Origin of the sequence: Vitreoscilla stercoraria DSM 513 (assembly GCF_000382305.1) — a bacterium.
In the GTDB taxonomy this organism is placed as follows: Bacteria; Pseudomonadota; Gammaproteobacteria; order Burkholderiales; family Neisseriaceae; genus Vitreoscilla; species Vitreoscilla stercoraria.
The window spans coordinates 1-115,343 of record NZ_KB908021.1 but is presented as its reverse complement, the minus strand read 5'-3'; the positions used below and the strand labels follow the sequence as shown (position 1 = coordinate 115,343).

The window sequence follows — 115,343 nt, the reverse complement described above, 5'->3', positions numbered from 1 at the left end:
TGTTGTGGCGCTGAAAACAGTTTGGATGCTTTGGTCAATCATGATGCCGCTCGCCAAGCAGTATGGGCATTGGCACAAATGGGCGATGAGTTGACACGTTTGGCGGTGATGTACGTGGGTTTGTTTCGCCCTGTTAAAACTGCTTTGTCTTTTGACCGTATGGCCAAGCTACTGCAAGAACTGAATGTACAAATAGATGAAGGCTTTATTGAGCGCAATGGACAGCGCCATGATGCACCAAAAGAATTTTGGATTCATGGCTTACGTGCAGTATTAGAGCGTCGTGAAGCCTTGTCTTTACCGCTTAAAAGTCATGGTTATTTGTATGAAATCATGAGCACTTCAGCACAGATTAAATCAGTGCCAACACCAACATCCATTGCTATGCAATCGAATAAACCAACCAGCCAAACCATGAGTGGTTTGGCGGTTTTAGAAAGCATGAAAGGAAATGGCCATGTTCATCAACGATGAAGTGTTAACAGGCTTACAACGCTTGATGGCTTTGCGTTTGGCAGGTTCGCCGCCTGCTGATGCGATTGCTGCCACTGCTTCGGTTTGGATGGATGCGGTATCCCGTTATCCGATTGCATGGAATGAACAACAAGACACGCAGCGTATCAGAGCAGCTTTTGACAAGTTGGTTTGGGAATGTGACAAATGGCCAAGCGTTAAACAGTTTTTAAATGCTTTGCCACCACGTCCATTACCACCTTTATTAGGCAAAGCCAAAATGAGCCAACAGCAATTGGATGAAGGCAGACTCAATATTCAAAAGATTTTAGACAATTTAGAAAAGAAACGCATTCCAAACCATGATGGCAAAGCTGCTTTGGAACAAGCGATTCAAATGACAAAGGAGCAACAAGCATGACAACAACTGCATTGAATTTACAAGACTACCGCCAAGACGCACGCGGTGCATTGGTACCTGTAGAAGCCATTAAACCGATTGATTTGGCGCGTGATGATTTGGTCAAAGAAATGGTGGCAAAAGTATTGCCGATTCAAAATCAATTGGCACAATTGAAGCAAGCTGTGATTGCTGATGTGCGTGCTTTCATTGAATTGTCGGCTAATGAATACGATGTGAAATTAGGCGGCAAAAAAGGCAATGTGACCCTCACCAGCTTTGACGGCCAATACCGTGTGTTGATTGCCATGCAAGACAGTTTGCATTTTGATGAACGTTTACAGGCCGCCAAACAGTTGATTGATGAATGTTTGAGTGAGTGGACACAAAACAGTGATGACAATGTGAAAATCATTGTCAATGCGGCTTTCGATGTTTCCAAAGAAGGAAAAATCAATACAGGACGGGTACTTGGTTTGCGTCGCTTGAATATTCAGCATGAAAAATGGCATCAGGCGATAAACATTTTATCTGACAGCATTCAGGTTTTGAGCAGTAAAGAATATGTCCGCTTTTATCATCGCAATCAAGATGGCAAATACGAGTTGATTAATTTGGATTTAGCGACGGTTTAACTGTTTTTAAAACAGTTCACGGCCATATAGGCCGCTTCAAGCCCCACATGCAGTGGGGCTTTTTCATTGATTCACAAAGCATAAATACTGACACTTGTCAAATAAGTCGCCATTTGTAATCTGAAATTATAATATTTAAAATCAATATGTTCAGTTCAATTATGGGGATGTGTCATGACAAAAAAGCAAGGCGATGTATTACGCAAAAAATTGATTGCCAAAGTCAAAATTGCACAGCAGCAATTGGGTTTGGATGATGAAACTTACCGTGATTTATTGGAGCAAGCTGTAGACAAACGTTCTGCATCACAAATGTCCATTGAAGAATTGGAAATTGTTTTGGTGCTCATGCAAGAACATGGTTTTCAAGCAAGCGGTAAATGGGGTCGAAAACCATCTGTAACCGCAAACAAGCAACCGTTATTAGACAAAATTGAAGCATTGCTTGCAGATGGTAAAAAACCTTGGCGTTATGCTGAAGCAATGTCTGAGCGCATGTTCAATCGTAAACAAGTGCAATGGTTGAACATGAATCAATTGCACAAATTGGTGGCCGCATTGCAAATTCATGCCAACCGACAGGAGAAAGCAGATGCTTGAGATTGAACAAGATGCCTTTTTTGGCTTGTCGCATTTGTTGCCAGACTCTGCCAAAGAGCTGATTTTGATTATTGGTTGGGAGCATACCCATAAATTGATTGAACATTATCCAGGCACTCATTTCCCTTTAGGCAAGAACATTACCAAAGCGGGTAAAATGTTACATGCAGCTTTGTCAGAGGTCATTGGGGAAGCCAACACCCAAAAAGTTGAAATTGCCTTTGCTGCTCAACGTAAGCTGTGGATTCCAAAGTGCGATAAGATTTTGCTTGAATTACGCAATCGCAAAATCCGCCAAGAGTTTGATGAGTTGACACGCAATAATCACATGACTGCTGAATTGGCAGTGCGTAATTTGGCTTTGTCTCATAAATTGGTTGAAAGAACCATTTGGCGCATCATGAAAATGCCTGATATGCAATTTGATACAAGTGAATGCCAACAACCTTTGTTTTGAATTTCTTTTACAGCTTCTTTTGCTCCCCAAGTGGGAGCTTTTTTCATGCACGTACTGACACAAGACTAAACACGTTTAATGCAGAACAAATAGACAATCAAGGCATGTTTAGTCTTGTGTCAGTATATTAGGAGTCTGTATGAAAAACGTCATCACCATCACAGCCGGTCACAGCAATACAGATCCTGGTGCGTGCAATGGTTTGAGTCGTGAAGCTGATATTGCCGCCGACATGCGCAATATGGTGGCGCATTATTTGAAAACAGCAGGAGTTGAAGTGCGTACCGATGGTGAGGGCAAACGAAATTTGTCTTTGAGCCAAGCGGTGACCTTGATTAAAAACTCTGCGGTGGCGGTTGAATTTCATTGCAACTCTGTCAGCGATAAGCGTGCAACAGGCGTGGAAGCTTTGGCGAGCAGCAACCACAAAACCATCAGTCAGAAGCTGTGCAAAGCCGTTGCCGATGAAATGGCGATTCCTTTGCGTGGTGACAAAGGTTGGAAACCTGAAAATGCAGGTTTTCACCACCGTCTTGCTTATGTTAGCAATGGCGGCATTATTTTAGAGCTGTTTTTCATCAGCAATGATGATGAGTTGGCGATTTGGTATGCCAAAAAATGGCTGATTGCCCGTGCGGTGGCTCAGGTGTTGATTGGAGTGGCCAATGATTAAAGGATTATTGGCTTATTTAGCACGGTGGCTGCCTAAAGCGACTTCTTTAAAACCAAGTCGTATTTATTGCCATTCTTACCCAATCAACCGTAATCGCCATAGCGGTGTGGCTGCTGCCAAGCGTTTGGCCAAGAAGCGCAGAAAGGCAAAAAAGCCATGAAAAACTGGTTTAAATCCCTTTTAAAAGCCTTGGCAGGCAATGAGGTAACAGGCGCACCGAGCCATACCAAAATTTGGGCATCGGTCGCTTGTGCCACTGCCACATGGAAATTCATTCACATTCCTGAACCATCGGTGGACATTTGGATGGCTTATTTGGGTTTGGTCGGTGGCTATGCTTTGGGACGTCGTTGGATTGCATCTAAGCAAAGCATTGAAGAAAACAAACAGGAGTCCAAAGAATGAAAACGCTTGGCATGAGCGGTTTGCTTCATCAGTTGCTCAATCAGCTTCATGCTCAACTTGAAGCCAAATACATGGATGTCAGCTTGACTGTGCAGCAATTACCTTGGGTTTTACAAGTGGCTGATGACTTAATGACGCAAGGCATACAAAGCGTTTGTGTACGTTTTAATCACGATTTAAAAGCCATTATTGTGACCAATGTAACGGCTGAAGCCGTTAAAAATGCTTTGGCCAATTATGAGCAATATTATTGTCACAACGACACCAATGAGCAAATTGCCGTTATTGAAAAAGACGGTGAAGTGGTCAATGGTTACACCAAATTGATCGTGATTTGTACAGAATTTGAGGTCAATCATGACCATTGAGATGGCATTTGGCATTTTGATGTCTGTGGCTGCTGCTGCCATTGGTTTAAGCATCAAGCGTTTGTTTGCTCAAATTGATGAGCAGCAAAAAACCATTAACCAAATGCAGGTGCAGTACAAAACCCGAGTCGATGCACAGCAAGACAATCAACAACTTTTGAAGTCTTTAGAGCGCATCGAAAACAAAATTGAAAAAATGAGCGAAAAACTAGACCGGAAAGCAGACAAACCATGAACCAAGATAAAGAAGCCATGGAGTTATTGCAGCAAATCAACAGTAAATTGGATGTCTTGGATGGCAAGGTAGAACAAATCCACAAAGATGCTAAAAAAGCCGGTGCAGTGGCAGGTGGTGTGGCAGGTGCAGTTTCAGGCGGTCTTGTGGCCACAGGCATTGCCTTTATCAAAGCACAGATTGGCTTCTGATGGCACATCCAAAACAAACCCGTACCAAGCTGCGTCAAGCCTACGTTTTTGATCAATACAGCTTAGAAATTGCGGCTTTGAATGTCGGTGTATCGTTTGCTACTGCTAGGCGTTGGAAGTCGGAAGCCAAAGACAGCGGCGATGATTGGGACAAAGTAAGAGCTGCTCATGTGTTGGCAGGCGACTCCATGGAAGACTTGGGACGGGCGATTTTGAGTGGGTTTTTATTGCAATACAACGCAACCATTCAAGAGCTACATACCAGTGAATTGCCTGCGGCCAAAAAAGTGGAATTGCTGACAAGCCTTGCAGATGCTTTTAACAAAACCACAGCAGCCAGTAAGAAGGTTTTGCCTGAAACCAATCAATTGGCCACGGCTTTGACGGTGGTACAAAAATTGGGGGACTTCATCCAAACCCACCATCCCAAACATTTGCCTGCATTTGCTGAGATTTTAGAGCCGTTTGGGGCGGTGATTCAGAAGGAGTTTGGGTGATGGAAGGTTTATTTGACTTTGTAAATCAAAATGTCCAATTTTGGTTAGAGCCGCAAGCTGAAAAAATGGTTTTGATGCTGGGCATCAACCCGATTCATTTACCACCACAAAATATCAGCTTACCAATTGGTAGTGGTTGGATTGAGTTTGAATATATCGATACGGTCAAGAACCAAGCAGTCTACCGAGCCACTCAATGCCTTCTTGACCGTGCTCCAAAGCATAATCCAAACCTTTTAGAGTTAAATGTTCAAGAGATGATTCGCTTAATGCCTTGATGCGTTCAATCCAAGTGGTTTTCTCTGCTTCAGAAAGATGAGGGTTGTCCATAATGCGCAGTTGGAGCAAGTCTTTAATGGTATCAGCATGAAGTTTAACGGTCACAACACCAAGTACAGCAGAAAGACCACCATCATCTGCAAGAAAATCGAAAGCTCTGGCAGTGGGCTGGCAGCTAGACCAAACAAGTTGGGGAATTTTATCCTCAAATGCTCGTGGAATGGGCTTAATTGTAATTAGTTGGTGCATTTCTAAGTATAGAAGATTACCAATCACCTCCTCTTTACCGTACTCACTAATCCAAGTATTAAAAATTGAATTGTCAGGTGATTGAGGGAATTTAGATGTGAGTTCTAATAGAACAATATTTTGTAATTCACGATTCAATTTCATGGATGGTATGGCTCCTTTGAAAATTTAAGGCGATTTTATGTTGAAAATGAAAAACAAAGAATTTATCCAATCCTTAGCCGACTATGCCGCCCAGCTTCGCCGCACCATTGAAGCTGAGGTGGATGGCTTTGATCCATCACCCAAGGCGATGACAGAACGGCGTGCCAAAGTGTTGGACTCTGTGCATGGCTATGAGTATTTTGTGAACACCTATTTTCCGCATTATGTTCGTCATGCGGAGAAATCCCAATTGCATGAACACCTTTTCAAGAGATTGCCTGAAATCGTTGCCTCTAGCAACAGCGAAAACGATGCGATTGCCGCTCCTCGTGGTGAAGCCAAATCAACTTTGGTCACGCAGTTATTCAGTCTTTGGAACATCATCACCGCCCAAAAGCATTTCATTGTGATTGTGATGGACAGCATAGACCAAGCCTACCCTATGCTTGAAGCCATCAAAGCCGAATTGGAGTTTAACCCACGTTTAATGGGGGATTTTCCTGAAGCTGTGGGTGGTGGCCGTGTGTGGCAAGCAGGGACGATTGTGACGGTCAATGACATCAAAGTCCAAGTGGCAGGCAGTGGCAAAAAGTTACGTGGTTTGCGCCATGGTCCTTATCGACCTGACTTGACCATTTTGGATGACATTGAGAATGACGAACAAGTCCGCAGCCCTGAACAACGAGACAAAACCGATGCTTGGGTCAAAAAAACCATTTTGCCTTTGGGCGGTGTGGGCAGCAAATACGATGTGATTTACATTGGTACCATCTTGCATTACGACTCTGTTTTAAGCCGTGTTCTGAAAAATCCGTTCTGGAAACGTCTCAAACTCAAAGCCATGATTCAATGGCCAACCAATATGAGTTTGTGGGAACAGTGGGAAGAAATCTTTCGCAATAGCTCATTGGAAGATGCCGAAGCAGTTGCAGATGCGTTTTACCAACGCCATAAAGCAGTCATGGATGAAGGCGCTATCACCTCTTGGGCAGCCCGTGGTGTGTTGGCATTGATGAAAATCCGCGCTCGTGATGGCCATGATACGTTTGATTCTGAGTACCAAAATGATCCTGTGGCAGGGGATAACGCACCGTTTGCCAATGCCATTCAATATTGGGTACACCATGCCGATGATTGGCTTTTTTATGGCGCTTGTGACCCATCATTAGGCAAAGCAGGCAAAGGACGTGACCCATCGGCATTGTTAGTCGGTGGTTACAGCCGCAGGCGTGGTGTGTTGGATGTGGTGGAAGCCAAGATTCAGAAACGCTTGCCTGACAAAATCATTTCCGATGTGATTGCTTTGCAGCGTGAATACAAGTGTTTGCTGTGGGGTGTGGAAACGGTGCAGTTTCAAGAGTTTTTAAAAGACGAATTGGTCAAACGCTCCGCTCAATTGGGCATTCCTGTACCCGCTCGTGGCATCAAGCCAACCGCAGACAAAACCTTGCGCATTGAAAGCATACAGCCACACATGAGCAATGGCTTGATTCGTTTGCACGCTTCACAAACGGTATTAATCGACCAATTGCGTCATTTCCCTATGGCCGACCACGATGATGGTCCTGATGCCTTGCAAATGTTGTGGATGATGGCCACCACAGGCGTGGCCAGCAGCAATGCCCGTCCAATTGTCATTCCTGAACCCGTATTGCCTTTCTTTTAAGCGTCCTGTAATGGAAATTTAAACCATGTTTAAACGTAAAAAAATAGCCACCACTGCCAAAGTATTGGTAGATGCCACAGAAGGCTTATTGGACAGTGTTATCCAAAGCACTGAAAGCACCGACCAATTGTTGACCCGTTTGGGTGTCAGCCGCCAACAAGCTTTTGATGCCATCACGGCTGACGATGAAGTGGAATCTTGTCGTGAAGACTTGCGCATGGCAATGCTCTCCAAAACATGGCGTTTGTGGGGTGAAGATGCCAGTGACGATGATGTCAATCGGTTGTGGAAAACGGTGCGCAAACAATTGCCGCATTTGGTTGAAGCGGTATTGACTGCCAAAATCAATGGTTTTGCAGTGGTGCGTTATTTGTATGAGCCTGAAGCCGATGGCTTTTTAAACATCGTTAAAATCAGTGACAAGCGCGGTGAATTGGACAAGTATTTGCCGCGTGCAGATGGTGCATTGGTATACAACAGCGACAATGGCGAGCAAGTGGTGGACACACAAGTGTTGTATTCACTCATTACCAGTCAAGCCACGCCGCAAAATCCTGCCGGTGAAATGGCAGGCGCACGTTTGTATCCTGCGGTGGCCATACGCAAACAAGGCTTTGTGTATGCCGCTCAATTCATCAAACGTTATGCACAGCCTTATATGATTGGCCACATTGAAGGCGAAACCGATGGTTTTGTCAGCAAGTTGTACAGTTTTTTGTCCGGTGGTGCGATTGCCATCAGCCGTGAGGACAAAATTGAAATGCTGCAAAACAGTGCCGATGGCCAAGCGTTTCAGCGCTTAGAACGTATGGCCAATGCCCGCATTCAAAAAGCCTTATTGGGTAAGGTCAAAACTTCTGATTTGGAAAATGGCAGCCGCGCCGCTCAAGAAACCGAAGAAACCACCAAAGGCGATCGCATTGATGGTTATTTGTACATGTTGACTTTGGCAGTACAACACATGATTGATGCCTTGCTGTTGGTGAATATAGCTTATGGCAAAAGCTTGAGTGCGCCAAAAGGCTTATGGTTTGAATTCAACAAAGAGTCGGAAATTGATGTCAAGCGTGCTGAACGAGATGCCAAGTATTGTGAAGCGGCAGGCTTGCAATTGACCAAAGACTATTTCATTGATGTATTGGGTTTGGAAGAAAGCCATTTTACTTTGGCTGAATCGCAAGCGGTACAGGCGCAATTGTCAGCCAAGCTGTCCAATCTGAAGTCTGAGCCTGTGGTCAACCATTTGCCATTGAATGTGTTTACCAAGCCCAAAATAGATGCGCTGTTGTCTGCGTTAGAAGCCTCTGATAGCTATGCCGAATTTGAAAGCAAGCTAGGTGCTTTGGATTTGAGCCAAGGCGATGCCGTCATCATTCAGCGTGTCTTAGGTGATGGTGTGCATGAATGGGTCAAAGGCAGCGAGGCCAATAATGGATGAAATTGAATTAAATCCATTGGGTTTGGTAGACAAGACAGCATTGCAGTTTTTACAAAGCAAAAAATTGTTACCAGGCTTCAGCCACTATGATGTGTGGCTGCATGAACATGCGGTGGCATTTACAGTAGCCAAGATGATGGATGCGGATTTATTGGCTGAGACCAAAACGGCTTTACAGGACGCTTTGCAAAATGGCACCGATTTCAATACGTTTAAACAGCGTTTAAAACCGTATTTAATGAGCCAAGGTTGGTGGGGTGAGCAAATCATGCTCGATCCACTGGATGGACAAGCGAAGATTGTGCAATTGGGCAGCACACGCCGCTTGGAAACCATTTTTCAAACCAATATGGCCACTTCCTTTGCCGCAGGCCAATGGTCACGCATTCAGACCAATAAAGCGGCTTTGCCCTATTTGCGCTATAACCCAAGTGCAGCAGGCAATCCACGAGATGCCCACAAGCCTTATTACAATCTGATTTTGCCTGTGGATCATGAGTTGTGGTCACAGATTTACCCGCCCAATGGCTATGGCTGTTTGTGTACAGTCAGCCAATTGACCCGCCGCCAAGCCGAACGTGAAGGCATCACCGAAGAACCTGAAGTGACCATGACCGAGTTTGTGAATCCACGTTCTGGTGAAGTGGTCAACATCCCTGCCAACATCACACCAAGCTTTGCCCACAACCACGGTGACCGCTTGGGTGCATTAGAAGCCTTGTTTGGTGAGAAGCATGGTGTGGATGCATTATTTCAATTAGAAAATCAACTTGAAGAATACTTACAAAATCGCGTTAATTTTAACGCACTGAATACAGTTAAGGTAGAACGGTTGGTTGATGATTTGATTAATCAGAGTTTGGTACAACGCTTATTGATTGACCCATTGGATGGCAAAGAAAAGCTTTCTGAGGCTATTTTTGCGGCACTGTGGCAAGAGCAAGTTGGGGATGAATTGGTAAGATTTGACTTGCTTAAAAGCATCAATACTACCAATCAAACACTACCGACACCTGATTTTATGATTGTTGATAAGACATTGCCAAAAGAAGATTGGTTAACGTTAGAACTCATGTACACGTTGGATGCTAATAATGCTTACCAAGTTGCTGAGTTGAACAAATCCTTATCAAAATCATCTCAGGCTTGGGAAAAACAAAAAAAACAAATTTTGAGACATCTGGATAAAGCTGATATTTTGGCTTTGGACATGCGACAACTGAATACCATTAATCAAGTTAAAATAATGAATTATGTGTTAGAGTTAAGCGATAATTTACGTTCTAAATTGCGTTTGATATTTGAAAGACAACCATGATTGGTTTTTTATACATTACTCCGAATGATAACTTCGATTGCTTGGAGTTGAATGGTCCAGCTGCGCATGCTGTATTTGATGCCATTAAAGAGCCTATGTCTAAACAATTGGGCGCTGAATGGTTTAAACGGGCTGAATTTGAATTTGAGGTGTTGGAAGAAATCAATCTAACAGAATTGAGTGCTGATGATTTTAATTTGGTTTGTTCTTTGATTTTGAATGCTGCCAAAGACAATACTTGGATTGCTGCATTTGAACCTGAATTACAAAAACAATTGAAAATAGATCCACGCTACAAAAATTAAGTACCCAAACTCAAGTTTTCACTCAAAGCCCATCAAGGGCTTTTTTAATGCTTATTCAAAAACGCTCACAGAAGCCCGTAGAGGGCTTTAAAACCCAAATCAATACCCAAGCCTACCCAAGCCCTATACTTTGCATCCTGAGTGAATTTAATGGGCATTTAATGGGGTATTCAGTTTGGGCATCTTGTCAAAAAGTGTCTTGGTCTTCTAAAAACGTACTGACACGCACCAAGACACGCCATATAACCATTCCCTGCACAATGGGGCATGAATACGAAAACCCCCACCCCCCCATCTCCGAAACTTGGTGCCAAGCTCTCTAGTGGCATCAATGTGGATTTTCAATCTGCCAAACCTGATGAATTGCGCAAGTTCTCAGGCATTGGCAATTCAGGCCGCCCATTCAATTATTTTGATAAAACGGTTGTCATTGATTTTGACAACATCACATTCAAATCCACCACTGCTATTTTGCATGAGCATGTGCACCCTGCGGGCGCGGCTCAAATCACGATTGATGAGCAAGGTTTGCGCGTCAATGGCCATTTGCTCAGCAATGAACATGGCTCAGCCATCGCCAAAGACTCAGATGAAGGCTTTCCCTGGGAAATGTCGGTGTATGTGCAAGCGGGACGGATGGAGCTAGTGAAAGCCGGTTCAAAACTGGCCGTCAATGGCCATCAAGTGGTGGGTCCTGTGGAAATTTGGCGGGATTGTGTCGTGCGAGAGGTTTCATTTACGGCTGTGGGGGTCGATGCCAATACCAGTGCCAAAGCACTGTCTGATTTAAACCAACCTAAAAAGGATGAGGCAATGACGCAAGAAGAACAAGAGGCTTTTAATCAACTAAAAGCAGATGTAGAGGCTTTGAAACAAGCCAATACCGATGCAGAAGCCAAAGTCAAGACGCTTGAAGCTGAAAAAGCCGAAGCTGAAAAAGCAGCGCAAGAAGCATCGGTGGACGCGCAATTGTCAGCAGCAGGCTTTAAGCGTGCAGAAGATGGCAAAGGTTTTACCGGTGTGTCACAAGCGACTTATGGCGCATTGCTGTCAGCCAAAGCGGATGATGCCAAAGCGATGATTGCCGATTTGAAGCCTTCTGACGCCAAACCGAGCATTCCACACGCTTTGCTACATGACTTGCACCAACCACCACAGCCAACGCCTCAAGACGGCAAGCTGTCAGGTTTGGCTGCCGATGCAGCAGCCCGCCACAACAAAGGAGCCAACTATGTCTAGCTATGTAACCAAAACCAATCCTGCCACTTTGGGCATTGGTATTGGCGATATTTTGAAATACGAAGCCACGCCTTTGACCCGTGTGTCGGTCACCGCACCCGCAAACACCAAAGCTGGTGCATTGGTGGATTATCCCTTGCGTACCAAGCCATTGGTGGCTTTGACCGATGAAGCAGATGGCAAAGTGGTGGTTCAGCCTCACAACTGCATCATCAATTTGGATCACGTCAGCGAAGCGGCCATTGCCACTGCTTTGGGTTCGACAGAACAAGCGCCCAAAGACGTGGATGATTTGATTGAACAAGGTGATTCGTTCGGCATTGTGTATGTCGGCACACCTAAAGCCTAACTGAAATAAGGATACAACCATGCCTTTGAGTAATGACGCACGCTTTGGCGTGCAAGCGATGACTGAAGCTGTGAATGCTTTGCCAGTCACCCCAACCCAAATCCGCGATTTGCAATTGTTCAAGCCGGTGTATTTGAGTACCACTTATGTGAATGTGGAAGAACAAGAAGGCCAATTGAATTTGGTTCAATCCAAAGAGCGTGGCAGCCAAGGTGATCCATCAATCAGCCGCACACGCAAAATGAAGTCTTTCAAAATTCCCCATTTGCCTAAAGATGATGTGGTTTTGGCAGAAGATGTCCAAAACATCCGTGGTTTTGGCACCACGCAAGCGCAAACAGTGGAGTCAACGGTCAATGACAAATTGGCAGACATGAAATCTGACCTTGAATACACACGTGAGCATTTGGCGTTGGGTGCGTTGCAAGGCTTGATTTTGGATGCCAATGGCGATGTCTTGTTTGATTTGAATGCGGAGTTTGGCTTGACTCGTACCCCACAATCGTGGGCTTTGGGCAATGATGGCACCAAAGTCGGTGGCAAGATTGACCAAACCATCACTGCTTTGCGCAAAAAGCTCAAAGGTGAAATGGTCAGTAAATGGGTGTGTTTGTGCGGTGCCGAATTCATGGAAAAGTTGAAATACCATGACTCTATTAAAGCCTTGTATGAACGTTATCGTGACGGTGCGACTTATCGTGAAGGCTCTTTGAACCACATCAGCTTTGAACACAATGGTGTGCAATTCATTCAGTACGATGGTGAGTTTGGCACTGATGCAGACATTGCAACCAACAAAGGATCATCTTGCCATTGGGTACGCGTAAAGCCTTTGCTGAGTATTTCGCGCCTGCTGACATGTCTTCTGCGGTCAATACCAAGGCTTTGGCGTATTACGCTAGCCGTGAGAAATTACAGCATGACAAAGGTTGGTCTTTGCATGCTCAATCCAATGCCTTGCCTTTAGTTTTGCGCCCTGATTTGCTTGCAACGGTGACAGTGTAATTATGGCCATCATCACGAAGCAAGACATGTTAGACCGCTTTGGCGAACGTGAATTGATTGAGCGTACCGATCGTGAGCGTTATGAACAAATCAATGACGTGGTCTTGAATCGTGCAATGGCTGATGCTGAAGCCGAAGCAAACGCCTATTTACAGGCCGCTGCTTTGGTTTTGGCAACACCCATGCCCAAAGTCTTGGTCATCAAAGTTTGTGACATTGCCCGTTATTACTTGTATGACGATGCGGTGACTCAAATCATCGAAGACCGCTACAAGCAAGCAGTGACTTGGTTGCGTGATGTGGTGCGCAATCCACAGATGTTAGATGCCACTGCCACACCCACCACGACCAATCCATCACAGTGTTCGGTATTGCCGAATCAGCCTGATACTTGGGCAAGTTTTGTGGATTTATAGCCATGCGTCTGATCATTACCGCAGATTTGACCCCCATCAGTGAGCGTTTGACGAATTTGTCAAAGCAGATGTCTGATTTAAAGCCGGTGATGTCAGCCGTTGGTGGGATTTTGGAAAGCAGTACCCGTTTGCGCATATCCAATCAGAAAAAAGATGCCAGTGGCCAAAAATGGGCAGCATTGTCTGAAAGTACTTTGCGTGCAAAACGCAATAAAAAAGGCGGAGTCCGAGGTTCTTTATTGGTCAATCGCGGCATGTTGATGCGCAGCATTACTCATGCTGCATCAGCACGCAGCGTGATAGTCGGCTCGAATATGGCATATGCCCGCTTTCATCAAGAAGGCACTCAAAACATGCCTGCTCGACCATTTTTGGGCTTATCCAAGCACGATTATGAGGATGTTGCAGATTTATTGGACGATTGGTTAAACGGTTTGATTGGAAATTGACATGCAAATGCACGACAACATGTTGGCTGTGTATCCGACGATTTTAGAACGTTTGGCCACGATAGAAGGTGTGAAGGCAGTAAAAGAAGCAGGTGAGTTGGCAGTTTTGATGGCGGGCGTGCGTGAAAAGCGTCAAATGTCCCCCTTGCACGGTGCGGTGTATGTGATTTTTGGAGGCCATACACCGACCGACAGTGCAAGCAAAGGCAAAAACCAAGTCAGCGAACTGAATTTTACGTTTGCTTATTGTTCCCGCTATGTCGAAGGTGGTAAATCCAATCTATACGAAGTAGGCGCAGTTTTAACCGCCATTAAAAAAGCCTTTCAAGGCTTTGATGTACCGAGTTTGGTGGTTAAGCCTTTTACAGAGGTACAAGCGCCACCGATTGAATACAACGATGGTTTTGCTTTGTATCCACTGAGTTTTGTGACATCTGTGGCCACAATCTTGAATTAACAGTGTTTTAAAACAGTTTTAAATCTTTTTTAAATAGGAGCCAATCATGGCACGACAAGAAGACAATGGTTTGATTTTTGTAGGTCAAACGTTTATCCGCAATCGCAATATTGCCGATTCAGGTTTTGTGGATGTGGGCAATGTGACCAGTTTGGCCTTGAAGTCTGAATCGGAAACCAAAACCCGCGTCAGCAAGCAGCGCACTAGCGTTGGTCAGGCTTTAGACAGCGTGGTGACACCGCAACCGACCACCGTGACTTTGAAAAGCGATACCTTTGACCGCCAAAACTTGGCTTTGGCTTTGATGGGTCAAGACAGTGTGTTTACTCAGGCGGCTGAAACCATTGCCGATCAATTGGTGACGATTGGCAAAAAAGGCCAATGGTATTCATTGGGTAAAACAGCGATTGAAGACGTGACAGTCAAAAACAGTGCTGATGCCAATGTTGATGAAACGGCTTATCAGATTAATGCTGATTTGGGCATGATTATGATTTTAGAAGCCAGTTCGACTGTCGCTGAAGGTTCTGCAATCAAAGTATCGTTCAAAACCCAAGACAAACAAGGTTTCAAAATTGATGCTGGTACAGTGGCTTCTTGGGACTTGGAAGTGCGTGTTGTCGGTGAAAACCGTGTCACAGGCAAAACCGGTATTTTGCACATTCCACACATGTCTGTGGGCGCTGATTCTGAAATTGATTGGTTCAGTGATGAGTTTGCCGAGTCGTCTTTTTCAGGCAATGTCATCAAATCAGGCAGCAATGCACCCTACTCGTTCACAGAAACCAATTAAGCGATTGGTTTAGATGAAAGCGTCCTGTAAAAATACAGGACGCTTTTTTTGTACTTAAGTAAGATTGCTTTGACAATGCTTGCACTTAATCGCATTTTTTAAAATGGTTTCACTGCAAAATGGGCATATAGTTTCTGCTATTTTTTGATTGAATTGTTGCTGAAATTGCACACTAGCAGTGTAAACCACGTCATTGCTTTTACACCTAGAACACACTTTCCCACCTCGACGCCAAATCATATAAATAATACCAGGCACAATGAAGCATAAAAGTAAAATGAATGTAATCAATATATTTCCTCTGATTACGGGTCTACCTATTTCTCCACATTTATTACAGGACACCATATTTTTGTCCTGTAATTGGGTTTTGAGCTTTTGTAGTTTGTATTCTTTAGAACGCTTGTATGTTTTTTCAAGCGTTTTCTTTTCATTCATCTGTTCAGCAACCTGCTGCACCTGCTGCAAACCACTGTTCACAACTGACTTTACTTTTTTGATGCGCTCTTTTTTATCTTGTTCTTTTTGACGTGCCAACTGCTGTTTTTCTAACAAATCATTGTGAGCCTGTAATTCTGTTTCGACCTGAATTTTTAAGTCAGGATATGCAACAAATAAAGCAGCATCATATTGAGAGCGTTTATCTTCATTCAATAAAACGTTTTTTACTTTTTGCAATTGTTCTATTGAAAGCAATCTTTTTTCAGCCGCTCTGTTTAATGCTTGTTGAATTTGGCTTTGATTTGATGATGGTTTGATATTTAGTAATTCATATAAATTAATCATGATTTCTATCCATGTTTTTAAAATTTCACCACATATGATAAATCATTATTCAAAGTTGCTTTGTTTTTAAAGCAAAATGTGTAGATGCACTGACATTCAACAAGCCACTAACTCCCCCTCTAAAACCGAATAATACTGCCATTATCGGAACATTGTTGGTGTGAGCATGGCAAATAATATTCAGGCAGGTATTGAAATCAGCGCAGAAGTTGCAGGCATTAATAATATTCAGCGCTTATCGAATGAGATTGAAGGCTTGGGCGGTGATGCTTCTGATTTACGCCAACGCTCACAAGCGCTTTCATCTACTTTCAATGAATTGGCCAATAAAAAAGCTTTGATTACACAATTTCGTGAACTCAAAGCACAAACCAATCAAGTTGGCTCAGCGTTCCATCAAGCCCAACAACAAGTGAATACCTTGGCCACTCAGATGCGGCAAAACCCTTCTCCAGAACTATCAGCTCAGTTTGAAGAGGCTAAAAAAGCTGCTCAAAGTCTTCAAGCACAACATCGACAGTTGCAACAACAATTACAGCAAAATCGCAATGCAATGACACAAGCAGGGCTATCGACTGCCAATCTTGGTACTCAGTATGGACAGTTAACAGCCCAAGCAGCTCAAGCACAAGCTGAATTGACTGCGTTGACGGCTGAAGCAGAACGATTGCATCAAGTGGCAACCGACCGTGTACTCCTTGGTTTGGATGTGGATGACCGAGCTGCTCGTGAAATTGCACAATTGACTGAATCATACGAGCGTTTGCGTGATGGTGGTACTTTAACCAATGAAGAGTTGGCAAGAGCAACGGAGTCATACCAACGAAGTTTAGCCAATTTGAATGGTGAAGCCGAACGTTTGCGTATCGTAGCCTCTGATCGTGTACGCCTTGGTTTGGATGTAGACGACCAAGCCGCTCGTGAAATTGCACAATTGACTGAATCATACGAGCGTTTGCGTGATAGTGGCACTTTGACCAATGAGGAGTTGGCAAGAGCCACTGAGCTGTATCGACAGCGCTTGGCACGACTCAGAAGTACAGGTGATCAAGTACCAAGCAGCTTGAATCCGATTGCCGCATCTATCCGAAACATTGGCAAGCAAGCCATGGCCATTGCAGGTGTGACCATTGGTTTTGACATGCTAAGAAACAGCATTCAGTCGGTATTGCAAAAAACCCAAGAGTTTGAAGCCATCCAAAAACGCTTCAATTATGCATTCGACGGTGTAGAAGAAGGTGGACATCAGTTTGAGTATGTGAAAAATGTGGCCAATCAATTGGGTTTAGAGATGATGGGAGCCGCAAATGGCTTTGTGCAACTTGCTTCTGCTACCAAAGACTTGAACATGACCCAAGAGGAAACCAAGCAGACATTTGAGGGTGTGGCCACGGCTGCTGCCGCTATGAACTTGAGCGCAGATGAGACCAATGGTGTCTTCTTAGCATTAAGCCAAGTTGCGGGTAAAGGCAAAGTCTCAATGGAAGAGCTACGTGGTCAAATTGGTGAGCGCTTGACTCCTGCCATGGGTATTGCCGCTAAATCTATGGGTGTCACCACAGCTGAATTGGAGCAAATGGTAGAAGCAGGTATCAGTGCAGAGGACTTTTTGCCCAAGTTTGGCGCTGCATTAGAACAAGTGTTTGCAGGAGAAGCCGCAGGCAATGCAGCCACTCTAAATGGTCAAATCAACCTGCTTAAAAACCAATTTAACGAGATGTTAAACAGCCTGGGTCAAGGCGGCATGGCTGATGCTGCCATCACCGTCATGCAAGACATTGGTGAGGCCATGCGCTGGTTGGAAACGCAGATGGCAGCCTCCCCATTAACGGGAAGTTATCAAGATAAGGTTGTCAGTGCTTATGAAGGCATCAAAGAGCTGGCTTTAGGAATCTATGAAGTATTTTCTACGGTAACGGAGCAAATAGACAATACAATCAATGCATTTACAGGTTTAGGAGGTGCTTCTGAGGCTGAATTCAGTTTGATGAGAGCCAGTGTGGAGGGTGGCAATGTGTTGATTGGCGCATTTAGAGATGGTATTGAAGTGGTCAAAATCAGCATTGAAATATTGGCAGGTGTTGCTTCAAAGCGTTTTGCACAGATTGCGCGCGGCTTGGCACTCATCACTTTTGGTGATTTATCTAAAAACTTCTCTGAAACTGCTCAAAAATTAGAGGCTGATGCACAAAAACACTTTGGTAAAGCACAAGAATCTGCCTTGGCTTTTGAGTCCAAAGCTTCAGAAGCAGCCAGACGCATGACAGAAACCCAAAGCGAACGTTTTAAGCGCCTAGAACGTGAATCCAAAGCCGCTTATCAGCAAGCAGCAAATGAAGCCATAGCAGCCGCTAAATCTGCCCAAGAAGCACAGCATCAAGCCAATGCTGCCATTGGTACGGATGCCGAAGAAACCGCCGCCAAACAAGCCGCAGAAGCTCAAAAGGCAGCGAATGCGGCAAGGGTCGCTGCTGTCAGAGCTGAACAAGATTGGACTGAGGCACATCAAAAAATTGGCGGTACGGCTGAGGAAGTCACCAAAATCACCGAACCGATGCGCCAAGCAGGTTTGGCATCCCAAACCACAACCGCACAACTGAAACAGGTTTCAGAGGCTTTGGCAGATGCCAAAGGTGCGGCTTTGGGTTTGGGTTTGAATCTGCGAGGTGCTGCCAGTGATGTGAATCCTGCCCTAGATTTGGTCACTGAAAAGATTGTCAAATTACAAACAGGCTTTCATGAATTAGAAGCCTCTGGTACCAATGCCAGTTGGTTGGTGCGTGAAGCCATGGGAAAGATGCTAGAAACAGCAGGCAATCCTGCTGACATCGAGGCAGTCAAACAAAAATGGCGGGAGTTTGGCGAATCCGGTGCCATGTCTGCATTGGACGTAGAAAAAGGCTTGATTCAGGCAGAACTCAAACTACAAGACCTTAAAAACACCTTAACGCCAATAGATTTGGCTTTTCAAAACACCACTGCCAATGCTACCAATATTTCAGAGGCTTTGATTGGTGCCAAAGCTGCCGCTCAGACTTTGGGCGTGGACATCAACACGGCAATGAGCACGCCGTCTGTCACCATGCTGCAAGCGGCTGCGAATGCCGAAAAGCTCAAAATAGGCTTTGATGATTTGAAAGCCAGTGGTGCCAATGCAGGCGTGGTGGTACGTGGTGCAGTCGATGCCTTGTTACAAGCAGCCAAAAGCGAAGCTGACATTGACTTGGCCAAAGCCAAAATCAAAGAGTTTGGACAAACCGGTGCCATGTCGGTACGGGATGTAGAACAAGGCTTAATCAATGCCAATATGCGTTTGAACGACATTAAAAACACTTTGAATCCAGTCAATCAAGCATTTCAAAAATTGGGTCTTCAAACCAAGGCGGCGATGGGCTTGGCAGCCAAAGACTTACAGGCCGCTTTTGAAAATGTTAAAAATTCGGGGGAAGCATCCACAGAAAGTTTGAAAGAAGGTTTCAAACAAGCGGCTGATGCGTCCTTGGCATCCGGTGACATACAACATCAAACATGGGTACGCAATCAAGCTGCCATCTATGGCTATGAGGTGTCGATAGACAATGCAGGTCGTGCCAGCTTGCAATTGGCCTCTGATGTGGCTGCATCCAATGCTGCTCAACAAGCTGCTACCCAACAGACCACAGAAAGTTTGAAACAACAAGCCGATGCAACAGAAGGGATTAAAACCGCCACCGATCAAGCCACCTCCTCTGCCTCATCATACAAAGCCATTACGTATGCTATGTTTGACCGTAACGTCATCAACAATGCCGAGGCATACAAAAACATGATAGATGCCGTCCGTGACCGAATGGACTTGTTTAATGGTACGGATGTGCGAAAATTCTTCAAAGAATACAATCGCTTGGTCGATGTTTATGTACAACAAGTCAAACGAGCACAAGATGCCACTGCGTTATTAAATCAAAAAATTGAGGAAGGTACTGTCAATCAAAAAGATTTGGCAGAAGCAACAGCCACCACCACCGTCAATATGGGCAAGTTGGACAGTACCACATTAGAAAATTTGAATAATGCGATTGACCAAGCCCGCCAAAAAATCCAGTCCTTACGTGATGAGGCAGAAGGTACACGTGCCGAACTAGAGGCTGAATTGGCATCTTTGCAAGGCGATGAATCTAAACGCGATGCTTTGGAACAGCAAGCCAAGCTGCGTGAACTGAATGCCAAACTACAAGAAGCGGAAACCGCCCAAAACAGTCAAGCCATTGGCGATTATCGAGATGCCATTAAGCTGCAAAAGCAGATTTATTCTGAAAAGCAACGCCAAGCCCAATTAGAGAAGGAACGTGCTCAACAGCAAGCTGAAACAGAACGTTTGACCGCAGAACAACAAATTTTGCAAGAACAATCGAACCAAAGCGTGGAAATCAGAGTAGGCGAAGCACAGATTTCTACTGATTCCATTGCCAATGGTGCACAACAAATCACCGCAGCTTTGCAAGCGGCAATGAATGGGCGTGACCAACGGGTGATTGATGAAGCCCTTAAACAGTTGGTCACACAGATTCAAAACGAATTGAAACGAGGAGGACGATGATGGCCAATTGGCATTTAAGACGCAATGACAACAATGAAATTTTGGAATTTGACCAAGATATGCTGTGGAATGATGAATTTGCCTGGTCAGCAGTGGCACAAACACAGCCAATACATTCTTTATCAGGTGCGGTATTGGTACAACAAGGCACCAAGTTAGCAGGACGCCCTATTACTTTGACGGGTGATTGGGTTTGGGCAACACGGCAAAAAGTCGAAGCGTTGCGCTCATGGACGGATGTGGCAGGTCTGAAAATGACTTTGACCCATTATGATGGGCGCAGTTTTACAGTAGGCTTCCGTTATCATGACGGTGCTTTGAATCAAGTCGAGCCAGTTCGGTATGTGACACCAGAAGCCAATTCCGACAGATACACAATGGCCATTCAATTAATGACGCTGTAAATCGGCTTTAAACCGATTTTAAAAACTGTTTTAAAACCCGTTTAACGTACTGACATCCCTCAAGACACCAGCCATGGTGTCTTTTTCTATACTGAAACCTACTCATTATTCACTTCAGCAAGGATGTTTCCATGATGATTTTGCCCACCATAAAAGCACTTGCTGTTTTTCAAGCAATCAAGCAACGCTTTGATGACGAAGAAAACTTAGATCAAAGCAATGAGGCATTTGTGCAAAGTTATTTTTTAGAAATCTTAAATACGGCAACCAATCAATTGTCCGCTTCAGATTGGATGGAGCTGTTAGTGGCATTAGGCATGTCTATGGATTCTGCCACATTTCTTAAAAGCTTCGATTGTGATGCAGAGAAGTTAGAAGCACTGTCCTCCAACGAGGCATTAATCCAAGCTTTTAAATCAGGACAAGATATTTGGGATTTGGTTTGAAGTGCATGTAAGACATATTTGCCTAAAAAAATGGCTAAAAATTGCTCATCTGCTTCAACTTTTAAATGGATGGACTGTACCAAATCATTCATTTTAGAGCGAAATTCATTTTTATCCATAGTTTAACCCTTTTAATCAAGATTCAAAGAAGTTATCACACCTCTAAAGTTTTTTATATGCATCAGTAATAAATAACTTAATGGAAAAACCATGACACAAACCACTCGCTTGACCCAACAAGACCTTAAAATTTATCCATCCGAGCGTTTAACCGACACCGATGATGGTGGTGGTTTGATGATGGGCACACCTTTGACAGGCATGGACAACGAACTTTTTACCCCTATTTCTGATGTTGACCGTACCATGGGCGCATTCGATGCCCGTTTGGTTTATCCCGGTGTCTTACGCAATGATGCAGAACCTTTATACGGTGCGCACTTTGTCATCACTGAGCCGCCATTTGCTCAAAATGTGTCGTATTTGGCATTCAAAGCAACCAAATACGGTGAAATTCGCCGTGAAATCATGCCAAGAATTGAAGCCTATTCAGTGCCAACGATTGAAGGACGCATGACTTTGTTGGGCAGACAGATTGCAGGTTCACGCATCATTCAAGCATACCAACGAGTAGAAGCCCCTTTGCCTTTGATTGGACAGCGTTATTGCCTCTCTTTTCAGCAATCGTCTACCAATTTGATTCAAGAATATTTCCGCATTCTGAGCATGACACATGAAGTACGTACTTTTGAAGATGCCAATGGTGCTGAATTTCAGCGCAGAGTCATCAAAATGGAAACCTCTAATGCCTTAAACCGTGATTTCAATGGTGTGGATTATCCAAGCAACAAAGGCTATGCCAACTCACCGACCAAAATTTTAGAAACCCAAGTGGCGGACACTGCCAAATATTATGGCTGTCGTCCATTAGATGAGGCTTTGCCAGCAGGCTCAGCGAGCTTAAAAGTCGATGATATTTTTGAAAAAATCGTACCAACCAGCTCGATTGAAACGGCTTATGTTGACCAATATCCAAGCAAATCAGCTTATTGGGTACAAACAGGACAAAAACAAGCGGTGTTTACAGGCGCCCGCAGTGCCGGTGATTTGTATTTGAATCAATCGGTTTTGCCTGGCAGTGTGGAATATGCCAATTATGAAGACAATGCCCAAGGCCAATTGATTGATGGCAGCAATGTGTTGACCATTGATTATGAAAATGCCGTCATTCGTGCCATGCCTACTTTGTCTTCTAATACGGTGATTCAAGCCATTCCTGCGGCCAAAGTCAGCAATTCGGTTTGTTCAACGGTCATTAATATTGATGACACCAATCAAGGCACGGAATGGGCACCTTTATTGAACCCCAAGCCCGTCAATGGCTCTGTGGTGGTTTCTTTCATGAGCCAAGGCACATGGTATGACTTAAAAGACCATGGTGACTACAATTTGCGCGATCATGAAGGCAAAATACGTGGTGCAGTGGCCCGTACAGGCTCTGCCATCATTTCTTTGCCTGCTCAGCCGGATGTGGGCAGCAAAATTGTCATTCAATGGGCACCGATTGATTTTTACAAAACCATCGATGACAAAGAGATTGGCAGCAACATGGTTTTACAAACCTTGTCTCCTGAAGTGGCTTTATTACAAGTGCCACAACCCATTATTAAACCAGGTAGTGTGCAAATCAACACGGGAACGGCCATGGTAGTCGATGATGGGCATGGTGCGTTGTCAGGCGTCTTTTCAGGTCGGGTAGACTATGCGGCAGGACAAATCTATTTGAATGCAGGCAGCAGTGCCAGCAGTTTGGAAATCAGCTTTGACTCTTATATAGCCGAATACGTCAAAACACCTTTCACCTTAGAAACCACCGCCAATCAAGTAATGGGCAGTATCGGTGCCAGCATTGCCGGAACCGTCAAAATTGTGGCTGATTTGTATTACCACGAAGCCATTAAGGCTTGGAACGTGATGGGCAATGGTTTTGCAGAAATACAAGAGCGCAATAAATTGGTGTTTACTGACAACGGCAATGGTCAACTGTGGATGAATGGTCGTTTGTTGGCAGGCTCTTCAATCGACTATGCAACCGGTTTGTTTATCGTCCCTTTCAATGCCATCAAAGCAGACTGCGTCACACCTTCTTGGGAAGCCACAGAAGCGGTTTTGAACCAATCGAGCATTGGCGAATGGGGCATATTCAAAGTGGTGGCACGCGATGTCACACCGATTGCAGGCAACAATTCTTATTGCTACAAACTGCAATCAGACGCTGTTCGCCCTTATTTCACGACACAAGGCATCAGCTATTATTCAACCAACATCTTAGCTGGTAAGCCACAGCCTTGTTTGTGTGTGCCCAACTCCTTTGTATTTGAAGTCGATGGCATCAAAATTTACGAGCGACAAGGTCGACTTTATCAGAATATCAACAACTTAACTGGCAATGGCATTGAAGTAGGTACTTTGTCGGTCTATGGCGATTTGTCTATCAGCAATCCAAGTTTGACCTTGGGGACCTTAAAAGTGTTGTCAGGTGTATATGCAGTAGGCGGCTTGTTGGGCAAACAAACCTATGGTTACACATTGGCAGCTCCTGTAAAACCGCAAAGCTTTACCGTTTATGCCAATGGCCAAAACGGTTTGGTCACAGGTTTGGCAGGTGAAAACGGCATCATTAGTGGAGCCATTACCGGCACCATAGACACCAAGACAGGTTTGTATGAATTACAAAATGACATTGGCTTTACGCCTGAGAGTGTGCGCTATAACACCGTCATTCAATCGAGTATCCCACTGGACAGCAGCATCATTGGCATTGATGCCGTTCGCTTGCCGCCTGATGGTCGGGTACCTATTTTCAGAAGCGGTGACATGATTGTCATCAGCAACAAAGAGCGCCATGAGATAGGCAGTACGTTCACCGCCAATCAAACCATTTCTTTGGGTCGTACCGACATTGATCGCGTGGCAGTGGTAGACAGCAACAATCAGCAAGTCGATGCCAACAAATACACGATTAATTTAGACAATGGCACATTGACATGGAGCAATCCATTGGATTTATCAGCTTATGCTTTGCCATTAATCGCACATACCATTCGTGAAGAAGAAAACCGTGTCATGTCAGCCGATATCAATGGTCGTTTAAAGCTGCAATTTCCAACCAATCGTGCTTATGGCACGCAAAACACGTATGTCTCTAGCGCCTTGATTGGTGGTGACATGTTGGTACGTGCCTCTGCCCCATTTAGCCAGAAAGCTTGGACCAATATTTGGAAAGATGAGCGCATTGGTGATGAAATTTTGGCCAAGCTCAATGTGCGTGACTACCCAATGACCTTGATTTCAGCAGGTGCCATTACTGAACGTTGGTTGTTGCGCTTTACATCAGCATCACAGTTTCAAGTCATCGGTGAAAGCATTGGTCTGATTTTGCAATCGGATATTGTCAGTGACTTATCGCCTGTCAATCCTGCCACAGGACAGCCTTATTTCACCTTACCCCGCCAAGCGTTTGGTGGCGGATGGGAAGCGCAAAACTGCATTCGCTTCAACACTTACAGCACGCCTATGCCCATTTGGATACTGCGTGCCATTCAACCGACGGCCATCAAACAAACTGAAAAAGATGGTTTTGTAGGCTGTTTGCGTGGCAATACCGTTGATATTTAAAAGGTGATAAAAAATGAGTATTCCAAAGTTTTTTCAAAGTACCGATGCAGGTGCGCCTGTTTTGACTGCCAGTGCAGGCTCATTGAATGCTTTATTAAAAGCCTGTTTAATCAATGGCTATGGCGATAAGCCTTCAGCAGGTTGGGAATTGGTATTTGAAAATCAAACCAATCATCAGTTGGTAGTGCGTTCAGTCAACATTGAGTCTGACCAATGCTGTTATCAATTTACTGACAATAACAGTGCTTATACAACTATCAGTGGCTATGACAATTGGAATGACAATGGTGGTATCAATCCATTTAACACATCAAACACACGCTATATTTTAAAACGCTCAGCAGCATTGGTAAGTGGAGCACTAGGTTGGGTGGTGATTGCAGACGATAAAAGTTGTTGGTTGGTCATTGTCAGTGCGGAATCATTAAATTGTTTGTCTACATTTTTTGGTGATTACCATGGTTTTAATAATTTGAAAAAACACTCCTTAATTTTGGCGGTAGGTTCAACAACTTATAGTACTTCAGTGGCAATGACTTCTATGAGCAAAGTCAACTCACGCGGCCTTGGTCCAAATGGTGTACAAATTACACTGGGTTCAGGAACACAAACCGAAGAGTATGGATTTGGTCCACGGGCAGTAAATACAGTTTCTTTGGTTGAAGGTGATTACATAGTATTTCAACCTGTTAAATTGTTTTCATTTGATAACAATACATGGCGCTTAACAGGTATATTGCCAGGCTATTTATTTTCAGATACCACTATCAGCCACAATGGTATTTATTCGAAGATACAAGACATTAATGGTTTACCAAATCAAACAGTCATTCAATTTTATTATCCATGGTGTGGCTCTCACTTTATTAATGTTAGTGAGTGGTAAAAATGAAACAATATATAGGATTACTTGGAATAAAACGGAGATTTTATGCTGGTGATGGATTCATAGGTGGTCAGTCACCAGGTTTGCTCACCGTAGCAGGCATACCAAATAAACGCCAAATTTTTCTTTACATTCGTGAAGCCAAAAAGGCCCCTTATTTGATTGATGCTGTTTGGTCCAATGATGATGGCACTTATGCCTTTGATATGCTCGATCGCAATCAAAAATACTTGATGATGGCCGTAGACCATGAGGCGCAATATGAGCCTGTAACATGGGACCACATCACGCCTGCCAATCGCAATGAATAGCTTTGATAATAAAGCGGTATTGCCATTGCCGCTATCCAAACGCATCCAAGAGCGTCAAAGCCAGCAATTGCCTTTGGCATTCTTACGCCGTTTGGGTGAAATTGAAGATGGTCCAGTGGCTAGATTGCCCATCCCTGCGGCAGATTGGATATTTCAAACCCAAGCAGGTCGGCATTTGGTCAAAGACCATAGCGGTAAAAGCCATGGTGCTGCTATTAAAACAGACTTTCAATCAGTCAATGTGCAAATGGTGGATGTCAGTGGCTTGTATGCAGCCAATGTACAAATTATGCACCGTTACTGGCATCAACTGGCTGATAAAAGTAGTGTGTTTACAAGGGTGGAGCAATGTTTTGAATGGGTCACGAACCAAACCCCTTTACTAATAACACAGCAATATCAGCGAAACAGCCCTGTAACACTGTTTACCAATATGGGTGTAAGCAGCATTAAACCTGTCTATTTTTTAAGTCACTTTAATGCCAGTTTAAACCACCGTGTTTGGATGCGGCAAAGCAGTGTACTCAGCACGGTCACACCCGCAACACAGATAAAACATTGTCAAAAAGCCATTACCAACCAAGCTAGAGTCGTGCCGCTTCAATTTTATCCGGTACCACTAAAACCCACCACCAAACCATGTGATTGTCCGTGTGGCAAGCGTCCGAATGCGAAGCGGTTGCCATTGGCTTTTGAGGCAATCAGCGTCAAGCATGACGCATCGATGCTGCCTTTGACTTTCGCTTGTAAGCGTCGTGATTTCATCCCTATTTTGAAGAGTTATACCATGGTAAACACCATTACAGCCTCAGTAGATGGTACCAATATCCAAGTCTTAAATGCTTCTTTGAAGACAGACATGGATGGTTTTTGTTGGCAAGGCAGTATCAGCTTGTATGTGGATGATTTTGCCATCATCAATATGGATAGGCGTGAACGCGGCAATGAAGCCAAAATCACCCTCAATATTAACGGTGAAAGCTTTGTTTTCTTGGCTGAAGACTATTCTGACAACCGAGAGTTTGGCCAAAAAACTTACACGGTTACAGGACGCAGTGAAGCTGCCAAATTAGGCAACGATTATGCACGTACTCGCAGTGGTACCATCACATCCGATTTGTATGCCCGTCAAATTGCCGATGCACAAATAGAATTTTTACCATTCACACTTGAATGGAATATGGTCGATTGGTTGGTACCAAGTAACAGTTACAGCCTCACTGACAAAACCCCAATGGACGCATTGATGGACATTGCTCAAGCAGCAGGTGGCTTTGTGCATGCTGATGCCAATAGCTCACAAATCCATATCCGACCACGCTTTAAAGTGCCTGCTTGGGAGTTACAGGACACCACTGCCGATGTCATCATTCCTGCCAGTGTGATTGTGTCCATCAGTGGTCAAAAACGGGTGAATAAACGCTGTAACAGCATTTATGTGTGGTCTGAACATGAAAGTGGCAAAGGCGCAGACGTTTACCGTGATGGCAGCGACAGAGGCTTGCGTGCTGCCGCTCAAGTACATGCTTTGTACACTGACATTGCCGTACATCAAGCCATAGGCATCACCAAACTCTCTGAAACAGGTATCCATAAAATAGAAACAGTCAAACTGCCTTACCACCCAAGCTATGCCATTCCTCGAGCCAATTTAGGTGAAATTTGGCAATTTAACGAACCCAATGGTTATTGGAAAGGCATTGTGACTGGCATCGACATCAGTGTGGCCAATAATTTAGGTGCCATTGAACTATGGCAGACCTTAACCATTGATCGTTACATGGATGTTTAAACACGTTTAAAAGGCTTTTAAATGAATATCAAATCGGTATTTGAATCCTTGTTTGAGGCTGAACAGCTCTCAGTGGCTCGCATCAGCACCCAAATCAGCGTTGGCACTTACCAAGCCACCACGCAAAACGGGCACCCTGTCATTCTGACAGGCAATGCCCAAGTGAACCAAATGGTATTTTATGACATGAGAACGGGAAAGATTACAGGCCAAGCGCCTGATGTGGATGTGGTGGATTTGCCTGTTTAAGAGGTTTTTTTAAAGGACTCAACAGTAGTATTTTTTTTGCCAATTTTAGCTTTCGCAATAGCAATCTCGTTTAATTCATTTCTTAATTCTTTTTTAGTCTTACTAGTAAGGAGCTTAGGGTTTTTTTCTAGAGTCTCTAAAATTGTTTTTTCACGTTGTTCGAATATAGATAAGGCTTGGAGTTCTTCTAATGTAAATGTTGCGCATTTTGAAACAGCCCAAGCTATAGCAAAGCTTATTAAAATTGATATAGGCCCTAGTAAAGCACTAATAATTTTTTTTGCTACAGGATGACTTTCTAATGTTGCTTCAACAATGACTGCTCCTATACCAGATATTGTGGTAGATACTACCATTGGATTTTCTAATAATTTTTTTATATCCATCAATCTGTATCCTTATCACTACTATCAGGACTATGATTGAATATGATTGGCTCATTTACATCGACTTTTAAGATAGTAGTACTCACGAGTTTGCCATCATGAAAATGTTTAATCACAAGATTTTTTTTTGGCTTAAAAAAGCGTGCAATAACCCTCGTTGTCAGAATTTCTGACAAGCGATAAATGGTCGGAGAAATCATTATTAACCCAAGTAATAACCACCAACCATTTAAGTTTGAGCTAGACAAACTTTGTAAAATATCCATATTATTTTATTTCAAATCTGTTATTTTTCTATTTCCTGAACATGAACTACTTTGTACTTAACATTTTTTTCAGCTATTCCATCAATATGAGTAGTTTTTTCTATTGTAATCTTAAATAAATCATCTTTTTTAAAAGCTTTTTCTCTTGAACTGATCAATTTTAAAAAATATGTATCTTCAATAGATACATTAACACTTTGACCATTTAATGTAACTCTCCAACCGTATTTACCTTTAAAATCAACCCTATCAAAAGGAGAAATTATTTCAAAAGTTTCTTTGATAGGTTGAGTTATTACTGTTTTTACTTTACTGATTATTTCAATATCACTGTTGTTAAATTTAACAATATCAATATTTTTTTGATCGGATGAAATTGGTAAGATGGTGAAGGATGCCATAGGCCTATGGTTTAAAGGTTGGGACACTATTTGTTTAATATTACTACGAATAACTGGTGATAGTGCTAATTGTGCTACATCATTATCTAATTTTACTACTTCACCATTGGCCAATTTGATATCTGTCTGTTTTTGGTTACTCTGAGTATGAATTTCTATAATTTCTTCGTTATTAATTTTTTTTAAAGCAGAAAATACACCACGCCCTATTGGCGCACCGACTGCCATAATTTGTAAAGCGGTAAGAACTCTTTCAGCATTAATCGGATTTAATACTTCTAAAATAAATTCGACTAGAAGTGAACCAGGTTGAGCTGGAGCAGAAACATATAAATGCATACTATTTGAATTGCCATGAATAATTTCATCCGCTTTTTCAATCAATATAGCCATACTTTCAATAGATTTACCTAAAGTCTTGGCATCTATGCGATGTACGTTTAAATCTCTATCACTAGCATCGTAGGAAATAGCAAAGGTATATTTTTCAGTTTCAAACAGTTCGGTGGTCATGAGTATATTTAGTGGCTTGAATTAAAAACTGCTATGTTAACGACATATTATGCAATTGCGTTATTTTTTATCAAAAATACTCGTTTTATAATAAAAAATATTACAAAAAGGGAAATTGGTTAAATGGACAAGCAAAAAGTACTCTCCAAAATCAAAAAATGTTTAGCATTGTCCAAATCATCAAATGAACATGAAGCGGCACAAGCTTTGAAGCAAGCGCAGGCCTTAATGCGGGACTTTGAGCTGACAGAGCATGATGTTGATTGTTTTCAAATAAATGAGCAACACAAGCCATTTACATATAGACCAAGTCCTTGGCAAGCCTTATTGGTGCAAATGTGTGGCAAGGCTTTTGGATGTCGTTATTACATTGATAAGGCTTGGTGTTTCAAGACACATCAAGCTAAATCTAAGGTTCATTTTGTAGGCTTAGGAGAGCGTCCTGAACTGGCCACATATGCATTTGATGTCTTATCACGCCAATTGCGTGCCGCACGTAGCGAGTACAAAAATACTGCATTAAAGCGTGTTCGTGTTCAAAAAAATCTGATGTATCGGCTTGATGAATTCAGCTTGGGTTGGGTACAAGGCGTTAATCACTTGATTACAAGCTTTGCAGGTACAGTAGAAGAGCAAGAAACGCTTGATTTATATATGAAACAGAAATATCCAAACCTCAAATCTAAAGCACCAACAACCAAAAACGCCACCACTCAAATTAAAGAGCAAGCAGAACGTGATTTTTATAATGGTTTAAGCGAGGGTGAAGGTGCTCAATTGCATCAGGCCGTACAAGGTGCAAAGCAACAGCCATTACAGCGTTTGTGCAATATGGATTAAATGGCCATTAAAAGCGATTTAAAAGTTGAATATTGGTGAAGGTATTTGGGTAATAATAGTGCTGATTTGGAGTAATCATTTTGTCACAAGGCTAGATTTTAGAGTGACAAAACGATTACACTAAGTGTGACAAGACGTTTTTCCGTTTACAGTCACAAGGCTAGATTTTAGAGTGACAAAACGATTACACTAAGTGTGACAAGACGTTTTTCCGTTTACATAAAAAAATTAAAATTGCTGATGCAAAACCTGATGCAAATTTGATGCAACCGAATAACAAAAGAGAACAAATTAAAACAAAAAATACCTAAAATGGCATTAATTTCAGAGATTGCCTAAACATCTGATTTATTGATTATACTATTGATTTTAAAAGATAAAACAAAAATGCACTCAGTTTTAAGTGAGTGCATTTTTAAGTTTTTGGTGCGATGGAGAGGCACGAATTAAGCATTAAAAGCATTGATATACATATGTTTTAATATTTCTTAAATTTAAAGCACCAACAAAAGCACCAACATTTTTTTATTGTCACTGTATTTTTGTGGCTTTTACGTCATTTTTCCAGTGTTTGGATTGTGCCAGTGTGGTGGTGTTTTGGTCAATGACTGGCGGTAGTGCAATGCCATTGTAGGGACTATTTCCAGCCACAAGAGGCGTTTTACTGGCTCAAGGGTACTTTGCCATTGTTTTACCTTAAATCGCCTGTATGCGGCTTATTTCGTCCATGGCTTAAGTGTCCTGTAAACATTCCAGCATGGTGCTGTTTTGGTCGGTGCTATCTCTTGCCAGTTGGTCAAATCAATGGCGGTCAATTTTACAATGATGTGCATATGTGTAAAAAAGTGGTGGTTACAGTGGTTACAGTGGTTACACCACGCTGAAAGCCTTGCCAGTAAAGGATTTAGCTGTAACCACTGATTTTAATTTAGTGGTTACATTTTCAGTTTAGTGGTTACACTTGGCTTAAACGTACCCACTGTGTACCCACACTGTACCCACTTATTCAGTCAATGAAAAAATAATACCTATCTTCAATATATTGATATATATGGATATTTATTATTATTTGTTAAGGTGTACCCACTGTACCCAGTGTACCCACCACTTTTTACGCATGTGTAACATTATTTAACGGCAAACAGTAGACAACAAAAAACCGCCCATTGTGGACGGTTGATTGTTTTGGCTATGTCAGCATGGTGCTGTTTTGATCGGTGCTATCTCTTGCCAGTGGGTCGAATCAATGGCGGTCAATTTTACAATGATGTGCATATGTGTAAAAAAGTGGTGGGTACACTGGGTACAGTGGGTACACCATGCTGTAAGCCTTACCAGTAAAGGATTTAGGTGTACCCACTCATTTTAATTTAGTGGGTACACTTTCATTTTAGTGGGTACATTTACCAAACTTGTAACCACTGTGTAACCACTGTGTAACCACTGTGTAACCACTCATACAGTCATCAGAAAAATAATACAAATCACTAAACAATTGATACATATTGATATTATTTATTATTTGGTAATGTGTAACCACTGTAACCACTGTAACCACCACTTTTTACGCATATGTAGGATTGATTGACGGCAAACAGTCGGCAATAAAAAACCGCCCATTGTGGACGGTTGCTTGTTTTATTCTTCATGGTCGGGCGGTACAGAACCCAAAAATACAAAGTAACGCTTCACTTCGCCATTAAATCTTTTAAGCGTTGTTTTATGTTTTCCTTTTGGCACAATCAGCCAGCCTATGCCGTCCAGTACAGTTACCACCTTGTGGCGGTCAAAGTCTTGGCTGATTTCAGCATCAAATACACCTGTTAAAACGTAATACATGGGGGCTTGTTCGCCTCGTTCCTCTCTTAAGCCAGCAAAATTAGGCGGTGTATGTTCGTGGCTGCTGGCTTTGTTCAGTGATACAAAACGATTGTATGCCGCTTGCTCAAAAAACACGGTTGCTTGCTCTATGATGCGCTTTTCTTCATAGTTGCCTGTGCCACTTCTTACAATCCAATCGTTTAAACACTGTTTAATGCTTTGCATGGCATCATCATGGTTCATGGGCAATAGTTTGGCATCAATCGCCAGCATCAAGGTAGCTGCCACCAATGCAAAGCGGTTTGCAATGCGCCCAGCTTGATTACCCATGTTTGGCAGTGTGGCTTTGAATGTGTCGGTATATTGCCTGGCTAATTCGGTCACAAGGTCGCTATGCTGCAAAATGTACTCAACAAACGCCACGCCAGCACCGCCATAATTGTGCAATACGGCATCATTCAAGTGTTCCGCCATGTCTTTGCCAGTGCCAAAGCTGTGCAAGGTATCAAACACGCCCAAGCCTTTGCCAGCATTGGCAGGAATGGACGGTAAACGGGTTTCCTGTCCAGCTTGCCATTGAAAACGCCCGTTGCGCTCTACATAGCCGCTTATGCTCTTTTCACCTGTGGAAAACACCAACACACGCCATTTTTTAACAGCTCTATTGCCGCCGTCCTTGTTGCCTTGTGCCTTGCCTGTACCATTTAGGACGCTGTAAGCCATCGAATAAACCGCCTGTGGGCTGGCTTCGCCTATTTCGTCCAACATCATGAAATTGTCGTTGCGGCTATTGGCTATGTTGGTAAAGGCATAACCTGTACCGTTCCAAGATACCTTTGCATCATTCGGATTTGCCCAAATGGATAACGCCACCTTTGCGGCTGTGGTTTTACCGTCCGAGCTATCACCAAAGATATGAAAGCCGCCACTTTCAAGCCCAAGCAATTGCAGCAATGGGGCTGCCAATGCTGTACCCACTGCCAAACACAAACGACTATTGCCTGTTACATATTGACCAATGGCATCATTCCAGCTTTGTAACGTGCCTTTGGTCGCAAATGCCGCCGCTTGGCTCTTGTCACCGTTGTAAATCACCTTGAGGCTGTCCAGTGGTGTAATGACTTCGCCGCTTGGCAAAATATAGGCTTTGCCGTCATGATGCCAGCCGCCCTTGTCAGTGATTGCATGGCTTACCTTTAAGGCTTCCTTTTGGATGTGGTCGGCTAACTTTTCACGGCTACTTTTTTGTGAATAAATCATTACGCCATTGCTTTGTAAGACTTTCCAGCCTTGCCCTGTGCCTACATCCCCTAAAGGCAAAACAATGGTTTTAGATGGGCTGCCATAGTGTCGGGGACGTTCCAAAACAGCGTAATGATTGCCGTGTTCATCCAAGCCACCACCCAAGTGTTCAAAGCTGCTAGACAGTGGCATACGCTTTTCTTGTACTTCGCCTGTGTCCTTGTCTTGCTGTCTTGTGACATAAAACACGCCGCTTTTGGTGTTGTCTATGTATGGCTTTAAGTCATTGGCTGGCTGTTTTTCAATGTCAATGACACCTTGCAAAGCCTCTGCCACAAAGTCATGTTCTAAGTGTTCGCTCATTGCTGTGCCTCTTGTAATTTCTTCACCGTGTCCAGCATGTCCAATACATCCATGCCATTAATGCCGCTTTCCCACAATCGCACCTTGATACCTTGCCTTAATGCTCGCTTTTGTAATTCTCTTGCTGCCTTAATGCCTGTTTGATTGGCATCAGTATCAGCAAAAATAAAAAGCTCCTTTACCGTGTCAGGTATTGCCATGCTTGCCATACCATTGGCAGCCCCACACGCCCACACGGGTAATTTGGTCAATTGGTACACGGCGGTGGCGTTTTCGATACCCTCACACACTGCCAGCCTGTTATCGGCTGGGGTCAAGTGAATGGCTGCTCCTTTGTTGCTGCCTGAAAACCTTGCCATCATCTTTTTAGGGTTTAACAAGCGTCCTGTAAAAAATGGATTAGGCATGTTTAACTTGGCGGTATGATCGCTGTTTAGGTAAGTACGGTGTAAGCCCGTTAATTGACCGTCCACGCTCTCAAACTTGGCAACAATGGCAGGGAATTGCCCAATAAAATGGTTTTGCCCGTTTTGGTCACTTTCCCAATAGTCCAATGCCTCTACAAAGCCCAAATTGCCCAATGCTGGCGCAATGGCAGCCACATCCAAGCCACGCCCTTGTAAGTAGGTTTTAATACCTGTGTGGTGTTGGTTTGCCTCTGCCTTAGCCCATAAACGGCATAAGCTGGCTAAATGGTCTTTTTGGGGCTGCTGTGGTGGCTGTGGTGGCGTTTTGCGTTCGGGCAATGGGTTTGCCTCAGTCATGCCCAAAACGCCAGCAACAAGGCGCATAGCCTCTTTAATATCGCAACCATAAACATGCTGCACCAATGCAAAGCCATCACCGCCCAAACCGTCCATATGGCTACAAATGAATGTGCCTTTTCCTTGCTTATCATCGAAGCGAAAACGGTCTTTGCCACCGCAAGCTGGGCAAGGCTGGTGCTTGTTGGTCAATGATTGGGCTGGTACGCCCAAAGCGGTTAAAACGTAATGCCATTGCCCTATGGCATGGTGCGCTATGTCTTTAAAATCAATCATCTTGATTCCAATCAGTGAATAAAGCCGCACAAAGGCGGCTTGTGGTGCTTATTTGTTCGGATTTGTCATGTTTGCAATGACTTGCTGGCTGTAACGTGTATGTCCTGTGTAGGTAAAGACAATGCCATGCGAGCCACGAGAATCAAAAACATCCACTAAACCCAATGCCAAAGCCTCTACAATCACCTCCTTGACATGGCGCAATTGGCTGTATGGTTTGCCGTGTATGGCATCTGTTTGCACCGCATCAAGAAACGGCATTAAGCGTTCAGGAATGGCATTGTTGTCATGTTCGTTTTGCATCTGTAATGCTCCTTTGCCCAAAAAAAGGCTACAACAATCCAGCCTATGCCGTTTTAAGGCATTGGCTAGTTGATTTGATAAAGGGAATTTAAGGCGGTGTTATGCCGCTTGTGTGGTGCTGGCGTTAGGCTTTGGCGTTCGCTTCACTTGCGTTACATGGCTTAAGGTTTCGCCAATGGTTGCCATTTGTTGCATCATTTTGGCAGTCAAAAGCAAAGCACTGGCACAGCCTTGACTGGGTACGGATTCTGCCACTTGCTCAGTGGCGAAAGCCTCCGCCATTGCGCCCCAAGTGAACAAGGTAGCCTGTACCTGATTTTGCAAATTAACGGCATCATCAAAAGACAATTCACCTTGTTTTTGACGTTGCTCAAGCGTGGTGCTGGCAATGCTTAAAAACGTGCTTAAGCCATCAAAATGCAATTCATAGCTGTGTTGTTTGATTTGATTTTCTTGCATGATTATTCCCCTTGTTGCGGCTGTTGCGGCTGGTTTTGTGGCTCATTGAATGAAACAGACTTTTTCAACACTTGCCCTTGATGGGCTTGGCTTGGATAAGGGCTGTTTTTATAAGCCACTTGCATACATTCAGCAAGCAAAAAGGCGGTAATAAAGGCAAGAATAAAGCTGGTAGCTTTGATGGTTTGCACTGAGGCGGTGGCGTATCTCATGCCTCACCTCCTTGACCATTTTCCAATGTGTTCGGATATGTGAGGCGTACCGCAAAAGCTGGCGGTAAATCAGCCTCTTTTACAAAAACGCCATCTATCATGCGTCCTTTGCGGTCTTTGATTTCGTTGTAAGCGTCCTGTAAACACGCCACCACATCTAAGCCGTTTTGGGCTGCCAAGATGGTTAAAACCACCATACAGTCACCAATTGAATCGCTGATTACATCAGGCTTTTGCTTGGCAATGCCGCCAGCCAGTTCGCCTAATTCTTCGGTCAGTTTTGCCAATTGGCGGAATGAGTCGCTGCCAGCAATCAAATTGCGCTCATGCGCCCATGCTTCAACCGATACAAACAAATGAGAGGCGTTCATGCTTGGCTTCCTTGTGCAATACGGGAAACCGTCCAGCCTGTTGCTGTTTGTTCAATCAAAAAGCGGTAAAAATCACTGTTGCGTGTTGTGAGGTTGTCCACCATGTCGCAAGCCTCTTCAAAAGTTTTGAAGCTGCGTAACTTGTGGGCATAGATGGGGCGTGTAAACGCCTTGCGGATTTTGGTCATGATAGTGCCTTTTTCTGTTCGGTCTATAAAGACCACCCTTTACGCTGTCAATCGTTGGGGGTGGTAGACAAATGGCAGGGTTGACAGACTGGGACAAACAGAAACCCAGCAAGCCTTACGGCTTCCCTACCACTGTCCACCATAAAAAAGGCGCACCTGTGGCGTGGTATGCAGACGTAAAAATGCCGCTTTTAGGCGGCTTGTCTGCCTGTTTGTGTTTTCAGCCTGTCAAAGCTGGTCGGTGGATTGACACCAACGCTGCCATAATGCCGATTGTTTAAAATGCTGTCAATAGTGTTTAAAAGCGTTTAAAGCGGTTTTGCCATTAACAGGATGTTTTTTTTAAAATGCGGTAAATCGTCCGTGTGTTTAATTGGTGTTTTAAACTCAGTTCTCGCACCGCTTCGGGGTCGGGTAATTGCTTTGTCAATGCATTGTATTGGCGCACAATTTCAACGTTTCTGAAATGCAAGACGGCTGCTTTGCATTTTGGGATATAAATCTTTCTTGATGCCCAAAACGCATTTACCAATATTTCAGCATTTTTATTACCGATAACATCGCCAATTTTTTGGTTATTGGCTCGTGATGACTTTGTGAAGCCTTGATAAATGGGTAAAAAAGCACCGCCATAAGCCTTAATTAATTTTAAGGTTTCATCAATGCCAATCAATGCCACAAATTCATGAAAAGCATCAGGCAACATATGCTTGACAATTTCATATTCTTTTCTGATTAGTGCAGCTTTTTTTTTCTCTATATCAGCCATTTTTATTCACTTGTCATAAATAAAATTAAATGAATTACAACGCATGGTGCTTTAACAAAATTTTCCGAACCCTCTGGACGTTTAAACGGTATTCAGTTGATAAAATATCAATGGCAGCCATATTGGTCATAGGCATATCTTTGTTGGTCAATTCTTTGTAACGCTTGACCATTTGCAAATCACGCAAATACAAAGCACCGTTCTTAAGCGATGGAAAGCTGATTTTTCGCTGTTTGTAATATGGCTCAAACAACAAAGTCACTTTTTCAGCCCCAATCAATGCTTCAATTGCTTGGCGTTCTTTGGTCTTGCTTTTGGTCACTTGAATCACGCATCCTTGATAACGCTCCGCCAGTTTAAAAGCAGCATCTAAGCCAATTAAAGCCGTGATTTTGTGGAATGAATCAGGCAAAACATGCTTGATTGTTTCATATACCGCCTGATATTCGGTAATGGGTAAATGGGCGTTTTGGCTCATGCCTTGACCTCCGTATCAATCGCCATGACTTCGCTACCTTGCACAATCTCAATGCCAGCAATAGGACGCTTTTGTAATGCCTCTGCCTCTGCCATGATTGCGGTCTTGTTCAATTCTGTTTTGGTGCGTAAAAAGCGGCTTAAACGGCGTTTTTTCAGGTCGTCCATGATGGTATCAAGGTCGCCTGTCACTTTCACACTAGACGGTGTTTTGCGCCATTTGATTGCCCCATTGACCATAGCAATGCTTTTGCTTTTGCCGCCGTTGGTCAATTCGTCACGGTGGTGGCTGGCATACATGGCAATTTGGCTGCGTAGGCTGGCAATGTGTTGGGCAATTGGGGCGGTGGCTTGTTGGTGCTTTTCTTGTAACGCCAGTTGCTTGGCAGTGGTTTTGCTGCTTAGGTTTGCCAGTTGTTTTTCAGCATTGATCAATTCAGCAAAAGCGGCTTCAAAGTCTGCCTTATTGGTCAAGGTGTTGGTGCTTTGTGCTTGCATGTTTCTACTCTCTGTCTATTGGCTTGCTTGGCGTTTACTTGCCAAATGGTTGATGTAGGTTTCAATTTCAGATTCCAGCCATGCGGTTACATTGGTTGAAACCTTAAACGGCTTTGGAAAGTCAGGGTCATACCGTTTGTTTTTGGGGTTGATTTTGTACCAAATAGCAGTACGACTAATGCACAGCCGCTCTGCTACTTGTTTGGATCTTAATAATTTGTTGCTTGTATTGCTCATGTTTTGCCCTTATTGCTCTGTGTTAAACATTGCCGCCAATGTGCCTAAAAAAATTGGCTGCTGTGCCATGTCGCATGTCAGTACATCGCCTTTTTTTAAAATTGCATAAGAAAAAAAAAGCCGCAAGATGGCGGCTGGGTAATCGTTTTGTCACAAAAAAATGAAGCGTTTTGTTATATTTGGGTAATCGTTTTGTCACAAGTGGCTATTTTTTGTCATAGCGTTTAAATACTGTTTAAAAACTTCCGTATGAGCATTTAATGTTTTTGAGTGATTTTAAAAGGCTTGATGAACTAAACTTGATTTGGGGCGTTTTTAATGGGCTTTTAATTGCCAAAAAAGCACCAACACAGTGAGCAAAAGAAAAAGCCACTAAAAACACAAGTTTTTTTTGTTTTTTTTGCATTTAAAGCGTCTAACTTGAAACTAAATTTGCTAAGTCTTTTGTTTAGTCGCTTGCATATTCTTTTGTTTAATCGGTCTTTTTTTGCTAAGTAACTGGCATTTATTTACTTAAATTAACCAAATTCAAGCCAAAAAAATAAGCATGTGGGGTATGGCTCATTTTATTTGTTGCTCAAAAACACACAAAAGCCACCTGTGCAAAGGCTTTGCGCCTTGCTTGGGTGGCTTTAAATTGGTTTTAAAATGCGGTTTTATGGGTGGAAAATAAGCTTATAACATGGTATTTTGAGCGGATTTTGCTCAACAATGCTTTAAATTGCTCATTATTTTGGGCTTGACTGCTCATTTTTGGCTTGTTCGTAATGGTTTTTCAGCCAATCGGCATACCATTGCATCATATTTGCCCGTTCGTCCATGTACTCAGCCCTATTGTAAGCGGCTCTGATTTTGTTGCCCTCAACATGCGCCAGTTGCCGTTCTATGGCATCAGGATTAAAGCCTTGTTCGTTTAGTAGGCTACTGGCAAGGCTTCTAAACCCGTGTGGCGTGGCAATGCCTTTGTATCCCATTTTATTGATGATGTAACCGAATGTGTTTTCACTGATATAGCTGTCAGGCTTATTTCTATTGGGGAACATATAACGCCCATGCCCTGTGATGGTATGCAATTGCTTTAATATTTTGATTGTCCAATCTGCCAAAGGGATAACATGGGGGCGTGGGCGTTTCATGCGGCTGGCTGGTATGTGCCATTCTTTTTTATTCCAGTCAATTTCTGACCATTCACCGCCTCTTATCTCATGGTTACGGGCAAAACAAAGCATAAGCAACATGATCCCCAGCTTATTGGCTTGATATGCGTCCACTGCAAACAGTCTGCAATAAAACTCGCTTAATTGCTCACGGGGCAAAGCTGGCATATGCTCAACTGGCTTTTGATTGATAAAGCCTTGTAATGGTATGGCTGGATTACTATCAACCAATTCCATTAAAGCGGCATAGTTGAATATTTTCTCTATACGCTGTCTGATTTGGTTTGCCGTTTCTGTTGCCCCACGCTTGGCAATGCTTTCAATGATACGCTTCACATCCTTGACCGTAATTTCATTGACAGGAACATGCCCTATTGTCGGGAATACATCCACTGATAGGCTGTGTAACACTCTTTTGGCGTGGTTTTCTTTCCAGCGTGGTGCTTGTGTTTTGTGCCATTCCAACGCCACCAATTCAAACGTGTGTAAGGCGTTCTGTTTTCTGACAGTCTTTTCTTTTTGTTTTTCGGCTGCTGGGTTCACGCCAGCCGCTAACAGGCTTCTAGCTTGTTGGTGCTGTTGCCTTGCTTCGCTCAAACTTATATCAGGGTATTTGCCAATTCTTAATGATTGCGCTTTGCCATCAAAGCGAAAGTTATACACAAAGTATTTAGTACCGCCACGCTCTTGGCTGGCAACAACAAAAGACAAGCCGCCACCATCGGCAAAGGTTTGTTTTTTATCGGTAGGCTTTGCAAGCCTCAATTGTCTGTCATTTAGATTTAAAGGCATGTCACATCCTTTTTAGTTTGCCTGTTGGTGCTTTTCCTGCCTATTTTGCCATGCACCAACAAAAGCACCAACGAAATTATGTTTATTTTGTTAGACCGCATTAAACAGTATTAAACAACTAAAAAGCCTTGATGCCTTTGAAAGCCTTGATATACCTGAAAGAATGTTTACCGCATTAAACACCGTTAAACACAAAAAAGCCCCTAAAAAAGGGGCTTTTTTCTTATCGTGGTGCGGATGGAGAGACTCGAACTCTCACACCAAAGGCGCTGGAACCTAAATCCAGTGCGTCTACCAATTTCGCCACATCCGCAGAAGAGAGAAGCATTATAGGTAAGGTTTTTACAAATGTAAAGTATTACGAACGCATTTAATCAAATAAACCTTGCTGCGGACTGCCACGAGTCACTTGAGCGGCGGCATCACTGCTGTGGAACACAATATCAATGTGTTGACCAAACTTCAAATCATCAGCAGAAGTAATGACTTTGCCACGACGATTTTTAATCACAGAAAAACCACGCTCTAAGACTTGTTGCGGCGACAATGCTTCTAGTAAAACTTGCTGGCGTTTCAAGCGTTGGTGCTGGTTTTGCCATTGTTGTTGCCATGCTTGTTGTAACAATTGTTGTTGCTGTTGCAAAGTTTGCTGCCACTGCTTAATGCTAGGAGCAGCGGCCTGTAATTGAGCTTGTTGCCATTGCAAGTATTGTGTGCGTTGGCGCAGCAAATTTTGCATGCTGTAATCCAATTGTTGCTGCTGTTGGCGCAGTTGTTGGCGCTGGGTCGCGATGCGTTCATTGGGATGTTTGACTTGGCGCGCATACCAATCAATGCGTTGGCTCAAATCTTGGTAACGGCGTTGCAAAGCGGTATGCATCACATTGTGTAAAGACGCAATGTATTGGCGCCATGCTTGCGCATCTGGGCTGACCATTTCTGCCGCACCTGTGGGCGTAGGTGCACGCACATCGGCTGCAAAATCACTCAAAGTGACATCGGTTTCGTGCCCGACACCTGAAATCACCGGAATCGAACACTCAGCAATCGCACGCAAAACCACTTCTTCATTAAATGCCCACAAATCTTCAATGCTGCCACCACCACGACACACAATCAACACATCCACTTCTTGGCGCGCATCGGCTGTGGCGATGGCTTGGGCGATTTGATAATGGCTGCTTTTGCCCTGTACTGGTGTGGGATACACGATGATGTTCAAGGCACTCATGCGGCGATTCAAAGTCGCCACCACATCGCGCAAAGCCGCTGTCGCAGTACTGGTCACAATACCAATGGTTTGTGGATGCGCAGGCAATTCTTGTTTGCGTGCCTCGTCAAATAAGCCTTCTTGCGCCAATTGCTGTTTCAAACGCTCATACGCTTCAAACAAAGTGCCCATACCCGAAGACCGCAGCTGAGTGACATTGATTTGAAACTCGCCACGGGCTTCGTATAAAGTGATTTTACCTGTCAATTCGATGTGCTCGCCCTCACGCAAAGGTGTGGTCAAGCGATCGGCATAGCTTTTAAACAAAGCGCAACGCACTTGTGCTTGTTGGTCTTTGAGCGAAAAATAATAATGCCCGCTGCTGGCATGGTTCAAATTGGAAATTTCACCACTGACCCAAACATTGGCCAGATTTTGTTCTAATAATTGGCGTGCCAAAGCGTTCAATTGTGAAACGGCAAGCGGTGGCGGGCTAAACAAATGATCGGACATGAGAAAACATTCAGACTTTACAGGCCGCAATTATAGCCCAATCGGTGCTTGGTATGAGCATGTTTTTAGCATGTCAAAAAGCATCAGCGTCCTGTAAAGTTTACAGGACGCTGATGACTTCTGTGATGACACATCTTGAATCAAGATGAATGTTAAGGCAAAACCTTCCCAACATTAAACAAATTCTTACTGTCCAAACTTTGTTTCATGGTTTGCATCAATGCCAATTCTTGAGCGGTGCGCATATAAGGCATCCATTGGGTTTTAAGTTGGCCAATACCATGTTCTGCCGCCACCGTACCGCCAACGGCAAACACTTGTTCGTATACCAAAGCATTGATGTCGGTTTCATATTGATAAACTTCATTGCTCAAAATATCGGCCATGAAAACATTGTAATGCAAAGAACCATCGCCCAAATGCCCAAATACCACCAAAGTCGCCTGTGGATAAGCGGCCTGTAAAACTTGCTCACATTGGTGGATAAAGGTTGCCACTTGCCCAATGGGCATCGCAATGTCGTGTTTGATGCTGGCACCTAAATGGCGTTGCGCTTCAGAAATGTGTTCACGCAAAGACCACAATTGTTCACGCTGTTGTTCCGACTCTGCCACCACCGCTTCGGCAAATTCAGCATCCCACAACACTTGCATCAATTGCTCTTGCAGCAAAGAATTATCGGTGCTATCAGTCAACTCTAAAAGCACATGCCACGGCGCTTGTAACGGCTGTTGCAATTGTAATAATTGAGAAGACAAATCCAAAGCAAATGCGCTGATCAATTCAAAACTGCTCAAACGCTCGGCAAAATGTTGTTGCATGGTTTGCAATAACAATACCGCCGCCTCAATATTATTCACCCCCACCCAAGCGGTCACATGGGTTTTGACAGGCGCAAACAGTTTTAAGGTCGCCGCAGTGATGATGCCTAAAGTACCTTCGGAGCCTATCAGCAATTGTTTGAAATCAAAGCCTGTGGTATTTTTGTGTAAAGGCGTGAGCTGTTCGACCAAATCGCCATTGGGCAACACCACCTCCAAACCCATGACCAAGTCGCGCATCGGGCCATAACGCACCACATTCACACCACCTGCATTGCACGCAATATTGCCGCCAATTTGGCACGAGCCTTCCGATGCCAAACTCAATGGAAACATGCGCCCTGCCGCTGCGGCATCGGCCTGTACTTGCTGCAAGATGCGCCCTGCTTCTACGGTAATGCAATTGTCCGCCACATTCACGCCGCGCACACGGTTCAATTTGCTTAAAGACACAATAATACCCAAACCTGCCACCGCATCAGATGGTGTAGCGCCGCCACACATGCTGGTATTGCCACCTTGTGGCGTGATGGGAATGGCATGTTCAAAACAATATTTCACCACAGCTTGCACACTGGCAACCGAAGTCGGTTGCACCACTGCCCACACTTTGCCTTGGTAACGACGGCGCTGATCTAGGCAAAACGCTGCCATGTCTTGCTCATCTACAATCAATTCATTGGCTGCCAGCATTTTTTTTAAAGCTTGAATGTGTACGGATGTGTCTGCCATTGTGGTTGTCATGTGTGGTTCACCGTTTTAATCTTGGTATAAAAATTTGATGCCATCTAAAGTCGCGCGAAACATGGCACCAGTATGGGTTTCGCCTGCATAACGCTCTTGCTCTAATTGCAAATGAGCGGCCTGTAAGTTTTGCAAACGCATGCCCATGTCTTCAACCTTATTGACCATTTGCTTTTGTGCCAAAATTTGCGCCCGCTCTCCATTGGCATCCACATGTGGCGATGGCGCTTGTTCGTATTCACCAACAGTCATGCGCACTTTTTTAAGCTGTTTATTTTGCAGCAATGGTGTGAAATAACTGTCAGGTAAATGTTGCAAACTGCCCTCATTCCACCACATTGACGGACTGGAAATGATGTAATGGCTGAACATTTCAGGACGCTGCATCAAAGCATACAAAGCCAACACGCCACCATAAGAATGCCCCAAAATCGCTGATTTTTGTGAATTGATGCGGTATTTTTGCTGTAATTGCGGTATCAACTCTTGTTCTATCATGTTCAAAAACAAATCTGCTTCGCCTTTTGGTGGCAAGCTCGGCGCAATTTTGCCTTTGGCTTGCATCGGTGGCGTATAGTCAAGTGAACGCATCGGGATATCAAGCAACTGTCCATTGTCATAACCAATACCCACAACCAACAAAGGCTTGGCACCATTGTCACGGGCGTGATTCAAATAAGTATAAGCAGCAGTGGATGCTGTAGGAAACATCATTTCGCCATCCAACACAAATACAGTTTGATAACCTTGTGCAGGAGCTTCCCCAACAGCCAAGGTTTGAATGCGGTAAGTGCGTCCTGTTTGCTTAGATGGCAATAAGATTTGCTGAGCTTGTGGCATGGTCGCCGCTTGCCAAGTCACGGCAGCCTGATTGGAAACGAGTTTAGGTTGTGCTTGCGCTGCCAAAGGCGCACAAAAGAGTGCCGCCAATGAGCTGGCAGCTAAAAAATCAATTAATTTCATGGTTTTCACATCAAAAAAAACCATCTTCACTCAAGATGGTGGTTTAACGATTGCGGTGGCGTTTGTTTGCCAACATGGCCGTTGCGTAACTGCATGAGCTGCTGAGCTTGATGCTTTTGCCTAATGTGTATTGAAAAATGGCTTCAACCAAACGTTTGGCAAAACCTCGCCCTTGAAAAAAAGGCTCCACTTCCACATAGCGAATGCGCCAATGCTCATCATTGGTCACAGCATAATTCAATTCACCCACAATGTGCCGTGCCGCATCCAAAAGCACCCAACGGTGTTCGCCCGAACGGTGTTCAATTTGCAGTTCCATTACCTTCACCTTTTCAAGTATGGGCAGCGGCACGACGCATTATCAGAATTACTTCTCCAAAATCATAGAACCTACGCCCGAGTCTGTAAACAACTCCAACAACAAAGCATGTGGCACACGACCATCGATGATGATGGTGGCTTTCACACCATTGGTAGCAGCATCCAAAGCTGATGCAATTTTAGGCAACATTCCACCGCTTAAGGTTCCATCTGCAATCAATTCATCGACCAAAGCTGGGGTTAAATCGGTTAACAATTCGCCGTTTTTGTCTAAAATCCCGGGCGTATTGGTCATCATAATCAAACGCTCTGCTGCCAACTCCTTAGCCAAGCGTCCTGCAACCAAATCGGCATTGATATTAAATGCTTCGCCCAGTCGACCCACACCAATCGGTGCAATCACAGGAATATAGCCTTTTTCTGCCAAGCCGCTGATTAGAGTCCCATCAATGGTGTCAATCGTGCCCACTTGACCGATGTCGACGCCATTTTTATCTGGTGTGTTGATAAACAGTTTTTTGGCCTTCATAAAATGACCATCTTTGCCCGTCAAACCCACGGCTTTACCGCCATATTGGTTAATCAAAGACACGATTTCTTTGTTCACCGAACCGCCCAAAACCATCTCCACCACATTCATGGTTTCGGCATCGGTCACGCGCATACCTTGTACAAATTCACCATGCTTGCCGACTTTTTCCAACATCTGATTGATTTGCGGGCCACCACCATGCACCACTATCGGATTCATGCCACACAGTTTTAACAACACGATGTCTTTGGCAAAGCCTTCTTTAAGCTTTTCATCGGTCATGGCATTGCCACCGTATTTGACTACAATGGTCGCGCCAGCATATTTGCGGATATATGGCAGGGCTTCTGCCAAGATTTCTGCACGTTCTTGTGCGTTTTCAATATTCATTTAGATGATTGCTTTCGTTGACAAGCTGGGTATAACAGCAATTGTGCAACGGACGACAGATTATTTCAATCATTATGATTTTCAAACTGACAAAACGCACACTGTTGGCATCCATTTAAAAGTTTGCAATAAAATGCTTTTCAAAGCCGATACCGATACCGCACACCCATTATTCAAATACAGGCACCAATATTTTCTCGTAGCCTGATGAACACCACTTAAATACACAAGCGCCATACAACTATTCAAATTTCATGTTTTGCAGCATATAATTTTGCCTTCTTAAAACCATGACCACTGTTGTGATTGAAACCATGAACCCGATTGCCGACAATATGATTGACTCCAACAAATCCCAACCTCGCTCCGATGGGTTTTGGGCCAGTAAATTCAAAGCCACAGGCATCCACTTATTGATTTGCATATTGATTGCCACCACCATTTTTGTGTTGATGACCCAAATGTGGTATCCAGATGGTTTACTCACTTTGGCAGGTGGCTTACGCTTTTTCACGGTATTGGTCTGTTGTGATGTGATTTTGGGTCCCATCATCACCTTGGTTGTCTATTCTATTAAAAAATCCAAACGCGAACGCTTTTGGGATTTTGCCATCATAGGCACAGTGCAAGTGGCGGCTTTGAGCATTGGTTTGCACGCCATTATTGATGGTCGTCCTGCGTTTGCAGTTTTCACCGGCAAAAAAATTGAAATCATCAATGCCGTACACATGCAAGAACATGAATTGGCTTTGGGCAAACAAGCCCCATTTCAGCACGTTTCATGGCAAGGTCCTGTCGCAGCGATAGCCCAATATCCTGAACAAGATGCCAAACTACAAAGCGCCATCATGGACAGCGCTGGCGCAGGTTTTGGCTTTGCGTATATGCCACGTTTTTATGAAACTTTAGCGCAGCCACAATTGCAAGTTTTACAAAACGCCATCAAACCCATAGCCCAATTAAAACAACTGGCACCCACGCGTGTTAATGACATCGACCAAGCTTTACAAAATGCAGGTTTGAACGAACAAAATGCAGGCTGGTTAGATGTTGAAACCAACAACGGTTTTGGTGTTGCCATCGTAGAACGTGCCACAGGCAAAACGCATCATTATTTGGACATTGATGCATAACATCTTTGTTTCAAAATGATTTCATTCACTAAGCGTCCTGTAAACATTTACAGGACGCTTATTCATTCACAAAACAACAATGTTAAAATAAGCCCTTTTTTCAGACCATTCATCGCCTTATTTTGAATGTCTCACACAGGTTATCCATGTTATCGCAACTCAAAACCCATTGGTTTTCCAACATCCGCGCCGATGTTTTATCAGGCTTGGTGGTCGGTCTGGCACTGATTCCCGAATCCATCGCTTTTTCCATCATCGCAGGCGTTGACCCGAAAGTTGGCTTGTACGCCTCCATTTGTATCGCCATCACATTGGCTTTTGCAGGCGGCCGCCCTGCCATGATTTCTGCTGCCACAGGTGCTGTGGCGCTTCTTGTGGTCGGTTTGGTCAAAGACTATGGCTTGCAATACTTGCTTGCAGCCACCGTTTTGGCAGGCATATTGCAAATTGTCATCGGTTATTTGAAATTGGCCAAATGGATGCGTTTTGTCTCCAAATCAGTAGTGACAGGCTTTTTGAATGCTTTGTCCATTTTGATTTTCATGGCGCAATTGCCGCATTTTGTCGGTGCTGATGCCAGCATGTATGTGTTGGTGGTGTTGGGCTTATTGATGGTATATGGATTTGCTTATTTACCCAAAATCGGTAAGCTTTTGCCCGCGCCATTGGTGTCTATTGTCTTGTTAAGCATTTTGGTGTTTGCATTGGGTATAGAAACCAAAACCGTTGGTGACATGGGCAGTTTGCCCGACACTTTGCCTGTGTTTTTGTTACCCAACATTCCCTTCAATTGGGAAACTTTCATGATAATTTTGCCCTATTCGTTGGCGATGGCGGTGGTAGGTTTGCTTGAATCGATGATGACGGCAACCGTTTTGGACGACATCACCCAAAGCCCAAGCGACAAATTTCGCGAATGCAAAGGTCAAGGCATGGGCAACATCGTCAGCGGCATGATGGGCGGCATGGCAGGTTGTGCGATGATTGGGCAATCGTTGATGAACGTCCAATCAGGCGCACGCACACGTTTGTCAACTTTCAGCGCAGGCGTGTTTTTATTGGTGTTGGTGGTGTTTTTGGGCGATGTGATTGCCCTCATTCCCATGGCAGCTTTGGTGGCAGTGATGTTCATGGTGGCGTTTTCGTCATTTGATTGGGCATCCATCACCCAAATGCACCAACGCCCTTTGAGTAGCAATATCGTGATGGTGGCAACGGTTTTGGCGGTTTTGGCCACACACAATTTGGCGGTGGGTGTGTTGTTGGGCGTAGTGTTGTCAGCGCTGTTTTTAATGAACAAACTAGAGCGACAATTGCACATTTCAGCAACCAGCAATGCCCAAGGACACAGCGTTTACAGCGTTGAAGGCGCGGTATTTTTCAGCTCCGTCCCACAAATAGTGGCGTTTGTTGCCAATCAAATGCACCAATCAACCGTCGTTTTGGATTTCACCCACGCCCACATTCATGATTTAACCAGTGTGCAAGCGATGGATGACATGCTCAAAAAATGGCGCAGCAGTGGCAAACAAGTGAGCTTAACCGGCTTAAACCCACACAGTTTGGCGTTGTTTGAGCAACACGCCACCGAAAAACTGCATCAATCTTAAACACAAGCATTCAAACCAAAACAAAGCGTCCTGTAAGTTTACAGGACGCTTTGACATTCAAAACGCATTTGCCATGCATGAATAGGTTGCTGTCGATGTTTTAAGACTCTGCTTTGCGCTCTACCAATTCCATCGCGCCATTTTCAAAAAACGTCATCAAAATCGCTTGGGCGGCCACTTGGTCTAAATAGGCTTTTTGTTTTCGACCAAACACATTCGCCTCGGCAAGCAGGCTTTCAGCATAGACTGACGACATACGCTCATCGACCAAATACACAGGCAAACCAAAACGCCCATTCAAGCGTTGCGCAAATTTGCGGCACAAAGCCGAGGTTTCATGCTCCACGCCATCCATGTGTGCAGGCAAACCCACCACCAATTGGTTGGGACGCCATTCTTTGATCAAAGCTTCCACTGCTGCAAACTTTTTGCTGTTTTCCGTTTCGCTGATGGTGACAATCGGATGCGCCATTGCCACTTCGGCATCGCCTTGTGCCACGCCAATGCGCGCAGCACCAAAATCAAAACCCAAAGTCGTCCCGCGTGGTGCTTCAAGCATGTCCTGCCCCTTGTACTAAATTGGCAGGATTGATACCAAGCAATTGCAAAGCAGCGTTGTAACGCTCCGCAACAGGCAAATCAAACATGATGTGTTGGTCTGCTTTGACCGTCAGCCAAGCATTTTTCGCCAACTCGTCTTCAAGCTGGTTTTTTTTCCAACCTGCATAACCAATGGTGGCCAAAGTTTTGGCTTCTGTGTTTTGAGTATTGTGTGCCAAGTCCTCAATAATATCGCGTGAAGTGGTAAAAGCGATGTCTTCGCTGACCAAAACACTGCTTTCCCAATCTCCCACAGGCGTGTGCAATAAAAAGCCTCTATCGACTTGTACAGGACCGCCCATCAAGACCGCTTGTTCATCGTATTGCAATGGCGTGCGCTGTTGTATGGCTTCAAACAATTGGTTCATGGTTAATGGTGATGGTTTGTTAATCACCACGCCCATCGCACCGTCTTCATTGTGTTCACAAATGTACACCACGCTGCCACTGAAAAATGTATCGTCCATATTGGGCATGGCAATCAGAAAATAATTGGCCAAATTTTCTATTTTTTGGTTGGTTTTGGTCATGATGACACCTCTTTAATGTGTTCAATTGCAGTTACAATTGACTGTCTATATGGTGCTGTCGTTGAATTTGACAAGTCTTACAACGTATAATTGCGCTCTCAATTGAAAAACTGCGTGCACGCAGTGCTCATTTTACTGTGTCTGTATAAAGGTCTGTGACGTGAATATTACCAAACCCATCGTTTTGCTCATCTTAGACGGCTTCGGCTATCGTACTGAAATCGAAGACAATGCCATCGCTGCGGCAAACACCCCGCGCTTGGACGCTTTGATGAAAGACTACGCTTTTGGCACCATTGATGCCTCTGAACGCATGGTCGGCTTGCCGCGTGGTCAATTTGGTAATTCTGAAGTCGGTCACTTGAATATTGGCGCAGGTCGCATTGTTGAGCAAGACATCACCCGCATTGATATGGCGGTGGAAGAAAATACTTTGAAAGACAACGCAGCTTTACAGGACGCTTTCAAATACGCCAATGGCAAAAAATTGCATTTGATAGGTTTATTGTCTGACGGTGGCGTTCACAGTCATATCAGCCATTTCTTTGCTGTATTGGATGCTGCGGTGGCAGCTGGCGTGGCAACGATTGTGGTGCACCCATTTTTAGATGGTCGTGACACACCACCGCAAAGCGCCGAAGCGTATTTAGCCCAATTACAAGACTATACCAAAGCACACCCACAAGTGCATATTGGTACGGTTGTGGGTCGCTTTTTTGCAATGGATCGTGACAACCGTTGGGAGCGTGTGCAAACCGCTTATGACGCTTTGGTAGGCGTTGCTGCACCATTCAGTGCCAATTCAGCCGTTCAAGCCTTACAGGACGCTTATGCGCGCGGTGAAAACGACGAATTTGTACAAGCGACATTGATTGATTCGAACATGGTGATTGAAGACGGCGATGTGGTCATCAATATGAATTTCCGTGCCGACCGTGCGCGCGAAATCACCCAAGCCTTGCTCAATGCAGATTTTGATGGTTTTGAACGTGCCAAACAGCCAAAAATCGCTTACTACACCAGCTTAACCAGCTACGGCAAACAATACACCCACCCTGTAATGTTTGCACCACAATCAATCAGCAATGGTTTGGGCGAATTTGTATCCTCTCAAGGTTTGACGCAATTGCGCATTGCCGAAACCGAAAAATACCCGCATGTGACGTATTTCTTCAGCGGCGGTCGTGAAGAACCGTATGCAGGCGAAGAGCGTATTTTGGTGCCGTCTCCAAAAGTGAAAACTTATGACATGCAGCCTGAAATGAATGCGCCTGTGGTGACACAACACATCGTAGAAGCAGTACAAAACAACCGTTTTGACTTCATCATGTGCAATTTTGCCAATGGCGACATGGTCGGACACACTGGCGTATTTGAAGCGGCAGTCAAAGCGGTGGAAGCATTGGATACCTGTGTCGGTCAAGTGGTCGATGCGGTGATTGCCGCAGGTGGCGAAGTGTTGATTACGGCAGACCATGGCAATTGTGAAAACATGTTTGACCACGGCAATGGCCAAGCACACACACAACACACCACCCAACCTGTGCCATTCATTTACGTGGGTCGTCCTGCAACGATTCAAACAGGCGGTGCGTTAAAAGACATCGCGCCGACTTTGTTGGCGATGGCAGGTTTGACGCCACCTGCTGAGATGAGCGGTCAAAACTTGATTCAATTTGCTTAAACCTTAACCTGAGGTAATGCGCCGCATGAAATGGATTCCATTATTTGGTTCTGTGTTTGCTCTGAGTGCCAGCATGGCATTGTGGGCAAACACGGCGGCGCCATCGGCGCAAAATCTTGAGGCCAGTCAAGATGTTCAAGCCGTACAGCAAGAGCTCAAACAAGCTGAGCAAACCCTCAGCGAACACAAACAAGAGCAGAAAAAACTCAACACCGACATTCAAAAAACCCAAACCGCCCTGCAAGCGGCAAGCCATGAATTGGCGCAACTGACGCTCAAGCAACGCCAATCAGCAGAAGTATTGTCACAACTGCAATTGCAATTATCCCAATTGCAAACCCAAAACCAACACAACAAAGCCCAAGCACAACGCTTGCTCAATAGCCAATACAAAAACAAGCAGCCTGAAGCGGTGGTTTTATTGCTCAAAAACAGCAATCCCAACCAAAAAGGTCGCCATATTGCCTATTTGCGTTATTTGCACCAAGCCAATGAACAGGTTTTGCGCGATTTGAAGCAACACATGGTGCAAATCGACGCTCAACAGACAAAAATTGCCGCAGAACATGCCAAACTGCAACAATTGCAACAACAAAGCACTAAAGTACATCAACGCTTACAAAGCCAACGTCAAGGTCAAGCCAAACAACACACTGTTTTGCAAAACAATATTGCCAAACAACAAGCCCACATTCAAGATTTAAAACAAGACGAAAAACGCTTGCAAACTTTGCTCGCTCGCCTGAACCGACAGCAAGCAGCCAAACCCAAAGTTATCAAAAAAACACTGCCTAAAGTTGTCAGCAATCAAGCTGTTACCACCAAACCCAAAACTTTACCCAAATTAAATACTCCCAATACTCAGCACGGCTTGACTGCCGAAGACATGGCTTTGGATGCAAACGCTTTTATCCAAACGGCTGCCAGTGCGCCTAGCCATCGCTTTAGCCAAATGCAAGGACGTATGGCCTTGCCTGCTACGGGAATGATTACAGGACGCTTTGGCAGCGCACGTCCTTCAGGCGGCACTTGGAAAGGCATTTTCATCCAAAATCAAGGTGCAAGCGTACACACCGTAGCCGAAGGCGAAGTGGTATATGCCGCAACGCTGCAAGGCTATGGCAGTACGGTGATTGTCGATCACGATGGTGGTTACATGACAGTGTATTCTGGTTTGGCATCCATACAAGTGAGTACAGGTGAACAACTTACCTCGCGCGCACGAATAGGCAGCAGCGGTCGCTTGCCTAGCGGTGAGCAAGGCACATATTTTGAAGTGCGCTACCAAACCCGTGCGATGAACCCTTTATCGTGGGTGGGTTAAAAACATTGTTTAGCAAACATTTACTGCGCTGTGGTTGTTTGTTATGGCAAAAGTGAATATGCTAATGCCCTGAATGAGTTTGTTGAAGAATGGTAAAAATTTAATGACAAAGCAAAAAAATACTGCGAAAAAACTCGCCATCTATGGTTTTGGCACTCTAACAGGCATTGCCTTGAGCTTGAGTGTGCAAAGCTTTGCCAACGAACAAGACAAAAACAGTTTGCCAGTTCAAGGCATCCGTACTTGGGCTGAGGCTTATGGTCAAATTAAGGCCAATTATGTTGAAGTCACCGATGATGAAAAATTGCTAGAAAGTGCCATCCAAGGCATGGTTTCCAGTTTGGACCCTCACTCTGATTACATGTCGCCTAAAGATTTTGTCGATTTAAAAGAAAATACGAGCGGCGAATTTGGTGGTTTGGGCATGGAAATCGGCTCTGAAGATGGCTTTATCAAAGTCATTGCGCCTATTGAAGATACGCCTGCTGAACGTGCGGGTGTCAGAAGTGGCGACTATATTACCAAAATCAACGAAACCTCTACCCGTGGCATGTCGACGACTGAAGCGGTGAAATTGATGCGAGGCAAGCCTGATACCAAAATCACCTTGACCTTGTCACGCAAAGATGCCACTCAACCAATTGTCGTGAATTTAACCCGTGCCGTCATCAAAGTACGCAGCGTGCGCAGTCATTTGCTTGAACCGGGCATTGGTTATGTGCGCATTACTCAATTCCAACAACCGACTGTTGCCTTGCTCAATGAAAATATTCAAAAATTGGTCAAAGAAAACAAAGGCAATCTCAAAGGTTTGATTTTGGATTTGCGTGATGACCCTGGTGGTTTGCTCACAGGTGCGGTAGGCGTATCGGCAGCATTCTTGCCTGAAGGCAGTAAAATTGTCAGCACCAAAGGTCGCGATGGCAAAGAAGGCATGAAACTCAAAGCCACCCAAGACGATTATGCTATGGGTGAAAGCAAAGACCCATTAGCGGGTTTGCCTGCCAATTTAAAAGACATTCCAATCACGATTTTGATTAATTCAGGCTCAGCTTCTGCCTCTGAAATCGTTGCAGGTGCTTTGCAAGACCACAAACGCGCGGTTTTGGTCGGCACACCATCGTTTGGCAAAGGCTCGGTGCAATCGGTATTACCGTTGTCCAATGGCGGTGGCATCAAATTGACCACGTCTTTGTATTACACGCCTAACGACCGTTCGATTCAAGCGCAAGGTATTTTGCCCGATGTCGAAGTCAAAGACAAAACCCGTACTGTTGAATACCGTGAAGCCGATTACCGTGGTCACATTGCCAATCCAAATGGTGGTGAAGAAAACAAAGGCGGCATTGTCGTATACGATGAAGAACCTGTAAAAACGGCCAGTGACACATCCAGCGTCACGCCAGCTGACAAAGACGATAAAAACAAATCCAAAGACAAGAAAAACAGTACCGAAGATATTTTAAGTTCACGCATTCCCAACCCTGCCAAAGACGAGCAATTGGCCAAAGCTTTGTCTTTGCTCAAAGACCCTAGCGCGTATCAAGAAGCCATGGGTAAAGGCATGGACAAGAAAAAATTGGACGAAGCCAAGAAAGAAAAAGACAAAAACAACACTGAAGATTGATATCCATCGGATGATTATCTTAACCACTGCCCGCGTTGCTGCGGGCAGTTTTATTAGCAGGACGCTTATTTGAATACCTCCCTCAGTACGCCACCTTTAAGTCCCTCGGTGGTGCAACGCTTACACACATTAAACCTTCACACGGTCGACGATTTGCAGCAAGTGGGTGCAGCCACAGCCTTTGCACAGCTCAAAGCCTCAGGTTTAACCGTGACTTCTACCGTGTTATGGCAATTGGGTGCATTGTGCCACGGTGTGCCTGTGCAGCAATTGGACAGTGACGCCAAACAAGCTTTACAGGACGCTTATAAAGCCTTACCGCCCATACGTTTACCGCCACCCTTAGTCGAACAAAAAAGCCATATGCAACATGCCTTAAGGCAAGCGCAACGGGCTTTTGATATGGGCGAAATTCCAATTGGTGCCGTCGTGGTGCATGATGGAAAAATCATTGCCGCTGCACACAATGAATGCATACAGCAGCATTTTGTGGGCGCACATGCCGAAATGCTGGCTTTGCAACGAGCAGGACAAATTTTGGGTACGTATCGTTTGTCTGAGTGTGATTTGTATGTCACGGTTGAACCTTGCACCATGTGTTGTGGCGCTTTATTGCAATCTCGAATCCAACGGGTGTTTTATGGCATTGCCGAAGCCAAAATGGGGGCTGTGCAGAGCCAATTACAATTGCAAAATCACAAATCACTCAATCACCACAGCGCATTTTTCAGCGGCATTTTGGCGGACGATTGCCGACTTTTAATGCAAAATTTCTTCAAATCCAAGCGTTAAATTTTACCAAATTTTTTATCTTAGCCATTTCTGCCAAAATATTGCTAAATCAAGGCTTTTTATCTTTATTCAAAGTAGTTTTGTATTTATTTTTTAGCATAAACCATATAAAACTGCCTGTAAAAACGGCATCATCTGTTAAAACGAGCTGAAATATAAAAGTGAGTATTTTTAAATATTTAGCTTAGACATTTGATAGCAATGACAATTTTGAGACAGTTCCGCAGTGCAAAAAACCTTTGACGCACAGCAACATTTTTCTGTATGTTTATAAACCCAAGTTTAAAAACAACAACCTCCTCATCGACATCAGACCAGCGTCAGAAAGGTCGCAGAAATTATGTTGCACGATCGCTCCTTAGTAAAAGAAAACTGTGGCTTCGGCCTGATTGCACACTTAGAAGGCCAGCCTAGCCACAAAGTAGTGCGTACAGCCATTTTAGGCTTATCCCGTATGCAACATCGCGGAGCCATACTCTCAGATGGAAAAACAGGTGATGGTTGCGGTCTATTATTACAACTACCAAAAACCTTCTTCCAAACCGTAGCCGAAGAAAATCATGTCCACTTAGCAAAACAATTTGCAGTCGGCATGATTTTTTTTCCCCAAGACGACGCTTTAGAGCAAGAATTCAAAAATATTATTGAAGACGAATTTTTGCAAGAAACCTTACAGGTCGCTTGGTGGCGTGATGTGCCTGTCAACGAAAGCATCTTGGGTTCGATTGCCGCATCCAGCATGCCACGCATCCGCCAAGTGTTTGTCAATGCCCCAGCTGGCTGGCGTGAAAAAGACATGGAACGCCGCATGTTCATCACGCGCCGCCGCATTGAAAAGCGCATCAGCCACGAAGATTTTTACGTTTGCAGCTTGTCCAATCAAGTGACCATTTACAAAGGCTTGTGCATGCCTAAAGACTTGCCTAAGTTTTATTTGGACTTGGGTGATTTGCGCATGCAATCGTCAATTTGCTTGTTTCACCAACGTTTCTCAACCAACACCTTGCCACAATGGAAATTGGCTCAGCCATTCCGTTATTTGGCACACAATGGCGAAATCAACACCATTTCCGCCAACCGAGCTTGGGCACAAGCACGTGCTTACAAATACCGCACCCCATTGATTCCCGATTTACAAACGGCAGCGCCATTTGTGAACAACTCAGGTTCAGATTCTAGTTCTTTGGACAATATGTTGGAATTGTTTGTCAACGGCGGCATGGACTTGTTCCGCGCGATGCGCTTGCTCGTGCCACCTGCATGGCAAAACAACCCAGATATGGACGCTGATTTGCGTTCATTCTACGATTTTAATTCCATGCACATGGAACCGTGGGATGGTCCTGCGGGCATCGTATTGTCCGATGGTCGTTATGCGGCCTGTACCTTGGACCGCAATGGTTTGCGCCCTGCTCGCTATGTGATTACCGAAGACAAATTGATTACCATCGCATCCGAAGTGGGTATTTGGGATTATGCACCTGACGAAGTATTGGACAAAGGCCGCGTCGGTCCGGGTCAATTGTTGGTGATTGATACCCGTACTGGCAAAATGTTGCACTCACACGAAATCGACAACGAGCTCAAAGCACGCCATCCGTACAAAGATTGGTTGCAAAAAAATGTCTTGCGCTTGGTGCCATTTGAGCAAATGCCTGAAGACGAAGTCGGTGATGCGTCTTTGAATCAAGATGAGTTAACCATTTATCAAAAACAATTCGGTTACAACCAAGAAGAATTGGAAACTGTGTTGCGGGTGATGGGTGAAAACGGTCAAGAAGCCGTCGGTTCTATGGGTGATGACGCGCCGTTTGCGGTCTTCTCTGAGCGTCCACGTTTGGTTTATGACTATTTCCGCCAATATTTTGCCCAAGTGACCAACCCGCCTATTGACCCATTGCGTGAAGCACACGTGATGAGTTTAGCCACTTCCATTGGGCGTGAAATGTCGGTGTTTTTTGAAGCCGAAGGCATGTCCAGCCGCGTGAATTTCAAATCCCCAATTTTATTGTATTCAGACATGCAACAATTGTTGCGTTTGCCAGCGAAAGACTACCAACACCAAGTCTTGAAAGCCGTTTACAACCCTAACACCACGACTTTACAAGACGCTATCAAACAGTTGTGCGATGAAGCGGTTGCAGCGGTTCAAAACGGTGCGGTTTTGCTCGTGATTTCAGACCGTGAGATTGGCAAAGATTTGATTCAAATTCCAGCGCCGCTGTCTGTTGGTGCAGTGCAACAGCGCTTGGTGGAAACCAATTTGCGTTGTGATGCCAATATTGTGGTGGAAACGGGCTCAGCGCGTGACCCACACCATTTTGCGGTCTTAATCGGTTTGGGTGCGACTGCCGTGTATCCATATTTGGCATATGAATCTTTGGCGTATATGGTCTCTTGCGGTGCGATTGCCAAACCTTTGCGTGTGGTGACAGCGAACTTCCGCAACAGCATCAACAAAGGCTTGTACAAAATCATGTCGAAAATGGGTATTTCGACTGTGTCATCTTACCGTTGTGCACGCTTGTTTGAATTGGTCGGCATCGGCAATGAAGTGGTGAATGAGTGCTTCAAAGGCATGGTCAGCCGCATCAATGGCGCGGGCTTCCCTGAGTTAGAAGGCGATTTGAAAAAATGGCACAAAGACGCGTGGCGTCAAAGCAAAACTTTGGATGCAGGCGGTTTGCTCAAATACAAACCGCAAGGTGAGTACCATATGTACAACCCTGATGTGGTCAATACTTTGCAAAAAGCAGTCAATTCAGGCGATTACCAAGACTATTTGGCGTATCGCGATGTGGTCAACCATCGCCCAGCTTCCACCATTCGCGATTTGTTGCGCATCAAAACCGAAGCCGCCACAGCCATCGACATTGCCGAAGTCGAGCCTGCAACCAACTTGTACCAACGCTTTGACTCAGCCGCGATGTCTATTGGCGCATTAAGCCCAGAAGCACACGAAGCTTTGGCCATTGCGATGAACCGTTTGGGTGGTTTTTCCAACTCAGGCGAAGGTGGTGAAGACCCAAAACGCTACGGCACGGAAAAAGTATCCCGCATCAAACAAGTCGCTTCAGGACGCTTTGGTGTGACACCTGCGTATTTGATGAGCGCGGATGTGATTCAAATCAAAGTCGCACAAGGTGCCAAACCTGGTGAAGGCGGTCAGTTGCCGGGCGATAAAGTCACGCCTTACATCGCCGAATTGCGCTATGCCGTACCGGGTTCAACCTTGATTTCTCCGCCTCCGCACCATGATATTTATTCTATCGAAGACTTGGCACAATTGATTTTTGACTTGAAACAAGTCAATCCTAAAGCTTTGATTTCAGTAAAATTAGTGTCTTTGCCAGGCGTGGGTACGATTGCCACAGGCGTGGCCAAAGCCTATGCCGATTTGATTACCATTTCAGGCTATGACGGCGGTACAGGCGCTTCGCCTTTGACATCGGTGAAATACGCAGGCAGCCCATGGGAATTGGGTTTGGCCGAAGCGCAGCAAGCATTGGTTGAAAACAATTTGCGCCACAAAGTGCGTTTGCAAGTTGATGGCGGCCTGAAAACAGGTTTGGACATTGTCAAAGCCGCGATTTTGGGTGCAGAAAGCTTTGGTTTTGGTACAGGTCCGATGGTGGCTTTGGGTTGTCGCTATTTGCGCATTTGCCATTTGAACAATTGCGCCACAGGCGTGGCTACCCAAGACGATACATTGCGCCGCAAACATTTCCATGGTTTGCCTGAAAAAGCGATGCATTACTTCCAATTCATTGCGCAAGATGTGCGTGAAATTTTGGCATCTTTGGGCGTGGCAAAATTAACCGATTTGATTGGTCGCACCGACTTATTGGAATTGATCGAAGGCAAAACCAACAAGCAAAAAGGTTTGGATTTATCGGCATTGTTGTACGCACCTGTCGTTCCTGAAGGTTCGGCACGCTTTTGCACCCAAACCAATCCGCCATTTGACAAAGGCGAATTGAACCGTGCGATTGTGGAAGCCACGACCGATGCTTTGGCCAACCACAAAAACGTACAACAACACTTTGATATCTGCAACCTTGACCGCTCAGTTGGTGCCACGGTTTCGGGTTTGATTGCCGCACAATTTGGCAATCGTGGTCGCATCGAACACAGCATTGATTTGCATTTTAACGGCACCGCTGGCCAAAGTTTTGGCGTGTGGCTCGCAGGCTCGGTGAATTTGTATTTGACGGGAGACGCCAACGATTATGTTGGTAAAGGCATGGCAGGCGGACAAATTGTCATTCGCCCTCATGGCGGTACTGCTTTCAAAGCAGAAGACGCTACCATCGCGGGCAATACTTGTTTGTACGGTGCCACAGGTGGTGCATTGTTCGCATCAGGCCGTGTTGGTGAGCGTTTTGGTGTGCGCAACTCAGGTGCAACTGCCGTGGTGGAAGGCATCGGCGACAACGGTTGTGAATACATGACCGGCGGCGTGGTGACGGTATTGGGCAAAACGGGTATCAACTTTGGCGCAGGCATGACCGGTGGTTTTGCCTACATTTTGGATGTGGATGGTGGTTTTACAGGCCGCATCAATGGCGAAATGGTCGAAGGTTTGTCGATTGCGGATTTGCCGATGCACCAAGAACATTTGCGCGGCTTGATTGCGCGCCATGTGGAATACACCCACAGTGCGGTGGGCGAACGCATTTTGGCCAATTGGGAAAATTATATCGACCAATTTGTGTTGGTCAAACCCAAAGCCAATGACGTCAATGCCTTGCTCGGTCACAAACGCCGCAGCGTGACCGAATTGCGTGCCGTTACCCAATAAAAACCTGAACAAGCGTCCTGTAAACGTTTACAGGACGCCCATAAAAACATTAGGAACACCTTATGTCACAACAAGAAAATGTCTATCAATTTATTGACTTACCCCGTGTAGATCCACCTAAAAAACCTTTGGGCGCACGCACATCCACTTTCGTAGAAATTTACCAAAGCTTCACCGCCACGCAAGCGGCAGCACAGTCTGACCGTTGTTTGGGCTGCGGCAACCCATATTGCCAACACAAATGCCCATTGCACAACAACATTCCCAATTGGCTGCGTTTGGCATATGAAGGTCGCATCATTGAAGCAGCAGAATTGGCACACCAAACCAACAGTTTGCCAGAAGTATGTGGTCGCGTGTGTCCACAAGACCGTTTGTGCGAAGGCGCATGTACTTTGAACGAAGAGTTTGGCGCCGTAACCATCGGCAGCGTGGAAAAATACATCACCGAAACGGCTTTTGCACAAGGTTGGCGGCCAAGTGTGGCACCATTACAAGCCGATGCAAAACGGGTAGCGATTGTCGGTTCAGGTCCTGCGGGCTTGGGTTGCGCGGATGTGTTGCGCCGTAATGGTGTGGCTGTAACGGTGTATGAACGCGCTCAAGAAATTGGCGGCTTGCTCACTTTTGGCATCCCATCATTCAAATTGGAAAAAGAAGTCTTGATACGCCGTCGTGAAATTTTCACCGATATGGGCATCGAATTCAAATTGGGTGTCAATGTTGGCGTAGATGTCACATTAGACCAATTGGTAGCCGATTACGATGCGGTGTTTTTGGGCGTTGGTACTTACCAAAGCATGCAAGCTAATTTGCCTAATGAAGACGCGCAAGGCGTGTATTCAGCCTTGCCATTTTTAATTGGCAATACCGAACACCAAATGGGTTTGACTGATGCCAATTTTGTGTCGATGCAAGGCAAACGCGTGGTGGTTTTGGGCGGTGGCGACACGGCGATGGACTGCGTACGCACATCTATTCGTCAAGAAGCTGCTGAAGTGATTTGCGCCTATCGCCGCGATGCCGAAAACATGCCAGGCTCGAAAAAAGAATTTCAAAACGCCAAAGAAGAAGGCGTACAATTCCAGTTCAATGTGCAACCTGTCGCCATCGAAGTCAATGAAGACGGTCAAGTCAACGGCTTGCGTGTGGTCAAAACCCAAATGGGTGCGCCTGACGCACAAGGCCGCCGTCGTGCTGAAACAGTAGCAGGCTCCGAAACCGTGATTGCGTGTGATGCAGTGATTGTGGCATTTGGCTTTGCCCCACATTCCATGCCTTGGCTCACGAATTTGGGCGTGAATATCGACGCCAAAGGTCGCATTCAATCCGAAGGCGGCCTGAAACAACAAACCGCCAATGCCAAAATCTTCGCAGGCGGCGATGTAACACGCGGCTCGGATTTGGTCGTGACTGCGGTTGCCGAAGGTCGCGATGCCGCACACAGCATTTTGGAATATTTGGATATTTGATTTCTGAATATTAAAACCAGTCAATGCAAGTAAAAGCGTCCTGTAAGAAAGTTTACAGGACGCTTTTTAGCCATTTGATTTGATCATCTCATCTTGATGTTCAATGAGTTTTTAATATCAATGTCATCATGGCTGAACCACAAGTTCACCCAATTGTTTGACTTTCTCCCAATCCGTAAACTCCATTTCTTGCACATCTGAGCTGACATTTTTATTGAAACTCATCACCAATTTCATCAAATATTTGTCCACAATATGGTATTTTCGATAAGCCAATTCGCCTGCAAAAATGGCAATGTGTTGGGGTTGCCATGAACAGTTTGCGAATAATTTTTGAGTATAAGGATGGGTTGCAAACGTGGATTTTTCAGCTTTGGCTGCGAGAATGCTGACACTGTAAAAATACGAGGGTTTTTGGTTTAATATTTCGGTATGGGTGTCGATAAAGCGGTGTACGGCTTTGGCATAATGCCCGTAACGAATAGACGCACCGATGACAATCACATCATAAGCATCCCAATCAAGCGTGGGCGTTTGTTCAATATTGAACAAATCTACCTTACAGGACGCTTGTTGCCATTGGCTTTGCAAAGCGTGGGCGATTTTTAAAGTTTGACCGAAACGGCTAGAATACAAGACAACAATGTTCATTTTTCAGCTCTAACAATACAATAAATGGGCTTAACTTCAATCTCGGCATGTGCCAAACAAACAGCCATATTCTGCTTAATGCGCACGCTGCTCTCGCTTAATCGCCTGTATCACGCGGTCTAAACCAGACAAAAATTTAGAACGGTCGCGCGGTGAAAATGGGGCAGGACCGCCGCTGACTTGCCCTGCTTCACGCAATTCTTTCATCAATTCTCGGGTTGCCAAAGCATTGCCTATCATATTGTCAGTAAACTCATCACCACGCACATCCAAAACACGGGCTTGCTTTTTTAAGCAGCGATCAGCCAAAGGAATATCGGCGGTAATACAAATATCGTGTGCTTCAATATGTTCGACAATCCAATCATCCGCCACATCCAATCCCGATGGCACGACCACCATTTGTATCAGTGCGTGCATGGGAATATTGAAGCCTTTATTGGCCACCACTTTGACAGGTAATTGATAACGATTGGCCACTTTATACACTTCGTCTTTGACAGGACAACCATCGGCATCAATGTAAATTGTTAACATCTGTTTTCCAAAAATCATTTACAGCAGCCATCATAAGTAGGACAGCACAATCTTTCAATGAATAAATCATGCGGCAACATTCTAATAGCTTTAATGAATACCGCTGCAAAATTGCTGTTTTTTACAGGACGCTGTTATGATGACCATGATGAAACAATTGAAAACAAACTTGGCGCAACCATTGGTTTTCAGGGCTGTTGTGCATGCGCTCATGCCAGTGTTGTTTGACGCTATACGTAGGCAAAGCATAAGGCAGTGGCAATGCTTTGATGTGACCACGAGACAACAACAAATGGCTCAAACGCTCTGGAATGGTGGCAATCAATTCGGTTTCTTGAATCACCAAGCCAACACCCAAATAACTGGGCAGCTTCACCACAACATTGCGCTTTAAACCCATTTTCCGCAATTCGCTCTCCACCAAATAATGCCCTGTTCCATGTGGCACAATTTCAATATGGTTTTCATTTAAATAAGCTTCCACACTCAATTCGTTGCCTTGTATGCGCGGATGATATTTGCTCACCAAGGCGACATAGTGTTGCTTAAATAAGGTTTGTTGATAAAACCCCGCTTCCAATTGTGGAATGAACCCGATGGCCAAATCCACTTCTCCCGTACTCATTAAGCCCGGTAAATTGCTGTTAATGGGCACCACATTGATGCGAATGTGTGGCGCATGATGTTTCAAATACTCTACCAATTTTGGAATCATCTGCAAATGGCTAATATCGGTCATGCTGAGACAGAATTCTTGGCTAGACACCGCAGGATTAAACGCTTTGCGATATTCGTTCACCGCCCGAATTTGTTCCAATGCCTCATCCACCATCGGTGCCAATTCTTTGGCAATGTCGGTTGCCTCCATCCGATTGCCGACACGCACAAACAATTGATTTGAGAAATGACTGCGCAACTTATTCAGACCAATGCTGGCAGCAGGTTGCCCAATATTGAGCTTCACCGCGGCTTTAGAAACACTGCCGTTGCGAAAAATGGCTTGAAAAAGTTGCAATAACCGAACATCTACATCAAACATGACCAACAGTCTCGCTTCAAAGATATTAAAAATATTAATACAGATTATTGCTTTTTGGCTATGGAAACAAGTGTTTTGAATTGCTACATTACAAACCTGCAAGCACAAACACACACGAAATTTAATGCATCACCTTGATTTTTAACAATTTGGTGAATTTCAATAAGGAAAGCAAATGGAAAACTTGGCCACTTTAGCAGATTTGCCAAAAGAATATGTCACTGACTTAGAGCAAAAAAATTTGGTACCGCTTTGGCCAAGTTTGCGCGATGTGATGCCGCCTGAAACACCGCGTCCACGCACTTTAGCCACTTGCTGGAATTTTCAAGACATTCGTCCATTGCTGTTACAAGCGGGTGAATTGACCCCAATTGAAAAAGCCGAACGCCGTGTGTTGGTGTTGGCCAATCCAGGTCACGGCTTGGAAAACATGCGTGCCAGCTCGATTATTTACTTGGGCATGCAATTGTTGTTGCCGGGCGAATGGGCTCCATCTCACCGCCATACGCCTAACGCGGTGCGTTTGATTGTGGAAGGCGAAGGCGCTTACACCACAGTTGAAGGCGAAAAATGCCCTATGGAACACGGTGACTTGATTTTGACCCCATCTGGCATGTGGCACGAACACGGTCACGATGGCGACAAAGAAGTGATTTGGTTGGATGTGTTGGATTTGCCATTGGTATATTACTCTGAAGCCACTTACGTTCAAGGCAGCGACGGTCAAAGTATCCACAAAACCGCCACTGACACCATTTACGGCGGCGGCATTGTGCCGAGCAAACATTTCCAACGCGCAAGCAGCACCACACCGATTATGCGTTACAAATGGTCTGATGCCAAAAAAGCTTTGGAAACCATGGCACAAGTGGAACCTGACAGCAATATTTTACAGGTCGCTTATGTCAATCCTGAAACAGGTGACGATTGCCAAAAAATCATCGGTTACAGCGCCATCATGTTGCGCCCGAACGAAAGCGTACAATTGCCACGCCGCTCTTGCGCGATGGTTTTCCACATCATTGACGGTGATGTCAAAGTGGATGTGGATGACAAAGCTTTCCAAATGACGCGTGCTGACACCAGTGTTGCCCCTGCTTTTGGTCATGTGACTTTGACCAACTTGCGCCATGAAGCAAGCTTTGTGTTTGTGGCTGATGAAGCCCCATTCCAGAAAAAATTAGGCTTGTATTCAGAACGCGAACGCAACGACCAATAATCTCTATCCAAGCGCCCTGTAAAACAGGGTGTTGCATACACAATAAGACACACAATAGAAGACAAGGAACGAATCATGACAACGGAAAAACAACCGATTTTGATTGCAGGTGGCGGCATTGGTGGTTTTGCAGCAGCGTTGGCCTTGGTCAAACAAGGCTTTCACGTCAAAGTATTTGAACAAGCCCCTGAAATCGGTGAAATCGGTGCAGGCATCCAATTAGGCCCCAATGCGTTTCATGCTTTTGATGCTTTAGGCATTGGCGATGCAGCGCGTAAAGTTGCCGTTTATACCGATTATATGGTGATGCATGACGCCATCAATGCCTATCAAGTTGGCAAGATTCCGACCGATGAAAAATTCCGTGAGCGTTTTGGCAATCCTTATGCAGTCATTCACCGTGCCGATGTGCATTCTTGTTTGGTCAATGGTGCTAAAAACTCAGGTGAAGTAGAAATCATCACCAATTGCCGCATTCAAAGCGTTGATCAAGACGAAAATGGCGTGAGCATTGTTGACCAAAACGGCAATGTATATACAGGTCGTGCTTTGATTGGTGCAGATGGCGTGAAATCGATTGTGCGTGAAAAATACGTCGGTGACCCTGCTTTGGTCACAGGTCATGTGGTTTACCGTGCGGTGGTGCCAAAAGAAGATTTCCCTGAAGAATTGCGTTGGAATGCGGCATCTATTTGGGTCGGTCCTAATTGCCATTTGGTACATTATCCATTGCGTGGCGGCGAAGAATACAATGTGGTCGTGACTTTCCACAGCCGTGAGCAAGAAGAATGGGGTGTGAAAGACGGTAGTCAAGAAGAAGTATTCAGCTATTTCAAAGAAGTGTGTCCACTGGCGCACAAATTGATTGAATTGCCAAAAACTTGGAAACGTTGGGCCACTGCTGACCGTGAACCAATCGACACTTGGACGTTTGGTCGCATCACATTGTTGGGCGATGCTGCACATCCAACCACACAATACATGGCGCAAGGTGCTTGTATGGCGATGGAAGACGCAGTAACCTTGGGCGAAGCTTTGCGTGTTCACAACAACGACATCGACAAAGCCTTTGATATGTACCAACGCGCTCGTGTGGCTCGTACGGCTCGCATCGTTTTGTCTTCGCGTGAAATGGGCAAAATTTACCATGCTAAAGGCGTACAGCGCATGATACGCAATGATTTATGGCGTGGTCGCTCACCTGAGCGTTTCTATGATGCAATGGAATGGTTGTACGGCTGGAACGTTAACAACTGTTTGGATGCAGCACAACACTACACTGGTAAGGCACAAAACAATGAGCATGAAACTGTATAATTTTTTTAGAAGCGGCACTTCTCATCGCACCCGCATTGCTTTGAATCTAAAAGGCTTGGATTACGAGTATGTGGCAGTGAGTTTGGGCAAAGAAGAACATTTACAGGACGCTTTCAAAGCCATCAACCCTCAAGGTTTGGTGCCAGCTTTGGTCTTGGAAGATGGTACGACTTTGACACAAAGTCCTGCAATTTTAGAATGGATGGAAGAAACCTTTACCGATGTGCCATTGTTGCCAAGCACTGCCATTGAGCGTGCGCGTGTGCGTGCGATAGCGGCTTTGGTCGGTTGCGACATTCATCCGATTAACAACCGCCGCATTTTGGAATATTTGCGTGGTCAGTTGCAGCAGCCTGAAGAAGAGGTATTGAAATGGTGTGGTGAATGGATCAGCGCAGGTTTTGAAGCTTTGGAAGCTTTGCTGGCGCAAGACAAAAATCGTGGCGATTTTTGCTTTGGCAACAGCCCGACCTTGGCAGACGTGTATTTGATTCCACAAGTGGAATCTGCTCGCCGCTTTAATGTGGATTTAAGCCCATACCCTAATATTGTTGCCATTGACAAACATTGTATGCAGTTGAAAGCATTTGCCGATGCTGCACCGTTTGCACAACCTGATGCACCGAAATAATAAACCCTGTTGTTTTACCCATGAAGGAAGTCTCAATGTCTTATGCATTTGAACCGATGTCTATCGTAGGTTTGCCGATTCACGGCAGCGATGATTTGTATCCTGTACGCCGCATTTACTGCGTTGGCCGCAACTATGCTGCCCACGCTCGTGAAATGGGTTTCGATCCCGATCGTGAACCGCCATTTTTCTTTTGCAAACCCAACGATGCACAATCGATTGTTCCTGTCAAAGCAGGCGAAACCATCGACTTGCCTTACCCTAGCCAAACCTCTAACTACCATTATGAAATCGAATTGGTGGTTGCCATTGGCAAAGGTGGTAAAAACATCAGCGTAGAAGAAGCTGCTGCTCACATCTTCGGTTATGCAGTTGGTTTGGACATGACGCGTCGTGATTTGCAAATGAAAATGCGTGAAATGGGTCGTCCATGGGAAATCGGTAAAGCATTTGATTACTCTGCGCCTATCGGTGCCATCCACCCTATCGCTGCCACTGGCGAATTGAATGTTGCTGACATTCATTTGACTGTGGACGGCCAAACGCGCCAACGCAGCGACATCAACCATTTGATTTGGAACGTGGCTGAAACCATTTCTAAATTGTCTGAGTTGTTTGAATTGCAAGCAGGTGATTTGATCATGACTGGCACGCCTGAAGGCGTAGGTGCGGTGAAACAAGGTGAAACCATGCACGCTGAAGTGGCTGGTTTGAGCCCAATTACAGTCAAAATGATTTAATCCATCATCATTGCTTGACCTCAGAAGCCAACAGCAAACTGGCTGTTGGCTTTCTTTGTGCCCTACGGTTTCAAAATAATAAAAATACACATTAAAAATCAATTAATTATAAAAATAAACCAATCAAAGGAAACTACCATGAAGACTAACGAACAATCTATGGACGTACAACAGTTCATAGACTCTCAACCACTTTCTCTCACCCAAAAACTGATCATTGCCTTGTGTTTTTGGGTCGTTGCTATTGATGGCTTCGATACTGCTGCGGTGGGTTTCATTGCCCCAGCGTTAAAAGACTTGTGGCAATTGCAATCGTCTCAATTGGCACCTTTAATGGGTGCTGGCTTATTTGGTTTGATGTTGGGCGCTTTGATTTTTGGCCCATTGGCAGACAAAATTGGTCGTAAACCGATTTTGGTGGGCTCGGTATTTGTGTTTGGTGCTGCCAGTTTGGCTTCGGCTTACTCGCCTGATTTAACCACTTTGGTCATTTTACGTTTTATCACAGGCTTAGGCTTGGGTGGTGCGATGCCTAATGCCATTACATTGACCTCTGAATATTGCCCAACTTTGCGCCGCTCGTCTTTGGTGACTTTAATGTTCTGTGGCTTTACCGTAGGTTCTGCCTTCGGCGGTATTGTATCGGCACAATTATTAGATGTAGTCGGCTGGGAAGGCATTTTGATCATTGGTGGTATTTTGCCATTGGCAACTTTACCATTGTTAATTTGGTTGCTGCCTGAATCTTTGCGTTTTATGGTATTGCAGAAAAAACCTCAAGCCAAAATCGATGCCACAGCCAAACGTTTGTTGGCAGACAAAACCCAAGCTTTGCCTAAATTGGTGGCTTCCATCAATGAAAAAGCCAAAGTCAGTGTAAAAGAATTGTTCAGCAAAGATTATGCCATCGGTACGATGCTGATTTGGACTTCGTTCTTCATGAGCTTGTTAATCATTTACTTGATTTCAAGTTGGATGCCGACCTTATTGCGCAGCGCTGGTTTTGATTTGAAAAATGCATCATGGATTACCTCTGTCTTCCAAATTGGCGGTACGATTGGTGCCATCGCTTTGGGTTATATGATGGACAAATTGGGCGCGTCTAAAACCTTGTGCGCTGCGTACATTTTAGGTGCAGTCTTTGTCGTATTGGTCGGTCAAGGTATCAACAATTTGAACATGACATTGTTGTTAATCAGCATGTTTGGTGTGGGCGTTGGCATCAGTGGCTCACAAGTGGGTGCCAATGCATTTTCTTCGGCATTTTATCCGACTCATTGTCGTGCCACAGGCGTCAGCTGGGCCAATGCCGCAGGTCGTTCAGGTTCGGTTTTAGGTTCTTTGGTAGGCGGCTGGTTGATGCAAATGCACATGAATGCAGCTCAAATCATGGGTTTATTGGCCATTCCTGCGTTCATCGCCGCTTTTGCATTCTTCTTACTGAGCCGCCGCATGAACAAACAACCAACACTCAATGCCACTTTAAAACCAGCCAAATAATTTTATTTTGGCGTTATGCTCTTTGTCTCATTTAAAAAGCGTCCTGTAACTGTTTACAGGACGCTTTTTTTCAATCATTTCATCACCGCTTCATTGCTCATGAAAACTGTCGGTATAGATAATAATGGACAAAAAAACAATCGGAAAATGGGACAACGCACCCGGTCCATGTGGTGTATTGCCATCAAACGTCAATGAATCTCCGGGCTGTAACACATAGGTATGTTGTCCATGGCGGTATTCCATTTCACCGCTGAGCATGTAAATAAACTCCGTGCCTGGGTGATCGAAATCAGGAAATTCTTCTGAATCATCGTGAATTTGCAAAAAAAACGCTTCAAAATATTTTTTCGGACCATGATCATAATTGAGCAAATGATAAGAATGGCCGCAACTAGTACCACGACGCACCACCTCCATGCCTTGCCCTTTTTTGACAAACTGAGCGCTGTCGCCTACATTGTCATAACCACGAAACAAATGCGACACAGAAACACCCAAAGCGTTGGCAATACTGACCAAGCTGTCTAAACTTGTGGTGGTTTGTGCATTTTCAATTTTTGATAACATGCCACGACTGATACCTGCCAAATCAGAAACATTGGCAATGGTTAACTTATTTTCTAGGCGAATGGCACGAATGGTTTTACCCAAATGCTGCGCCAAATCCAAGGTTTGATTCGTTTTGTTCACCGATATCCCCTTATATCATCATGTGTCATGGTTTCCGTTGCCTACTTATTTTTAACATACTAACACAATGGCAATCAACTCTAACAAACAGCATATTAACGACCAATTTCACCACATAATTGATACCAAATGTCTGTGAAATTAACAACATATTCTGATAAGACTCTATTTTTTAACCAATTCATCTAAATTGATACCTTAGACATAAAAATGTTGCACCGCACCCTTTCGCATTGTGCATAAGACACGTATATTATCTATAAACAAGAACCAACTTACTTGCAAAGACTCATCACCTATAGTCTGGCACCAAGATGATTTTTGACAGTGCCAAACGCTTGCTGTATGGGATTACTTTTGTCAGTGATACATTCAACCAACAAGAACGTTAGGAGTGAGTATGATGTATCGACCGAACAGCTCTCGAGCTGAGCGCATCAGAATTCAGGATTCTACTGAAGCCCACATTCGCTTTTTGTTTCACAACCTCCCCCATCCTAAACCCACGGACAAGCAAAAACAGTTGGCCACTCGGCGCATTCAAGCAAGCGTAGACAAACATTATTTGGACACCATTAGCGATTGATTGAATGTATGAAAAAAGCCACCGTTGACGGTGGCTTTATGTTTTCACCATGGTTTAACCGCAAGACGCGCGAATGATTTGTTTGGTTGGCACATCAATGATGACATTGACACGGTCTAAGCGTTGGTCTTTGGTAACGGGTTGATTGGGTAACATGCGTCGTACCATATTGGCACCTGTGATTTCCTTGATTTGGGCATCATTCAGATTGCTTCTACCGACCAAAGCCGCCGCACCATCAGAACGACAAGCAGAATATTGCGCTGGCTGACCTGACGATGCACACGCTGACAAAACGCTCACAACAAGCACCAAAGCGCTCAGTAAAATGGTTTTCATAAATGCGTCCTTAAAATAAAAATCAATTGTCATCTGACTTTATTCAAGATTAATAGTTTCCCATCATATTGATTGGACAGATACAACCATCAAATTCATGACAAATCAGCGCAAATCGGCTATGCTTAAGCCCCAAAAATCTTGTGATAAAACATTCTCATGGCATTAAAAGCAACCATTTACAAAGCCACCTTGAACATCGCCAATGTCGATGAACATCTTTACGAAACCCATCAATTGACGATGGCGCAGCACCCTTCTGAAACCATCGAACGCTTGATGGTACGCTTATTGGCCTTTGCACGTTTTGCGCATGAGCGTTTGGAATTCACCAAAGATTTGTTTGAAACCAATATGCCTGCTTTGTGGCAACAAGATTTAACTGGCTTAACCGAGTTGTGGCTAGAAGTCGGCTTACCAGATGAAGACAAAGTCAAAAAAGCCAGCGCCCGTTGCCAAAAAGTGGCCGTCATCGCTTATGGCAGCATGGCAACCGATTGGTACCAAAAATCCAGCAAATTGAAAACTTTGCGCAATGTAGCAGTATGGGCATTGCCAACAGAAACCACCGCCGCTTTAGAAACGTTATGCGAACGCACGATGGATTTGCAATTGAATGTGATGGATGGTGAATGGACTTTGATCAGCGATCAAGGCAGTGTCATCATTGATTGGCAAGTATTACAAGCTTAATCAGCCATATCCAATATAAACAAGCGTCCTGTAAACTTACAGGACGCTTGTTATTTGCATCTTTGACTATCACACGCCTTTTTTAATGTCTTGCCACATTCGGGTAGCGGTTTTCAACGCATCCGCTTCCATTGGCAAATACATAAAGCCTTTTTCCAAATCTTCATCGTTTGGAAAAATCGAACGGTTTTCCGTATATTCTTTTTCCATCAATTCTTTGGCAGCCTTGCTCGCAGGCGCATACGTCACATAATTGCCATTTTTAGCGGCAACTTGCGGTGCCAAAGTGTCGTTAATGTATTTGTGCGCATTCAACACATTGCTAGCGTCTCGCGGAATCAAAAATGCATCCATCCACACCCCAAAACCTGTTTTCGGCACCAAAACTTCAATATTGACCTTGTTTTTGGCTTCTTCAGCTCGGCGTGCCGCAATATTCAAATCGCCACCATAACCCAAAGTCAAACACAAATCACCACGCGCCAAATCATCAATATAACCTGAGGAACTGAAACGGCGAATGTCCGGACGCACTTTTTTAATCAAATCCGCAGCAGCTTGTAAATCTTCTTTGGTTTGGCTGTGAGGGTCTTTGCCCAAATAATTCAAAGCCAATGGAAACACATCAGAAACGCTGTCTAAAATACTGATACCACATGATTTTAATTTATTGGTATATTCAGGCTTAAAAAGCAAATCCCATTGATTCTCTGGCAAAGGCGTGCCACCTAAAGCTTGATTGACCTTATCCACATTAATGCCCATGGTATTCATGCCCCAAAAATAAGGAATACTATATTCCCCTGTGGGATCAACCTCTTTTAAAAACACCATCAATTTCGGATCAATCTGAGATAAATTCGGCAATAAACTTTTGTCTAATTTTTGATAAGCGCCTGATTTGATTTGACGCCCAATATAAGTATTGCTTGGCGTGACCACATCATAACCCGATTGCCCTGTCAAAACTTTGGCTTCCAAGGTTTCGTTGCTGTCATATACATCGTAAACCACTTTAATGCCTTGGGATTTTTCAAAGTCTTTGACCGTCTCAGGGTCGACATAATCAGACCAATTGTAGATTTTCAGCTCCGCAGTCGTCGGTAAATTGGATGCAGGAGCACTGGATGCTGCCGTGTCGCTGCTTGCCACAGATGCCGCCGTTGGTGCCGTTTTATTGACGTCTGCCGAACCACCACCGCCACATGCAGCCAGAATCGTCAAAGTTATCGCCGAGATTGCCCACGCTTTTGTCATACCCATAACACGCTCCCCCATCTACAGTTTGAATTCACAGTGATGCTGCTTAATGCCATTGATATATTTGATTTGATTAAACGTGGTTTCCATCCGACAGGCAAGCCTAAAACCCTAACCTTGCCATTTTGTGGCAATATTTTGCACCCAAATTGGCATTTTTTCGCTTTTGATTCAAATATCTAAACCATGAACAAGGCTATGTGTTGATTTGTCGTAATTTCTCCAAAATTAAAACTTAAGCAATTGTTTATGATTAAAATATATCCACTCAAATTGAATATTAAATGCAACAAATACCGATAAAAAAGCGTCCTGTAAATTTACAGGACGCTTAATAAGGTTGATTTATTCGCCACGTTTTTTAACTTCTGTCCACAATGCTTCAGCAGCAGCTTCGGTTTCAGGGGTCAAAGCCACATACATGAAACCATTTTTCAAATCCGCATCGGTTGGGAAAATCGAACGATTGTCAGTATATTCTTTTTTCATCAATTCTTTTGCAGGCTGGCTAGCAGGCGCGTAAGTGACAAAATCACCATTTTGCGCCGCGATTTTGGCATCCAAAGTATGATTAATATATTGATAAGCATTGGCCACATTCACGGCATTTTTTGGCATCATTAAAGTATCAATCCACACACCAAAACCACTTTTTGGTACCAATATCTCAAGATTGACGCCTTTATTGGCTTCTTGGGCACGAGCTCTGGCAATATTCAAATCACCGCCATAACCCAAAGTCAAACACAAATTGCCATTGGCCATGTCATCAATATAGCCCGAAGAGCTGAAACGGCGCACATCTGGACGGATGTTTTTAACCAAATTAGCAGCGGCCTGTAAATCTGCTTGGTCTTGGCTATTTGGATTTTTACCCAAGTATTTCAATGCCAATGGAAAAACCATAGACACACTGTCTAACACGCTGATACCACAAGATTTCAACTTATTGGTGTATTCTGGCTTGAACAACAAATCCCATTCATTTTCTGGCAACGCACCACCCAAAGCTTCTTCCACCTTATCTTTGTTAATCGCCAAGGTATTCACACCCCAGAAATAAGGCACGGCATATTCATTGCCAGGATCGACTTCTTGCAAAAAGCCTAACAATTGAGGATTAATATTTTTATAATTGGGAATCAAGCTTTTATTGATTTTCTGATACTCACCTAAGTCAATATGGCGGCTGACAAAATGGTTGCTCGGACCTACCAAATCATGATTGATTTTGCCTGATTGCATATATTGCAACAATGCTTCCGTACTGTCATAAAAATCCAAGCCCACTGTGACGCCTTGCGCTTGTTCAAATGCCTTCACCGTTTCAGGGTTCACATAATCAGACCAATTGTAAATTTTCAACTCAGCCGTGGCTTCAGGCAACGCGCTGATGGCGGGCACACCCGCTGGTTTGGTTTCGGTTTTTTCAGCGGCGGGCTGATCATTACAAGCGCTTAACAACATCATCAGCAATGCCGATGCAATCAGTGTTTTCTTCATGATGACTCCTTTATGTTCAAAATCCAACAAATACACAACATATAAATAATTCATATAATGGGAATAATATGGCCAAATATTTTTCTGTTTTTACAAAAAACATGGTTTTTTATACCATATAAATACCATATTACAAAAAGATATCGCTCATGACAATGCATTCTAAAATAGAAATAATTTTATTAAAAAACCAGTTATTACACTAAAATTAAAAACTTTATTAATAAGAAAATATTAGCAAAAACCCTCGGTTTTACAGAGAATAAAAATGACATGATAGTTTTCCAACCACATATACATATTTTTCATTAAAAATTCTTGTAAGCATGAAGTGGTTAGTGCTATACATACATCCATTTCACGCAATGCATTCTTTTATCTCTCATTAGCTTGGCGCAGGAGTGTATTTTGAATTCGGTTTTAATGACGGCCGATGAGGTTTTAGCCTTATCACCAGATGCAGCCTCCATCAAAGCAGCCAAAGGCTTAGCCAAGCCTGAAAAATGGAGCCACCTAGGTCAAAAAGACACCGCAGTTTGGGGGGCTTGTCAAGGCAGTGGCAGCTCACCGTATCAAACCCAAGTCGACTTGTCTGGCCCCTCTTTCAAATGTTCTTGCCCTAGCCGCAAATTTCCCTGCAAACATGGCTTGGCCTTATTGCTGCTGCGCACCAACCAACAGGTCACATCCTCTGACACGCCACCAGCTTGGGTCAATGAATGGATGCAGACACGCCAAAAACGAGCACAAAAAAAAGAAGACAAGCAAGCTAGCAAAATCGAACAAGCCACCGACCCCGCAGCCACTGCCAAAAAAGAAGCACAACGTTGGAAAAAAGCACAAGCTGGGTTACAAGAATTGTCTTTGTGGTTGCAAGACACAGTCGATCAAGGCTTGGCACGTTTGTCACAAAACCAAACTTGGGCCAAACAAACCGCCACCATTGCCGCACACATGGTTGATGCGCAAATGCCCGCATTGAAAAACCGTTTGGAAGATTTAATCAGTATCATAGACACCCACCCACAATGGCCACGCATGGTTTTAAGCCAATTGGGGGACTTGCAATTGATTTTAGATGCGGCTGCACGTTGGGATGAACAAATCTTAGAGCCGCATCTGAAAGCCAAACTCAGCCAATATTTGGGTTGGAATATGGACAAAGCCGAAGTCATTGTTCAAGGCGAAGCGGTTAACGATGTTTGGCACGTCATCGGTTCGCGCCACATTCCATACGAAAACTTAACCGAACGCCATACTTGGTTGGTGAGCGCAGACTCTCAACGCCCCGCTTTCATTTTGGATTTTTCTTATCAAAATCGTGGCTTTGAACAATCTTTTTCCTTGGGTGCGGCTTATCAAGGCACGCTGCACTTTTACCACCATCAATTTGGCTTGCGAGCGGTCACAGGTTTGGATTGGTCGCCTGAACCTGCGGCAAATACAAAAGCATTGCTCGCGTCACACGCCAATATTGCCAACGCTTGGCCATACACCACACAATTGTTAGCCCACAATCCTTGGCAATCTTTGTGTCCGCTGTGGCTCAAACAAGGAACGCTACAACAATACAATGGGGTGTGGCATGTGGTTTTTGATGAACATCTCGAAGCCAAAGCCATGCCATTACAGCTAGCCGATGAATATGTATGGCGCTTATTGGCCTGTTTGCAAGCACATCAAGTCTTGTATTGGTTTGGTGAATGGCAACAAGCGACATTTCAATTGTTAAGCGTGTGGCAACATCAACCAGACGATGACAGTTTGTCCTGTTTGTGGATGATGCCGAAGGAGTTTCAAGCATGAGTGTGTTGTCTTTGAATGCTTTACTGCCTATTGCTTTAAGCGGCACGCAACACGCCAGCTTGCCACAATTTCACGAACCCAAAACCGCTTTATTGCAAGCCTTACAACAACACGCACACCCATCAACGGCGACACAATTATTGCGTTTGAGCGCAGTTGCCAGCCGTTATGAACGCATGGTTTATCAAGCACCCAAGCGTCCTGAAAACAGCCAGACGCTGTCTTTACCACAACAATCTCAAAACAGCCTAGAAGGCATCACACCTACTTTACACACGTTGTTTCCCAAGCCCAATCTGGCGCATTGTATTGCCATATGGCGTGAATTGGCGCAAGCGCAACGACATTTGCCAGCCAGCGTATTGCCCGACTGTTTGGAAATTGCATATAGCCACAGCGTCTTGCGACCTTGGTTAATGCCTATTTTAGGACCACAAGGTTTGTTTTTGGCACAGTGCAATCCCAAATGGAAGTTTGCCATCGGCACCGATGAACATGCTTCAGATGAAGAAGCGTGGCAATACGGCAGCGTCTTTCAACGGGTACAAGTGTTACAACAACAAAGACAACACCATCCACAGCAAGCACGTGAACGTTTACAGGACACGTTAGAACAAAAAAATCTTAAAGTGGCCAAAGAGCGCAAGCAATTGCTAGAAGTTTTGTGGCTGCATTTGTCAGAAGCAGACGAAGCTTTATTGGAGTTTTGTTTGGATGACCGCTCTAGCGAAGTGAGCCTCTTGGCCGCACAAATGCTGGTGAATTTACCTAACAGTGCTTTGAGCCAACGCATGCAAGCCTTATTGCCTTTGCTATTGCAACAAGATGCCAAAGGCAAGTGGCTGTTAGAACCTCTGGACATAGAAGCAGCTCCAGCACAATGGCAACGTGATGGCATTGCCATCAAACCGCCATCTCACCATCTTTTTGGCAGCCCCAAAGCATGGTTACTGCACCAAATGGTGCGCATGATTCCTTTGCAGGCATGGCAGCAATACACAGGGATGGATATCAATGCTTTGTGGCAATGGTCAGCCACAGGCGATGTCAAAATGTGGCAAGATGCATTGCGCAGCGCATGGAAAGAAGCCATTTTCATGAACATCTCTCAGGTCGATTTAAACCAATTGCCTAGCAAAATTTTATTGGATTTGCGCCACAACAATGTCTTACACAACATGCTCGTTCAATGTTCAGATAGTGATCAAGAGGCATTTTGGCAACAGCAATTGGGGCATATTTTATCTTTAGACGATGTCGTGACAGTCTATATTTTGCGGCCTGTAAACTTTTCATTGGAATTTTCTCAATTTCTCTACCAATTTATCACACAGCAATTGCAGCCATTGGCGACGAAAGAAGTGGATTTGAAATTGTACTCGTGGATTGCCAGCCACCAATCCACGCTCATCAGCTTGGTGTGGTTGCTGCATCCTGATGTGGCGACTAAATTGTCACAATTGCCATGGCCACGATACGACAATCAAGAGTGCATCCCTGATTATTGTGAAGAGCTGAACCAAAAATTATTGGCACAACAGCAGATGCGCACACAATGGCAACAAGCACTGGCAAATTGCCCAACCCATCCCTTTGAATCTTAATAGAAAGACTTTCCATGAGCGCACAACAGGTTTTGCGGCAGCACGCTGAAATCCAATTTGCCACCGAATTGGAGGCTTTAAAACATGTCGATGACCGTCCACGTCCAAGCAATTGGCAATTGTCGCCTTGGGCGGTATTGCAATATTTGATGGGTGGCGAATTGTCCAATGGTGTGAACATTTCAGCCAAATACATTGGCAATCCTCGCTTGATGGAAATTGCCATTGCCACTTTGGCCACAGACCGTGCATTGCTGTTATACGGCGTACCAGGAACAGCCAAATCTTGGGTGTCTGAGCACTTGGCCGCAGCCATCAGTGGGGATTCGACGATGTTGATTCAGGGCACTGCAGGCACCAGCGAAGAGCAAATTCGCTATGGTTGGAATTATGCTGAATTGCTCGCCAACGGTCCTTCCGAAAAAGCCTTGATTGCCAGTCCACTCATGAATGCCATGCAAGACGGCAAAATTGCCCGTATCGAAGAATTGACCCGCATTCCTGCTGATGTACAAGACACTTTGATTACGGTTTTGTCCGAAAAAACCTTGCCCATACCTGAACTCAACAGCGAAGTGCAAGCTATACATGGTTTTTCAGTGATTGCCACCGCCAACAATCGTGACAAAGGTGTGAATGAATTGTCCAGTGCTTTGAAACGCCGTTTTAACACAGTGATTTTACCTGTGCCTGACAGCGCCGAAGATGAAATCAAAATTGTCATGAAACGGGTCAGTGAACAAGCACAAGCTTTGCAATTACCGGGAGAACTGCCTGCTTTAGAAGAAGTGCGCCGTGTGGTACACATTTTCCGCGAATTGCGCAATGGTCAAACCGAAGATGCCAAAACCCGCCTCAAATCACCTACATCGACACTGTCTACTGCCGAAGCCATTTCTGTCATCAACAGCGGTATGGCTTTGGCCAGTCATTTTGGCGATGGCGTCCTGAATGCCCACGATTTGGCTTCAGGCTTAATCGGTGCCATTATCAAAGATCCGGTGCAAGACGCTGTGATTTGGAAAGAGTATTTGGAAACGGTGGTGCGCGATCGCAGCGATTGGAAAGATTTGTACCGTGCTTGTCGTGAGCAATTGTAAATCGGTGTCACACCACACATTCACAAAGGAATGTTGATGGCAACTACGTTTGAAGCGGTGCATTTTTTTGGCATACGCCACCATGGTCCGGGCTGCGCCCACTCATTGAAACAGGCTTTGGATGCCTTACAGGCCGATTGTGTCTTAATCGAAGGTCCGCCTGAAGGCGAAACCTTGTTAGATTGGGTAGGACACGAGGCTTTGGTGCCGCCTGTGGCGCTGCTTGTTTATGCACAAAATCAGCCTGAACAAGCTTCTTTCTACCCTTTGGCGGTGTTTTCACCCGAATGGCAAGCTTTGTTGTGGGCAAAGCAACAACGAGTACCTGTGCAGTTTTTTGACTTACCTCACACACACAAATTGGCATTGGAAACACAACAACAGCAACGTTTACAAGAAGCCAACACGCAAGATGACTCAACTTTGCAAGCGCCAGAAGATTTACAGGACGCTGTCAACGGGATATTGCCACCCTCACCAGATATGTCAGATTCGTCAGATGCAGCAGATGAAAACAGTATTGAAAATGACTATGCAGACCCATTGGATATGTTGGCACAGGCCGCAGGTTATGACGATGGCGAAACTTGGTGGAACCGTTTGGTAGAAGAGCGTCACAACAGCCAAGATGTGTTTGCCGCCATCAATGAAGCCATGACAGCAGTGCGCGAGCAAATCCCACAGCTGCACGCAAATTTTCAACGCCAATACTCAGAATCTTTGCGTGAAGCATGGATGCGCCAACGCATTCGAGCGGCCATTAAACAAGGTTTTCAACGCATTGCCGTGGTATGTGGTGCTTGGCATGTGCCTGCGTTGCAAGATGCCCAACACACAATCAAAGCCGATGCTGCTTTGCTCAAAGGCTTGCCCAAACTCAAAACCGAAACCACTTGGGCACCTTGGAGTTATCCTCACTTGGCGTATGCCAGTGGCTATGCCGCAGGCGTGGTGTCTCCGGGTTGGTATGAACACTTGTGGCAACACAAACACCTTGCCGCCACACCCACTCAGCGCACTGTCAGCTGGTTGCGCAAAGCAGCCATATTGATGCGCGAGCAAGATTGGGATTGTTCTTCTGCGCATTTGATTGAAGCGGCACGTTTGGCAGACATATTGGCCATCATGCGTGGACACGCCAGCGCCAGTTTAGAAGAAATCAACGAGGCCATCAGCACAGTCATCCATATGGGAGAGACTTTGCCCTTGCTCACCTTACACGAACAATTGACCATAGGCACGACTTTAGGACAAGTACCCGTAGCCATGCCTATGGTGCCTTTGCAAAATGACATTCATACCCAACAACAAAAACTGCGCTTAAAACCAGAAGCCTCCTACAAAACCTTGGCTTTGGATTTGCGCAAAGATTTGGATTTGGCGCGCAGCCACTTTTTACACCGTTTGGCTTTGCTTGGCATCACTTGGGCCAGCATCACTGACAATGAACAAAGAAATCGTGGTACGTTCCGCGAATCTTGGCGCATGGCCTGGCAGCCAGAAATGAGCATAGACATCATTGCCGCCAGCACTTACGGTACGTGTTTGGCACAAGCGGCGCACAATAAAATCATCAGCCTAGCCAAGCGTCCTGAAACCACATTGCAAACCTTGGCACAAGACTTGGACAACAGTTTATTGGCCAATTTGCCTTTGCTCGTTGCCGATTTGACCCGCCTCATCGAACAGCGTGCCGCTGTCACATTTGACATGAGCCAATTGCTGCAAACGGTTTTACCGTTGGCACAAGTGTTCCGCTACGGCAGCGTGCGCCAAAACGATCAAGATTTGTTGGCCAACATCATTGACAGTTTGATTGAGCGCATCGCCATCGGCCTGAAAGTGGCGTGCATGAATTTGAACAGCCCTAGTGCTCAACACATGCGCACGTGGCTGCTCGAAGCGCATCAAGCTGTTTATTTACGCCAAAACGACAACTTGACTCAATTGTGGCAACAAGTGTTGCAAGACACCATGCACAGCTTATTATCAGCCCCATTGTTGCGCGGCATGGCATGCCGCTTGTTGCTCGATGCCAAAGTATGTGAACAAGACAGCGTGGCTTTGGAGCTGTCTCGCAATTTGTCCGCTTCGGTTCCTGCTCTGGACGCATCAGATTGGCTACAAGGATTTTTAAATCAGCAAGCTTTGGTTTTGCTCCACCATGATTGGATTTTGCAAGCCATAGATGCTTGGGTCACACAATTGAATGAGGCGCATTTCATTCAAGTTTTGCCATTGGTAAGGCGTCATTTTGCCAATTTCAGCCATAGCGAACGCCAAAGCCTGAGCCAAAAAATCCAACAACCGATGACGGCCGTACCTGCTCCTCATACCACCAGCCCACAAGACACCGCCTTACTTAGCCTAGTCGACCCAATCTTATTGCAATTGTTTGGTTTACCTTCTGAAAGTTTGCCATCATGAGTACCGATATCACTCCAGAAGCACCACCTACCAACCACTTACAACGTTGGCGCTTGATTTTAGGCAGCGCCGCCAACCATCCTGAAACATCATTGTCAGCGGTGCATCAAAAAATGGATGCCGCTTTGGCGGCCTTATACGAAGATCAAAATTTGTCACGCCAAGGCGGACGCAACGACTCTGCACCGTATGTGAGCCAATGGCTGGGCGACATTCGCCAATATTTTCCTCAATCTACAGTTGAAATCATGCAACAAGACGCATTAGAGCGCTTGAATTTGACTGAATTGCTCTTGCATCCTGAAGTCTTAGAAAGCGTGCAAGCCGATGTGCATTTGGTTGCCAATTTAATGGCATTGTCGTCTGTGATTCCTGAAAACACCAAAGCCACTGCCCGTGCTGTGGTCAAAAAAGTGGTCGATGAGCTGTTACAAAAACTAGAAGAACCGATGCGCAGCGCTGTCAGTGGTGCCATAGACCGTAGCCAACGCAATCTGCGCCCACGCCACCAAGAAATCGATTGGCAACGCACCATTCGTGCCAATTTGCGTCATTGGCAATCAGAATATCGCAGCATTATCCCAGAAACCTTAATCGGTCACGGCCGCAAAATCCGTCGTCCACAACGTGAAATTGTATTAGCGATAGACCAAAGTGGCTCTATGGCCAATTCCATCGTTTATTCGGCCATTTTTGGTGCGGTCATGGCAAGTTTGCCAACAGTTTCGACCAAATTGGTCGTGTTTGATACTGCCGTTGTAGATTTGACCGAGCAATTAAGCGACCCCGTCGAAGTCTTGTTTGGCGTACAACTTGGCGGTGGTACCGATATCAACAAAGCCATAGGCTATTGCCAAGAAATCATTCAAGAACCACGCAATACCATTTTGGTGCTGATTTCAGATTTGTACGAAGGCGGTGTAGAAGCCAATTTGCTCAAACGCAGCGCCCAATTAATCGCCTCAGGCGTGCAAATGATTGCCTTGCCAGCGCTCAGCAATGAAGGTGAGCCTTGGTATGACAAACAATTAGCAACCAAACTAGCAGCTTTAGGTGTACCCACATTTGCCTGCACGCCCGATTTGTTTCCTGACTTGATGGCAGCCGCTATCAGGCGTGAAGATGTGGCCACTTGGGCTGCCAATCGCGGCTTTAAAATCGGCAAATAGCCCCAAAAAAGCGTCCTGTAAAGTTTACAGGACGCTTGCAATCTCATCGTACACATCCACTATTGCGTATAGTCTAATGGTATGTCATCAAAATCCATCAATAAGCGTACCAAACCACTGCCCCATTCTTGGCAAATTTGCAGCATATATTCATCATCTGCATGAATACGCCTTCCGTGTGGCATACGCAAACTGTCAACTTGATACACCATCAAATCAATCGGGAAACCCACCGACAAATTAGAACGAATCGACGAATCAAACGACAACAAGACGGCTTTTAAAGCCACTGCCAATTCAGTTTCATACGTTACCACCCGATCCAAAATCGGCTTACCGTATTTGCTTTCTCCAATTTGAAAAAATGGTGTGTCTTCTGTTGCGGCAATACAATTGCCCTCACTGTAAACCGAATACAATTTGGGCGCTTGCCCTCTGATTTGCCCTCCAACCAAAAAATTGCTGCCAAAAGTGACTACTTCTTGCTGCGCAACCTTAGCCGCTTGTTTGGCAATTTGGCAAGACAACACGCCAATCAAATCTGCGACATCGAATAAAGTTGGCACATTTAAAACTGTTTTTTCCATTTGACCGTGTATGTCTTGCTGTAAACGTTCAATTACCGCTTGAGAAGTCGCCAAATTGCCTGAAGTGAGAATAAAAATATTGCGCTCACCCTCGTTTTGAAAACAAGTCATTTTTTTAAAACTGGCAATATGATCCACTCCCGCATTGGTACGGGTATCACTGGCAAAAATCAGTCCATGCTTTAAGTTTAACGCAACACAATAAGTCATGGTTTTTCTTTCAAAATAAGGTAAGAAATCCATCCAACCCATGATTTTTTATAAAAATATCAACAGATGAGGAAATTTTGCGTATGCATTGTGTACATTTACAATCGCACTGACCATTTTGTTTGGGTCTTCACACCGAAAACAAGACCAAAATTTCCACACCTGTTTACTTAAACCTCAAATATAGGTTTTAGTTCTCTGCATTTTGTCCATTGAAAATAGAATGATGACTGTTTTTTCATTGCATATAGATGCTACTGTTCATGTCATACAGGTCGCTTTGATTGGAATATTGAAATAAGATAGAGGGCATTAAAACATGATGATTCAACCATTTTTTAACACCCTCCATCTTGGCTTGCAATCTTGTTCAAACTGATTTGGCAACGCTAAAACGGCCCATAACTTCGAATAGGATTACCGCGTTCTAATTGTCCATGTTGTTGGTGGCGTGAATGTTTGTCCTGCGCCACTTGCATTTGTAGGCGTTGTTGTAACTTCAATGCAATCAGCTCACGCGCCAGTTTTTTATTGGCATATTGACTGCGCTCGTTCATGACTTTCACGCTGATGCCACTGGCAATGTGAGTAGCATGGATGGCAGAATCGGTGGTATTGACATGTTGACCACCGCTGCCCGAAGCCCGACACGCTTGAAACACAATGCTGTCATCTTGAGGCAATGGCATCGTCAATACACATTGAGACACACCCACAAACCAGTTTTTACGTTTGTGATGCGGCCTGATTTTGCTTTGAAATACCCATTGAATGCTACCACACCAAGTCTCAGCCCAAGCTTGTAACTCTTGACCTTGCGCTTGCAACACAATCGATAAATAACCATGTTGCGTTGGGAAAGCTTCCACTACGTCAAGGCGGATGCCGTTTGATTTGGCATCACTCAGCATTTTTTGCAAAGTGTATTTTACTGCCAATTCACACTCTGCTGGACCTTGCGCAGCGGTGATTTGTATTAACAACATGGCGTCTCTCCTTTTTTGTACGTCATGACGGGCTTAAAACGTGCAATCAAACGGCACAAACCCACATCGACCAAACTGGCTATCACCGCATCAATATTTTTATAAGCTTGTGGGGCTTCTTCGTAAAGCAAGCCTTTGTCACCGCAAACAACAGTGCTACCAAACTGAGTTTGCCTTAAGTCTTGCGCTTTGAATTTGTGTGCCAAACGCCCCTGACAATCACCACGTGCCCACTTACGACCTGCGCCATGAGCCAAAGAATACAAAGCCATTTCGCCACCAATGGGCTCAACCAAATAAGAATAATCACCACGTGAACCCGGTATCATCACCCAACCTTGATCGGCAGGTGCCGCACCTTTACGGTGTAAAAAACCCGCTTGACCATTCCATTCAAATGGCACCACATGATTGTGGCTGATATCCAGCACACAAGATGCTGAGGTTTTCCATGCTTTGAACATGCGTTTGGCAATGTACAAACGATTCAGATGGGCATAATGCAAAGCTGCATTGTGCTGCGCCCAATATTTTGTGGCTTCTATACTGTTTGCAGCCAAACCTTGATGACCAAATTGATTCAAATGTTGACGTAAAATCTCACCACCCAAGCCGCGCGAGCCACTGTGTACCATTAAAAACAAATGGCTTTTGTCTAAATGCGGCTGTTCTACAAACAAAGAGTCTAATTGCAAAAGTTCTGCAAAATGATTGCCGCCACCGATAGTGCCCAAGCTTTGGTGCAGACTATCAAAATCAAGCGGTAAATGTTGTAACGCCAAACCACCTAAAGCATTGGCAGCGTCCTGTAACAAATTATCAGGCAATACACCATCCATATTGCCCAACTGTTTGGCAAGTTTACTACCCGATATTTTGTGGTGTTTTAAATCGGTTTGCCACAAAGCCATACCGCAACCGATATCACCTCCGACCAAGGCGGGATAAAAATGCGCGGTAGAAAAAAAGGCCGCACCAATAGGATAACCGCGTCCTGCATGCAAATCAGGTAAACCGACCGCAGCTTGTATGTGCGCTAAGGCAGCAGTGGCCTGTAATTGCGCAATGGCACTGTCTTCAAGCCAAACATTTTGATTGGCGATAATGTTAATGTGAGTGTGCTGGCTAAAATTGCCCATAAAATCACTTTCTGAAAAAACAAAAAAACACGCAATCGCGTGTGTTTCAGAAAGCAATGAATGCTCAGAGTGTGACGCGATTGCAAAGGTCAGTGATTATGGTATGGTGTCGCATGCTAATCTCCTTTGCTGGCAGTGAAATAAAAAGTGACGCTATCGTAACAATTCTGTTTATATTGGTCAAGGTTTCTAAATAAGTGATATTTTTCAATTCAATATGAATTGAATCGTCCCAAGTATTTAAGATAGCCATGTGCGGCCAATACAGTCCTGAGCATTTGAAAGCCGATGGTTTGACAGCTGTTGAATCTTATTCTGTGTATGATCCACCACCAGCACTTAAAACAGTACTGCGGCTATTATGCTTTGATGAAGTTGCGCTAAACATGCTCAACCGCTCAAAGAACTATCTGTTGGGTAAAGTATTTGTGGATACGGCACAAGTGCAATATGTTACCCATCGTTGAAGATTTCCATGATGAGAATACAGGACGCATCAACAATGCTGGTTTAGGGCTCAGACCCAAAATGGCAAGTACAAGCACGCTTGGGTATCCCTTTTATGGGTAAGCCACACAACGTGCAGACAGACATGGTTGAATATTACCAAACGTTTTTAAAACGTTATAAAAATACTCTGTCTTATACTGTGCCACTTAATCGATAAAATACAGCAGTAATTTTATTAGATGGTTATCCGAGCCTGTGCACTATTTTGTGTCAGCTGCCGTCTATGGCGAAAGTCACTGACACACAAAGTGCACAAACTCGTTCATAATATTTTTAACAATGAAAACCGCAAAATTTGCCTGCTTGCATAAAAATAAAATTCATTTCTAGCATTCATCAGCCATTGCTTCAAATATAAGAACCGTCACAATCTTGTTAACATCATTAAGATGGATATTGCAATCATCGATAGAATCTGCAGGATTTTTTAATGAAAAATCACCTATTGTATTGACGCAGTTAAACTAAAAAAACAAGGTTTGCAATGGGTGTTGCATCGGTAACCGCTGTTTCAAAACGCGTATAAAATGCGCCTCTTGTTCAAGATTGGCTTGTGGTTTTTGCCAAGATTGAAGCAAGGCTCGCATCAGTCTTTGCGTTGAGCTAGAAGATATGCTGCCAATGCTACGATGGATACATAAAATTATTTGTGCTTGCTGCAATGTATACAACAAAGCACGACTTAAATCTACATCGGGCTGCGGTAATGTGTCATTGATGCGCTGCGCTTTCAAAACACTGTGTACCAAACGATTGCGTTGTCGCATCAGCTGCCTGTCATTGCCTTTGGCGTTGCACAAGCCACGTAGCTGGAAACGCACCATACTCAATAAATGCTGTAAGCGCTTTTGCGGATTAGGCGGGAAAATCCAAGTGAAAGCCAACATGGCAATGATGGGACCCATGACCACCGCCAAGCCATTGGCAAGACTTTGGCCCATGCTTATATGCACAGGATAATGCGGTTGTAACAAGATTAACATCACCATGATGGTGTCAAAAGCACCCAACATCAACCGTTTTTGAGCATAAATGAACGTATGCAACAACATAAAGGGTAACATCCAAAAAATCATTTGCCATGAAGAATGTGCCAAATAATGCCAAGCCGTCCAAGTACACAAAAAAGCCAAAATTGCGCCAATGAATTGGCCTGAAGTGACGTGACGTAAAAACCACGCTGGGTTTTCAAACCCCACAAAAACCGACAACATCACCGACAAGCCCAGCATCATTAACGGCATGAATGCCCAATCTGTGACCACCCACAACATGCCCACTATGGCACCTGATTTGGTGCTGCTGGGCGTGTTAAGTCACTATTTAGAAGACGATAACTTGTGGGTGCCAACTTCAGAATCAGTAAGCTTCAAGCCCATTTTACTTAATACAACCCACGGTTATTATATCAATTTACTGCGTGTGAAAAAAAGTGGCATTTTGTCACGTCACCGCCATACTGGAGCCGTTCATGCATTTGTTCTAAAAGGACGATGGTATTATCTAGAACACGATTGGGTAGCCGAACAAGGCTCATTCGCTTATGAACCTCCCGGTGAAACGCATACCTTATTTGTGCCAGAAGATGTAGACGAGATGATTACTTTGTTTACTGTTCAGGGCGGTTATACCTATGTTGACCCTTATGGCAAAGCAACAGGTTACGAAGATGTATTTACCAAATTAGCAGCGACTCAAGCACATTATGGAAAACTTGGTTTAAACCCATCAGAGTTGGAAAAAATGATTCGCTAATTCGTATTTTTCGATTTGTCCAAATCATCGTCCTCCCATTATTCATGGGAGTTTTTTATCATTTGTCTCTATGTATATCGATACTTTATTGAACTGCTTATTAAATCTAGAAGTTTCCCAATAATCTAGAAGTTTCCCAATAATCGAGAAGTTTCCCAATAATCGAGAAGTTTGGGTTAAGCCTGAACTGATTGTGAATAGGGTTTGCGATGCGCTTGCATCACCGCCGCTTACGCAGTTATCTATAACAAAATTCACTGACACAAAATAGCGTACAAGTGCCCTCCAATCCATGACAAGATGGTAATGCTATATAAATTTATCAGCCCCCAAACCCTCCCAAATAAGCCGCCGCCGTGTTAGTGGTATAATTCAAGCCCGCATCATTGGCAACCATCTTGCTAACTGAACCCTCTTTTTTACTACTATTGTTTCTTATGTCCACACCCAAACTCAGCTTAAACAAACTCACATTTTTATTTCCATTAGCGCTCGTTTTATTTGAATTTTCTGTCTATATTGGCAACGATTTGGTACAACCTGCCATGTTGGCCATTACTAAAGAATTTGGCGTCAGCAGCAGCCTCGCCCCATCTTCGATGTCTTTGTATTTATTAGGTGGCGCTTGTGTGGCATGGCTACTTGGCCCCCTATCCGACCGCTTAGGGCGAAAAAAAGTCATGCTCGCAGGCGTGGCTTTTTTCAGCATTTGCTGCTTGATCATTTTACTAAGCCAAAATATCGAACAATTTTTATTCTTGCGCTTACTCCAAGGCACAGGTTTGGCGGTCATTTCCGCAGTCGGCTACGCCACCATCCAAGAAACATTTGACGAAAAAGATGCCATCAAAGTCATGGCTTTGATGGCAAATATTTCTTTGCTTGCACCCTTATTAGGACCTGTTTTGGGTGCATTTTTAATTGATTATGTGTCTTGGCACTGGGGTTTTGTCGGCATTGCCGTTTTGTCTTTCACCAGTTTTTTTGGCTTAAAAAATAAAATGCCCAATACGCCACCCACCACAACCACACCTTTATCATTTAAAAATATGTACCTAGACTTCAAAGAAGTTTACCGCAACCCACGCTTTATCGGTTTGACTTTGGCTTTGCCCATGCTCAGCCTGCCTTTGATGCTTTGGATTGCCTTATCACCTGTGATGTTGGTTGAAGATTGGGGTTTATCAAGCATGCAATACGGCTGGGCACAATTTCCTGTTTTAGGTGGTTTGATTGCGGGCAATGTGCTTTTGGTACGCTTGGTAGACCGTTTTCCTTTGGGGAAAACCATTTTCATCGGCGTACCACTGATGCTTATCGGCGCCATCTTGATTGTTATCGGCACAATATGGCAAGTGCACTTTTTAACTTTGTTAATCATCGGCATGACATGCATCAGTTTGGGCGAAGGCTTGAGTTTCTCGGTTTTATACCGCTTTGCATTGATGTCGTCTGATGTCAGCAAAGGCACAGTTGCTGCGGCAGTTTCTATGCTGATGACTTTGTGTTTTTTCCTTGTCATTGAATTGGTGCGTGTGACTTACGATGCTTACGGCATTTGGATGTACAGCTTAACTTGTTTGGGCTTAATCGCCTTATGGTTTACCTTTCCTTATGCCTTGATTCAAAAAATCATGCGCGAAAAAGCAAGCCAAGCAACCCACCATTAAGAGCCGTCTGATGCAAAAAAAGCGTCCTGTAAAATCTTTAGAGGACGCTTTTTTACTTGATACGCAAACCGTTTATCGAATCAATCTACCGCTTTGACCACGCCACGGCGCATTTGGTCTAGTTCTATGGATTCAAACAAAGCTTTGAAATTGCCCTCACCGAAACCTTCATTGCCTTTGCGCTGAATGACCTCGTAAAAAATCGGACCCAATTGGTTAGATGTGAAAATTTGCAACAACAAATCGTTGTCAGGTCCACCATCGAGCAAAATTTTATTTTGTTGCAAGCGGGCAACATCCTCACCATGATTGGGCAAACGTGTGTCGAGCAATTCATAATAAGTATCAGGCGTACCCAAAAATTTCACATTTTGTGCACGCAATACTTCAATCGACTCATAAATATTGTCCGTACCCAAAGCAATGTGTTGGATGCCCTCGCCTTGATACATATCCAAATACTCTTGAATTTGGCCTTTTTCAGCCGTACCTTCTTCATTGATAGGGATGCGAATTTGACCACAAGGTGAAGTCATCGCCTTGGATTTCACACCAGTGACCTTGCCTTCAATGTCAAAATAACGCACTTCACGGAAATTGAACAAACGCTCATAAAACTCTGCCCATTCTTTCATACGCCCTTTATGAACGTTGTGGGTCAAATGGTCAATATAAGTCAACCCTGCCCCTTGATGGCACAAATCGGCTTCAGCAGTTTCAGGATTCAAAGACACAAAATCCACATCGTAAATGTCAATATCACCTATGCCACCGTCTTGTTTGCCACGCCAGCGGTCAACCAAATAAATCAATGAATCGCCAATACCTTTGATAGCAGGAATGTTCAATTCCATCGCTCCACTACCAGAAGGCACGCCCCAAGCACCTAATTCAATCGCACGTGCATACGCTTGCTGCGCATCATCCACACGGAATGCAATGGCGCACACAGAAGGACCATGCAAACGGGCAAAGCGTTGAGCAAATGAATTGGGTTCGGCATTTAAAATAAAATTGATATGTCCTTGGCGGTATAACAAAATATTTTTATGGCGGTGTTTGGCAATGGCTTTAAAGCCCAAAGATTCAAAAATTTTGCCCATTTCTTCTGGATTGGGTGCAGCGTATTCGATGAATTCAAAGCCGCTGGTACCCATTGGATTGTCCCAAGTTTCAAATCCCATTGTTGTCTCCTTTGTGTTTGGTCTGATTTTTTTGGTTTTTTAAATATTAAAAATCAATTTACAACATAAAAATAAAACAGACAATCAATGTTAATTTGTTATTTAAAACTTCATGCTGATTGATAAGATTATTTTGACATTCTGATTAAAAAATCATGGCATAAAAAAGCGTCCTGTAAATTGACAGGACGCTTTGTTTCATCAACATGCCACCTCTATCAATCTTCTTCTTCAAATACCGCAGGGTCCGTGTCACCACTGTCATCGCTCAATACAAAACCTGCCGTATTGATGGCATATGTATATTGATCGCCACTGATGGGAAAGCGTACGCTACCGGTATAAGCACCGCCGCCGTCATATTCCACATAATGTTGATTCACAATCTCCAAACTGTCTTTTTCTTCCGAAGTGTTCCAATAAAACACTTGATTGATGTGTCCTGGTCGTGTGTCCGAATAATTCACCTCAATCCATTCGCTGACAATACCTGGATAACGACCATCCAAACGGTAAGTCATCGACTCAGCCCAAGCCATCGTACCCATACCCAACAAAACCAGCACCGCTGCCGTTTTCAACCATTTCTGCATCTTTGCATCCCTTTTTTATGCTTTTGTATTAGAAATGCAGTATAAAATCACCATGTTAAAAAACACACCATTTTCACAGTGTGTTTGCATAATATCTCTTAAAAACAACGCTTATTTGGCCAATTCAGCTTCAATCAATGCCACTAAACGTTCATCATCAGGCGCCACATCAGGTGCAAAACGAGCAATGACTTCACCGTTTTTCTCCACCACAAATTTTTCAAAATTCCACATGATGTCATGCGCCTCGCCACTTAACAAACCTTTGGATTCGAGCAATGTTTTCAAATGACTGTCTGCTTTGGTTTGCGCTTGCGGCTGTGCTTGCGTCAAAACAGCATATAAAGGATGTTGCCCTTCACCTTTGACCACTATTTTTTCAAACATTGGAAACTTCACGCCAAACGTACCACGACAAAAATCGGCAATTTCTGCATTGCTGCCTGGCTCTTGCGCACCAAACTCATTGGCAGGAAAACCCAAAACTTCCAAACCTTGTGCTTGATATTGCTCATACAAAGCTTCTAAGCTTTCGTATTGTTTGGTCAAACCACATTGGGATGCCACATTAACCACCAACAACACTTTGCCTTGGAAATCTGCCAAATTCTTGGCATCACCGGTAATGGTATTGACCGTCATATTGTGAATATTATTCATCTTCAACCTTTCTTCATGTTGTCTTGATTGTGAGTGAGTTTGATTGAAACACCATCATGCTGAAAAGTCGATATATTCTATGACAGTGACAACAATTTTTGCCATTTTTCAATTATCTGAACAATGAAAGCTGGTGCTTATCGAAAATGGTCATCTCCATCACAGCAGCAAAGCATTCAGGTTGCCCATGCTCGCTCGTAAAATAAGTAGACCAGCACTGCATACAAGAGGCTTGGCTTATCATGAATGATAAGCAAGTTTAAATTATTGGCACTTGTATTTTGGCAATTTCATTTAAACAATATTTATTTTATAGTGCTTGTTCTAATAAACTTTATACTCACATTGAAAACCATTCATTAGCATCAAAATTAATCTCAAAAAGAGTCATAAAATCTATTGGTAAATTTGGTTCTTAATAGGATGAAATATATGTCCATACTATATTTGCGCCTTTTCAGGACGCTATAAGGCTTGTATTATGAAACGCTGTTTTATTCACCCTATCATTCGGAGTTCGCATGCAAACGCAAGCCGTGATTGAGCACATTGTTCATTGGTTAAAGGACTATGCTACCAAAGCCCATGCTAAAGGTTTTGTGATTGGCATTTCAGGCGGTATTGATTCTGCCGTGGTATCCATTTTGGCCGCCAAAACCGGTTTGAACACCATGTTAATTGAATTGCCCATTCGCCAACACCCTGACCAAGTGAATCGCGCCCAAACCCACATGCAACAATTGGCTGAACGTTTTGACAACGTCAGCAATTTGCGTGTGGACTTAACCCCAACATTCAATCAATTTGTCAACGACAATCCTGTGGATGCCACTGAATTTGCCAATCTTGATTTGGCATTGGCCAATGCCCGTTCACGCTTGCGCATGGTGACTTTGTATTATTACGGTCAATTGCATGGTCTGCTCGTGACAGGAACAGGCAATAAAATTGAAGATTTTGGCGTGGGTTTTTTCACCAAATACGGTGATGGTGGTGTGGATTTGAGCCCTATTGCAGACTTAACCAAAACCCAAGTTTACCAATTGGCCAAAGCCTTAGGCGTGGATGATTCCATTCAAACTGCCGTACCGACTGATGGTTTGTGGGATGAAGAACGCACCGATGAATCGCAAATGGGCGCAACTTACCCAGAACTCGAATGGGCCATGAGCGTGCACGCCGATCACAACGCTGCCGATTTTACAGGCCGCCAACAAGAGGTTTTCCAGATTTATGACCGCTTGCACCGTGCCATGCAACACAAAATCAACCCTATTCCTGTGTGTGTGATTCCTGAAAACCTGCACCAATAAGCATTTCATCGTCTGAAAGCTGCAAATTTATGCAAGTTTTTAGGCAAAACACAAAATAAGGCTTAGCAAATGTTTTTCTTGCAAAGCCTTATTTTTCAAATGGGTTTTATCCTCTTTACCAAAATTCACATAGCATAGGCTCTCGCCAACAGATACAGACAAGCGCAACCAATTGGCTTATAGTTTGCCTTATGTATTCCCATTTATTTAGAAAAGAGCTTGTATGAAATTCAACGCCTTGAAACTCGTTGCCTTGACCACTGTATTTGGCTTAAGCCTCAGCGCCCACGCCAGCGGTATCGAAGCTTTGCAAAAATTCAACCAAGACAGCAACGGTTTGTCAGGCTCGTTCACACAAACCGTGACTTCTAAAAAGAAAACCCAAACTTCCAGCGGCACATTCAAAATCTTGCGTCCGGGCTATTTCCGTTGGAACTATACCAAACCTTACCAACAAGTGATTGTTGGCGACAGCAAAACCGTATGGTTGTACGATCCTGAACTCAAACAAGTGACCAAAAAATCCCAAGCTGAAGCTTTGGGTGACAGCCCTGCGGCGATTTTATCCGATCGCAATGCGTTGGGTAGCAGCTACACATTGAAAGAAGATGGCAGCCAAAACGGCGTGAATTGGGTCAAAGCCACACCCAAATCGTCTAACGCAGGCTACCAATATATTCGCTTAGGTTTCAAAAACAACCAATTAAACGGCATGCAATTGCGTGACAGCTTTGGCAACAACACCAACATCACCTTTGCCAGCTTAAACAACAATCCCAATGTTTCAGCGACAGATTTCAAATTCACGCCACCAAAAGGCGTAGATGTATTGAGCAATTAAACATGCCATCATCCATAAAAAAACCACTGCTAAGCAGTGGTTTTTTTATACGCTTATTCAAGCTCTTTGGCCTCAGCCTCAGCTTCCATAAAATCCCAAACCGACACAGTAGGACGATTTTTAATGAGCATTTGCATTTGCGGACGACCGAAATTGCTCAATTTGATTTGAGAAGTATAGACCAAGTTTTTCTTCGCTGTATCAGATTTCAAGACCATCACATCTTGCATGCCCAAAATGCGACCGCTGCGATTCAAATACAAATTGTGCTGCAAGCGAGGCAAGCCAGCCAATTGTTGTTGTAATTGCTGTTGCGCTTGTTCACAAGCTTGTTGCATTTCTTCTGATTCTTGACAAGTTTCAGATGTCGTATCGGTAGCACCCCAAACCATTGCGCCCAGCAACAACAATCCTTGCACCTCTTCATAAGCCTCTTCACTGACACCTGCTTCGGGTGCAGTCTTTTGCAAATGCAAGAATTCTTCTTGATAACCTTTCAAAAATGCCGCCGACCATTTCATAGAATCTTGAACGCCGTAATCAACCTGCACTCGATGCGCCGCATTCAAACTGCGACCATACGCATCCATAGGTTCCAAAGTAAACAGTTTTGCATCCATCGCTTGCAAAGACTGCTCTAAACCTTTAGGCAAAGCACGTACAACGGTTTTAAGAGGATAACGTTGATGTTCTTTGCCTGCATGCAATTCCAACAACGCGCCTTCCTCTAAGCGTCGTACCAATTGAGAGCTTGTCGCAGAGCCGCTGTCGCCCAAAATAGAGGTTTGCAATAAGCCTGCATAACCTTGTACATCCATCAACACCCGTTCATTTTTACCATCAATATAGATAGGCAATTGTGCCCAAGCACCATAATTGGCCGTGCCCAATTTCAAAGCAGGAATGATTTCGACCACGCCATTGGGCAAATCCATCGCACCATCAACTTTCACAGCCGAATGTTGCATCAAAGACGATATCACAGGGTATTTTTCTGCACTTTCCACCATCAGTTGCGACAGTTCAGACAACCACTCATCGCTGTTGATGCCGTCATTGTCAGTCACATCATGCTCATCTAACACTATTTTGACGCCATCTGCTGCCATTTCGCCAAACAACGCTTCAGCTTGCGTATTGTCGCTGGCAGCCACTGGCGCAGATGCAGCAGATGCCGCTTCATTGTGTTGCCAAGACAATGTTGCCTCGCCATTGAAGTTGTATTGATTGTCTTTTTGCATGTTGTGCATGATGGCTTGGCGGTACATTTTGTCTGGATGTGCAGTGTCCAAAGTCGTACACGCAGACAATGCCAATGCCATCGCTGCCAATGACCCAATTTGATAAACTTTCATACTCTTTCCTTTTGTGGCTAGATTTCAAGTGCTTTTACACCAAAACAATATAAGCATATTTCATTAATTTGTCATTTCATTTGCAATATTAGGTACGGTTTAATCCGATAAAAAAAAGCGTCCTGTAAACTTTACAGGACGCTTAACAGAATGAATCAAAAAAGATTTATTGCTGTACCAACTTGGTCAAATTGCGCAGCAATGCTGACAACATCGCCAAGTCAATATTTGGGTAAGGCTGCATTAAATGGACTTGTTCTGTCATCCATTGCAATTTTTGCTGCCAAACGACCTCTTCTTCCGCATCTTCGACCAACAACATATGGCGCGTGACTTTGAGCAATAATTTTTGCGTGTCTTCACGAACGGCCAAACAAGCTTGGTTTTGCCAAGTGTTTTCGCGCGGCAAATTGGCAATAGTGTGGTATAACCAATCGCTGTCTAAAGTGGCACAGACATTGAAATAATGCTCTGCCACCATTTCCAATGGTCGTTGGGTTTTGACGCTCAAATCAATCAAACTGAGCAAGTCTTCGGCATAAGGCAAACGTGACAAGCGCAAAACAGTGGCTTCGTCCAATGCACTGTGATGGCGCAAACCATGAGCCACTTGCGCCACTTTGTCATGACCTTCCTCATTGATTAATTCTGGCAATTGTTGCAATAATTGTTGCAAAGGCTCGCCATAACGTGTTTTCCACGCTGCCACATCGCCTAAATCAGCATAATCACGCAACAAGCCACGCGCCACACGACTCATCAAACGCGACACCATCGCCATCAAACGCATTTGCACATCGGCAGGTATTTGATTGTCCCAAGATTCAATTTGCTGGAATTGCTCTTCGGTTTGGTACAACTGGCTGACTATCCAATACGCACGCACCACATCGGCAACGGAACGGTTCATTTCGGTGGTCAAACGCTGCACAAAACTCACGCCCAAACGGTTAACCACTTGATTGGCCAATTGGTTGGCAATGATTTCACGACGCAAATAATGTTGCTCAATTTGCGGCAAATAAGCGTCCTGTAAAGCTTGTGGGAAATAATTCACCAACACGCTGTTAAACGCAGCATCGTCAGGCACGCTAGAAGCCAGTAAAGCGTCCTGTAAATGCATTTTGCTGTAAGCGAGCAATACCGCCACTTCTGGATTGGCCAAGCCTTGTTGGGTGGCGATGCGTTGCTGCATTTGTGTGCGGCTAGGCAAAAACTCCAAACCACGATGCAAATTGGCATGGGTTTCCAAATACGTCATCAATTCATTCAAAGCAGGCAAATTTTTCACCGCATCCAATTGGTTCATCGCCAACATTTGCGTTTGCAAATAATTGTTACGAAGCACTAAGGCCGCCACTTCATCGGTCATGGATTTGAGCAAAACATTGCGCTCTTGCAAAGTCAAATCACCAGCTTGCACCACACCACCGAGCAAGATTTTGATGTTCACTTCGTGGTCAGAACAATCCACACCAGCGGAATTGTCCACCGCATCGGTATTACAGCGACCACCGCTTTGCCAATATTCAATGCGCCCCAATTGCGTCATACCCAAATTGCCACCTTCGCCGATGACTTGGGCTTGAATCTCGCCGCCATTCACACGCAACGCATCGCTGCCTTTGTCCATCGCATCGGCATGGCTTTCAGTACTGGCTTTGACATAAGTACCAATGCCACCGTTGTACAACAATTCCACTTTGGCTTTGAGCAAAATATGAATCAATTCATTCGGTGTCATCGACTCAGCATCCACTTGCAACCAAGCTTTAATCTGTGGACTTAAAGTGATTTTTTTGGCACTGCGCTCAAACACGCCACCACCTTCAGAAATCAAATTTTTGTCATATTCACCCCAACCTAAAACGCCCTCAAACAAACGTTGGCGCTCGACAAAACTGATGGTGGCATCGGGATTGGGATCTAAGAAGATGTGTTGATGATTGAATGCTGCCAACAAACGAATATGGCGTGACAACAACATGCCATTGCCAAACACATCGCCTGCCATATCGCCAATACCCACCACGGTAAAATCTTCGGTTTGAATGTCTTTGCCCAAATGACGGAAATGGCGTTTGACCGATTCCCACGCACCACGAGCGGTAATGCCCATGCCTTTGTGGTCGTAACCTGCCGAGCCACCTGAAGCAAACGCATCGTCCAACCAAAATCCATTGTCCATCGCAATTTGGTTGGCAATGTCTGAAAATTTAGCCGTCCCTTTGTCTGCCGCCACCACCAAATAAGGATCGGCTTCATCACGACAATGGGTGTTGTCTGGCGCTTGCAAAGAGCCGTCTGCTAAGCGGTTATCCGTCAAATCCAACAAACCTTGAATAAAACGTTGGTAACAGGCAATGCCTTCTTCCAAATACGCTTGTCGGTCGCGAATTTGCCCAGCTTGCTTGCACACAAAACCGCCTTTAGAGCCATTGGGCACAATCACCGCATTTTTCACCATTTGCGCTTTGACCAAACCCAATACTTCGGTGCGGAAGTCTTCCATGCGGTCAGACCAACGCAAACCGCCGCGTGCCACTTTCGCGCCACGCAAATGCACACCCTCCACACGCGGGCTGTAAACCCAAATTTCAAACATCGGCCAAGGCTTAGGCAAGAAATCAATTTTTGCCGATTCCAATTTGAAGCTTAATACAGTTTTGTCATGCCCATCGGCATCGGTTTGCCAAAAATTGGTCCTCACCACTGCCAACATCACGGTTAAGAAAGCATGCAAAATTCGATCTTCATCGGCATTGCTGACATCGTCTAATTGCGTTTTAAATTGTTGTACCAACAATTCAGATTTCACTTCGCTGGCATGTTTTGGCTGTAAACGCATATTCCACAACTGGCACAAAGTCACCACAGGCAAAATATTGTGCTGCAAACATTGCTCAACATAGGTTTGACTAAACGGCAAAGTTGCTTGACGCAAATATTTGGCCAAAGCACGCAATAATACGGTTTCACGCCACGCGATGCCAGACTTCACTACCAGTGCATTGAAACCATCGATTTCCACTTGATGGTCAAATACTTGTTGCAATAATGCGGTAAACTGCGCTTGCACTTCCACGTTTTGTAAGCGTGGCAAATCTTCTGGTGTCACATCCAAACCAATGTCACTGATGCCAATGTATTGACCGTCTGCCAATTGGAATTCATATGGCAATTCCTCATACACCGTCACACCCAAGCTTTCAATCATCGGCAAGACTTTGGACAAACTAGGCAAAGGATTGCGATGGTACAAACGCAAACGCCATGGCGCAGCGACATCATCGCTTGGATCCAAATAAATACCAACCGCACCTTGTGTTAATTGTGCCCAACGTTCAATGTCTGTCCACGCTTCTTCTGGGGTGTGCAAATCTTGATACACAAGATTGACCGCTTGCAAACACTGCAAAGCAAATGCTTTTTTCTGTTCGTCAGAATCGGCCAACACATTTTGAAAACGCGCACGCCAACCGCGCACCAATTGCTCCATTTTTGCTTCTAAAGCGGCAGAATCCACTGTAGGCAAACGTTTGGCATCGGTACGGAACATAAAATGCACCCGTGCCAATGGTCCATCGCCTTGATTGACTGAAAAATCAAAATCTGTCGAAGCAAAAGCGTCCTGTAAAACCTGAGCAACTTGTTCACGCAACGTGGTATTAAATGCTTCGCGCGGTAAAAACACCATTGCGCTGACATAACGCTTAAAATCATCCACACGCGTAAACACTCGAGTACGTGGACGTTCTTGTAAAGTCACCATGCCTTCAACTATCGGTGCCAATTGAACAGCATCGATTTGCAACAATTCATCGCGTGGATAAGTTTGCAAAATGAAATGCAACATTTTGTCTTTGTAACCACCGCTAACATAATCGCACTCTTGCACCACATAACGGCATTTTTGACGCACAATCGGAATGTCCCATACCGAACCCAAATACGTTTGCGATGTATACAATCCCAAAAAGCGCCATTGTCCTACCACTTCGCCTGCGGCATTGATTTTGTGAATGCCAATCAAATCATAATGCATCGCACGGTGAATATTGGAGCGTTGCTGTGATTTGCTTAAAACCAAACGAGGACCATCGAGCCAAGCTTGTTTTTCATGGCTTTCTAAATTTTGAAAGCCAGTGGAATACGCATATTCTTCACGCAATTGGAACATGCCCAAACAGCTGTCTTGGTGAATTTGCAATTGTTGTTGACCATCAACATCCGTCACCAAGTCGTATTCACAAAAACCCATGAACAAAAAATGATTGGCGGAAAGCCAATTTAAAAAGGCCAAGATTTCATCATTGTCTTTGTGCCATTGCTGTTGCACTTGCGTGACCACTTGTGACAAAGTGCGGCGCATCAAGCCTTCATCATCCACCACTTTGTACAAAGTTTTCAGGACGCCTTCAATATCGGCTTTCAATTGTGCCGCCACTTCATCACTGAGCAAATTCAAGCGAATTTGTACCCAAGACTCTCGCCCATTGTCGGTACTGCGACTGCGTGACCAATTTTGCAATTCGCCTTGCTCATTGCGCTTGATGGTAAAAATCGGATGCACCAATAATTTCAATTGCACCAACTCACCACCTTGATAAGTCCGGCGTTGGTTGAGCAATAAAATCAAAGAGTCAATCAAAAATGGTAAATCATCAAACACAATATTGATGATGGTTTCATTGGCAGCAAAATCCGCATGTGCCGTTTGCTGTAAAACTTCGACATGAGACTCTCCAGACTGCCTTGGACGCGCAGCCGTTTGCTGATGGCTTCGGGCGGCAGAAACCAAATCGGCCATATCCAAAGTAGCCAAATCTTCGCTGTCCACATCTTCATAATAAATCTGTAAAAATGTTTGACTGGATTCGTTGATATTGTGCTCTTGCGCAAAGGCATGCAATTGCGTTTGCCAAACTTGTTGCATCGTCATAATGAAACCACTCCAAATTAATCTGGGATAAATATTTCAAAAACCGTTTTTAAGTTGGCATACATGCCAATTGAGTCATCTTGATTCTCACACATTAACGTAGGCATTCTAAACAAACAAGGGGCAGATTTATCTTGTGATAACAAACACTTTAAAAAAAAATGCACCGTTATAATATTAACGGTGCATTGAATCATCATTCAGAAAAAATATCCGACTTATAAGAACAAGCGATATGCCTCATTGTCAGTTTGGTCTTGCCACGCAAAACCCAAACTCTCAAGAAATTGGTTTAATTGTTCGTCTTCTTCGGCAGGCACATCAATGCCAATTAAAATGCGTCCATAATCAGCACCATGATTGCGGTAATGGAACAAAGTAATGTTCCAACCTGTTTGCATCGCCATCAAGAAATTGCCCAAAGCACCTGGTCTTTCAGGGAAGACAAAACTGAACACGCGCTCATTGCCCACTTTATCGGTGCGACCACCAACCATATAACGAATGTGGATTTTGGCAATTTCATTATCAGTTAAATCAATCACAGGTAAATCGGCTGCTTGTAGTGCTTGTACAATGGTTTCTTTGTCAGCAACGCCATTGGTTTGAATACCGACAAAAATATGTGCCTCGTTTTCATCGCCATAACGGTAATTAAACTCGGTGATATTGCGTGCACCCAAAATCTGAATGAATTTTAAAAAGCTGCCACGGCGTTCAGGAATCGTTACGGCCAAAATCGCTTCGCGTTTTTCGCCCAATTCGCTGCGTTCTGCCACATGGCGCAAACGATCGAAATTCATGTTCGCACCACTGATCACTGCCACCAAATTTTGATCGGTGGCGTTTTCTCGCTCAATATACGCTTTCAAACCCGCCACAGCCAACGCGCCTGAGGTTTCGGCAATACTGCGAGTATCATCAAAAATGTCTTTGATGGCTGAACAAATATCATCGGTATCCACCAAAATGACTTCATCAAGCAAATCACGGCACATCTCAAACGTTTCTTCACCCACCAATTTCACCGCCGTACCATCAGCAAACAAGCCCACATCTTTCAATTCTTTGCGTTCACCTGCTTGAATCGATTGGTACATGGCACACGAATCTTCCGTTTGTACACCGATGACTTTGATATCAGGACGCACATTTTTAATATACGCCGCCACACCCGCAGCCAAACCACCACCACCAATAGCAACAAACACCGCATCAATTTTTTTCGGATGTTGGCGGCAAATTTCCATTGCCAAAGTGCCTTGCCCTGCAATCACATCAGGATGGTCAAACGGTGGAATATAGGTTTTACCCGTTTCTTGTACCAATTTCATCGCATGGTCATATGCATCATTGTAAGACTCACCCGCCAACACCACTTTGCCACCACGGTTTTTGACCGCATCAACTTTAATATTTGGTGTGGTTTTGGGCATCACAATCGTTGCCTCACAACCCAAACGCTGCGCTGACAAAGCCACGCCTTGCGCATGGTTGCCTGCGCTGGCAGTAATCACACCACGCGACAACTCAGTCGGTGTCAATTGCGCCATCATATTGTAAGCACCACGCAATTTGAACGAAAAGACTGGTTGCAAATCTTCGCGTTTCAAATAAATGTGATTGCCCAAGCGGCGTGACAAGCTTTTAGCTGGGTCTAATGGGGTTTCAATGGCCACATCGTAAACCGATGCAGTAAGGATTTTGGTCAAGTAATGCTGGTACGAAGCGCTCATGATTGTTCAGTGTGTCATCAATGGTTTTCAGAAAAAGACTTCAACAATAACGCTTCAAACGGACAGATGCAAGTATCGATTGTAAGATATCTTTACATGTCTTAATCATCTAGCATCACAAAACTGCGCCATTATCGCTATAATAAAGCCCCTTGTAAGTTCTCTTGCATCCTCACGTGGTTTGCAAGCGTCCTGTAAAATAAAACGATGTTCGTTCAGTTCTCCACATATTTAAATACGGCTTTTTTGACACCATGAAAAAACATTTGCTTGCCTTAGGCTTGTCTTTATTTGCATTTCAAAGCATCGCGGCAACAGCCCCCACTGCACCCACTTTAGAAGCCTCGGCTTATATGTTCTACGACGTGCAAAGTGGTCAGATTTTGACGTCTAAAAACCCAGACGCCCGTATTGAACCTGCTTCTTTAACCAAATTGATGACGGCATATTTAACGTTTGCGGCATTAAAAGAAGAACGCCTGACTCTAGAACAAAAACTGACCGTCTCAGACAAAGCGTGGAAAAGCGAAGGCTCACGCATGTTCTTAGATCCGAAAGTACCTGTGAGCGTGGAGGATTTAATCAAAGGCATGATTGTGCAATCAGGCAACGATGCTTGCGTGACTTTGGCTGAAGCGATTGCTGGCAGCGAAGAGGGTTTTGCGCAGATGATGAATGCTCAGGCGAAAAAATTGGGCATGCTCAACTCTAACTTCACCAACAGCACCGGCTTGCCAGACGAAAATTTGTATACCACTGTTCACGATTTGGCGATTTTGTCTAAAGCCTTAATCAACGACTTTCCTGAATTTTATCCAACGTATGCGCTGAAATCGTTCACCTACAACAACATCACCCAGCCTAATCGCAATTTATTGCTCTACCGCGATTCAAGTGTCGATGGCTTAAAAACAGGTCATACCGAGTCAGCAGGTTACAATTTGATTGCTTCGAGCAAACGCGATGGTCGTCGCGTCATTTCGGTTGTGGTGGGCACCAAATCTATGGAAGCGCGCGCCACCGAAAGCAGCAAATTGTTAAACTGGGGTTTAAGTCACTACCAAACTCCGAAGTTATACGATGCCAACCAAGCTTTGTCTAAAGTGGAAGTTTTCAAAGGTTCGGAAAACCAATTGGATGTGGGCTTTTTAGAACCTGTGTACATCACCTTGCCTCGTGGCAGCGAAGACGTTACGCCTGTTTTGGAAACCAACCAACCGGTTGTGGCACCGATTGCCAAAGGCACACAAATGGGCACTTTGAAACTGATGTCAGGCAATACTTTATTGGCTGAGCGTCCTGTAGTGGCCTTACAAAATATCGAAGAAGCAGGTTTTTTTGGTCGCATGTGGGATAGCATTGTATTGTGGTTCAAACGCACGTTTTAACCTCACAAAGACCATCTCATGAAGCCATTTAGGTGAATACATAGCGAATTATCCAACCAAAAGCATCCGATTCGGATGCTTTTTTTCAAATTCCAAGCCAGCACACATACACCTATACCGTTTCAACACCGTCCACACATGAGTTTATCCCCCTCGTTTCACCGACCAAATCGCCACACCCATCACCAATAAGCCCAACCATTGCCAGAGCGACAAGCTGTGATCGTAAATCAACCAGTCAACCACAAATGCCGTCATCGGATAAATGAATTGCAATACTGCCATGCGGCCTGTACTCAAACGGGCAAAACCTGCAAACATCAACACATAAGCCAAACCACTGTGTATCGTGCCCAAACCAAACAACCAAGCCAAGCTTTCTAACGGTGGTATGCCATTCATCAATGGCCACCAAAACGTCAACAACATCCCCACCAAACATTGCCACCATGTCAATGCCAAAGCACTGACCGATGTCAGTTTTTTTGCCACCAGCGGCATGAAAGCGTAGACCATCGCCCCGATAAAACTCAATAATATTCCCACCAAATAATCATGGGAATAATTTTGTTTCAGGACGCCCATATCCAATAAGCCCGTACTCAAATCCAAGCCTATGAATGCCAATACCGTCAAACCCACTTGCCGAGATGTGACTTGTTCTTTGAGCAGCCAAGCGCCTAAAGCCATGGTCAAAAATGGTTGAATGTGGAACACCACGGTTGATACACCAATAGAAGTGCGGGCAATGGCAGCAAAATGCAGTCCCCAGCTGCTCGCCATCAATAAGCCTGCGCCCACCACGCCCCATAAGGCTTGACCTGATATTTTCAATTCAGCCAAGCGGTGTGTCATCGTTGCCCAACACAATAAGGCCAAACAACCAAACATGCAGCGAAACGCCACCGTCGTCATAGGATCTTGCCTCGACTCAATGACAAACACCCCCATCGTACCCAAAATCAAGCCCGCCACCACCACCACCAAAACAGTGCCGTGCGCATCTTGTGCGTGTGGTGAGATACTCACCTGTTGCTGCGTCAAAGACGTTGTATTTTTCGTATTCATGCACTCATGATTCGATGAGGATGGCATTTTGCAAAGCAAATATATGTTACATTCACCATTCGATTATCGAATGATAAAAACCATGCAAGACTTACAAATAGATTGGCTGCGCACGTTTGTCGCCGTGGTCGATACAGGCTCGATTACCGCTGCCGCGCGGCAAGTATCACGCTCACAGTCGGCAGTGAGCATGCAATTGAAAAAGCTCGAAGACAGCATTGGTCATACCTTGCTCAATCGCAGCCCACGCCACTTGTCTTTGACACCGACTGGTTTTGATTTGCTCACTTATGCTCGCCAATTGATTGAATTGCATGCCCAAGCTCAAGTCGCAATGCATGGACATTCGCTTTCAGGAAAGGTGTCGTTTGGTGTGCCTGATGATTATGTTTCGACTTATCTGGCACCCGTATTGCGCACTTTTGCCAACAAATTCAATGATATTGAAATTTCTTTGGTATGCGAACCCTCAAGCGCCTTATTGCCCCGCATCGACAAAGGCGAAATCGATTTGGCGTTGGTCACGCGCGACACTGCTTTGCGTGGAGACCCCAGCCCCGGCACATTGGTGTTTCATGAACAATTGATGTGGGTTGCCTCAGAACAACATGAAGTGTGGCGCAAGCAACCTTTGCCATTGGCATTACATGAATATGGCAACCGTTTTCGCAGCGCTATTTTGAACAGCTTGGCAGCGCAAAACCGCAGCTACCGTGTGGCATACAGCAGCGCCAATGTGCATGGACAATTGGCGATGGTAGAAGCAGGTTTGGCGGTGGCGATTGTCACCCGTTGCAGCGTACCGCCGCATTTGAAAGTTTTGGACAGCCGTCATGGCTTGCCTGAGTTGCCGAAAATGGAAGTGGCATTGGTGCGCAGCCAAGATTCATGGCGCTCGCAAGCGGTGGATGCTTTGTATCAAGAAGTGATGCACATGTTGCAAATACAAGCTTAAAACATGTTTGCTAAAGTACGGCTTTTTGGCATCAACCTGCAACAGGCGATGTGAATGAAGCATCAATGATGCTTATATACTCAGTCTTTGATGTAACCTGAGCCAAATCAAAATATGCTCAATCAAAAGCGTCCTGTAAATCATTTTACAGGACGCTGGTTTTAATTTTCTATATGCATTCAATCGGCTTGCAACACCAAAAAACTGGCATGGCATTTGGCAACCATTTTACCGTTTTGCCACGCTTGGCTTTCCATATTCAGCACCGATTTGCCTTGTTTGATGAAATACGCTTGCGTTTGCACTTCACCCACGAAACACGGGCGCAAAAATTCCATGCTCAAACTGACTGTTGAACTCGGTTTGTCGGTGCTCAAATGCGCCAATATGCCCATCACATCGTCAAGCATGGCACAAATCATCCCACCTTCAATCGTGTTTTTCGGATTGGTAAAACTTGCCAAAGCTTGGTATTTCACTGACAGGCGTTGATTTTGCTCGTCCCAATCCAAATCGTGTCCGCCCAATAATTGGTGTATCGGCGGCAATAATGCTGTGTCTAACATGGTATTCTTTCATCATGAAAAAGCGTCCTGTAACTGTTTACAGGACGCTTGTATTTACTTGCCTAACAATTCGCGCGCCACGATTTCTTTCATGATTTCGTTGGTGCCGCCATAAATTTTTTGCACCCGTGCATCCACATAAAAACGCGAAATTGGATACTCTTGCATATAGCCATAACCACCAAACAATTGCAGCAATTGATCCACAATCTCGCATTGCGTGTCAGTGATAAAGCATTTGAGCGACGCAACATGGCTGACACTCAACGCATTGCGTGCATACAATGCGACACATTCATTGACAAACGCTTGTGCGGCGCGTGCTTTGATTTGCGCATTGGCCAATACAAAACGGGTATTTTGCAATTGCGCCAAAGCCTGACCAAACGCTTTGCGCTCCAACACATATTGGCGGGTGATTTCAATCGCACCCAAAATCGAGCCCATCGCCATCATTGCAATGCTCAAACGCTCGCGCGGCAATTCTTGCATCAAATAAGCAAAACCTTTGCCTTCTTCACCCAATAATTGGTCTTTCGGAACCCGAACTTTGTCAAAAAACAACTCTGCTGTGTCTTGTGCATGCAAGCCAATTTTCTTCAAACCACGCCCTTTGGTGACGCCGTCTAAATGTGCATCGACCAACAAAATCGATGTGCCTTTGGCACCCAATTGCGGATTGGTTTTGGCTACCACCACAATTAAATCGGCATGATGACCATTGGAAATAAAGGTTTTCGAGCCATCCACCACATAAGCATCACCGTCTAAAAGTGCTTGTGTGCGTATTGCCTGTAAATCCGAACCTGCGTTGGCCTCGGTCATCGCTATCGCCGTTACCACCTCGCCTGTCACCATTTTGGGCAACCAATACTGTTTTTGTGCCTCAGTACCAATATTTTGAATATATGGCGACACCAACTCGGTTTGTCCACCAATGGCAACGGCCAATGAAGTAAACCCCGCTTGCGCTGTTTCTTGCACAATCATCAAAGAATAGTGCACTGGGGCACCATAGCCTCCGTATGCCTCTGGCACATCCACGCACAAAAAGCCATTGTCACCCAATTGGCTCCAAATCTCGCGCGGCATGATGCCAGCAGCCTCCCACTCTTCGTAAAACGGTGCAACAAATTCCGCTAAAAAACGGCGGTAATTGTCCCGAAACAATTCAAAATCGCTGTCTACTTCAGCAATCAACACAGCTTCAGACATTTTCATTCCTTCCCATCAAGCCAAGCGCACGATCAAATCATTGACAGTGTTTGCGTCGTACAATGCTTTCACCAAATCAGCGCGGTGTTTCAAAATGCTGTTTTGATTGAGATTGCCTTTGTCGGTGACTTCACCCAAATCCAAATGTGCAGGCTCTTGCATCAAATACAATTTTTCCACCCGTTTGGAGCTGCCCGTTTCGCCTTCATTGAAGTCACGCAAAAATTGCGCAAACCAAGCCTTAACATTCGGGTGTGCCAAGATTTCTGCGGCGCTGTGAGTTTTGACATCCAAACCCGCTTCTTCTGCACACACGGTCAATTTTGGAAACACCAAAAACCCCACCGAACTTAAATTAGAACCAGTAATACACACGTCTTGCAACAAATGATTGCCTAAAATCAATGCCTTGTTACGCAAAGTGCCGACATTGACAAACGTGCCTGTATCCAATTTAAAATCTTCTGCCATGCGCCCGTCGTACATCAAACCATGACTAGGATCATTGGCATCGACCAAACGGACTGCATCGCCAGTGCGGAAAAAACCTTCATCATCAAAAATGTCCACTTGTTGTTCTTGCGGCAAACGCCAATAGTGTTTCATCACATGTTTGCCACGCACACGAAATTCCCATTTGTCGCCTTGATGCACCAATTTGATTTCACAACCGGGTGCAGGATAACCAATAAAACCTGCCATCACACGAGGACCTGTGGAAAACGAACACGATGGCGCGGTTTCAGTCATGCCCAAACCACACATAATGCGAATGCGCTCACCACAATGCTCTATGGCAATTTGGTCGATACGATCCCAAATGTCTTGCGACAAAGCCGCACCTGCAAAAAACAACACTTTGACTTTGGCAAAAAAACTTTCTCGCAATTCGGCATCTTGTTCTAAAGCATTGGTCAATTCTTCCCAACCTTTAGGCACGTTAAAATACACCGTTGGCGAAACGTCTTTCAAATTGCGTATGGTTTCATCAAACTTGCCTGCCACAGGCTTGCCATCATCAATGTAAATCGTACCGCCGTTATACAAAGCAATACCAACATTGTGGCTGCCACCAAACGTGTGGTGCCACGACAACCAATCGAGCAAAACAGGTGGCTCTTCACCAAACTCAGGAAAGGTTTGCAACAGCATTTGTTGGTTGGCACACAACATCAAATGCGTGGTTGGCACCGCTTTGGGCATTTTGGTTGAGCCAGACGTGAACAAAAATTTGGCAATGTGGTTTTCATCTAAAGTGGGATAAAAATCCTGTACATTGCCGATTTCTGTTGCAAGCAAGCTGGCAAAAGCCGTACAGGCCGCCTCACCACACTGACCACTATTGGTCACAATTTCGATGTCTTTGGCGGCACAAGTTTGAATCGCTGATGCAAATGCTTGCCCATCATTGGCATATACCAAACCTGGGGTTAAGGTTGCAAAAACATGTTTGAGTTTAGCAAAATCTTTTGAAATCAACGAATATGCTGGCGAAATCGATGCAAATGGCACACCTGCCAACATCGCTGCGGTCGACAACACCAAATGTTCCAAATCATTGCCCGACAAAATCAACAACGGGCGCTCAACCGATAAATCCTGACGATTGTGCAAAGCTTGGGCAATATGCCAAGCTTGTGACAAAGTTTCAGCATAACTGAGCTTGATCCATTCACCATCTGCGCCACGGCGAGCCGCAAAGATGCGCTCAGGATGGGCAGCAGCGTTTTCCATCAAACGATCGGTGAGTTTTTGTGGATAGGTTTGCAATGCCTCTTGCGGAGTAATATATAAGGTCTGTTCATCAGCATAATGGTAGTCAATTGCATGACCACCAATTTTTACAGGCCGCTCTTGTGACATGAGGACAGTTTCAGATGTGCTAGACATGTTCTATTCTCTCTTTGTATCGGTGTACATGACACACCGAGGGTTGGTTTTTTATTGTTGTTGTTTTTGAAAAGCGGTGCCATTTTGACACCGCTTCAAACTGCTTAAATCGGGTAATGGCGCGGACTGGTTTGGATGGTCATCCAACGCAACTCCGTAAATTCTGCCACCGATACTTTGCTACCAAAACGGCCATAACCACTTTGCTTCACGCCACCGAATGGCATTTGTGCCTCATCGTGTACAGTCGCACCATTGATATGGCAAATGCCCGACTCAATTTGTTTGGCAATAGCCAAAGCTTGCGCCAAATCTTGGCTGTATACCGCTGCCGACAAACCAAACTCACTGTCGTTGGCCAAAGCCACAGCTTCTGCTTCGGTTTGAAAACGCTGTACCGTACAAATCGGTGCAAAAGTTTCTTCGGCATAAATGCGCATTTGTGGCGTGACATCCACGACCACAGTCGGCTGCATCACCGTGCCATCGATTTGAATGCCCAAAGGCAAAGCCGCACCTTGAGCTTGCGCATCCTCCAACAAGGCTTTAGCACGTTCTGCCGCACGCACGCTTTCTAACACGCCCAATGGGAATTGCTGGTCGGTTGGATTACCCGCTTGTATGGTTTTGGTTTTGAGCAACAAACGCTCAATGAACTCATTGGCAATGCGCTCATCCACCAACACCCGTTCGGTTGACATGCAAATTTGGCCTTGATTGAAAAAAGCACCAAACACCACGCCATTAACCGCTTCATCCAAATCGGCTTTGTCCAACACCACCACAGGCGCTTTGCCGCCAAGCTCTAGCAAAACAGGCTTTAAGTATTTGGCAGCGTGTTCGGCGATGATTTTACCCACATGGGTTGAACCTGTGAAATTGATTCGTTTAACCAATGGATGGGCAATCAGACGTTCGACCACTTGCGGTGCATCGGCAGCAGCATGGGTCACCACATTGACCACACCTGCACCCACGCCCGCTTCATGCAAAACCTGACCAATCAATTGATGCACAGCAGGACACGCTTCAGAAGCTTTCAATACCACAGTATTACCACAAGCCAACGGCATCGCCAAAGCACGGGTTGCCAAAATCACAGGCGCATTCCAAGGTGCTATGCCCACAATCACACCACACGGCACACGCACACCCAAAGCCAAATTGCCAGGTACATCCGATGGAATGATACTGCCATCCATTTGCGTGGTCATGGCCGCAGCTTCTCGCAACATGTTCGCTGCCAAATGCACATTGAAACCATACCAAGTGGCAGTGGAACCCGCCTCTTGGATGCCCAACTGAATGAATTCAGCTGTTTTGGCATCCATCAAATCTGCTGCTTTCAATAAACGCAAACGGCGTTCGGTTGGCGACAATTTCGACCAAATTAAAAAAGCTTGGTGAGCCGATTCAATCGCTGCATCGACATCATCCAAAGTCGCCGCCGCCGCCACCGAAGCCACGCTACCATCAATCGGACTGATGCGTTCAAAGGTTTTGCCATCGCTGGCATCACGCAATTGCCCATCAATCAACAATTGTACAGAATGAATCACATTGTTTTCAGACATGCCATTCTCCTGTGCTTATTCGGTCACGCTTACAGGACGCTTGTAAGATTGCAAACCTGGTTTAATGGTCTTGTCATCCAAAAATTGTTTCAAACCTTCTTGACGACCGTTTTCCGTATCACGATGAATACATTGGTCAAGTTTGGCGTACAAATAATCTTCGTTTTGATCCCAAGTCAACTCACGGCAGCGTTTAAAACCATTTTTCGCGGTACGCAACACCACAGGATTTTTCTCTAATAAAGTGTTCGCCAATTCGGTCACTTCAGCCCGCAATTGCGCCAAAGGCACACTTTTGTTCACCAAGCCCATTTTTTCGGCTTCTTGGCCACCGAAAGGTTTGCCTGTCATGATGTAATACAAAGAAGCACGGTGACCAACTGTATCCGCCATGGCTTTGCTCACCAAATTGCCCGGAGGAATGCCCCAATTGATTTCTGACAAGCCAAACGTTGCTTCATCGGCAGCAATGGCCAAATCACACGCCACCAATGGCGAGAAACCACCACCGAAACACCAACCGTTCACCATCGCAATGGTCGGCTTAGAATACATGCGCAACAACTGCCACTGCCAACGGCAAGAATCGCGGCGAATGCGTTCGTTGTAAATTTCAGGTTTGTCATCGACTTCACGGAAATACTCTTTCAAATCCATGCCTGCCGTCCAAGAATCGCCCGCACCAGTCAATACCAATACTTGTGCCGCTTCGTCCAACTCCAAAGTTTCCAACACATCAATCATTTCACGATTCAAAGTTGGGCTCATCGCATTTTTCTTTTCAGGACGGTTTAAAGTCACCCAAGCAATGCCTGCATCCACTTGTACATCTACAGTTGTCCAACGGTTTTCATAACTCATTTTGCTTCTCCAATGTTTTGTTTGTCGTTTGTTGTTTTGCTGCCATGTCGTCAATTTAATATCAGTTAAACTTATATTCAAGTCTTTTTTTAATTTTTTTTAAAATCTTTTTTTGGAAATTAATTTGAATATCTGAAAAAAATTTACCAAAAAAGTAAAAAACTTACTAAAAAAATAAAAAAGCATTTGATTTTTTAGTAAGCTTAACTGATATTATAAATATGCAGTAAAAACCAATAATCCCATTCATGGGAACAACAAATCCATACAAAAGGAATAGAGAATGAAGCAACCATCCACCCAAATGGGAGGTGCAGGCTTGATATTGGCCTTGTGCTTTGCCATTGCCGTTTTTGAAGGTTTCGACTTACAATCCATGGGCGTTGCCGCACCACGTATGCGCGCTGAATTTGGCTTAGATGCCGCCCAAATGGCTTGGGCATTCAGTGCTGCCACATTAGGTACTTTGCCAGGGGCTTTGATTGGCGGTCGTTTGGCCGACAGCATCGGTCGCAAAACCGTTTTGATTATCAGCGTGTTGGTTTTCGGCATCATGTCGGTGATGACAGCTTATGCCAGCAATTTTAGTTTGTTATTGTTGATTCGCTTTTTAACTGGTTTGGGCATGGGCGGCGCATTGCCGATGATGATTACCATCGCCTCAGAAGCGGTTTCCGAACAACGCCGAGCCACTGCTGTGAGTATTATGTATTGTGGTATTCCATTCGGTGGTATTTTGACATCAATAGTGGCGATGACGTTGACAGCAGATGAACAATGGCGCCATATTTTCTATATTGGTGGTTTTGCACCCGTATTGATGATTCCTTTGCTATTGAAATTCTTGCCTGAATCACACACCATCAAAACCCAACAAACCAACAAAACACCTTTTTTGGAAGTATTGTTTGCCAAAGAACGTCGTTTTGCCACTTTACAATTGTGGGTCAGCTTCTTCTGTACCTTGGTCGTGTTGTATTTCTTATTGAATTGGTTGCCATTGTTAATGGGCGAACAAGGTTTGAGCAAAATCGAAGCCAATTACGTGCAAATTGGTTATAACTTCGGTGGCATCATTGGTTCTATCATGTTGGGTATGTTGCTAGACCGTTTGCGCATGAGCAATGTGGTGAAATTGATTTACGTGGGTATTTTGGTTTCTTTGTGCTGCTTGGCGATTTCTCCAAGCTTGGCCTTGTTGATTGTGTCTGCCATCGGTTGCGGCATGTTCATTGTCGGTGGTCAATCGGCTTTGTACGGTTTGGCAGCCATGTTCTACCCAACGTCTATGCGTGGTACAGGCGTGGGTTCAGCCGTTGCCATTGGTCGCATTGGCTCCTTTGCAGGTCCATTGGTCGCGGGTATGTTATTGCAATTTGGTTCAAGCTCAGCCATGGTCATCGGTTATACCATCCCATTGATTGTCTTGGCAGCCGTATCGGCTTTATTCTTGGTGAGCAAACCTCGCCCAGTAGAAGCGTAATACCTCGTCCAAAGAGGTCAAATCTTCCGATTTGACCTCGTTTTAAGAAATGATTGAAATATGATTGATACCCGTCCTGTATCCAAACCTTTGTTGGCATATACCGTGGCCAGATTGGATCGCTTGGTCAGCAAATTATTGACCCAGCAGCTCAAAGCCATGGACATCACCTTGCCGCAATACACCGCTTTGTCGGTACTAGCAGCAAAAGGCAGCTTGTCCAATGCCCAATTGGCAGAGCGCTCTTTTATCAAGCCTCAATCAGCCAATAAAATTTTACAAGATTTATTACAGGCCGGTTTGATTGAACGCCATGCAGACCCATCGCATGGGCGCATCATTCTGATGACGCTAACCGAACAAGGTCAACGCACTTTAGCGCAATGTCACCAATTGGCTTTGGAAGTCGAACACAAAATGCTACAAAACATGGACATTCATCTGGTTAATCTGATTCAAAGCAGCATGGAAAAAATGACCAAAAATCTCAAAGATTGATTTTTGCCACTCCTTCTCTTCTGGCATTGACCACTTCGGTGGTCTTTTTTTATGCTTACAGGATTAGGAGATGATGTTTGAAATCTTTCAAAATATATGGTGTATCTATCCCATCTTACAGGACGCTTCTATCTAAATAATCACTATTTAAGTGATTGCCGCCATACCACACAGCTCGCATCTTACGCCATACACTTAATCCAATATTCTGCAATAAATATAAATTTTTTATCACTTTATTGAAATTTTTAATCTATTTCTTTTGTTTTGAGTATATTTAATCTTAATAATATGAAAAATATATAAAAGTTCCCTCTTACAGAATAGATTAAAATTTTAGCAAGAAAACCAATTAAATGTTAACAAAGACCAAGACGTTTTTAGAATAAAATGCGTCGAAAATTATCAAATCCATCCCCTAGTGCTCGCTTAGATTAAAAAAAAGTCACAATGTTTTTCCCACCTTTACTCTAAGAAAGTCAGCTATGAGCCATTCAATCAGTACTAAAAGAGTTTTGACTTATGCAGGTGCTTACATCGCTTTTCTCATCGGTTCAGGCTTTGCCACCGGTCAAGAGATTGTCCAATATTTTAGTGCTTACTCATGGCAAGGTGTGTTGGGCACTGTCATGGTTTTTGTCTTGTTCTTATATGTCGGATATGAGTTTGTTAAAATTGGACATGAGAAAAAAGTGCCCAATACTGGCGCCATCTATACTCATATACGTGGTCCAACTATTGGACGTTTTTACGATTACTTTGCTGTTTTAGTAATTTATATGTCATTCATTGTGATGCTCGGTGGCGCTGGTGCGACGGTGCAACAGCAATATGGCATTGAGCCTTGGATAGGTTCTTGTGTGATGGCGGTGATGGCCATTTTCACGGTAGTCGTGGGTTTGGACAATATGCTCAAAATCTTGGGCAAAATTGGACCATTGATTGTCATTTTGACCATCACCTTGGGTATTTGGGGCACACTGCGCAATCCTGAAGGCTTGATGAGAATTGATGAAATTTTACCGACCATGAATTTAATGACGGCATCGACCAATTGGTTTTTTTCAGCAGCATCGTATGTGGGCTTTTGTATGTTGTGGTTGGCAGGTTTCATGAGCGTGATGGGCAATTCAGCATCCAATTTACGAGAAGTCTCTATTGGTGCCGCCTTGGGTGCCAGCAGTTTCAGCTTGGCTTTGATTTTGATCACGTTAGGTTTGATGGCCAATATTGAATTGGTGGGTCACTCAATGATTCCTTCTTTGATGCTCGCCAGTGACATCCATCCATTTTTTGGCTCCGTGTTTGCGATAGTGGTATTGGCAGGTGTATACACCACTGCGGTGCCTTTGTTGTGGCAATCGGCTTCTCGTTTTACCAGTGGCAAACCCAAAATGTTTCAAATTTTGACGTTGATATTAACTTTGATTGCGATATTTGTGAGTTTGAAAGTGCCGTTTAATACTTTGGTGAATGTCATTTACGTTATCAATGGTTATATTGGCGTGATTTTATTGTTCTTCATGTTTTATGGTACCTTCAAAAGAATTCGAGTTATTGTCAAATCTGGTGTATGGCATTCAGGCCGCTTTCTCTGTTGATTGTTCGTCTTCCTGCTTGCCATCTTTGAAGATGACGTTGTTGACCACCAAGGTCAACAAGTTGAATCCTTGAATCCGGCGCCAGCGTTTTTGGGCAGTTTCCAATAATTTGTACACCATCGCCAAAGTGGTTTCTCTGGAGCCACAGTTTTTGGCTCGTTTGCTGCGCAATCGTACGGTGGCAAACGTGGATTCAATTGGGTTGGTGGTGCGGATGTGCGTCCAATGTACATCTGGAAAGTCATAGAATGCCAATAACTCTTCTTCATCCTTCACCAGTTTGTTAATGGCTTTGGGGTATTTGTCACCAAAGCGAGCCACTGTTTGTTTGAAGGCTTGTTCTGCACTTTCTTTGGTTTCGGCCATCCAAATTTCTTTCAAAGCCTCTCGCAATT

Annotated in this window: 110 protein-coding genes, 1 tRNA gene and 1 pseudogene (1 of these 112 running past the window's edge); 63 read left to right on the top strand and 49 right to left on the bottom strand. The window is 44.5% G+C overall.

Annotated elements, in window-relative coordinates:
* From H150_RS0104245 to H150_RS0104190, 12 genes are all read left to right on the top strand, one after another.
* On the top strand, nt 1–474 hold the 3' portion of the coding sequence (locus tag H150_RS0104245; RefSeq protein WP_019957810.1) for a hypothetical protein. 18 nt of this gene lie to the left of the window's left edge; only the last 474 of its 492 coding nucleotides appear in the window; its start codon lies off the left edge, out of view; it ends in the stop codon at nt 472–474.
* Nucleotides 458–874, top strand: coding sequence for a hypothetical protein (locus H150_RS14720; RefSeq protein ID WP_019957809.1), 417 nt, complete (start codon nt 458–460; stop codon nt 872–874). Before H150_RS0104245 ends, H150_RS14720 begins: the two co-directional genes overlap by 17 nt.
* Nucleotides 871–1,488: a DUF3164 family protein gene (locus H150_RS0104235; RefSeq protein ID WP_019957808.1), complete on the top strand. Its 618-nt coding sequence runs from the start codon at nt 871–873 to the stop codon at nt 1,486–1,488. Before H150_RS14720 ends, H150_RS0104235 begins: the two co-directional genes overlap by 4 nt.
* A 174-nt stretch (nt 1,489–1,662) precedes the next feature.
* Nucleotides 1,663–2,088 (top strand): gp16 family protein, encoded by a 426-nt coding sequence (locus tag H150_RS0104230; protein ID WP_019957807.1) that lies wholly within the window; start codon nt 1,663–1,665, stop codon nt 2,086–2,088.
* Nucleotides 2,081–2,545, top strand: a complete 465-nt coding sequence (locus H150_RS0104225; RefSeq protein ID WP_019957806.1) for a Mor transcription activator family protein — start codon at nt 2,081–2,083, stop codon at nt 2,543–2,545. The genes H150_RS0104230 and H150_RS0104225 overlap by 8 nt, the downstream gene beginning before the upstream one ends.
* A gap of 139 nt (nt 2,546–2,684) precedes the next feature.
* Entirely contained in the window at nt 2,685–3,218 is a 534-nt protein-coding gene (locus H150_RS0104220) for an N-acetylmuramoyl-L-alanine amidase (protein WP_019957805.1), read from the top strand.
* Nucleotides 3,211–3,378, top strand: a complete 168-nt coding sequence (locus tag H150_RS15080; protein ID WP_019957804.1) for a hypothetical protein — start codon at nt 3,211–3,213, stop codon at nt 3,376–3,378. The genes H150_RS0104220 and H150_RS15080 overlap by 8 nt, the downstream gene beginning before the upstream one ends.
* Complete coding sequence (locus H150_RS0104210; protein ID WP_019957803.1) at nt 3,375–3,623, top strand: hypothetical protein; 249 nt, start codon at nt 3,375–3,377, stop codon at nt 3,621–3,623. Before H150_RS15080 ends, H150_RS0104210 begins: the two co-directional genes overlap by 4 nt.
* 11 nt (nt 3,624–3,634) lie before the next feature.
* Complete coding sequence (locus H150_RS0104205; RefSeq protein WP_155970399.1) at nt 3,635–3,991, top strand: hypothetical protein; 357 nt, start codon at nt 3,635–3,637, stop codon at nt 3,989–3,991.
* Nucleotides 3,981–4,226, top strand: coding sequence for a hypothetical protein (locus H150_RS0104200; protein WP_019957801.1), 246 nt, complete (start codon nt 3,981–3,983; stop codon nt 4,224–4,226). Before H150_RS0104205 ends, H150_RS0104200 begins: the two co-directional genes overlap by 11 nt.
* Nucleotides 4,223–4,417, top strand: coding sequence for a hypothetical protein (locus tag H150_RS0104195; protein ID WP_019957800.1), 195 nt, complete (start codon nt 4,223–4,225; stop codon nt 4,415–4,417). The genes H150_RS0104200 and H150_RS0104195 overlap by 4 nt, the downstream gene beginning before the upstream one ends.
* Nucleotides 4,417–4,914 carry a DUF1804 family protein gene (locus H150_RS0104190; RefSeq protein ID WP_019957799.1) on the top strand — a complete coding sequence of 166 codons (498 nt, stop codon included), beginning with the start codon at nt 4,417–4,419 and terminating at the stop codon, nt 4,912–4,914. The genes H150_RS0104195 and H150_RS0104190 overlap by 1 nt, the downstream gene beginning before the upstream one ends.
* A gap of 165 nt (nt 4,915–5,079) precedes the next feature.
* Here H150_RS0104190 and H150_RS14715 read toward each other — a convergent pair whose 3' ends face one another.
* Nucleotides 5,080–5,586, bottom strand: coding sequence for a hypothetical protein (locus H150_RS14715; protein ID WP_019957798.1), 507 nt, complete (start codon nt 5,584–5,586; stop codon nt 5,080–5,082).
* 46 nt (nt 5,587–5,632) lie between these two features.
* Between H150_RS14715 and terL the strand changes: the two genes are divergently transcribed.
* The 12 genes and pseudogenes from terL to H150_RS0104130 all read left to right on the top strand — a co-directional run bounded on the left by terL (nt 5,633) and on the right by H150_RS0104130 (nt 15,021).
* Entirely contained in the window at nt 5,633–7,252 is a 1,620-nt protein-coding gene (terL, locus tag H150_RS13700; RefSeq protein WP_051082987.1) for a phage terminase large subunit, read from the top strand.
* Nucleotides 7,253–7,277: 25 nt separating this feature from the next.
* Entirely contained in the window at nt 7,278–8,690 is a 1,413-nt protein-coding gene (locus H150_RS0104175) for a phage portal protein family protein (protein ID WP_019957796.1), read from the top strand.
* Complete coding sequence (locus tag H150_RS0104170; protein WP_019957795.1) at nt 8,683–10,008, top strand: phage minor head protein; 1,326 nt, start codon at nt 8,683–8,685, stop codon at nt 10,006–10,008. Before H150_RS0104175 ends, H150_RS0104170 begins: the two co-directional genes overlap by 8 nt.
* Entirely contained in the window at nt 10,005–10,313 is a 309-nt protein-coding gene (locus tag H150_RS0104165; protein ID WP_019957794.1) for a hypothetical protein, read from the top strand. The genes H150_RS0104170 and H150_RS0104165 overlap by 4 nt, the downstream gene beginning before the upstream one ends.
* A 267-nt stretch (nt 10,314–10,580) precedes the next feature.
* Complete coding sequence (locus H150_RS0104160) at nt 10,581–11,552, top strand: hypothetical protein (protein WP_026353460.1); 972 nt, start codon at nt 10,581–10,583, stop codon at nt 11,550–11,552.
* Entirely contained in the window at nt 11,545–11,901 is a 357-nt protein-coding gene (locus tag H150_RS0104155; RefSeq protein WP_019957792.1) for a hypothetical protein, read from the top strand. The genes H150_RS0104160 and H150_RS0104155 overlap by 8 nt, the downstream gene beginning before the upstream one ends.
* A 19-nt stretch (nt 11,902–11,920) precedes the next feature.
* Nucleotides 11,921–12,619: pseudogene (locus H150_RS13695) on the top strand (major capsid protein); the annotation flags it as partial.
* Nucleotides 12,620–12,759: 140 nt separating this feature from the next.
* Nucleotides 12,760–12,906: a major capsid protein gene (locus H150_RS15375; protein WP_280520944.1), complete on the top strand. Its 147-nt coding sequence runs from the start codon at nt 12,760–12,762 to the stop codon at nt 12,904–12,906.
* Nucleotides 12,907–12,908: 2 nt separating this feature from the next.
* Complete coding sequence (locus tag H150_RS0104145) at nt 12,909–13,322, top strand: gp436 family protein (RefSeq protein WP_019957791.1); 414 nt, start codon at nt 12,909–12,911, stop codon at nt 13,320–13,322.
* Nucleotides 13,323–13,324: 2 nt separating this feature from the next.
* Nucleotides 13,325–13,771, top strand: a complete 447-nt coding sequence (locus H150_RS0104140; RefSeq protein WP_019957790.1) for a phage virion morphogenesis protein — start codon at nt 13,325–13,327, stop codon at nt 13,769–13,771.
* 1 nt (nt 13,772) lies between these two features.
* Complete coding sequence (locus tag H150_RS0104135) at nt 13,773–14,228, top strand: phage tail terminator protein (protein ID WP_019957789.1); 456 nt, start codon at nt 13,773–13,775, stop codon at nt 14,226–14,228.
* 46 nt (nt 14,229–14,274) lie between these two features.
* Nucleotides 14,275–15,021 (top strand): phage tail tube protein, encoded by a 747-nt coding sequence (locus H150_RS0104130; protein WP_019957788.1) that lies wholly within the window; start codon nt 14,275–14,277, stop codon nt 15,019–15,021.
* Between the two features lie 54 nt (nt 15,022–15,075).
* Here H150_RS0104130 and H150_RS14710 read toward each other — a convergent pair whose 3' ends face one another.
* Nucleotides 15,076–15,807, bottom strand: coding sequence for a J domain-containing protein (locus tag H150_RS14710; RefSeq protein ID WP_019957787.1), 732 nt, complete (start codon nt 15,805–15,807; stop codon nt 15,076–15,078).
* Nucleotides 15,808–15,973: 166 nt separating this feature from the next.
* Between H150_RS14710 and H150_RS0104120 the strand changes: the two genes are divergently transcribed.
* From H150_RS0104120 to H150_RS0104080, 8 genes are all read left to right on the top strand, one after another.
* On the top strand, nt 15,974–20,386 hold the full coding sequence (locus H150_RS0104120; RefSeq protein WP_019957786.1) for a tape measure protein: 4,413 nt from the start codon (nt 15,974–15,976) through the stop codon (nt 20,384–20,386).
* Nucleotides 20,386–20,790, top strand: a complete 405-nt coding sequence (locus H150_RS0104115; RefSeq protein ID WP_019957785.1) for a hypothetical protein — start codon at nt 20,386–20,388, stop codon at nt 20,788–20,790. Before H150_RS0104120 ends, H150_RS0104115 begins: the two co-directional genes overlap by 1 nt.
* A 131-nt stretch (nt 20,791–20,921) precedes the next feature.
* Nucleotides 20,922–21,236: a hypothetical protein gene (locus H150_RS0104110; RefSeq protein WP_019957784.1), complete on the top strand. Its 315-nt coding sequence runs from the start codon at nt 20,922–20,924 to the stop codon at nt 21,234–21,236.
* A 210-nt stretch (nt 21,237–21,446) separates the two neighbouring features.
* The gene (locus H150_RS14705; RefSeq protein WP_019957783.1) at nt 21,447–24,914 is read left to right on the top strand and encodes a hypothetical protein; all 3,468 of its coding nucleotides are present in this window, start codon (nt 21,447–21,449) and stop codon (nt 24,912–24,914) included.
* A 13-nt stretch (nt 24,915–24,927) separates the two neighbouring features.
* The gene (locus tag H150_RS0104095) at nt 24,928–25,800 is read left to right on the top strand and encodes a hypothetical protein (protein WP_019957782.1); all 873 of its coding nucleotides are present in this window, start codon (nt 24,928–24,930) and stop codon (nt 25,798–25,800) included.
* A gap of 2 nt (nt 25,801–25,802) precedes the next feature.
* A complete protein-coding gene (locus H150_RS0104090; RefSeq protein ID WP_155970396.1) occupies nt 25,803–26,111 on the top strand; it encodes a hypothetical protein in 309 nt (102 codons plus the stop codon).
* Nucleotides 26,104–27,903: a hypothetical protein gene (locus H150_RS14700; protein ID WP_019957780.1), complete on the top strand. Its 1,800-nt coding sequence runs from the start codon at nt 26,104–26,106 to the stop codon at nt 27,901–27,903. The genes H150_RS0104090 and H150_RS14700 overlap by 8 nt, the downstream gene beginning before the upstream one ends.
* A 21-nt stretch (nt 27,904–27,924) precedes the next feature.
* On the top strand, nt 27,925–28,152 hold the full coding sequence (locus H150_RS0104080; RefSeq protein WP_019957779.1) for a hypothetical protein: 228 nt from the start codon (nt 27,925–27,927) through the stop codon (nt 28,150–28,152).
* Here H150_RS0104080 and H150_RS0104075 read toward each other — a convergent pair.
* The 3 genes from H150_RS0104075 to H150_RS0104065 are packed head-to-tail and all read right to left on the bottom strand — an operon-like array spanning nt 28,149 to nt 29,718.
* A complete protein-coding gene (locus H150_RS0104075) occupies nt 28,149–28,538 on the bottom strand; it encodes a hypothetical protein (protein WP_019957778.1) in 390 nt (129 codons plus the stop codon). The genes H150_RS0104080 and H150_RS0104075 overlap by 4 nt on opposite strands.
* Nucleotides 28,538–28,804 (bottom strand): hypothetical protein, encoded by a 267-nt coding sequence (locus tag H150_RS0104070; RefSeq protein WP_019957777.1) that lies wholly within the window; start codon nt 28,802–28,804, stop codon nt 28,538–28,540. Before H150_RS0104070 ends, H150_RS0104075 begins: the two co-directional genes overlap by 1 nt.
* Before the next feature lie 20 nt (nt 28,805–28,824).
* Nucleotides 28,825–29,718, bottom strand: coding sequence for an LAPAL motif-containing putative phage structural protein (locus H150_RS0104065; RefSeq protein WP_019957776.1), 894 nt, complete (start codon nt 29,716–29,718; stop codon nt 28,825–28,827).
* A 123-nt stretch (nt 29,719–29,841) separates the two neighbouring features.
* Between H150_RS0104065 and H150_RS0104060 the strand changes: the two genes are divergently transcribed.
* Nucleotides 29,842–30,558, top strand: a complete 717-nt coding sequence (locus H150_RS0104060) for a DUF7168 domain-containing protein (RefSeq protein ID WP_019957775.1) — start codon at nt 29,842–29,844, stop codon at nt 30,556–30,558.
* A 1,638-nt stretch (nt 30,559–32,196) separates the two neighbouring features.
* On the opposite strand, the gene H150_RS0104055 is transcribed toward H150_RS0104060, so the two are convergent.
* From H150_RS0104055 to H150_RS0104025, 7 genes are all read right to left on the bottom strand, one after another.
* Nucleotides 32,197–33,984 (bottom strand): DUF927 domain-containing protein, encoded by a 1,788-nt coding sequence (locus H150_RS0104055; RefSeq protein ID WP_019957774.1) that lies wholly within the window; start codon nt 33,982–33,984, stop codon nt 32,197–32,199.
* Entirely contained in the window at nt 33,981–35,024 is a 1,044-nt protein-coding gene (locus H150_RS0104050; RefSeq protein WP_019957773.1) for a DUF7146 domain-containing protein, read from the bottom strand. The genes H150_RS0104055 and H150_RS0104050 overlap by 4 nt, the downstream gene beginning before the upstream one ends.
* A 48-nt stretch (nt 35,025–35,072) precedes the next feature.
* Nucleotides 35,073–35,327 carry a hypothetical protein gene (locus H150_RS0104045; RefSeq protein WP_019957772.1) on the bottom strand — a complete coding sequence of 85 codons (255 nt, stop codon included), beginning with the start codon at nt 35,325–35,327 and terminating at the stop codon, nt 35,073–35,075.
* A 99-nt stretch (nt 35,328–35,426) separates the two neighbouring features.
* Nucleotides 35,427–35,786: a hypothetical protein gene (locus H150_RS0104040; protein ID WP_019957771.1), complete on the bottom strand. Its 360-nt coding sequence runs from the start codon at nt 35,784–35,786 to the stop codon at nt 35,427–35,429.
* 2 nt (nt 35,787–35,788) lie between these two features.
* Nucleotides 35,789–35,998: a hypothetical protein gene (locus tag H150_RS0104035; RefSeq protein ID WP_019957770.1), complete on the bottom strand. Its 210-nt coding sequence runs from the start codon at nt 35,996–35,998 to the stop codon at nt 35,789–35,791.
* A complete protein-coding gene (locus tag H150_RS0104030) occupies nt 35,995–36,369 on the bottom strand; it encodes a MazG-like family protein (RefSeq protein WP_019957769.1) in 375 nt (124 codons plus the stop codon). The genes H150_RS0104035 and H150_RS0104030 overlap by 4 nt, the downstream gene beginning before the upstream one ends.
* Complete coding sequence (locus H150_RS0104025; RefSeq protein ID WP_019957768.1) at nt 36,366–36,557, bottom strand: hypothetical protein; 192 nt, start codon at nt 36,555–36,557, stop codon at nt 36,366–36,368. Before H150_RS0104025 ends, H150_RS0104030 begins: the two co-directional genes overlap by 4 nt.
* Nucleotides 36,558–36,628: 71 nt before the next feature.
* Here H150_RS0104025 and H150_RS0104020 point away from each other — a divergent pair, with 71 nt between their 5' ends.
* Nucleotides 36,629–36,838 carry a hypothetical protein gene (locus tag H150_RS0104020; protein WP_019957767.1) on the top strand — a complete coding sequence of 70 codons (210 nt, stop codon included), beginning with the start codon at nt 36,629–36,631 and terminating at the stop codon, nt 36,836–36,838.
* A gap of 44 nt (nt 36,839–36,882) precedes the next feature.
* Here H150_RS0104020 and H150_RS0104015 read toward each other — a convergent pair whose 3' ends face one another.
* From H150_RS0104015 to argB, 11 genes are all read right to left on the bottom strand, one after another.
* Nucleotides 36,883–37,326: a Mor transcription activator family protein gene (locus H150_RS0104015; protein WP_019957766.1), complete on the bottom strand. Its 444-nt coding sequence runs from the start codon at nt 37,324–37,326 to the stop codon at nt 36,883–36,885.
* A gap of 34 nt (nt 37,327–37,360) precedes the next feature.
* On the bottom strand, nt 37,361–37,804 hold the full coding sequence (locus H150_RS0104010) for a hypothetical protein (RefSeq protein ID WP_019957765.1): 444 nt from the start codon (nt 37,802–37,804) through the stop codon (nt 37,361–37,363).
* A complete protein-coding gene (locus tag H150_RS13675; protein WP_019957764.1) occupies nt 37,801–38,301 on the bottom strand; it encodes a host-nuclease inhibitor Gam family protein in 501 nt (166 codons plus the stop codon). The genes H150_RS0104010 and H150_RS13675 overlap by 4 nt, the downstream gene beginning before the upstream one ends.
* 15 nt (nt 38,302–38,316) lie before the next feature.
* Nucleotides 38,317–38,538, bottom strand: coding sequence for a helix-turn-helix transcriptional regulator (locus H150_RS14945; RefSeq protein WP_019957763.1), 222 nt, complete (start codon nt 38,536–38,538; stop codon nt 38,317–38,319).
* A 728-nt stretch (nt 38,539–39,266) separates the two neighbouring features.
* Nucleotides 39,267–40,487: a tyrosine-type recombinase/integrase gene (locus H150_RS0103990; protein WP_019957761.1), complete on the bottom strand. Its 1,221-nt coding sequence runs from the start codon at nt 40,485–40,487 to the stop codon at nt 39,267–39,269.
* Between the two features lie 229 nt (nt 40,488–40,716).
* Nucleotides 40,717–40,800 (bottom strand) — tRNA-Leu (locus tag H150_RS0103985).
* A 57-nt stretch (nt 40,801–40,857) separates the two neighbouring features.
* Nucleotides 40,858–42,210, bottom strand: a complete 1,353-nt coding sequence (gene xseA / locus H150_RS0103980; protein WP_019957760.1) for an exodeoxyribonuclease VII large subunit — start codon at nt 42,208–42,210, stop codon at nt 40,858–40,860.
* A 152-nt stretch (nt 42,211–42,362) separates the two neighbouring features.
* Nucleotides 42,363–43,724, bottom strand: coding sequence for an FAD-binding oxidoreductase (locus tag H150_RS0103975; RefSeq protein ID WP_104931708.1), 1,362 nt, complete (start codon nt 43,722–43,724; stop codon nt 42,363–42,365).
* Between the two features lie 66 nt (nt 43,725–43,790).
* Entirely contained in the window at nt 43,791–44,738 is a 948-nt protein-coding gene (locus H150_RS14695; protein WP_169708864.1) for an alpha/beta hydrolase, read from the bottom strand.
* A 43-nt stretch (nt 44,739–44,781) separates the two neighbouring features.
* Nucleotides 44,782–45,057 carry a GNAT family N-acetyltransferase gene (locus H150_RS13665; protein ID WP_019957757.1) on the bottom strand — a complete coding sequence of 92 codons (276 nt, stop codon included), beginning with the start codon at nt 45,055–45,057 and terminating at the stop codon, nt 44,782–44,784.
* 48 nt (nt 45,058–45,105) lie between these two features.
* Entirely contained in the window at nt 45,106–45,981 is an 876-nt protein-coding gene (gene argB, locus H150_RS0103960; protein WP_019957756.1) for an acetylglutamate kinase, read from the bottom strand.
* Between the two features lie 290 nt (nt 45,982–46,271).
* On the opposite strand from argB, the gene H150_RS0103950 reads away from it, so the two are divergent.
* Both H150_RS0103950 and H150_RS0103945 read left to right on the top strand, forming a co-directional pair.
* Nucleotides 46,272–47,114 (top strand): hypothetical protein, encoded by an 843-nt coding sequence (locus tag H150_RS0103950; protein WP_019957755.1) that lies wholly within the window; start codon nt 46,272–46,274, stop codon nt 47,112–47,114.
* A gap of 146 nt (nt 47,115–47,260) precedes the next feature.
* The gene (locus tag H150_RS0103945) at nt 47,261–48,724 is read left to right on the top strand and encodes a SulP family inorganic anion transporter (protein ID WP_019957754.1); all 1,464 of its coding nucleotides are present in this window, start codon (nt 47,261–47,263) and stop codon (nt 48,722–48,724) included.
* Between the two features lie 100 nt (nt 48,725–48,824).
* Here H150_RS0103945 and ruvX read toward each other — a convergent pair whose 3' ends face one another.
* Both ruvX and H150_RS0103935 read right to left on the bottom strand, forming a co-directional pair.
* Nucleotides 48,825–49,283, bottom strand: a complete 459-nt coding sequence (gene ruvX, locus H150_RS0103940) for a Holliday junction resolvase RuvX (RefSeq protein WP_019957753.1) — start codon at nt 49,281–49,283, stop codon at nt 48,825–48,827.
* A complete protein-coding gene (locus H150_RS0103935; RefSeq protein ID WP_019957752.1) occupies nt 49,276–49,854 on the bottom strand; it encodes a YqgE/AlgH family protein in 579 nt (192 codons plus the stop codon). Before H150_RS0103935 ends, ruvX begins: the two co-directional genes overlap by 8 nt.
* A gap of 160 nt (nt 49,855–50,014) precedes the next feature.
* Here H150_RS0103935 and gpmI point away from each other — a divergent pair, with 160 nt between their 5' ends.
* From gpmI to H150_RS0103905, 6 genes are all read left to right on the top strand, one after another.
* Nucleotides 50,015–51,538, top strand: a complete 1,524-nt coding sequence (gene gpmI, locus H150_RS0103930) for a 2,3-bisphosphoglycerate-independent phosphoglycerate mutase (RefSeq protein WP_019957751.1) — start codon at nt 50,015–50,017, stop codon at nt 51,536–51,538.
* Between the two features lie 25 nt (nt 51,539–51,563).
* Nucleotides 51,564–52,862, top strand: a complete 1,299-nt coding sequence (locus tag H150_RS13660) for a murein hydrolase activator EnvC family protein (protein WP_051082984.1) — start codon at nt 51,564–51,566, stop codon at nt 52,860–52,862.
* 103 nt (nt 52,863–52,965) lie between these two features.
* Entirely contained in the window at nt 52,966–54,489 is a 1,524-nt protein-coding gene (locus H150_RS0103920) for a S41 family peptidase (protein ID WP_026353452.1), read from the top strand.
* Nucleotides 54,490–54,558: 69 nt separating this feature from the next.
* Entirely contained in the window at nt 54,559–55,281 is a 723-nt protein-coding gene (gene tadA, locus H150_RS0103915) for a tRNA adenosine(34) deaminase TadA (RefSeq protein WP_026353451.1), read from the top strand.
* 340 nt (nt 55,282–55,621) lie between these two features.
* Nucleotides 55,622–60,082, top strand: coding sequence for a glutamate synthase large subunit (gene gltB / locus H150_RS0103910; RefSeq protein WP_019957747.1), 4,461 nt, complete (start codon nt 55,622–55,624; stop codon nt 60,080–60,082).
* A 62-nt stretch (nt 60,083–60,144) separates the two neighbouring features.
* Complete coding sequence (locus H150_RS0103905) at nt 60,145–61,554, top strand: FAD-dependent oxidoreductase (protein ID WP_019957746.1); 1,410 nt, start codon at nt 60,145–60,147, stop codon at nt 61,552–61,554.
* A 126-nt stretch (nt 61,555–61,680) separates the two neighbouring features.
* On the opposite strand, the gene hemG is transcribed toward H150_RS0103905, so the two are convergent.
* From hemG to H150_RS0103890, 3 genes are all read right to left on the bottom strand, one after another.
* Entirely contained in the window at nt 61,681–62,205 is a 525-nt protein-coding gene (gene hemG / locus H150_RS0103900; protein ID WP_019957745.1) for a menaquinone-dependent protoporphyrinogen IX dehydrogenase, read from the bottom strand.
* A 75-nt stretch (nt 62,206–62,280) separates the two neighbouring features.
* A complete protein-coding gene (locus H150_RS0103895) occupies nt 62,281–62,742 on the bottom strand; it encodes a YaiI/YqxD family protein (protein WP_019957744.1) in 462 nt (153 codons plus the stop codon).
* Nucleotides 62,743–62,863: 121 nt separating this feature from the next.
* A complete protein-coding gene (locus H150_RS0103890) occupies nt 62,864–63,781 on the bottom strand; it encodes a LysR family transcriptional regulator (RefSeq protein WP_019957743.1) in 918 nt (305 codons plus the stop codon).
* Between the two features lie 175 nt (nt 63,782–63,956).
* On the opposite strand from H150_RS0103890, the gene H150_RS0103885 reads away from it, so the two are divergent.
* The 5 genes from H150_RS0103885 to H150_RS0103865 all read left to right on the top strand — a co-directional run bounded on the left by H150_RS0103885 (nt 63,957) and on the right by H150_RS0103865 (nt 69,188).
* Entirely contained in the window at nt 63,957–65,000 is a 1,044-nt protein-coding gene (locus H150_RS0103885) for a cupin domain-containing protein (protein ID WP_019957742.1), read from the top strand.
* 75 nt (nt 65,001–65,075) lie between these two features.
* The gene (locus H150_RS0103880; RefSeq protein WP_019957741.1) at nt 65,076–66,317 is read left to right on the top strand and encodes a 3-hydroxybenzoate 6-monooxygenase; all 1,242 of its coding nucleotides are present in this window, start codon (nt 65,076–65,078) and stop codon (nt 66,315–66,317) included.
* Nucleotides 66,298–66,948, top strand: coding sequence for a maleylacetoacetate isomerase (gene maiA / locus H150_RS0103875; RefSeq protein ID WP_019957740.1), 651 nt, complete (start codon nt 66,298–66,300; stop codon nt 66,946–66,948). Before H150_RS0103880 ends, maiA begins: the two co-directional genes overlap by 20 nt.
* Nucleotides 66,949–66,983: 35 nt before the next feature.
* Nucleotides 66,984–67,688 carry a fumarylacetoacetate hydrolase family protein gene (locus tag H150_RS0103870; RefSeq protein WP_019957739.1) on the top strand — a complete coding sequence of 235 codons (705 nt, stop codon included), beginning with the start codon at nt 66,984–66,986 and terminating at the stop codon, nt 67,686–67,688.
* A gap of 138 nt (nt 67,689–67,826) precedes the next feature.
* Nucleotides 67,827–69,188, top strand: coding sequence for an MFS transporter (locus tag H150_RS0103865; protein ID WP_019957738.1), 1,362 nt, complete (start codon nt 67,827–67,829; stop codon nt 69,186–69,188).
* 90 nt (nt 69,189–69,278) lie between these two features.
* On the opposite strand, the gene H150_RS0103860 is transcribed toward H150_RS0103865, so the two are convergent.
* On the bottom strand, nt 69,279–69,881 hold the full coding sequence (locus tag H150_RS0103860) for a helix-turn-helix domain-containing protein (protein WP_019957737.1): 603 nt from the start codon (nt 69,879–69,881) through the stop codon (nt 69,279–69,281).
* A 400-nt stretch (nt 69,882–70,281) separates the two neighbouring features.
* Between H150_RS0103860 and H150_RS0103855 the strand changes: the two genes are divergently transcribed.
* The gene (locus H150_RS0103855) at nt 70,282–70,467 is read left to right on the top strand and encodes a hypothetical protein (RefSeq protein ID WP_019957736.1); all 186 of its coding nucleotides are present in this window, start codon (nt 70,282–70,284) and stop codon (nt 70,465–70,467) included.
* A 54-nt stretch (nt 70,468–70,521) separates the two neighbouring features.
* Here H150_RS0103855 and H150_RS0103850 read toward each other — a convergent pair whose 3' ends face one another.
* A complete protein-coding gene (locus H150_RS0103850; protein ID WP_019957735.1) occupies nt 70,522–70,806 on the bottom strand; it encodes a hypothetical protein in 285 nt (94 codons plus the stop codon).
* A 159-nt stretch (nt 70,807–70,965) separates the two neighbouring features.
* On the opposite strand from H150_RS0103850, the gene H150_RS0103845 reads away from it, so the two are divergent.
* Complete coding sequence (locus tag H150_RS0103845; RefSeq protein ID WP_019957734.1) at nt 70,966–71,499, top strand: YaeQ family protein; 534 nt, start codon at nt 70,966–70,968, stop codon at nt 71,497–71,499.
* 69 nt (nt 71,500–71,568) lie between these two features.
* On the opposite strand, the gene H150_RS0103840 is transcribed toward H150_RS0103845, so the two are convergent.
* Together H150_RS0103840 and H150_RS0103830 are read right to left on the bottom strand one after the other, a co-directional pair.
* Nucleotides 71,569–72,756, bottom strand: a complete 1,188-nt coding sequence (locus H150_RS0103840; protein WP_026353449.1) for a polyamine ABC transporter substrate-binding protein — start codon at nt 72,754–72,756, stop codon at nt 71,569–71,571.
* Between the two features lie 348 nt (nt 72,757–73,104).
* Entirely contained in the window at nt 73,105–74,262 is a 1,158-nt protein-coding gene (locus H150_RS0103830; protein WP_040755654.1) for an extracellular solute-binding protein, read from the bottom strand.
* Nucleotides 74,263–74,670: 408 nt separating this feature from the next.
* Between H150_RS0103830 and H150_RS0103825 the strand changes: the two genes are divergently transcribed.
* Genes H150_RS0103825 through H150_RS0103805 form a run of 5 tightly spaced genes read left to right on the top strand, consistent with a single transcriptional unit; the run spans nt 74,671 to nt 82,368 of the window.
* Nucleotides 74,671–76,068, top strand: a complete 1,398-nt coding sequence (locus H150_RS0103825) for an SWIM zinc finger family protein (protein ID WP_026353447.1) — start codon at nt 74,671–74,673, stop codon at nt 76,066–76,068.
* Nucleotides 76,065–77,672, top strand: a complete 1,608-nt coding sequence (locus H150_RS0103820; RefSeq protein ID WP_019957729.1) for a DUF5691 domain-containing protein — start codon at nt 76,065–76,067, stop codon at nt 77,670–77,672. The genes H150_RS0103825 and H150_RS0103820 overlap by 4 nt, the downstream gene beginning before the upstream one ends.
* 14 nt (nt 77,673–77,686) lie before the next feature.
* Nucleotides 77,687–78,772, top strand: a complete 1,086-nt coding sequence (locus tag H150_RS0103815; protein ID WP_019957728.1) for an ATP-binding protein — start codon at nt 77,687–77,689, stop codon at nt 78,770–78,772.
* A 36-nt stretch (nt 78,773–78,808) separates the two neighbouring features.
* The gene (locus H150_RS0103810) at nt 78,809–81,199 is read left to right on the top strand and encodes a DUF5682 family protein (protein WP_019957727.1); all 2,391 of its coding nucleotides are present in this window, start codon (nt 78,809–78,811) and stop codon (nt 81,197–81,199) included.
* Nucleotides 81,196–82,368 (top strand): VWA domain-containing protein, encoded by a 1,173-nt coding sequence (locus tag H150_RS0103805; protein ID WP_019957726.1) that lies wholly within the window; start codon nt 81,196–81,198, stop codon nt 82,366–82,368. Before H150_RS0103810 ends, H150_RS0103805 begins: the two co-directional genes overlap by 4 nt.
* Before the next feature lie 59 nt (nt 82,369–82,427).
* Here H150_RS0103805 and H150_RS0103800 read toward each other — a convergent pair whose 3' ends face one another.
* The 4 genes from H150_RS0103800 to H150_RS13655 all read right to left on the bottom strand — a co-directional run bounded on the left by H150_RS0103800 (nt 82,428) and on the right by H150_RS13655 (nt 87,074).
* Nucleotides 82,428–83,165 (bottom strand): proteasome-type protease, encoded by a 738-nt coding sequence (locus H150_RS0103800; RefSeq protein WP_026353446.1) that lies wholly within the window; start codon nt 83,163–83,165, stop codon nt 82,428–82,430.
* A 389-nt stretch (nt 83,166–83,554) separates the two neighbouring features.
* Nucleotides 83,555–84,151: a peptide chain release factor H gene (gene prfH / locus H150_RS0103795; RefSeq protein ID WP_019957724.1), complete on the bottom strand. Its 597-nt coding sequence runs from the start codon at nt 84,149–84,151 to the stop codon at nt 83,555–83,557.
* On the bottom strand, nt 84,142–85,290 hold the full coding sequence (locus H150_RS0103790) for an RNA ligase RtcB family protein (RefSeq protein ID WP_019957723.1): 1,149 nt from the start codon (nt 85,288–85,290) through the stop codon (nt 84,142–84,144). The genes prfH and H150_RS0103790 overlap by 10 nt, the downstream gene beginning before the upstream one ends.
* 974 nt (nt 85,291–86,264) lie before the next feature.
* Nucleotides 86,265–87,074, bottom strand: coding sequence for an FUSC family protein (locus tag H150_RS13655; RefSeq protein ID WP_019957721.1), 810 nt, complete (start codon nt 87,072–87,074; stop codon nt 86,265–86,267).
* Between H150_RS13655 and H150_RS0103775 the strand changes: the two genes are divergently transcribed.
* Both H150_RS0103775 and H150_RS0103770 read left to right on the top strand, forming a co-directional pair.
* The gene (locus H150_RS0103775; protein WP_026353445.1) at nt 87,043–87,555 is read left to right on the top strand and encodes a 2,4'-dihydroxyacetophenone dioxygenase family protein; all 513 of its coding nucleotides are present in this window, start codon (nt 87,043–87,045) and stop codon (nt 87,553–87,555) included. The two genes, H150_RS13655 and H150_RS0103775, sit on opposite strands and share 32 nt — an antisense overlap.
* 437 nt (nt 87,556–87,992) lie before the next feature.
* On the top strand, nt 87,993–89,225 hold the full coding sequence (locus H150_RS0103770; protein WP_019957719.1) for an MFS transporter: 1,233 nt from the start codon (nt 87,993–87,995) through the stop codon (nt 89,223–89,225).
* An 80-nt stretch (nt 89,226–89,305) separates the two neighbouring features.
* Here the strand turns inward: H150_RS0103770 and hppD are convergent, their stop codons facing one another.
* From hppD to H150_RS0103755, 3 genes are all read right to left on the bottom strand, one after another.
* Complete coding sequence (hppD, locus tag H150_RS0103765; RefSeq protein WP_019957718.1) at nt 89,306–90,409, bottom strand: 4-hydroxyphenylpyruvate dioxygenase; 1,104 nt, start codon at nt 90,407–90,409, stop codon at nt 89,306–89,308.
* 218 nt (nt 90,410–90,627) lie between these two features.
* Nucleotides 90,628–91,002 (bottom strand): hypothetical protein, encoded by a 375-nt coding sequence (locus H150_RS0103760; RefSeq protein ID WP_019957717.1) that lies wholly within the window; start codon nt 91,000–91,002, stop codon nt 90,628–90,630.
* 111 nt (nt 91,003–91,113) lie between these two features.
* Nucleotides 91,114–91,662: a glutathione peroxidase gene (locus H150_RS0103755; protein WP_019957716.1), complete on the bottom strand. Its 549-nt coding sequence runs from the start codon at nt 91,660–91,662 to the stop codon at nt 91,114–91,116.
* Between the two features lie 521 nt (nt 91,663–92,183).
* On the opposite strand from H150_RS0103755, the gene nadE reads away from it, so the two are divergent.
* Together nadE and lolA are read left to right on the top strand one after the other, a co-directional pair.
* The gene (nadE, locus tag H150_RS0103750) at nt 92,184–92,975 is read left to right on the top strand and encodes an NAD(+) synthase (protein WP_019957715.1); all 792 of its coding nucleotides are present in this window, start codon (nt 92,184–92,186) and stop codon (nt 92,973–92,975) included.
* A gap of 223 nt (nt 92,976–93,198) precedes the next feature.
* On the top strand, nt 93,199–93,816 hold the full coding sequence (gene lolA / locus H150_RS0103745; protein ID WP_019957714.1) for an outer membrane lipoprotein periplasmic chaperone LolA: 618 nt from the start codon (nt 93,199–93,201) through the stop codon (nt 93,814–93,816).
* 53 nt (nt 93,817–93,869) lie between these two features.
* Here the strand turns inward: lolA and H150_RS0103740 are convergent, their stop codons facing one another.
* The 3 genes from H150_RS0103740 to ilvA form a co-directional block, all read right to left on the bottom strand.
* The gene (locus H150_RS0103740; protein WP_019957713.1) at nt 93,870–95,171 is read right to left on the bottom strand and encodes a hypothetical protein; all 1,302 of its coding nucleotides are present in this window, start codon (nt 95,169–95,171) and stop codon (nt 93,870–93,872) included.
* 166 nt (nt 95,172–95,337) lie between these two features.
* The gene (locus tag H150_RS0103735) at nt 95,338–100,113 is read right to left on the bottom strand and encodes an NAD-glutamate dehydrogenase (protein ID WP_019957712.1); all 4,776 of its coding nucleotides are present in this window, start codon (nt 100,111–100,113) and stop codon (nt 95,338–95,340) included.
* Nucleotides 100,114–100,331: 218 nt separating this feature from the next.
* On the bottom strand, nt 100,332–101,849 hold the full coding sequence (ilvA, locus tag H150_RS0103730; RefSeq protein WP_019957711.1) for a threonine ammonia-lyase, biosynthetic: 1,518 nt from the start codon (nt 101,847–101,849) through the stop codon (nt 100,332–100,334).
* Nucleotides 101,850–102,103: 254 nt separating this feature from the next.
* On the opposite strand from ilvA, the gene H150_RS0103725 reads away from it, so the two are divergent.
* Nucleotides 102,104–103,237: a D-alanyl-D-alanine carboxypeptidase family protein gene (locus H150_RS0103725; RefSeq protein WP_019957710.1), complete on the top strand. Its 1,134-nt coding sequence runs from the start codon at nt 102,104–102,106 to the stop codon at nt 103,235–103,237.
* Between the two features lie 144 nt (nt 103,238–103,381).
* On the opposite strand, the gene H150_RS0103720 is transcribed toward H150_RS0103725, so the two are convergent.
* The gene (locus tag H150_RS0103720; RefSeq protein WP_019957709.1) at nt 103,382–104,305 is read right to left on the bottom strand and encodes a DMT family transporter; all 924 of its coding nucleotides are present in this window, start codon (nt 104,303–104,305) and stop codon (nt 103,382–103,384) included.
* Nucleotides 104,306–104,387: 82 nt separating this feature from the next.
* Between H150_RS0103720 and H150_RS0103715 the strand changes: the two genes are divergently transcribed.
* The gene (locus tag H150_RS0103715; RefSeq protein ID WP_019957708.1) at nt 104,388–105,260 is read left to right on the top strand and encodes a LysR family transcriptional regulator; all 873 of its coding nucleotides are present in this window, start codon (nt 104,388–104,390) and stop codon (nt 105,258–105,260) included.
* Nucleotides 105,261–105,439: 179 nt separating this feature from the next.
* Here H150_RS0103715 and H150_RS0103710 read toward each other — a convergent pair whose 3' ends face one another.
* The 5 genes from H150_RS0103710 to H150_RS0103690 all read right to left on the bottom strand — a co-directional run bounded on the left by H150_RS0103710 (nt 105,440) and on the right by H150_RS0103690 (nt 111,366).
* Entirely contained in the window at nt 105,440–105,826 is a 387-nt protein-coding gene (locus H150_RS0103710; RefSeq protein WP_019957707.1) for a PaaI family thioesterase, read from the bottom strand.
* 54 nt (nt 105,827–105,880) lie between these two features.
* A complete protein-coding gene (locus H150_RS0103705) occupies nt 105,881–107,041 on the bottom strand; it encodes an acyl-CoA dehydrogenase family protein (RefSeq protein ID WP_019957706.1) in 1,161 nt (386 codons plus the stop codon).
* 15 nt (nt 107,042–107,056) lie between these two features.
* Nucleotides 107,057–108,931 (bottom strand): feruloyl-CoA synthase, encoded by a 1,875-nt coding sequence (locus H150_RS0103700; protein WP_019957705.1) that lies wholly within the window; start codon nt 108,929–108,931, stop codon nt 107,057–107,059.
* Between the two features lie 104 nt (nt 108,932–109,035).
* On the bottom strand, nt 109,036–110,505 hold the full coding sequence (locus H150_RS0103695) for an aldehyde dehydrogenase (protein WP_019957704.1): 1,470 nt from the start codon (nt 110,503–110,505) through the stop codon (nt 109,036–109,038).
* Nucleotides 110,506–110,520: 15 nt separating this feature from the next.
* On the bottom strand, nt 110,521–111,366 hold the full coding sequence (locus H150_RS0103690) for a p-hydroxycinnamoyl CoA hydratase/lyase (RefSeq protein WP_019957703.1): 846 nt from the start codon (nt 111,364–111,366) through the stop codon (nt 110,521–110,523).
* Nucleotides 111,367–111,649: 283 nt separating this feature from the next.
* Between H150_RS0103690 and mhpT the strand changes: the two genes are divergently transcribed.
* The 3 genes from mhpT (at nt 111,650) to H150_RS0103675 (ending at nt 114,948) form a co-directional block, all read left to right on the top strand.
* The gene (gene mhpT / locus H150_RS0103685) at nt 111,650–112,849 is read left to right on the top strand and encodes a 3-(3-hydroxy-phenyl)propionate transporter MhpT (RefSeq protein ID WP_019957702.1); all 1,200 of its coding nucleotides are present in this window, start codon (nt 111,650–111,652) and stop codon (nt 112,847–112,849) included.
* 60 nt (nt 112,850–112,909) lie between these two features.
* Nucleotides 112,910–113,347 carry a MarR family winged helix-turn-helix transcriptional regulator gene (locus H150_RS0103680; RefSeq protein ID WP_019957701.1) on the top strand — a complete coding sequence of 146 codons (438 nt, stop codon included), beginning with the start codon at nt 112,910–112,912 and terminating at the stop codon, nt 113,345–113,347.
* Nucleotides 113,348–113,832: 485 nt separating this feature from the next.
* On the top strand, nt 113,833–114,948 hold the full coding sequence (locus H150_RS0103675; protein WP_019957700.1) for a YkvI family membrane protein: 1,116 nt from the start codon (nt 113,833–113,835) through the stop codon (nt 114,946–114,948).
* Here the strand turns inward: H150_RS0103675 and H150_RS13650 are convergent.
* The coding region (locus H150_RS13650) for an IS256 family transposase (RefSeq protein ID WP_019957699.1) at nt 114,928–115,343 on the bottom strand (416 nt) is incomplete at its 5' end. The genes H150_RS0103675 and H150_RS13650 overlap by 21 nt on opposite strands.

What these genes read in the sequence shown, in the direction of transcription:
- H150_RS0103760 (WP_019957717.1), bottom strand. Translation starts at nt 91,002, where the DNA reads ATGCAGAAATGGTTGAAAACGGCAGCGGTGCTGGTTTTGTTGGGTATG.
- H150_RS14945 (WP_019957763.1), bottom strand. Translation starts at nt 38,538, where the DNA reads ATGAGCAATACAAGCAACAAATTATTAAGATCCAAACAAGTAGCAGAG.
- H150_RS0104080 (WP_019957779.1), top strand. Translation starts at nt 27,925, where the DNA reads ATGAATATCAAATCGGTATTTGAATCCTTGTTTGAGGCTGAACAGCTC.
- H150_RS0104195 (WP_019957800.1), top strand. Translation starts at nt 4,223, where the DNA reads ATGAACCAAGATAAAGAAGCCATGGAGTTATTGCAGCAAATCAACAGT.
- H150_RS0104095 (WP_019957782.1), top strand. Translation starts at nt 24,928, where the DNA reads ATGAGTATTCCAAAGTTTTTTCAAAGTACCGATGCAGGTGCGCCTGTT.
- H150_RS0103680 (WP_019957701.1), top strand. Translation starts at nt 112,910, where the DNA reads ATGATTGATACCCGTCCTGTATCCAAACCTTTGTTGGCATATACCGTG.
- ruvX (WP_019957753.1), bottom strand. Translation starts at nt 49,283, where the DNA reads ATGCTTGAAGCACCACGCGGGACGACTTTGGGTTTTGATTTTGGTGCT.
- H150_RS0103770 (WP_019957719.1), top strand. Translation starts at nt 87,993, where the DNA reads ATGTCCACACCCAAACTCAGCTTAAACAAACTCACATTTTTATTTCCA.
- H150_RS0103810 (WP_019957727.1), top strand. Translation starts at nt 78,809, where the DNA reads ATGGCAACTACGTTTGAAGCGGTGCATTTTTTTGGCATACGCCACCAT.
- H150_RS0103830 (WP_040755654.1), bottom strand. Translation starts at nt 74,262, where the DNA reads ATGAAGAAAACACTGATTGCATCGGCATTGCTGATGATGTTGTTAAGC.
- H150_RS0104030 (WP_019957769.1), bottom strand. Translation starts at nt 36,369, where the DNA reads ATGAACGCCTCTCATTTGTTTGTATCGGTTGAAGCATGGGCGCATGAG.
- H150_RS14715 (WP_019957798.1), bottom strand. Translation starts at nt 5,586, where the DNA reads ATGAAATTGAATCGTGAATTACAAAATATTGTTCTATTAGAACTCACA.
- terL (WP_051082987.1), top strand. Translation starts at nt 5,633, where the DNA reads ATGAAAAACAAAGAATTTATCCAATCCTTAGCCGACTATGCCGCCCAG.
- H150_RS0103950 (WP_019957755.1), top strand. Translation starts at nt 46,272, where the DNA reads ATGACCACTGTTGTGATTGAAACCATGAACCCGATTGCCGACAATATG.
- H150_RS0103990 (WP_019957761.1), bottom strand. Translation starts at nt 40,487, where the DNA reads ATGCCTTTAAATCTAAATGACAGACAATTGAGGCTTGCAAAGCCTACC.
- H150_RS0104045 (WP_019957772.1), bottom strand. Translation starts at nt 35,327, where the DNA reads ATGCAAAACGAACATGACAACAATGCCATTCCTGAACGCTTAATGCCG.
- H150_RS0103945 (WP_019957754.1), top strand. Translation starts at nt 47,261, where the DNA reads ATGTTATCGCAACTCAAAACCCATTGGTTTTCCAACATCCGCGCCGAT.
- hppD (WP_019957718.1), bottom strand. Translation starts at nt 90,409, where the DNA reads ATGGGATTTGAAACTTGGGACAATCCAATGGGTACCAGCGGCTTTGAA.
- H150_RS0103805 (WP_019957726.1), top strand. Translation starts at nt 81,196, where the DNA reads ATGAGTACCGATATCACTCCAGAAGCACCACCTACCAACCACTTACAA.
- H150_RS13655 (WP_019957721.1), bottom strand. Translation starts at nt 87,074, where the DNA reads ATGTTGTGGGTGGTCACAGATTGGGCATTCATGCCGTTAATGATGCTG.
- H150_RS0104170 (WP_019957795.1), top strand. Translation starts at nt 8,683, where the DNA reads ATGGATGAAATTGAATTAAATCCATTGGGTTTGGTAGACAAGACAGCA.
- H150_RS0104075 (WP_019957778.1), bottom strand. Translation starts at nt 28,538, where the DNA reads ATGGATATAAAAAAATTATTAGAAAATCCAATGGTAGTATCTACCACA.
- H150_RS0104165 (WP_019957794.1), top strand. Translation starts at nt 10,005, where the DNA reads ATGATTGGTTTTTTATACATTACTCCGAATGATAACTTCGATTGCTTG.
- H150_RS0104035 (WP_019957770.1), bottom strand. Translation starts at nt 35,998, where the DNA reads ATGAGATACGCCACCGCCTCAGTGCAAACCATCAAAGCTACCAGCTTT.
- H150_RS0103725 (WP_019957710.1), top strand. Translation starts at nt 102,104, where the DNA reads ATGAAAAAACATTTGCTTGCCTTAGGCTTGTCTTTATTTGCATTTCAA.
- maiA (WP_019957740.1), top strand. Translation starts at nt 66,298, where the DNA reads ATGAGCATGAAACTGTATAATTTTTTTAGAAGCGGCACTTCTCATCGC.
- H150_RS0104055 (WP_019957774.1), bottom strand. Translation starts at nt 33,984, where the DNA reads ATGAGCGAACACTTAGAACATGACTTTGTGGCAGAGGCTTTGCAAGGT.
- H150_RS0104155 (WP_019957792.1), top strand. Translation starts at nt 11,545, where the DNA reads ATGTCTAGCTATGTAACCAAAACCAATCCTGCCACTTTGGGCATTGGT.
- H150_RS0103720 (WP_019957709.1), bottom strand. Translation starts at nt 104,305, where the DNA reads ATGAATACGAAAAATACAACGTCTTTGACGCAGCAACAGGTGAGTATC.
- H150_RS0104060 (WP_019957775.1), top strand. Translation starts at nt 29,842, where the DNA reads ATGGACAAGCAAAAAGTACTCTCCAAAATCAAAAAATGTTTAGCATTG.
- H150_RS0103905 (WP_019957746.1), top strand. Translation starts at nt 60,145, where the DNA reads ATGTCACAACAAGAAAATGTCTATCAATTTATTGACTTACCCCGTGTA.
- H150_RS0104110 (WP_019957784.1), top strand. Translation starts at nt 20,922, where the DNA reads ATGATGATTTTGCCCACCATAAAAGCACTTGCTGTTTTTCAAGCAATC.
- H150_RS0104145 (WP_019957791.1), top strand. Translation starts at nt 12,909, where the DNA reads ATGGCCATCATCACGAAGCAAGACATGTTAGACCGCTTTGGCGAACGT.
- H150_RS0104065 (WP_019957776.1), bottom strand. Translation starts at nt 29,718, where the DNA reads ATGACCACCGAACTGTTTGAAACTGAAAAATATACCTTTGCTATTTCC.
- H150_RS0103700 (WP_019957705.1), bottom strand. Translation starts at nt 108,931, where the DNA reads ATGTCTAGCACATCTGAAACTGTCCTCATGTCACAAGAGCGGCCTGTA.
- H150_RS0103815 (WP_019957728.1), top strand. Translation starts at nt 77,687, where the DNA reads ATGAGCGCACAACAGGTTTTGCGGCAGCACGCTGAAATCCAATTTGCC.
- H150_RS14700 (WP_019957780.1), top strand. Translation starts at nt 26,104, where the DNA reads ATGAATAGCTTTGATAATAAAGCGGTATTGCCATTGCCGCTATCCAAA.
- H150_RS0103800 (WP_026353446.1), bottom strand. Translation starts at nt 83,165, where the DNA reads ATGACTTATTGTGTTGCGTTAAACTTAAAGCATGGACTGATTTTTGCC.
- H150_RS0104070 (WP_019957777.1), bottom strand. Translation starts at nt 28,804, where the DNA reads ATGGATATTTTACAAAGTTTGTCTAGCTCAAACTTAAATGGTTGGTGG.
- H150_RS0103705 (WP_019957706.1), bottom strand. Translation starts at nt 107,041, where the DNA reads ATGTCTGAAGCTGTGTTGATTGCTGAAGTAGACAGCGATTTTGAATTG.
- H150_RS0104015 (WP_019957766.1), bottom strand. Translation starts at nt 37,326, where the DNA reads ATGGCTGATATAGAGAAAAAAAAAGCTGCACTAATCAGAAAAGAATAT.
- H150_RS0103790 (WP_019957723.1), bottom strand. Translation starts at nt 85,290, where the DNA reads ATGGGCAATTTTAGCCAGCACACTCACATTAACATTATCGCCAATCAA.
- xseA (WP_019957760.1), bottom strand. Translation starts at nt 42,210, where the DNA reads ATGTCCGATCATTTGTTTAGCCCGCCACCGCTTGCCGTTTCACAATTG.
- H150_RS13660 (WP_051082984.1), top strand. Translation starts at nt 51,564, where the DNA reads ATGAAATGGATTCCATTATTTGGTTCTGTGTTTGCTCTGAGTGCCAGC.
- H150_RS0103820 (WP_019957729.1), top strand. Translation starts at nt 76,065, where the DNA reads ATGAGTGTGTTGTCTTTGAATGCTTTACTGCCTATTGCTTTAAGCGGC.
- H150_RS0104205 (WP_155970399.1), top strand. Translation starts at nt 3,635, where the DNA reads ATGAGCGGTTTGCTTCATCAGTTGCTCAATCAGCTTCATGCTCAACTT.
- H150_RS0104160 (WP_026353460.1), top strand. Translation starts at nt 10,581, where the DNA reads ATGAATACGAAAACCCCCACCCCCCCATCTCCGAAACTTGGTGCCAAG.
- H150_RS0104190 (WP_019957799.1), top strand. Translation starts at nt 4,417, where the DNA reads ATGGCACATCCAAAACAAACCCGTACCAAGCTGCGTCAAGCCTACGTT.
- H150_RS0104220 (WP_019957805.1), top strand. Translation starts at nt 2,685, where the DNA reads ATGAAAAACGTCATCACCATCACAGCCGGTCACAGCAATACAGATCCT.
- H150_RS0104025 (WP_019957768.1), bottom strand. Translation starts at nt 36,557, where the DNA reads ATGACCAAAATCCGCAAGGCGTTTACACGCCCCATCTATGCCCACAAG.
- H150_RS0103865 (WP_019957738.1), top strand. Translation starts at nt 67,827, where the DNA reads ATGAAGACTAACGAACAATCTATGGACGTACAACAGTTCATAGACTCT.
- H150_RS0104230 (WP_019957807.1), top strand. Translation starts at nt 1,663, where the DNA reads ATGACAAAAAAGCAAGGCGATGTATTACGCAAAAAATTGATTGCCAAA.
- H150_RS0103675 (WP_019957700.1), top strand. Translation starts at nt 113,833, where the DNA reads ATGAGCCATTCAATCAGTACTAAAAGAGTTTTGACTTATGCAGGTGCT.
- H150_RS0103735 (WP_019957712.1), bottom strand. Translation starts at nt 100,113, where the DNA reads ATGACGATGCAACAAGTTTGGCAAACGCAATTGCATGCCTTTGCGCAA.
- nadE (WP_019957715.1), top strand. Translation starts at nt 92,184, where the DNA reads ATGCAAACGCAAGCCGTGATTGAGCACATTGTTCATTGGTTAAAGGAC.
- H150_RS0103935 (WP_019957752.1), bottom strand. Translation starts at nt 49,854, where the DNA reads ATGACCAAAACCAACCAAAAAATAGAAAATTTGGCCAATTATTTTCTG.
- mhpT (WP_019957702.1), top strand. Translation starts at nt 111,650, where the DNA reads ATGAAGCAACCATCCACCCAAATGGGAGGTGCAGGCTTGATATTGGCC.
- H150_RS0103855 (WP_019957736.1), top strand. Translation starts at nt 70,282, where the DNA reads ATGATGTATCGACCGAACAGCTCTCGAGCTGAGCGCATCAGAATTCAG.
- ilvA (WP_019957711.1), bottom strand. Translation starts at nt 101,849, where the DNA reads ATGAGCGCTTCGTACCAGCATTACTTGACCAAAATCCTTACTGCATCG.
- H150_RS0103850 (WP_019957735.1), bottom strand. Translation starts at nt 70,806, where the DNA reads ATGAAAACCATTTTACTGAGCGCTTTGGTGCTTGTTGTGAGCGTTTTG.
- H150_RS0104225 (WP_019957806.1), top strand. Translation starts at nt 2,081, where the DNA reads ATGCTTGAGATTGAACAAGATGCCTTTTTTGGCTTGTCGCATTTGTTG.
- H150_RS15080 (WP_019957804.1), top strand. Translation starts at nt 3,211, where the DNA reads ATGATTAAAGGATTATTGGCTTATTTAGCACGGTGGCTGCCTAAAGCG.
- H150_RS0103740 (WP_019957713.1), bottom strand. Translation starts at nt 95,171, where the DNA reads ATGAAAGTTTATCAAATTGGGTCATTGGCAGCGATGGCATTGGCATTG.
- H150_RS0104200 (WP_019957801.1), top strand. Translation starts at nt 3,981, where the DNA reads ATGACCATTGAGATGGCATTTGGCATTTTGATGTCTGTGGCTGCTGCT.
- H150_RS13675 (WP_019957764.1), bottom strand. Translation starts at nt 38,301, where the DNA reads ATGCAAGCACAAAGCACCAACACCTTGACCAATAAGGCAGACTTTGAA.
- H150_RS0104090 (WP_155970396.1), top strand. Translation starts at nt 25,803, where the DNA reads ATGAAACAATATATAGGATTACTTGGAATAAAACGGAGATTTTATGCT.
- H150_RS14710 (WP_019957787.1), bottom strand. Translation starts at nt 15,807, where the DNA reads ATGATTAATTTATATGAATTACTAAATATCAAACCATCATCAAATCAA.
- H150_RS0104235 (WP_019957808.1), top strand. Translation starts at nt 871, where the DNA reads ATGACAACAACTGCATTGAATTTACAAGACTACCGCCAAGACGCACGC.
- H150_RS0103710 (WP_019957707.1), bottom strand. Translation starts at nt 105,826, where the DNA reads ATGTTAGACACAGCATTATTGCCGCCGATACACCAATTATTGGGCGGA.
- H150_RS0104115 (WP_019957785.1), top strand. Translation starts at nt 20,386, where the DNA reads ATGGCCAATTGGCATTTAAGACGCAATGACAACAATGAAATTTTGGAA.
- H150_RS0103895 (WP_019957744.1), bottom strand. Translation starts at nt 62,742, where the DNA reads ATGTTAACAATTTACATTGATGCCGATGGTTGTCCTGTCAAAGACGAA.
- gltB (WP_019957747.1), top strand. Translation starts at nt 55,622, where the DNA reads ATGTTGCACGATCGCTCCTTAGTAAAAGAAAACTGTGGCTTCGGCCTG.
- H150_RS14695 (WP_169708864.1), bottom strand. Translation starts at nt 44,738, where the DNA reads ATGAAATTAATTGATTTTTTAGCTGCCAGCTCATTGGCGGCACTCTTT.
- argB (WP_019957756.1), bottom strand. Translation starts at nt 45,981, where the DNA reads ATGAATATTGAAAACGCACAAGAACGTGCAGAAATCTTGGCAGAAGCC.
- H150_RS13665 (WP_019957757.1), bottom strand. Translation starts at nt 45,057, where the DNA reads ATGGAACTGCAAATTGAACACCGTTCGGGCGAACACCGTTGGGTGCTT.
- H150_RS0103885 (WP_019957742.1), top strand. Translation starts at nt 63,957, where the DNA reads ATGGAAAACTTGGCCACTTTAGCAGATTTGCCAAAAGAATATGTCACT.
- H150_RS0104210 (WP_019957803.1), top strand. Translation starts at nt 3,375, where the DNA reads ATGAAAAACTGGTTTAAATCCCTTTTAAAAGCCTTGGCAGGCAATGAG.
- H150_RS0104120 (WP_019957786.1), top strand. Translation starts at nt 15,974, where the DNA reads ATGGCAAATAATATTCAGGCAGGTATTGAAATCAGCGCAGAAGTTGCA.
- H150_RS15375 (WP_280520944.1), top strand. Translation starts at nt 12,760, where the DNA reads ATGTCTTCTGCGGTCAATACCAAGGCTTTGGCGTATTACGCTAGCCGT.
- H150_RS0104020 (WP_019957767.1), top strand. Translation starts at nt 36,629, where the DNA reads ATGGCAGGGTTGACAGACTGGGACAAACAGAAACCCAGCAAGCCTTAC.
- H150_RS0103695 (WP_019957704.1), bottom strand. Translation starts at nt 110,505, where the DNA reads ATGTCTGAAAACAATGTGATTCATTCTGTACAATTGTTGATTGATGGG.
- H150_RS0104135 (WP_019957789.1), top strand. Translation starts at nt 13,773, where the DNA reads ATGCAAATGCACGACAACATGTTGGCTGTGTATCCGACGATTTTAGAA.
- H150_RS0103920 (WP_026353452.1), top strand. Translation starts at nt 52,966, where the DNA reads ATGACAAAGCAAAAAAATACTGCGAAAAAACTCGCCATCTATGGTTTT.
- H150_RS14705 (WP_019957783.1), top strand. Translation starts at nt 21,447, where the DNA reads ATGACACAAACCACTCGCTTGACCCAACAAGACCTTAAAATTTATCCA.
- H150_RS0104175 (WP_019957796.1), top strand. Translation starts at nt 7,278, where the DNA reads ATGTTTAAACGTAAAAAAATAGCCACCACTGCCAAAGTATTGGTAGAT.
- H150_RS14720 (WP_019957809.1), top strand. Translation starts at nt 458, where the DNA reads ATGTTCATCAACGATGAAGTGTTAACAGGCTTACAACGCTTGATGGCT.
- prfH (WP_019957724.1), bottom strand. Translation starts at nt 84,151, where the DNA reads ATGTTGTTAATACAAATCACCGCTGCGCAAGGTCCAGCAGAGTGTGAA.
- H150_RS0104130 (WP_019957788.1), top strand. Translation starts at nt 14,275, where the DNA reads ATGGCACGACAAGAAGACAATGGTTTGATTTTTGTAGGTCAAACGTTT.
- H150_RS0103890 (WP_019957743.1), bottom strand. Translation starts at nt 63,781, where the DNA reads ATGTTTGATGTAGATGTTCGGTTATTGCAACTTTTTCAAGCCATTTTT.
- H150_RS0103775 (WP_026353445.1), top strand. Translation starts at nt 87,043, where the DNA reads ATGAATGCCCAATCTGTGACCACCCACAACATGCCCACTATGGCACCT.
- lolA (WP_019957714.1), top strand. Translation starts at nt 93,199, where the DNA reads ATGAAATTCAACGCCTTGAAACTCGTTGCCTTGACCACTGTATTTGGC.
- H150_RS0103755 (WP_019957716.1), bottom strand. Translation starts at nt 91,662, where the DNA reads ATGAATAATATTCACAATATGACGGTCAATACCATTACCGGTGATGCC.
- H150_RS0103840 (WP_026353449.1), bottom strand. Translation starts at nt 72,756, where the DNA reads ATGACAAAAGCGTGGGCAATCTCGGCGATAACTTTGACGATTCTGGCT.
- H150_RS0104050 (WP_019957773.1), bottom strand. Translation starts at nt 35,024, where the DNA reads ATGATTGATTTTAAAGACATAGCGCACCATGCCATAGGGCAATGGCAT.
- H150_RS0104040 (WP_019957771.1), bottom strand. Translation starts at nt 35,786, where the DNA reads ATGCAAGAAAATCAAATCAAACAACACAGCTATGAATTGCATTTTGAT.
- H150_RS0103975 (WP_104931708.1), bottom strand. Translation starts at nt 43,724, where the DNA reads ATGCTGGCAGCCAATGAATTGATTGTAGATGAGCAAGACATGGCAGCG.
- H150_RS0104140 (WP_019957790.1), top strand. Translation starts at nt 13,325, where the DNA reads ATGCGTCTGATCATTACCGCAGATTTGACCCCCATCAGTGAGCGTTTG.
- H150_RS0103690 (WP_019957703.1), bottom strand. Translation starts at nt 111,366, where the DNA reads ATGAGTTATGAAAACCGTTGGACAACTGTAGATGTACAAGTGGATGCA.
- H150_RS0103880 (WP_019957741.1), top strand. Translation starts at nt 65,076, where the DNA reads ATGACAACGGAAAAACAACCGATTTTGATTGCAGGTGGCGGCATTGGT.
- H150_RS0103870 (WP_019957739.1), top strand. Translation starts at nt 66,984, where the DNA reads ATGTCTTATGCATTTGAACCGATGTCTATCGTAGGTTTGCCGATTCAC.
- H150_RS0104010 (WP_019957765.1), bottom strand. Translation starts at nt 37,804, where the DNA reads ATGAGCCAAAACGCCCATTTACCCATTACCGAATATCAGGCGGTATAT.
- H150_RS0103715 (WP_019957708.1), top strand. Translation starts at nt 104,388, where the DNA reads ATGCAAGACTTACAAATAGATTGGCTGCGCACGTTTGTCGCCGTGGTC.
- hemG (WP_019957745.1), bottom strand. Translation starts at nt 62,205, where the DNA reads ATGAACATTGTTGTCTTGTATTCTAGCCGTTTCGGTCAAACTTTAAAA.
- H150_RS0103845 (WP_019957734.1), top strand. Translation starts at nt 70,966, where the DNA reads ATGGCATTAAAAGCAACCATTTACAAAGCCACCTTGAACATCGCCAAT.